74 protein-coding genes and 1 tRNA gene are annotated in these 86059 nt (G+C 61.5%); 30 read left to right on the top strand and 45 right to left on the bottom strand.

Annotation, left to right across the window (positions count from 1 at the left end; translation table 11 throughout):
• Window positions 1–6: 6 nt before the first annotated feature.
• Window positions 7–83 (top strand) — tRNA-Met (locus tag DES45_RS22190).
• 503 nt (window positions 84–586) lie between these two features.
• Here the strand turns inward: DES45_RS22190 and DES45_RS22195 are convergent.
• The 11 genes from DES45_RS22195 to DES45_RS22245 form a co-directional block, all read right to left on the bottom strand.
• Complete coding sequence (locus tag DES45_RS22195) at window positions 587–1057, bottom strand: sigma-70 family RNA polymerase sigma factor (RefSeq protein ID WP_114772712.1); 471 nt, start codon at window positions 1055–1057, stop codon at window positions 587–589.
• A gap of 579 nt (window positions 1058–1636) precedes the next feature.
• Window positions 1637–1792 (bottom strand): hypothetical protein, encoded by a 156-nt coding sequence (locus DES45_RS25295; protein WP_170151602.1) that lies wholly within the window; start codon window positions 1790–1792, stop codon window positions 1637–1639.
• Between the two features lie 344 nt (window positions 1793–2136).
• Window positions 2137–2469 (bottom strand): response regulator transcription factor, encoded by a 333-nt coding sequence (locus DES45_RS22205; protein WP_170151603.1) that lies wholly within the window; start codon window positions 2467–2469, stop codon window positions 2137–2139.
• A gap of 194 nt (window positions 2470–2663) precedes the next feature.
• The gene (locus DES45_RS22210) at window positions 2664–3428 is read right to left on the bottom strand and encodes a LuxR C-terminal-related transcriptional regulator (protein ID WP_114772718.1); all 765 of its coding nucleotides are present in this window, start codon (window positions 3426–3428) and stop codon (window positions 2664–2666) included.
• 272 nt (window positions 3429–3700) lie between these two features.
• Window positions 3701–4030, bottom strand: coding sequence for a hypothetical protein (locus tag DES45_RS22215; RefSeq protein ID WP_147282476.1), 330 nt, complete (start codon window positions 4028–4030; stop codon window positions 3701–3703).
• 227 nt (window positions 4031–4257) lie between these two features.
• A complete protein-coding gene (locus DES45_RS22220; protein WP_245571838.1) occupies window positions 4258–5001 on the bottom strand; it encodes a transglycosylase SLT domain-containing protein in 744 nt (247 codons plus the stop codon).
• Between the two features lie 247 nt (window positions 5002–5248).
• Window positions 5249–6148, bottom strand: a complete 900-nt coding sequence (locus DES45_RS22225) for a CsgG/HfaB family protein (RefSeq protein WP_114772724.1) — start codon at window positions 6146–6148, stop codon at window positions 5249–5251.
• A 96-nt stretch (window positions 6149–6244) separates the two neighbouring features.
• Entirely contained in the window at window positions 6245–6718 is a 474-nt protein-coding gene (locus DES45_RS22230; protein ID WP_114772726.1) for a curli production assembly/transport component CsgF, read from the bottom strand.
• A 36-nt stretch (window positions 6719–6754) separates the two neighbouring features.
• Window positions 6755–7501, bottom strand: a complete 747-nt coding sequence (locus DES45_RS22235) for a hypothetical protein (RefSeq protein ID WP_114772728.1) — start codon at window positions 7499–7501, stop codon at window positions 6755–6757.
• Between the two features lie 184 nt (window positions 7502–7685).
• Window positions 7686–8060, bottom strand: coding sequence for a curli-like amyloid fiber formation chaperone CsgH (csgH, locus tag DES45_RS22240; protein WP_114772730.1), 375 nt, complete (start codon window positions 8058–8060; stop codon window positions 7686–7688).
• A 68-nt stretch (window positions 8061–8128) separates the two neighbouring features.
• Complete coding sequence (locus DES45_RS22245) at window positions 8129–9250, bottom strand: hypothetical protein (RefSeq protein WP_114772732.1); 1122 nt, start codon at window positions 9248–9250, stop codon at window positions 8129–8131.
• A gap of 579 nt (window positions 9251–9829) precedes the next feature.
• Between DES45_RS22245 and DES45_RS22250 the strand changes: the two genes are divergently transcribed.
• A complete protein-coding gene (locus DES45_RS22250) occupies window positions 9830–10417 on the top strand; it encodes a hypothetical protein (protein ID WP_210210258.1) in 588 nt (195 codons plus the stop codon).
• Window positions 10418–10573: 156 nt separating this feature from the next.
• On the opposite strand, the gene DES45_RS22255 is transcribed toward DES45_RS22250, so the two are convergent.
• Together DES45_RS22255 and DES45_RS22260 are read right to left on the bottom strand one after the other, a co-directional pair.
• Window positions 10574–10801 (bottom strand): DUF6894 family protein, encoded by a 228-nt coding sequence (locus DES45_RS22255; protein ID WP_114772736.1) that lies wholly within the window; start codon window positions 10799–10801, stop codon window positions 10574–10576.
• A 102-nt stretch (window positions 10802–10903) separates the two neighbouring features.
• On the bottom strand, window positions 10904–11314 hold the full coding sequence (locus tag DES45_RS22260) for a hypothetical protein (protein ID WP_114772738.1): 411 nt from the start codon (window positions 11312–11314) through the stop codon (window positions 10904–10906).
• Window positions 11315–11670: 356 nt separating this feature from the next.
• On the opposite strand from DES45_RS22260, the gene DES45_RS22265 reads away from it, so the two are divergent.
• The 3 genes from DES45_RS22265 (at window position 11671) to DES45_RS22275 (ending at window position 14140) form a co-directional block, all read left to right on the top strand.
• Window positions 11671–12117, top strand: coding sequence for a sigma factor-like helix-turn-helix DNA-binding protein (locus tag DES45_RS22265; protein ID WP_114772740.1), 447 nt, complete (start codon window positions 11671–11673; stop codon window positions 12115–12117).
• A 135-nt stretch (window positions 12118–12252) separates the two neighbouring features.
• Window positions 12253–13242 carry a carbohydrate kinase family protein gene (locus tag DES45_RS22270; protein ID WP_114772742.1) on the top strand — a complete coding sequence of 330 codons (990 nt, stop codon included), beginning with the start codon at window positions 12253–12255 and terminating at the stop codon, window positions 13240–13242.
• Complete coding sequence (locus DES45_RS22275) at window positions 13211–14140, top strand: pseudouridine-5'-phosphate glycosidase (protein WP_210210259.1); 930 nt, start codon at window positions 13211–13213, stop codon at window positions 14138–14140. The genes DES45_RS22270 and DES45_RS22275 overlap by 32 nt, the downstream gene beginning before the upstream one ends.
• A 33-nt stretch (window positions 14141–14173) precedes the next feature.
• On the opposite strand, the gene DES45_RS22280 is transcribed toward DES45_RS22275, so the two are convergent.
• Entirely contained in the window at window positions 14174–15154 is a 981-nt protein-coding gene (locus DES45_RS22280; protein WP_114772746.1) for a S1C family serine protease, read from the bottom strand.
• A 126-nt stretch (window positions 15155–15280) separates the two neighbouring features.
• Complete coding sequence (locus DES45_RS22285) at window positions 15281–16180, bottom strand: NAD(P)-dependent oxidoreductase (RefSeq protein WP_281024108.1); 900 nt, start codon at window positions 16178–16180, stop codon at window positions 15281–15283.
• Between the two features lie 156 nt (window positions 16181–16336).
• On the opposite strand from DES45_RS22285, the gene DES45_RS22290 reads away from it, so the two are divergent.
• From DES45_RS22290 to DES45_RS22300, 3 genes are all read left to right on the top strand, one after another.
• Complete coding sequence (locus tag DES45_RS22290; RefSeq protein WP_147282478.1) at window positions 16337–16540, top strand: hypothetical protein; 204 nt, start codon at window positions 16337–16339, stop codon at window positions 16538–16540.
• A gap of 143 nt (window positions 16541–16683) precedes the next feature.
• Window positions 16684–16974 carry a hypothetical protein gene (locus DES45_RS22295; RefSeq protein ID WP_114772750.1) on the top strand — a complete coding sequence of 97 codons (291 nt, stop codon included), beginning with the start codon at window positions 16684–16686 and terminating at the stop codon, window positions 16972–16974.
• A gap of 224 nt (window positions 16975–17198) precedes the next feature.
• A complete protein-coding gene (locus tag DES45_RS22300; RefSeq protein ID WP_114772752.1) occupies window positions 17199–17510 on the top strand; it encodes a hypothetical protein in 312 nt (103 codons plus the stop codon).
• 508 nt (window positions 17511–18018) lie between these two features.
• Here the strand turns inward: DES45_RS22300 and DES45_RS22310 are convergent.
• Window positions 18019–18666 (bottom strand): GntR family transcriptional regulator, encoded by a 648-nt coding sequence (locus DES45_RS22310; protein ID WP_114772756.1) that lies wholly within the window; start codon window positions 18664–18666, stop codon window positions 18019–18021.
• Window positions 18667–18819: 153 nt separating this feature from the next.
• Between DES45_RS22310 and hydA the strand changes: the two genes are divergently transcribed.
• From hydA to DES45_RS22345, 7 genes are all read left to right on the top strand, one after another.
• Window positions 18820–20283, top strand: coding sequence for a dihydropyrimidinase (gene hydA, locus DES45_RS22315; protein WP_114772761.1), 1464 nt, complete (start codon window positions 18820–18822; stop codon window positions 20281–20283).
• Between the two features lie 46 nt (window positions 20284–20329).
• On the top strand, window positions 20330–21775 hold the full coding sequence (locus DES45_RS22320; protein ID WP_114772763.1) for an amidohydrolase family protein: 1446 nt from the start codon (window positions 20330–20332) through the stop codon (window positions 21773–21775).
• 8 nt (window positions 21776–21783) lie between these two features.
• Complete coding sequence (locus tag DES45_RS22325) at window positions 21784–22446, top strand: aspartate/glutamate racemase family protein (protein ID WP_114772765.1); 663 nt, start codon at window positions 21784–21786, stop codon at window positions 22444–22446.
• 88 nt (window positions 22447–22534) lie between these two features.
• On the top strand, window positions 22535–23980 hold the full coding sequence (locus DES45_RS22330) for an amidohydrolase family protein (RefSeq protein ID WP_114772767.1): 1446 nt from the start codon (window positions 22535–22537) through the stop codon (window positions 23978–23980).
• 402 nt (window positions 23981–24382) lie between these two features.
• A complete protein-coding gene (locus tag DES45_RS22335; protein WP_114772769.1) occupies window positions 24383–25420 on the top strand; it encodes an amino acid ABC transporter substrate-binding protein in 1038 nt (345 codons plus the stop codon).
• 67 nt (window positions 25421–25487) lie between these two features.
• The gene (locus DES45_RS22340; RefSeq protein ID WP_114772771.1) at window positions 25488–26660 is read left to right on the top strand and encodes an amino acid ABC transporter permease; all 1173 of its coding nucleotides are present in this window, start codon (window positions 25488–25490) and stop codon (window positions 26658–26660) included.
• A 3-nt stretch (window positions 26661–26663) separates the two neighbouring features.
• A complete protein-coding gene (locus DES45_RS22345; RefSeq protein WP_114772773.1) occupies window positions 26664–27773 on the top strand; it encodes an amino acid ABC transporter permease in 1110 nt (369 codons plus the stop codon).
• An 11-nt stretch (window positions 27774–27784) separates the two neighbouring features.
• On the opposite strand, the gene DES45_RS22350 is transcribed toward DES45_RS22345, so the two are convergent.
• The 3 genes from DES45_RS22350 to DES45_RS22360 form a co-directional block, all read right to left on the bottom strand.
• Window positions 27785–29080, bottom strand: coding sequence for an NAD(P)/FAD-dependent oxidoreductase (locus DES45_RS22350; protein WP_114772775.1), 1296 nt, complete (start codon window positions 29078–29080; stop codon window positions 27785–27787).
• Between the two features lie 122 nt (window positions 29081–29202).
• Window positions 29203–30471: a lipopolysaccharide biosynthesis protein gene (locus DES45_RS22355; protein ID WP_170151605.1), complete on the bottom strand. Its 1269-nt coding sequence runs from the start codon at window positions 30469–30471 to the stop codon at window positions 29203–29205.
• Between the two features lie 119 nt (window positions 30472–30590).
• Window positions 30591–31859, bottom strand: coding sequence for a GNAT family N-acetyltransferase (locus DES45_RS22360; protein ID WP_114772779.1), 1269 nt, complete (start codon window positions 31857–31859; stop codon window positions 30591–30593).
• A gap of 283 nt (window positions 31860–32142) precedes the next feature.
• Here DES45_RS22360 and DES45_RS22365 point away from each other — a divergent pair, with 283 nt between their 5' ends.
• Window positions 32143–33258: an NADH:flavin oxidoreductase/NADH oxidase gene (locus DES45_RS22365; protein ID WP_114772781.1), complete on the top strand. Its 1116-nt coding sequence runs from the start codon at window positions 32143–32145 to the stop codon at window positions 33256–33258.
• 49 nt (window positions 33259–33307) lie between these two features.
• Here DES45_RS22365 and DES45_RS22370 read toward each other — a convergent pair whose 3' ends face one another.
• A complete protein-coding gene (locus tag DES45_RS22370) occupies window positions 33308–33595 on the bottom strand; it encodes a hypothetical protein (protein WP_114772783.1) in 288 nt (95 codons plus the stop codon).
• Window positions 33596–33799: 204 nt separating this feature from the next.
• On the opposite strand from DES45_RS22370, the gene DES45_RS22375 reads away from it, so the two are divergent.
• Window positions 33800–34066: a hypothetical protein gene (locus DES45_RS22375; protein WP_147282479.1), complete on the top strand. Its 267-nt coding sequence runs from the start codon at window positions 33800–33802 to the stop codon at window positions 34064–34066.
• Between the two features lie 40 nt (window positions 34067–34106).
• Here DES45_RS22375 and DES45_RS22380 read toward each other — a convergent pair whose 3' ends face one another.
• From DES45_RS22380 to DES45_RS22405, 5 genes are all read right to left on the bottom strand, one after another.
• A complete protein-coding gene (locus tag DES45_RS22380) occupies window positions 34107–37253 on the bottom strand; it encodes an efflux RND transporter permease subunit (protein ID WP_114772851.1) in 3147 nt (1048 codons plus the stop codon).
• On the bottom strand, window positions 37253–38470 hold the full coding sequence (locus DES45_RS22385) for an efflux RND transporter periplasmic adaptor subunit (RefSeq protein ID WP_114772787.1): 1218 nt from the start codon (window positions 38468–38470) through the stop codon (window positions 37253–37255). Before DES45_RS22385 ends, DES45_RS22380 begins: the two co-directional genes overlap by 1 nt.
• Window positions 38471–38711: 241 nt before the next feature.
• Complete coding sequence (locus DES45_RS22395) at window positions 38712–39797, bottom strand: HlyD family secretion protein (RefSeq protein WP_114772791.1); 1086 nt, start codon at window positions 39795–39797, stop codon at window positions 38712–38714.
• A gap of 19 nt (window positions 39798–39816) precedes the next feature.
• Entirely contained in the window at window positions 39817–41379 is a 1563-nt protein-coding gene (locus DES45_RS22400) for an MFS transporter (RefSeq protein WP_245571839.1), read from the bottom strand.
• A gap of 131 nt (window positions 41380–41510) precedes the next feature.
• The gene (locus DES45_RS22405; protein ID WP_114772795.1) at window positions 41511–41984 is read right to left on the bottom strand and encodes a MarR family winged helix-turn-helix transcriptional regulator; all 474 of its coding nucleotides are present in this window, start codon (window positions 41982–41984) and stop codon (window positions 41511–41513) included.
• 319 nt (window positions 41985–42303) lie between these two features.
• Here DES45_RS22405 and DES45_RS22410 point away from each other — a divergent pair, with 319 nt between their 5' ends.
• Entirely contained in the window at window positions 42304–42870 is a 567-nt protein-coding gene (locus DES45_RS22410; protein WP_114772853.1) for a DUF2076 domain-containing protein, read from the top strand.
• Between the two features lie 171 nt (window positions 42871–43041).
• On the opposite strand, the gene DES45_RS25300 is transcribed toward DES45_RS22410, so the two are convergent.
• Window positions 43042–43185 carry a hypothetical protein gene (locus tag DES45_RS25300; protein ID WP_170151607.1) on the bottom strand — a complete coding sequence of 48 codons (144 nt, stop codon included), beginning with the start codon at window positions 43183–43185 and terminating at the stop codon, window positions 43042–43044.
• 968 nt (window positions 43186–44153) lie between these two features.
• Between DES45_RS25300 and DES45_RS22415 the strand changes: the two genes are divergently transcribed.
• A complete protein-coding gene (locus DES45_RS22415) occupies window positions 44154–45248 on the top strand; it encodes a replication protein RepA (RefSeq protein WP_114772797.1) in 1095 nt (364 codons plus the stop codon).
• 707 nt (window positions 45249–45955) lie between these two features.
• Here DES45_RS22415 and DES45_RS22420 read toward each other — a convergent pair.
• The 8 genes from DES45_RS22420 to DES45_RS22455 all read right to left on the bottom strand — a co-directional run bounded on the left by DES45_RS22420 (window position 45956) and on the right by DES45_RS22455 (window position 55426).
• The gene (locus DES45_RS22420) at window positions 45956–47248 is read right to left on the bottom strand and encodes a multidrug effflux MFS transporter (RefSeq protein WP_114772799.1); all 1293 of its coding nucleotides are present in this window, start codon (window positions 47246–47248) and stop codon (window positions 45956–45958) included.
• A gap of 321 nt (window positions 47249–47569) precedes the next feature.
• Window positions 47570–48169: a M15 family metallopeptidase gene (locus tag DES45_RS22425; protein WP_114772801.1), complete on the bottom strand. Its 600-nt coding sequence runs from the start codon at window positions 48167–48169 to the stop codon at window positions 47570–47572.
• A gap of 245 nt (window positions 48170–48414) precedes the next feature.
• Complete coding sequence (locus DES45_RS22430) at window positions 48415–48645, bottom strand: hypothetical protein (RefSeq protein WP_114772803.1); 231 nt, start codon at window positions 48643–48645, stop codon at window positions 48415–48417.
• A 26-nt stretch (window positions 48646–48671) separates the two neighbouring features.
• On the bottom strand, window positions 48672–49823 hold the full coding sequence (locus DES45_RS22435; protein ID WP_114772805.1) for a potassium channel family protein: 1152 nt from the start codon (window positions 49821–49823) through the stop codon (window positions 48672–48674).
• Between the two features lie 30 nt (window positions 49824–49853).
• The gene (locus tag DES45_RS22440) at window positions 49854–51014 is read right to left on the bottom strand and encodes an SMP-30/gluconolactonase/LRE family protein (protein ID WP_114772855.1); all 1161 of its coding nucleotides are present in this window, start codon (window positions 51012–51014) and stop codon (window positions 49854–49856) included.
• A gap of 92 nt (window positions 51015–51106) precedes the next feature.
• Entirely contained in the window at window positions 51107–51706 is a 600-nt protein-coding gene (locus DES45_RS22445; RefSeq protein WP_114772807.1) for a hypothetical protein, read from the bottom strand.
• Window positions 51707–51724: 18 nt separating this feature from the next.
• Window positions 51725–52900, bottom strand: coding sequence for a zinc-dependent alcohol dehydrogenase (locus tag DES45_RS22450; protein ID WP_114772809.1), 1176 nt, complete (start codon window positions 52898–52900; stop codon window positions 51725–51727).
• 246 nt (window positions 52901–53146) lie between these two features.
• Entirely contained in the window at window positions 53147–55426 is a 2280-nt protein-coding gene (locus DES45_RS22455; RefSeq protein WP_114772811.1) for a PAS domain S-box protein, read from the bottom strand.
• Between the two features lie 517 nt (window positions 55427–55943).
• On the opposite strand from DES45_RS22455, the gene DES45_RS22460 reads away from it, so the two are divergent.
• Window positions 55944–56513 (top strand): SRPBCC family protein, encoded by a 570-nt coding sequence (locus tag DES45_RS22460; protein WP_170151608.1) that lies wholly within the window; start codon window positions 55944–55946, stop codon window positions 56511–56513.
• A gap of 14 nt (window positions 56514–56527) precedes the next feature.
• Entirely contained in the window at window positions 56528–57697 is a 1170-nt protein-coding gene (locus DES45_RS22465) for a zinc-dependent alcohol dehydrogenase (protein ID WP_114772815.1), read from the top strand.
• 247 nt (window positions 57698–57944) lie between these two features.
• On the opposite strand, the gene uvrA is transcribed toward DES45_RS22465, so the two are convergent.
• Entirely contained in the window at window positions 57945–60491 is a 2547-nt protein-coding gene (gene uvrA, locus DES45_RS22470; RefSeq protein WP_114772817.1) for an excinuclease ABC subunit UvrA, read from the bottom strand.
• Between the two features lie 598 nt (window positions 60492–61089).
• Here uvrA and DES45_RS22475 point away from each other — a divergent pair.
• The 4 genes from DES45_RS22475 to DES45_RS22490 all read left to right on the top strand — a co-directional run bounded on the left by DES45_RS22475 (window position 61090) and on the right by DES45_RS22490 (window position 67745).
• Window positions 61090–61824 carry a type 1 glutamine amidotransferase domain-containing protein gene (locus tag DES45_RS22475; RefSeq protein ID WP_114772819.1) on the top strand — a complete coding sequence of 245 codons (735 nt, stop codon included), beginning with the start codon at window positions 61090–61092 and terminating at the stop codon, window positions 61822–61824.
• Between the two features lie 539 nt (window positions 61825–62363).
• Complete coding sequence (locus DES45_RS22480) at window positions 62364–63050, top strand: Crp/Fnr family transcriptional regulator (RefSeq protein ID WP_170151609.1); 687 nt, start codon at window positions 62364–62366, stop codon at window positions 63048–63050.
• A 790-nt stretch (window positions 63051–63840) separates the two neighbouring features.
• Window positions 63841–65172, top strand: a complete 1332-nt coding sequence (locus tag DES45_RS22485; protein WP_114772823.1) for an HlyD family secretion protein — start codon at window positions 63841–63843, stop codon at window positions 65170–65172.
• The gene (locus DES45_RS22490) at window positions 65169–67745 is read left to right on the top strand and encodes a peptidase domain-containing ABC transporter (protein WP_114772825.1); all 2577 of its coding nucleotides are present in this window, start codon (window positions 65169–65171) and stop codon (window positions 67743–67745) included. Before DES45_RS22485 ends, DES45_RS22490 begins: the two co-directional genes overlap by 4 nt.
• Window positions 67746–68480: 735 nt before the next feature.
• On the opposite strand, the gene DES45_RS25905 is transcribed toward DES45_RS22490, so the two are convergent.
• Window positions 68481–68591, bottom strand: a complete 111-nt coding sequence (locus tag DES45_RS25905) for a hypothetical protein (protein WP_245571841.1) — start codon at window positions 68589–68591, stop codon at window positions 68481–68483.
• 510 nt (window positions 68592–69101) lie between these two features.
• Here DES45_RS25905 and cphA point away from each other — a divergent pair.
• From cphA to DES45_RS22510, 3 genes are all read left to right on the top strand, one after another.
• Window positions 69102–71981, top strand: a complete 2880-nt coding sequence (gene cphA / locus DES45_RS22500) for a cyanophycin synthetase (RefSeq protein WP_114772827.1) — start codon at window positions 69102–69104, stop codon at window positions 71979–71981.
• A gap of 83 nt (window positions 71982–72064) precedes the next feature.
• Window positions 72065–72946, top strand: coding sequence for a cyanophycinase (locus DES45_RS22505; protein ID WP_114772829.1), 882 nt, complete (start codon window positions 72065–72067; stop codon window positions 72944–72946).
• A gap of 81 nt (window positions 72947–73027) precedes the next feature.
• Window positions 73028–73231: a hypothetical protein gene (locus DES45_RS22510; RefSeq protein WP_114772831.1), complete on the top strand. Its 204-nt coding sequence runs from the start codon at window positions 73028–73030 to the stop codon at window positions 73229–73231.
• Window positions 73232–73261: 30 nt separating this feature from the next.
• Here the strand turns inward: DES45_RS22510 and DES45_RS22515 are convergent, their stop codons facing one another.
• Both DES45_RS22515 and DES45_RS26410 read right to left on the bottom strand, forming a co-directional pair.
• Window positions 73262–73813 (bottom strand): sigma-70 family RNA polymerase sigma factor, encoded by a 552-nt coding sequence (locus DES45_RS22515; RefSeq protein WP_114772833.1) that lies wholly within the window; start codon window positions 73811–73813, stop codon window positions 73262–73264.
• Window positions 73810–74037, bottom strand: coding sequence for a NepR family anti-sigma factor (locus DES45_RS26410; protein ID WP_170151610.1), 228 nt, complete (start codon window positions 74035–74037; stop codon window positions 73810–73812). Before DES45_RS26410 ends, DES45_RS22515 begins: the two co-directional genes overlap by 4 nt.
• Before the next feature lie 498 nt (window positions 74038–74535).
• Here DES45_RS26410 and DES45_RS22520 point away from each other — a divergent pair, with 498 nt between their 5' ends.
• On the top strand, window positions 74536–75708 hold the full coding sequence (locus tag DES45_RS22520; RefSeq protein WP_114772835.1) for a beta-glucosidase: 1173 nt from the start codon (window positions 74536–74538) through the stop codon (window positions 75706–75708).
• Window positions 75709–75716: 8 nt separating this feature from the next.
• A complete protein-coding gene (locus DES45_RS22525) occupies window positions 75717–77567 on the top strand; it encodes an ABC transporter ATP-binding protein (RefSeq protein WP_245571842.1) in 1851 nt (616 codons plus the stop codon).
• Between the two features lie 298 nt (window positions 77568–77865).
• Here the strand turns inward: DES45_RS22525 and DES45_RS22530 are convergent, their stop codons facing one another.
• The 7 genes from DES45_RS22530 to ytfQ form a co-directional block, all read right to left on the bottom strand.
• Window positions 77866–78357, bottom strand: a complete 492-nt coding sequence (locus tag DES45_RS22530) for a YciE/YciF ferroxidase family protein (protein WP_114772837.1) — start codon at window positions 78355–78357, stop codon at window positions 77866–77868.
• A 566-nt stretch (window positions 78358–78923) separates the two neighbouring features.
• Complete coding sequence (locus tag DES45_RS22535) at window positions 78924–80099, bottom strand: aminotransferase class V-fold PLP-dependent enzyme (protein ID WP_114772839.1); 1176 nt, start codon at window positions 80097–80099, stop codon at window positions 78924–78926.
• Window positions 80100–80483: 384 nt separating this feature from the next.
• Complete coding sequence (locus DES45_RS22540; protein ID WP_245571843.1) at window positions 80484–81254, bottom strand: FadR/GntR family transcriptional regulator; 771 nt, start codon at window positions 81252–81254, stop codon at window positions 80484–80486.
• Between the two features lie 21 nt (window positions 81255–81275).
• Window positions 81276–82235, bottom strand: coding sequence for a galactofuranose ABC transporter, permease protein YjfF (gene yjfF, locus DES45_RS22545; protein WP_114772843.1), 960 nt, complete (start codon window positions 82233–82235; stop codon window positions 81276–81278).
• Window positions 82232–83236: a galactofuranose ABC transporter, ATP-binding protein YtfT gene (gene ytfT / locus DES45_RS22550; RefSeq protein WP_114772845.1), complete on the bottom strand. Its 1005-nt coding sequence runs from the start codon at window positions 83234–83236 to the stop codon at window positions 82232–82234. The genes yjfF and ytfT overlap by 4 nt, the downstream gene beginning before the upstream one ends.
• Window positions 83237–84745: a galactofuranose ABC transporter, ATP-binding protein YtfR gene (gene ytfR, locus DES45_RS22555; protein ID WP_114772847.1), complete on the bottom strand. Its 1509-nt coding sequence runs from the start codon at window positions 84743–84745 to the stop codon at window positions 83237–83239.
• 70 nt (window positions 84746–84815) lie between these two features.
• Window positions 84816–85778: a galactofuranose ABC transporter, galactofuranose-binding protein YtfQ gene (gene ytfQ / locus DES45_RS22560; RefSeq protein WP_147282481.1), complete on the bottom strand. Its 963-nt coding sequence runs from the start codon at window positions 85776–85778 to the stop codon at window positions 84816–84818.
• Between the last annotated feature and the right edge of the window lie 281 nt (window positions 85779–86059).

The following is an 86059-nucleotide window of genomic DNA, read 5'->3' on the forward strand; positions in this document are numbered from 1 at the left end:
CCATGGCGCGGGGTGGAGCAGCCCGGTAGCTCGTCAGGCTCATAACCTGAAGGTCACAGGTTCAAATCCTGTCCCCGCAACCAACACACAAAAAAACCCCCGCCGGTCAAACCCGACGGGGGTTTTTGCTCGTCCAGACAACAAACACCAAAACGGACAAGCGCACAGAAAATACTTTCTGTGGTTGAGAGGCTTTCGCGACATGCCCTCACGCATAGCGTGACGATCAATTCGGACAACCGGCAATGCCCGGGACTGGCTGCCCCTCGCCTGCCCCGCACTAGGCCGTAGCGAGATGACCTACGGGCTCGTGATTACGACATTCTGCTGTCCGGAACCGCGCATCGATGCAGACATCGACAACCTTCTTGTTCCAGGTCGAGATCAAGCGTGATCGTGCAATACAGGTCGTCAGGCGCGAGGTTGTACAATCCTCCGCCTTAAGCTGGTGGAGCGGCGCCTTCTCGATCGGATCGTGTCCAGAACCCATCCGGAGGGGCCCAATATGAGCTCTCCTCCAGGGAGTGGTACACAATAGGCAGGACCGCGCCGATGAGGATGTTCCAGGCTCTCAATTGCCGACGGCTCACCCCACGTCCGTCACGGTCATTCCCATCAGTTCAGCCAATCTGGTGCGGGCCCGATTGACGCGGCTCTTCATCGTTCCGACCTTCACGCCCAGCACGGTCGCGGCCTCCTCGTAGGCCATTCCCTCCGCCCCGACCAAGATCAGTGCATCCCGGTGCTCGGGAGAAAGCTTCGCCAGTGCCGCTTCCAGGTTCCGCATGATGATCTTGTGTTCCTGGTCCGCAATCGTGATGAGTGTGCTCGAATACAGGCCGGCCCCATCCTCCACCTCCCTTTGTGTCTTGCGGTGGGCCGAGAAGTAGGCATTGCGCAGGATGGTGAAGAGCCATGCCTCCATGTTGGTGCCAGGCTCGAAGCGCTCCTGCCTAGTGATAGCCTTGAGCACCGTGTCCCGCACTAGGTCTTCCGCGCCGTCGATGCTCCTCGTTAGGTTGATCGCGAATGCCCGCAGCGGCGGGAGCGCCCGCAGGACGGCGTCGACGAACGCCTAGTCGACCGGCTCTGTATGGGCGCGGACGACCTGCGCCATTCGGTCCGCCGGACGGGCGAGGTGCTGCGGGAGCCCGATCGCGTCAGGGTTGCCGGAGAGAGGCCACAACTGCTCGCCCAGGTGGGATCGAACGACGTCATCGAGTGCGACGACAGAATGAGAGATCGGCTGGTGCATGATTGGGGCATGAGCCGACCGGCCGCCCCCCCGCAGGCGGGGGCGCAAGCGCGGGCAGATGTCCCAGCCGGTCGGCGATGCAGACGTGGGATCCGGGCAGGAGCACCCCGGATCGTATGCAGGCTGCAACAGGCTCTTGCGGTCATGCCGTTGCGACGAACAGCACCTGTCAGGCCGCGTGTCTCTCCGCCAAGATCCGGTCCGGATCGAGCGGCCCGAACAGGATGTCGGCTCACATGCCCTCGGGCCATTCCGGGTCGGGATCCATGCCCGATGCCTGGCAGCCGGAGCCCTGCTCCGTCCCGGTTCATTCGATCGCCCGCCCGGTGATGAATGAAGGAGCGTGGCATGGGGTATTGGGCCTCTCGTTTGCGGCAGCGATCATGGCTTCCCGGAGTCGGGCAGCGCCTGAGGCTGCTTGAGGCGGGAATCGCCGATCGCGGTCGTCAGACCCTCCTTGGCCCGGAGAATGGTCATGGCCCGCAGCAACGTGTCATCCACGCGCTTGGCAAAGCCGTGCATGGGAAATCTCACCATCAGTCTCCTCCTGAATGCAAGGGTGGCGGTGACGTCGCTCGGCCCTCCGGCGCCGGGGCAAAACGCATAATGTCTTCAATGATGGCGTCATCGAGCCGAGTGAGCAGAGCCTGCCACGCGGTGGCATCCGTTTACAGACCAGACGGAGCCCCATCTCTGCTCCTTTCAGGCTCAAGCTCCCTCGCCGACGGGCGCAGGGCCTCCCAAACCGGAAGAGTGCCAGGCAGGCTGCGCCTACGGTTGAGGTCGGTCCTTCCATCCAGCAGATATCAGATTTGAGCCAAGCAAAATCGGGTGAGGACCTGAGGAGGCAATCAGGATCCACGGTAGACGAGGCTGGAGGGCTAAGGTTCGTTCAGCTTATTGCGCACGGCGTGGAGTGCAAACTCGACCCCGGAGCGCAGGTTCAGCTTACGCATCGCGGAGGCACGGCGAGTCTCGACTGTCTTGACGCTCACCGCCCAGCGGTCGGCGATCGCCCGGTTGCTCTGTCCCTCCGCCACAAGCTGGATCACCTCACGCTCGCGTGCGGTCAGCGTGTCCGATGCCGTGACCTTGCCGCCACCGAGGAAGTCGTCGAGCAGGGTCTCGGCGACCTGTCGCGAGAAGCAGGGTTTCTTGCGAAGGAGCGCCTGAACGGCCCTGACAATCTGACTGTCTTCTTCGGTCTTCAGCACACATCCCCTTGCTTGAGCCAGCCCTGAACAAGCGATGCTGCCCTCTTAGAAGTCCTATGCTCTACCGGGGCGAAGTCTCGAGTCGAGTGAACGTCTCTTCTGGCCCCTGAGCGGTCCGCTGACGCACCCTCAGGTCGCGCTCGATCGGTGTAGCGTTCGACGGACGACCGCGAAACGGGACCAGGTCAATCCCGTTAAGATCGCAGCACTGTCTCTGTGCTTTCCGGCAGGTTTTCCTTAGCCCAGATAGCGGCTTGGGTGCGATTGGCAGCACCGATTTTTTTCAGGATGGATTTCAAGTGGTTCTTCACCGTTGCTTCAGCCACGCCGAAGTTTCGGGCAATGCTTTTGTTGGGTTCGCCGGCGCTGAGGCAACTCAGGATCTCCGTCTCGCGTGTCGAGAGCTTTCCGACGATTGGATTAGCCAGTTTCGTGCCCGAATCCGTGCTGCACTCCTCGGTCTTTCCTGCTTCAGTGGTTCCGTCGAGCAATGCGTCGATGAGGGAGTGCGGCAGCACCACCTCCCCCAGCATGACAAGTTCGAGCGATTTGATGAGAACCTCGCAGCCGCTCGCCGGCAAGCAGAAGCCATTAACCCCCGCATTGCGCCCCGAACGCGCAATCTCGAGGCTGAATGCGTCCGCTATCAGGACGACCCGAGCTCGGGGATTTTGGCTCTTGAGTCTGTCGATGGACTGAAGAACCTGCTCGAGGGGACCATTCCCGTCAATGATGAACAGATCAGGTGAAGGGCCGAGTGAGCCATCGAGAGACGGTTCTGCGGTGTATGCGGCATCGGACACTACAAAGCGAGTTCCGGCCAACAACTGCCTGAGGCCGAGGCGCACCAGAGGGTTGTTGCAGACCAGGACTGTTGAGACCTCTTTGTCGGATCCTGGGGCGGCGCTACCAACTTGGCCGAGTCTGCGAGCCTCAAAGTCGAATAGCTTCCCAGACATCTTCCTGCCCCCACACGTCACGCCACCGGGGCCTCACTAGGAGACGAAGGTGGCATCCTGCAAGAGCTAGACCTGTATTCCTACTACCTTAGAGGTATCAATCTAATCCAAAAGAGCGGTGCGCTGGAAACCTGACATTAGCTAATTGCGTGGAAACCGCACCTGTTGCAGGACCACAGAGTGACATGGCAACATGTCCTTGCTCTACGTCGGCAACCCGTCAATCCTCAAATGGGTCGACAACCTTTCATGAGCAAATGATCTCCTCCTTGTCAGCGCTCGATCTGCTGAATGCGCGTCTTTTCATTCGGCGTAAGCGGTGCCCTTGGGTGATGGAGTCGCGGACTGCCCCTCTGGAAGCGCTCCATTTTCATTGCTCTCGGCACGGGGATGACGGAGCCTGTTGCGTCTGGAACAACATTGTCATCCCACAGCTGGGGCGACATGATTTGGGGACCCCATCGCTCGAAGTCGTCGATGCAACGACGCAACTCGACAGGATCGGTCAGAAAGGTGCAATCGTTAACGTTGGCGGGGGCATCGTCCTGCGCTTGGACGGACGAGGCCAGAGCAATAAGCATGGAAACAGTTGCAAGGCGCACCGCAGTCCCTCCAGAGCCCCCGGCCTTCTCCATCCTCTTTAAAAGACGCGGAGCGGAGCGCAGGGTTCCTAGCCTCGAGGTCGAACGCAGGCAGCAGGATGGGAACTTTGCAGACTGCGTTCTAGGGCCTCACTGTCAGGGCCGTATCTGAAACCGCAGCATAGCTCCCGACATGGAGCGGAGCAATGCCGGCTTCCCGGATCCTGCCATCTCTAAAGAACAAGCGTTCAGTACATCTTTTGAACGATGCAAGTTGAGCCGAGGGAGTTCATCAGCGAACAGAGGGACTGCTCGCCACTAGCTTTTGCTTGCCGCTGCCCCCTGCTCCCTTTGCGTTGCTGAGCCTCGGCCTCGACTAGGACCGCAAGCTTTCTGTCCTGAAACGTAGTGGCTGGCGGGGGCCCTGCCGCACGTGTCATCGGCGCTGCACCGAACAGGGATGCACCGGAGACCTCTCTCGACGACGATGCCGGTGTGGATGCAAGGGCGCTCTGTGGAGCCCATTCCTGAACAGAACGCCCAGTGACGGCTAGAACATACGACCGGGTCTCGGCGGGCAGGTCGCCCCTCCCCGCAAGCCACGACTGCACGCGCTGCGGCCCGGCATTATACGCCGCTGCGGCTAGACCGAGATTGCCGAATCTGACCTTCAGATCCTTGAGCAGCTCGGCCGATTTGGGAATCGCCTGTGCAGGATCGAAGGGATTGACCAGTCCGCGCTCTGTGGCGGTCGCCGGCATGAACTGAGCGATGCCCATTGCTCCGACCGGACTCAGGGCTTGCGGATTAAAGCCGCTCTCCTGTCTGATCAAACGGGCGAAGAACCAGACTGGAATGTCGTTGCGGAGAGCCTCAGCCTCAATCAGGCCATGAACATCGTAGCCGCCCAGAACTCCCCACACCGGGCTGGAGGCGTCCGTCTGCCTGGATTGGACTTCGTCCAAAGCAGGCGCGCTGAGGAGAACGGCCACCTGGGGCCTCGCCCCACTTCTCTCCGCATCAACCGGCGAATTTTCACTGCGCCCACGGTCGAATGAAGCGCTCTGTCCGGTCGTCTCGACTTCTGTTGAAGCGACGCCACTGCCTTTAGCCGGCACTGGATCCGCTACCTCCGCCTGAGCGGATGCGGCAACGAGCAGCATAACGAGGATGGTGGTCCGGAACGGAGTCGTGCAGTGCTTCATCTTTTCACAAGCGCTTCGCCGCTCAGTCTCTGGGCTATCCGCGTACTTTCAAGGCGACCTCTTCGCGGGCCGGCACCTCGCCGACCACGGGATTGGGATCGTCTCGGGTCAGATACTCTGCGATGAGGCGGTCGCCTGCAGCCCGGTCACGGAATTTCCAGAGACCCTTTCTCGTCCCTTCCATGATCGTGGAGTAGACGGCGAGCTCGATCGCCTCGCGTACGGCCAGCTGCGTCGGCTCGTTCCGCGTAACGCCCGCCTCGAGTTCCAGAAGCTTATTGATGGCGACGTATTTGTATGTTCCGGCTGACGCACCGAATGAATAGATGGTCTTGGTCGTCGTGACGCTGCTCAGGACCTCGCCGGTCTGAACCGACACGATGCGCATCGCAACGGTCACGACGTCGCGGCGGTACTTGGTGTCGCCACCGATCCCGAGATACCGCGCTCCAACACCACCCGTGATCGTGTTGGCGTCGTAGGCGATGATGCCGCCTTCGATGATCAGGCCCGCAAAACGGATGGGGGGTAGCGGCTTCGCATTGTCTCCGTCGAACTCGGCCCGCGTCGCACGAATGAGCTGGCGCTCCTGCAGCAGATTTGCGAGGCCGGCACGTTCGATCACGTTGAACCAGTCGCCGCCCCCTGCGCGCCGCAGAGCGTCGATCAGAAACGCCGCACCACCCTGCGTCACGGCCCGGGAATATTCCGCGATAAGCTCGTTCGGCTTGTTCTGTCCGGTCAGGTCCGGAAAGTTGTAGACCGCGATGTCGACCTTGCGCGTCGGCGGGGGAAGCGTCGCGAGGTTCAATCCAGTCGGCGATGGCGCCGTAACCGTCGGGGGCTCCTCCAGAAGCTCGCGCCCGTCAGTCATGCAGCCGGACAGCAAGCCGGCAACGACTGCGGCTGAAAGCAGCTTTACGACCTTGTTCATCTGTATAGGAGCCCCTACGCCCTTATTTTTTTATGTACTCTATGCCAAGCTAAGAGAAGCTAAGTAATCCATGCTCTTTGCATGCTTAAGGAAGCATTAGGGCGTTGCAGGAACGACCACTTCCGTAACAGTCTGGCCATCGTTGATCGAGATTTCCACGTTGCCGCCAACCCTTCGGAAGTTGATCGTCGTGCCTTCGAAAGAGAAGGTACCGCTCTGCTGGGCGTTCTCACCGAAAATCGCAGAGGTGATCTGATTTGCGAGCGATCCGTAGAGCTGGCTCTGCAACTGCCGCGCAAAGATCTGACCCGGTGTCTGCTCACGCGAGGAGTTCGCGGCATTCATCTCGGACTTCAGCTGATTGAGCCTCTGCTCCTTGCGGGTGAATTCGTTCTGGGCCGTTGCACCGGATTGTAGCCACGACCCGTTCAGCGGCGAACCGCCGAAAGCAGGATTGGTCGGCTGGTAAGTCAAGCTGCCGGCATGAGCCGAGGCTGCAATGGCGCCCCCTGCAACAACGACAGCAACACGCGCGAGATGGCGCGCGCTGAATTGACAGATCTCGAACATTACTTGGTTCCCCCGAAGCCGATCATTCGCATACCACTACTTTGATGTAGGGACAAACGACGGCATCTGCGTAATGGATATTGGTCCCCGTGCGGCCCCAGTGACACTGACCTGTCCGGTGAGATTGTCGCCATACTGGGCGTAGCTGACATTGTGACCCGAGCCGACGATCTTCGCCGACATTGTATTATTGTTTCCGTCCTGAACGATGCCGAGCTGGTTGAAGCTTCCCGCCCCACCTCCATTCCCGCCGACGGAAGCGGCAAAGGCGTTGCCCGATCCGTACTGGCCGGTCACGACGACATTCCCATAGCCGCCGACGTTCAAGACCGCATCATTTTGGAAACCGGTCTGTTGCTGTTGCGTGCGATTTAAACTGCCGATCACGGTCGTCGACGCCGAGTTTTCGTTCCCGACCTGAACGATCCGTGACTGATTGGACGAGCCCTGGGTCGCCGCACGGGACGACAGGACGGAGAAAAGCGCACCTTCATCGAACAATGTCGCGGTTGCGGTTGAAGTCGGCATGCCCGTGATGGAGGTCCATAGCGGGCTCTCCTGCTGGTCGGAGACACCTGACGTCGTGTTGGCGACAGGCAGACCCGTGCTTCGCGACGGAGCAGGCTCATTGAGATAGACCGTCGCGGCTTGCCCTAGGCCGACGGTGGGCAGCGTGAACAGGAATACGCCCATCAACCCGGCGCAGCATAGACCTGTCCGGCGCACCCTCGTCTGCGGGCCGGCGATTGTCTTGCTCGCATCGAGAATCGTGGAAGCATTCATGAGCGCAACCTTCTGTTCAGTTCGCCAGCATATTAGGACAAAATATGCTCCGTGGGATATTCGACCTGGCTCGCTTTTGCCATATGACTAACGGTCGAGCCTTCAACTTGAGGGATGCAGCCGCGCGGTCGTGCCGCATAGAAACTGTTACAACAGAACATGCGCAGCCCGGCCGCCGCCATCTCTAGCCCGTCGAACCGGAGCCGGTCTTCTCGCACTCATACGTGCGTCCTCCAGCCTCGATCACCAGAATGGCCTTGTAATCTGCACCCGCCTCGAGGCTGATGGCCATCTGACCGAGGATGTTCGCCAATGGCGGCTTCGCAACGAAGCTTCCGCCTTGTCTCGATGTCACCGAACCTGCAGGCCCCCTCCTGGTGATCTCGAACCGATACTGGCCGGCGGCTTCGACCTCAGTCGCGACGAGTCCCTGGAAGAGAACCTTGCCGTCCGCTCCCTCGGCGGTCAGCTTGCATGACAGAGGCCCCGCCTGAGGATCCTGTGCATGCACCACGGCCACTCCTCCCATCATCAGAACAAGGATCAGACGAGCGAGCATCTGCGCGGCCCTTCCCAACAGCGAGAGGGTCACCCGCAGGTGACCCTCCCTTCACGAGCGTACAGCGATCACTTCTGAACGATGTTCGCCACGTTGTTCGAACCGCTCTGGGTGAGGGTTGCCTGATTCAGGGCTCCGGTCTGGGTGACGTAGCCCTTGTTCCAGCCGGCACCGCCCTGGGTGATGGTGGCATCGTGCCCGCTGCCGTCCTGGTTGATCAGGGCGTACTGGTTGCTGCCGGCGTACTGGTTGACCGTACCGTCGTTGAGGTTGCCCTTCTGGTAGATGTAGGCCGTGCTCAGAGTTCCGCCCTGGGTGATCGTCGCATCGTTCCAGTTGCCCTTCTGATCGATCAGGGCGTACTGGTTGGTACCAGCGTACTGGTTGATCGTGCCCTCGTTGCTGAGACCATTCTGAATCACGTAACCTGCGCTCCAGCCACCGCCCTGGATGACCGAAGCCTCGTTCCACCTGCCGGTCTGATTGATCACGGCCTCGTTGTTGCTGCCGGCGTACTGATTCACCTTACCGGTGTTGTCGTCGCCGTTCTGCAGGACGTAGGCCGCGCTCCAGCCGCTGCCGCCCTGCGTAATGTCGGCGACGTTTTCATCGCCGTCCTGGTTGATCTTGGCGAACTGGTTGCTGCCTGCGAACTGATTGAGCGAAGCTTTGTTGTCATCGCCCTTCTGGTCGAAATAGGCCCAGCCATTGGAGCCGAACTGCTTGTTGGTGATCAGATTGTCAGAGCTGCGATCACCAACCTGCTTGGCAACCATGGTGTTGTAGGAACCATCCTGCATGTTCACGACCTTGTTGTCGTGAGTGTAGTCCTGCTGGGAGATTTGAGCGCTGTTGTGGCTTCCCGACTGGTTGCTGTCGACGACGTTGTCACCGCGGTAGCCGATAAAGTACGTTTCACTCTTGCCCTGAACGACTTCTAGATTGTTGTTGTTGCCGCTCTGTTGGCCCTTCACTTCATGGGAAATGCCGTCCTGCTTGATGTCCGCTTTGTGGTAGCCGACGCCGCCCTGCGTCAGGTCAACGCGTCCGATCAAGCCTGACTGCAGGACGCTGGCATTGCTCTGAACGCCAGTCTGGTTGACGGTGGCCTTGTTGTCAGCCGCGAATGCCGCCGAGCCGATGAGCGCAAGGCTAACCCCAGCCGACAGCGCAATCAGATGCTTCTTCATTGTTCGAATCCCTGTGATTGTTCTGAGGCAGACGCGCCTCCCGATGCGTACTGGGACAGTATCCTCGTCCGCCAACGCTGCATTCAACTTACAGACACGCTTACATTACGCAACGGTTGTAAGCTTATATTCCAGGGATCATTGGGATCATCTTGTTTTCTGAATTTAGTACTTTCGTACTTCAACGATGGCCCGAAGGGGCCAGTGCGCCAATGGCTCGAAAGGGCCAGAACATTGTTCTATAGGCCCGGAGCAGCAGGCTTAACTCGTTGCTGTAACTTGGAAATATATCGGCTTTCACGATGAGGCGGAGAGAGCAGAAAATTTCGCCGACGTCCCTCACGCGGTGGGTCAAGGTCAAAGCTGATGCTGAATGGGCCGTTCTGCCTTCCGTAGATGTCTTGCAACCGGTCGCTGCAGGTGATGTATAGACGGCGGTTTATCTTTTCGATCCGCAAGCGGGAGAAGGCCTTGACCGGCACATCGTCCACTTACTCTTGTTGTCCCGAAGGCGGTTGGGATCTCTCGACGGTCTCAGGCAAATGCCGCCTGCCCCACGTGGGAGTCGTCGCCGGCTCCATGCTGCTGTTCCTGAGCCTGCACAGCGCAGCGTTTGCGCAGACAAACACCAGTCCGCCGGCGTCGAATCCTGTTGCCCAGGCGCGGCCCACCGCGTGCGACGTGGCATGCATCCGCGAGAATTCCGACCGCGCTGCCCGCTTCTGCGCCCCCCGCATCGAGGCACAGGCGCCGATCGACTTCGAATGGATCAACCGTCCCTTCGGAAACATCTTCCAGGAAGCGGAACCTTCACCCGAGAGTGCGGCCGCCGTTCGCTATCGTGGCGACTCGATCCGGTTCCTGAGCCCGCAACGGGAATGGACTCGCGTTTCTTACGAATGCGTTTTCGATACGGCTCAGGACAAGATTGCGGCCGTCAATGTCAGGCTCGGACGTTTGAATGCGCCGGCCGCCCCACCGCCGACCGCGCAAAGTGGGAATGCATCTCCTCAGCAGAGCGCTCCTCAGCCGCAACCCGGCCAGCCGTCCGGCAGGCAGCCGCTGAGCGCAGCCACTGCGGCCAACCGCCCGAAGACTAAGCCCGGAGAGCCGAGCCCAATCGACATTCTCCAGGTCAGCCCGCGCCCCGGCGAAGCAGCTCGGTAAGTTTAGGTACTGGAGTAAGTTTCAGCTGCACTGAATGCTGACCTCAAATATCCGATACGCGTGAATGGTCGACGGTTTCAGCACTCCCGCTTTCATTCCAAGAGTGCGCCCGACGGCACTCGCCGCGGGGGCTCTTTTGCCACCTCAACCCGCCCTTCAGTGCAAAAGCATCCCCAGATCCACTCGGTGCAGGACCTCGCCAGACGAACAGACGATCTCTAGCCGCCAGCCTAGCCAGTCTTCCTTCGTGCCGCTCAATTCCTGGCGCAGCTCCCGAATAGCCTTTGCAGCTTCGATTTTGGCAGTCTGCAGGTCAGGTACCTCGACTCCCGTATCGTCCAAGATCACGTCGTGATCGCTTACAAGATTGAAATAGAAGCGCATGAGATCCCTGCATCACCCGGATCGTCCAAAGCCTTGGTTGCCGCTTGCTCCTATCCCGTCGACCAGGGAATGCGCATCGAACCTTGGCAAAGCTACGATCACTTAACTACGGTGCTGCTCGTCGGCCGTGACCGGGACGAGATTCTCGACCGACACCCATCCGACATCGGGCCTTGGGCAGGGCACCAGATATGCGCGCCCCTCGTCCAGCTTTTCCACGCGACATGGAATGGCGCGTTGGTCGCCTGGGGGGCGGTAGACGACGATGGCGCCGATCTGCAGTTGGTCCCCCGAGGCGGGCCCCTGTGCCGACACTTCGGTCGCCTGCTGTGAACCGATGGCCGACGTTCCCGCTCGCAGGCGGTCCAGGGTCGCAATCGCCACGCGAGCCCGATCCCGGTAGCGCTCGCTGACGACCCTAAGAAGCGGACCTGGCGCCCGTCCGGGATACCAGGACACGCCTCCGATTTTTGCGAGTTCCTCCGCAACAGCTTCAATTTCTTCTTCAGTCATCGCTATTCTCTGGAACCGAGGCTGCACAATGGAAAAACGTTTACACGACCGATAGTCGTGAAACCGTTAAAACCGCCGAGCTTGGCATCGTAGGAAAGTTCGAATCCAGCAGTTATCTCCGCTGCCGGCCAAATTCCCGACCCGTCTTTTCAATCATAAGGATAAATGCATCCCGGAAAAGCACAACCGGTCGTCCCGCCCATCGCCGGCTCCTCATCCTAACAGCCGGCGCGGGTCTGATACATTTATGGAATGGCATCTCTCGAAACAAAAGCGTAGCTTTTCCGTTGCTTCTACCGAGAGTTCGGTCGGCCGAGATTTTCCTGCCTCACTCGACGTATTCGGGAGTTTGTCCAGTGACGACACTCAAGGAATTCGAGGAAGCCCTGCGCGAGCAGGGAATGAATATGGCTCTGGCAATCCTCCAGAAGCTTCGCGATCGGGACCGGACAAGGCGATCGATAACCCCAGGCCGACGCATCGCCGGGAAGAAGATGACGCCTGAGTTGGCCCGTCAGATCCTGGAACTGCATGCCACTACCGAGATGACCCAGCAGGAAATTGCCTTCAAACTTGGCGTCAATCAGGGGCGTGTGAACGAAGTCATCAAGCGTGGCAAGTGGCTCCAGGACGATCCGTCTGCTCCCGAAGCGGTAGCTCGCGATCGGGCCAAGGCTCGGATGTCGGGCTCGAAGGGTGTCGAGAAACCTACAAGGCGCTTGGAACGAACGGAGCGCCCGCGTCGGGAGCGGTCGCGAACAGTCACTGATCGGCAGCCCGAACTTTCGTTCGGAGACGAATGATAATCGATCCAAGAGCATCTCGAACCGCACCATGATGTTGACGTTCAAAGCCCCGCTGGATTCATTTGCAACTAAGTTGCATAGCGGGGTTTAAAGAGCCAATGGTGCACCCTATCGCATTGCAACGGAGGTGACTTGTTCACAGAAAAAGCAGCGCACGGAAAGGTGGTTTGTGTTGGTGGAGCAGCAATCGACCGTAAATATATCGCTCGTTCGCCCGTGACTCTTGGAACGTCGAATCCCGTAGATTCTCAGGTCTGCTTCGGGGGCGTGGCAAGAAATGTCGCGGAGAACCTCTCCCGTCTAGGCGTCTCCAGTTCGCTCGTCTCCGTGCTGGGGGACGATGAGAATGGCCGTGCAATCACAAGCCACTTAGGCGAATTGGGGGTCGGCACTCATTCCTGCGAATTCGCACGCAACGGTCGAACGGCCGAGTACGTCGCCGTTCTCGAACCAGGGGGCGACCTAGTGGTCGGTCTTGCCGACATGGCGATTTTTGACGCTTTTACGACAGATCTTCTCGAGAGCCGCTGGCCCGAAATTGCATCGGGTGAATGGATCTTCGCGGACTGCAATCTTCCCCAGGCCACTCTCGCGTCGCTCGTAAGGTTGGCAGGCGAACAGAGGCTCAGTCTTGCTATCGATGCAGTCTCTACCGCCAAAGCAAAACGCCTGCCGCAGGACCTTTCAGGAGTCGGCATTCTATTCCTCAACCTCGACGAAGCGAGGGCCCTCGTCGGGGAGGAAGAAAATTGCACCTCGTCCCTTGAAGATGCATCATCGGTTCTGCTCAGTCGCGGCGCATGCCGAGTAATCCTGACGAATGGATCCGATGGCTTGCTTGTTGCCGACAGCAGCATTTCGGTGCGGCTCGGGGCCGCCGAAGTGAAAGTCATGGATGTTACAGGCGCGGGCGATGCTCTCATTGCCGGCACACTCGCGGCCATGATCGCAGGCCATTCAGTGACCGCCGCTGCACAATACGGCATGATGGCCGCCCGGTTAACCATTGAGCATCCTGGCAGCGTACGGCCCGACCTCTCCGCTGCCTTGGTCGAAACTCGCCTCAAGCACCCGTTCGATGAGTCATGTCATGACGCAAGCTTTAACACACCAACTCGTTGACATTTCGCCCGAAGTGCAGGCTGCGATGGACGATGGACGTCCCGTGGTCGCCCTTGAGTCCACCATCATTACACATGGGATGCCGTACCCTCAAAACGTCGCCACCGCTCGCGACGTTGAGGCGGTTGTTCGCGGCGGCGGAGCTGTGCCGGCCACAATTGCAGTTGTGGAGGGTCGGATCAAGGTCGGCCTCTCGGCCGAGCAGCTCGATTGGCTCGGGACGGCGCAGGATGTCCTGAAGCTCAGTCGATCCGACCTCCCCTATGCCGTGTCGGCAAAGCGCCATGGATCCACGACAGTGGCTGCGACGATGATTTGCGCCCACTTGGCAGGAATCCGGGTTTTCGCGACGGGCGGGATCGGAGGCGTGCATCAAGGCTTCGAGGAAACGATGGACGTTTCTGCGGATCTGGATGAACTTGCACAGACGCCGGTCACGGTGATTTGCGCAGGCGCGAAAGCGATCCTGGATATTCCGCGTACGCTCGAATATCTAGAAACGCGCGGCGTACCCGTTGTCGGATACGAAACAGATGTCTTTCCCGCATTCTGGAGCCGGGCGAGCACGTTGCCCGTACCGATCCGGCTCGATGGACCTGAGGCAGTTGCGGACCTGATCCTCGCAAAGCAAAGACTTGGGTTGAAGGGGGCCGTCCTTGTGGCCAACCCCATACCCGAAGTCGACGAAATCCCGTTCGATGAGATGAACCGCTTCATCAGTACGGCAATTCAAGCCGCAAAGGCACGGAGCATCTCGGGCAAAGCCGTCACTCCTTTCCTTCTGTCTCACATTTATGAAATCACCAAGGGCCGTAGCCTTTCGGCCAACATCTCCCTCGTCCGGAACAATGCCGCACTTGCTGCACATGTGGCCGCGGCTCTTGCTCAGAGAGCCTGACAGATCCCGGACACATGACATAAAACGGGCTGTCTATTGCAGCCGCGGAGAGCGCATGAAGCGGGTGCGATCGGCTGACCGGATCGACACGTCAAATCGATCGCCTTCCCTATCCAGCGTCAGCGTGATGTCGACACCGGCTGGGCCAAGCGCCCAGATCGCCTGGTAGAAGCCCGAAAGGGAGGTCACGGGTTGACCCGCCACGGCGTGCACGAGGTCACCTGCACGCAGCCCGGCCCGTTGGGCTGGTGCGTCGCCAGCAAGACCGATGATTGCAACCTGACCGCCTTCGGCCTCGGACGCGTAGAGCCCAAGCCAGGGGCGTGGCGGCTGACTGACCCTGCCCAGGGTAAGAAGGTCGTCCAAGATAGGCTTCAGGAGATCGATCGGAACGCTCATGTTGAGCGGAACGATATGTCCGCCGTCCGCTTCATGCTGAAGCTGCAGCGAACCGATCCCGACGAGGTCCCCTCGCGCGCCTATGACGGCGGTGCCACCCCAGTTCGGATGCGCGGGGGCCGTAAAGATGGCGTCGTCGATGAAATATTCCCAATAGCCTGCAAATTCCTGTCGCGCGACCACGGTGGCGGCAAGAGAATGTGCGCTTCCGCCAGCGCCCGCGACGACAACGTCGGCTCCTGGGGAAAGCCGTCGGGAGTCGCCGAGAGGCATGACAGGAGAATTGAGGCTCTTATAAGCCTGAACCAGCCCGAAGCCGCTGGCATAATCATACGCCGTGACATGCCCCGCGACAGCGCGCCCATCGTTGGTTGTCAGCCAAACCTCCTCGGCTTCGGCAATCAGGTACCCGATCGTGAGGATTAGCCCGTCCTCACGGATAATGACTCCCTGTCCCGCACGCTCGACGCCCAGAGTCTGGGCCGTAAACGCATCTTCGGGCACATGAGAGCGCAGTGCTACGACCGAACTTAGCGCCTGTGCGAGGTCATAGGCCAAAGCGTCCGGGTCCGGCTGAAAGTTGGGCGGGATCCGCCATTCGTCCGACGAATGCATTGTGCACTCCTCCACTCGACCCTGTCCTGCTTTTCGGCTGAGGACAGGGGTCGTTCGACGGAGCCTGCACCTGAGCCAGAATTCGTCAAGTGCTGCGAGGATCAGAGCAGGTTTAGCCGCCGTTCCTCATGTCGCCTCACGAGGTGAGACCCCGTTGAGACCTGCGACGACGTCTGCAAGCATGGGCACGTAGTCCTCGCCATGCCCAGTGCCGACGGCAAGGGCGAAACTGTTCCGTACGGCCGCGCCCATGGGGTTCGCCAGTCCAGCGGCGTTGGCGAAGGACGCTAGATACGTCATGTCCTTCAAGCCATTGCGGATGGCGAACTTATGGGCGTTCGGATCCCGGTCGAGCACCCACTTGAAGAAGGTTTGATAGAATGGACAGTCCATTCGCCCTCCACGAATGACGCTGTCAAAGACCTGGGATGTCAGTCCTGCCTTTGCTCCAAGAGCCAACGCTTCCGAATAGAGCGCAGCATATCCCATCGATAGGAAATTGTTCAGGAGCTTCATGGTGTGCCCGGTTCCGGTAGGACCAGTGTGGACGACACGCGCCGCAAAGGCCTCGAGAACCGGTCTGGCACGCGCTACCACGTCTGGATCGCCGCCAACCATGACATCGAGGGTCCCGGCGTGAGCATCCGCTGGCGTGCGGCTGAGAGGAGCATCAATGAGGGTAATGTTGCTCTTTGCTAAATCGCCGGCCAGGCGGGTCGTAACGGACGGGTCGGACGTGGAGCAGTCGATGATCAGGAGAGGCTTTCCGGCCGCAACGAGTCCATCCGGCCCGGATATGACTTCTTGGACTTCAGGTGATCCAGTAACACAGAGCAGGACCACGTCCGATTGTAGCGCGAGTTCCCGGGCCGTATCGGCTTCTTCGGCCCCGCGTGCCTTGAGGTTCTCGACAGGCGCACGATTGCGGTGCCCCACGACGGTCAGGGGCCAGCCCTTGTCAACGAGGTTTCCGGCCATTCCGTGGCCCATAAGACCGACGCCGATAAATCCGATCCGTTCCTTCACCCGATTTTCCTCCCGAGCTTGCGTTGGCAGCCACGAATGCGGCACACTCGTTCTCATAATAGGATCGACTTCGAGCCTATGGGCCCTCGGCCGCATTTTCTCCCCCTTTTTCCATTGTATGATAGCAACGTTCTCGAAAGTCGAATGGTCTCAGCCATGCTGCCACGTTCCTTCATCGCCGTGCTGGCGATCGCGCTCGGTCTTCCGTTTCTGATCCTGCTCGCCCTCGTCTCCTCCGGTTCCGGGGTCAGTCCGAAGGCTCTCACGAGTGTTTTGAACATCCTCGTTCTGTCTTCATTCCTGATACTCATGATCTTTGAGATCAAACGGCTCGTCGATCAGCCGACGGACGGTCATTGAGATGGTCCGCAAGGAAGGCCCGCATCGTTGAGCCGGGAATCCTTTGAAGTTGTGGCTAGAGTTCTCGATACCCCAAAATAGTCGGAACCATCGTGCCGTCCGAGAGTAGAAAGCTCGAGAGTACGGAAGGCACAGGAGTGGGTATGGCCGAGATCATCGCGTTCGAAAGCCTGAGGAAGGGCGCCGAGCACTGTGAGGTCTTGGCTCTCTTCAGGCCTCGTGAACAACAAGCCGACATTCGTGACGGCCAAGGGGCGGCCTTCGATTTCCCGAGCGCTCGTCCCTTCATCACGGGTAACCTGAGCGACCTCTTCGAGCAGGCGAACGCTGTCGCGATGCGCCACTATGATGGCGACCAGCGTGTTCCCCGCGTCGTCGCGGATAAATGCCTAGAACTGCTGAAAGCTCTCGCCGATCACGCTCAACCGGAATAGGCCAATCAGCGCTCTTTTCAGCGGCCTTTCATGTTGCCGGACTTCCTCCACGGCAATTCAAATTGGCTGTAGCTCAGGCGAGCCGGCGGGCATTAGCGCGGCCGTTGGAATTATTTCATAGGCGGGTTGCTAACGTGCCGGCCCCCAGAACGAGAACCGTTTTGTCCCCGAACGCGTTGATCCAGCACAGTGGCATAAGGCCATGTCGCGAGCGAGGCTCAAGCGTGTTGAATTTCGAAAGCGTCGAAGAAGTTTGCGAAAGCAAGAACATCACCCTGGTCCTGCACCCGATCGTACGGAAAGCCGTCAAGGGATTTGAAGAGAGTTTCTATATAGGCCTGCGGTGCTTCCTGACAGGCGAATCCGACGGGCTGTACTTCCTCCCACTCGAAACCGGCGGCTATGTCCGCCTCGTTTTCTCGCACCGGCGATCTTGTGGAGGTTTCCCGATCCTGAGGGTCGATCCTCTCACACCTGAAGGCCTCGATCGCATCAAGGTTGCTTACGCTTCGGCCAGCAAGACAACCCTCGAATAACGCTGCGCTGAAACCACACCCGGTTTGCGCTGTTGATTCCGCAGCGGATCACGGATCCGCTCCAGAATCTGGAGGCGGCTGATGTATCGTGCGATAGGGTATTCTCTGATTGCTGCTGCGCTCATACTCCCTGGTTCTACACTTGCGGAGACTGGAGGTGCCGCTGCCGGCGCAGCGGCCGGCGGGGCAGCTGGTGCTGCAGTCGGTGGCCCCGTTGGGGCTGCCGTGGGCGCAGGCGTGGGCGGTGCTGTTGGCGGCGCAGCTTCAGGCCCAGACCAGCAGAATGTTACGATCGAGCACCGCAATGTCGATACGACGGGAAGTGTCGGCTGCTCGACCACGACAAAGCAGAAGACAGACGAGTTCGGTGATACAACGACGAAGCAGCGGACCGACTGCTGAGCATTCGACGGCTTAGCGAGCCCTGCAGGCGAGATGCGCATCACCTCGCCTGCCCCCTCTCATGTGGCGTGCGCGGACCGACCGCTTCCCTTCTTGGTAAAATATCCTAGAGCCTGCGCAGGTAGCGCAGAATGCTCTCCCGGACGTTGTCGAGGTGCTCGCGCATAGCCTGTTGGGCGTCAGCCGGGCGCTGCGCTAGGACGGCATCAACGATCGCCAGGTGCTCCCTGCTGCCAGGCAGAAAACGTTCGGGAAGACGTCCTTTATCGAACATTTTCGTCTTTGATCGGAGATCTGTGACATAGCGAGTCAGGAGCTTGGAGCCTGAAAGCTCCGCCAAAGTAGAGTGCAGGCGGTCATCGAGTGCCGTATGCTCCTCGGGGCTGGGTTGCTCACCCGAAATGAAGGCGAGTATGCGCTCGCGTATGATCAGAAGATCTCCCGTTTGACCGGCTTCCGCCGCTCTACCAGCAGCCTCGATCTCCAGAAGACGCCGCATGTGGAGAATTTCGATGAATTCATCGACCGACAACCGCCTCACTGTTGGGGTGAGGCCCGAAATTCGGGAGACGAGGCCTTCGTTGATCAGCTGTGCCAAAGCCTCTCGGACCGGCGTCCTCGAAACTCCTAGCTTTGCGGCGAGCATGTTCTCCTGCAATGGCGTACCAACTGGAAATGTGCCGTCGAGAATCATTTCTCTCAAGCGATGGTAGGCCGCCTGGCCGCGGGTCGCCGCAAGAGCTTCCTCATCCATCCGATGTCTCCATCCCTCTCCGAGAGCACCCACGCGGGCCATTCCGGCTGACAACTGACAAGTTTCCCTTGCTGGCGCTTTCCCAGTCTGCTTACAATACCGACTGTATACAAGCTGCATTGTCATACAATCCCGCGATCCGTGGAGGGTGTGGTGACCGGATACGATCTGGTGATCAGGGGTGGAAACGTGGTGACCACCGAGGGCGTGACGTCCATGGATGTCGCCGTTCGGGACGGCACGATTGCCGCTCTTGGGAAAGGCCTTCCAGACGGGCGCCACGAGATCGACGCGTCGGATCGATTTGTTCTGCCAGGCGGCGTCGACGCCCACTGCCATATCGAGCAGCTATCGGGCGGCGGGTTGATGAATGCCGACACATTCGAGACGGCTACTCGCTCCGCAGCATTCGGGGGCACGACAACCGTTATCTCTTTTGCCGCCCAGCATCGCGGCGATCGTCTCAGGAAGGTCGTTGAGGAGTACTCCCGGCTTGCGGAGAGGGGCGCTGTTACCGATTATGCGTTCCATCTCTGGATTTCTGATCCGACCCCTCAGACGCTAGAACAGGATCTCCCGCAATTGATCGAGGCCGGGCACCGGTCGATCAAGATTTTCATGACGTACGACCGTGTCCGTCTTCTGGACGAACAGGTGCTCGATGTCATGATGGTGGCTCGAAAGCATGGGGCTCTGGTCTGCGCTCATGCCGAAAATCACGGTATGATCAAATGGATGGCCGATAGGCTCGTCTCGCGAGGGTATCTGGCACCAAAGTACCATGGCGTCAGTCATCCTAGGGTCTGCGAAATCGAGGCCTTTGAGCGGTTGATCCGTTTTTCGCAGTTGCTTGACCAGCCCATCATGCTATTCCATGTATCGACGGCTGAGGGCGCGGCGGTCATCAGACGCGCTCGCGGAGAAGGCATCAAGGTCTTCGCAGAGACGTGCCCGCAATACCTGTTTCTGACAGCCTCCGACCTCGACAGGCCAGGTCTGGAGGGCGCTAAATGGATGTGCAGTCCACCTCCCCGTTCGACTGCGGATCAGGACGCTCTTTGGCGCAGCCTTGAACTCGGCGACCTCCAGCTGGTCTCATCGGATCATGCACCCTATCGATACGATGCTACGGGCAAGTTGTCCGGAGGATCGGAGGCAAACTTCAAGCAGATCGCCAACGGTCTACCGGGCCTTGAAACCCGCCTTCCGCTGCTCTTCAACGCAATGGTGAGCGAAGGCCGTTCGTCCCTTGAGAAGTTCGTCGACCTGACGGCCACGGCGCCTGCGAAACTCTATGGCCTCCATCCGCAAAAGGGCGCCATTAGAGTGGGCGCTGACGCGGACGTCGCTATCTGGGATCCAGATCGCGTTGTCGACATGACAGACGACGGGCTGCACGACAATGTCGGCTATAATCCCTACGCAGGCAAAAAGATTAAGGGATGGCCTGAAACGGTTCTGCGTCGGGGCGAAGTGATCATCTCGGACGGAAGATTGCAGGCCTCGCCCGGCTCCGGACGCCTTCAGTTGCGGAAGGTCGCACCTTCCATGCGCCCGACAGGCACTCTCAGCCCGGAATTCGATCCCGCCAGCAATTTCGGCGCCCACCTTCTATGAATCCTGTGACGCGCCTGCTCCCCCAAATGCCACCATTGAGCGAACCATGAACGAAAGAGTGACCGTCATCCGCGACGCCGCGTGGCTGGTGACCTGGGACGATGCGCAGTCACGGCATGTCTATCGTCAGAATGCCGACCTCGCCTTCTCATCGAAGGGGATCCTCCATATCGGCGAGCACTACCAGGGATCGTTCGATGACGAGATCGCTGGCACGGGCCTCATGGTGCTGCCAGGCCTTGTGAACGTCCACTGCCACTCGGGAGACGAACCGATCGCCAAAGGGCTCTTCGAGGATGTCGGCACGGCCGCACTCTGGGGAAACGCGCTATACGAGTACTCGGCGCTGATCGACGCCGATGACGATGCGAAGGCCGCCTGTCAGGTGGTGATGCTGGGCGACCTGATGAAAAGCGGGGTCACGACCTTGCTCGACATCGCCTCACCTCATTCGAAGTGGCTATCGCTCGCGAGGGATAGCGGTCTGCGCGCCTATCTGGCTCCTGGATTCCGCGAGGCCCGGTGGAAGATGGCCGGCAGCCATCGCCTGGATTACGAATGGGACCATGCACTCGGTCGGGAGCGGTATGCCGAGGCCTTGGCGTTCCTGGATCAAGCGGCGCAAGATTCCTCTGGCCGCATCAACGCCGTCATAACGCCGTCACAGATCGAGACCTGCTCTGAGGAGCTTCTCCAGGAGGCTGTTGCAGAGGCACGCCGGCGCGGAATCCCCATTACGATTCATGCGGCACAGACCATGGCCGAACACGAGGAGTTGTTGCGCCGGACCGGAGAAACAGCTCCGGCGATGCTCGAGCGCCTCGGGATTTTGGGTCCCGATCTCATTCTCGGACACTGCATCTTCATCGACCGGCACTCATGGACACGCCAAAGGATATACGGCGATCTCGATCGTCTAGCGCACAGCGGAACATCGGTTGCCCATTGCCCGGTGACGTTCGCACGGAGCGGCATGACCCTGGAGAGCCTCGGCGCCTATCGACGCGCCGGTGTGAATGTCGGGATCGGGACCGACAGCTATCCGTTCAACATGCTCGAGGAGTTGCGGGAAGCGATGATATGTTCCCGCATCGCTGGCCGTTCTGTGCACGATCTCGACACCGGAACACTTTTCGAGGCTGCCACCGTCGGAGGAGCGAGGGCTTTGAGACGTGACGATATCGGCCGCCTTTGCCAGGGTGCGAAGGCCGATTTGGTCCTGGTCGATCTGAATCACCCTGCGATGCAGCCTGTCCACGACCCGCTGCGAAATCTCATTCATTGTGCAGCAGAACGCGCAGTGCGCGACGTCTATGTGGATGGATCTCCGGTCGTCAGGTCTGGCCGGATCAGTAATCTTGATTACGACGGTGCAGTGCGCGAACTCCAGGATGCCCAAAAGCGCGCGGTTCGCCGGGCCGAAGCGGCGGATCCCCAATCGCGATCGATTGCGAAATTAGCGCCGTACTCTCTTCCGCTCGCACAGGTTTGAGCCATTCCATGGGACGGACCATTTACGTCATCAATCCGAACTCGTCAGAAACGGTGACCCGCGGGATCGACGCGGCGATAGCGCCGCTGCGAAGCGCCGATGGACCGAAGATTGCCTGCCTCGCGCTGAGCGAAGGGCCGCCCGGCATTCAATCTCAGCGGGACGTGGACGGGGTCGTCGCACCATTGCTTCGCAAGGCCACAGAGCTCGAGGACCATGCGGCAGCTTTCGTCATTGCGTGCTTTTCAGATCCCGGACTTCACGCCTTGAGGGAGCAGAGCAGACGCCCAGTGCTGGGCATCGCTGAATGTGGGGTTCTCACGGCACTGACGCTCGGCCAGAGATTTGGCGTCATCGCCATTTTGCCGACCTCGATCCCCCGGCACCTGCGCTACTTCGGCGCCATGGGCGTTACACAGCGTCTTGCGGGTGATCTTGCGATCGGTCTCGGAGTGGCAGAGCTTGCAGATGACGAACGTACCTTCGGGCGTATGGTCCAGGTCGGACAAGCACTGAGAGACACTCATGGTGCGGATGTGCTCGTCATGGGGTGTGCGGGCATGGCGCGCTTTCGGGCTTCCCTTGAGCAAGCCGTCGGCGTGCCGGTGGTAGAGCCGACGCAGGCCGCGGTCGTGATGGCCGTAGGACGCGTTCGACTTCAAGGCACGTGAGAGCCGGAGCTGCCTTGGATGCACACAACAATCTTCGACTGACTCTACTTCACTTCTGAATCTCTGACCTGTCTCGACGGAAACAAAAATGGCCCATAACACCATCACTCTCTTCAAGGATTGCGACTGGATCATTGCTTGGGATGAGCCATCGCAATCCCACGTATACCTGCGCGACGCAGATTTCGCGATCCGTGGCGATGAGATCATTCACGTCGGGAAAGACTACTCAGGCACTGCCGATGTGGAGATCGACGCGCGTCGAATGATGCTGATGCCTGGTTTCGTCGATGTCCACAGCCATCCGGGGCATGAACCCGGCTGGAAGGGAATGCTGGAGGAGTTGGGCAGCCCGCGGCTTGGGCAGAGTTCTCTCTATGAATTCATGCCGGTCTTTCAGATCGGCCCGGAATACACGCGCCCTGCCCTTCGGGTCGCCGTGTCGGAGCTTTTGAAGAGCGGCGTCACCACCATCTGTGATCTTGGCCGTCCTCGCGAGAGCTGGGCCGACGAATATGCGGAGACCGGCATCAGAGCCGTTCTATGGGGCATGTTCCGGTCGGGGCCCTGGAAAACACGCAACGGGCACTCGGTGGAATACGATCTTGATCCCGCAGCGGGCGATCGCCTGCTTCGCGAGGCGATCGATATCGCGGATGCTGCGTCCAAGCACCCGAGCGGCCGGATTACCGGGTTCATTGGCCCCGCGCAGATCGACACCTGCACCGAGGGACAGATCCGGGATGCTCTCGATGCCGCCCGGGAACGCAACCAGCCGATCCAGATCCATGCGGCGCAAAGCATCGTGGAGTTCCAGGAAATCATGCGCCGATATGGCGCCACGCCGATCGAATGGCTGGAGAAGATCGGCGCACTTGGACCTGATACGATCATCGGACATTGCATCTTCCTCAACGACCACCCCTGGATTCACTGGCCGCATGCCAATGACTTCGACCGCCTCAGAGACAGCGGCGCCCAGGTGGCCCACTGCCCAGTGGTCTTCGCGCGTCGCGGAATCGCGCTCAACACGCTGAGCCGCTACATGAATGCCGGCATCCGCTGCGGGATCGGCACCGATAGCTTCCCGCACAACATGCTGGATGAGCTTAGAATGGCCTGTTACGCCGGCCGCATCGTGGCGGGAAGCTTCACGGCTGCAAGCACGCGCGACGCTTTCATGGCGGCGACTGCAATCGGGGCCGATATGATCCGTCGTCCGGACCTCGGACGTCTGGCTGTCGGCTGCAAGGCGGACTTCTCCGTGGTCGATATGACCAATCCGTATATGCAGCCGGATTACGAGCCCATTCGGAGCCTCGTCTATTCGGCGAACGACCGCGCCATCAAGGACGTCTATGTCGACGGGCGGCAGGTCGTCCGAGACGGAGAGGTTCTCGACTTCGACATCGGCGAGGATATCGAAATGCTGCGAAGGGGTCAGGCGGAAGCGATTGCAGCGGCTCCGCAGCGCGATTGGGCCGGTCGCCATCTCGATGAATTGAGCCCACGCGTCTTTCCGGTTCGATCATGACCTCGACGTTGATGAGAATGCTTCAGTGGAACGATGCTGAGCGTAGACCTATGCAGGCCAGGGCGCGGAGAACGGGATAGATGGATCACCCCTATCGGGGAGCTGATCGTCTCCGCCGGAGGGGATGAGGGAACCGGCAGGGGAGTACGTTCCGCCTGAAGCCCGAACGCTCGCCTAACCCGTTCGGGCGACTCCCGGACCGTAGGGGTCATCCGTCGAGCATCTGAGAATGCAGCCTTGGAGGCAGTGCTGATGTGTCGGCACCTTTCGGCATGCTCCTGTCGCAGGAGTGAAGACTTCGAAAGGGATTACTTTGCGAAATCTACGCTTGAAACCTCCGATCTTTCGGGTCTAGCTTTGAGTGCTAGCGCTTCATAAAGCGCACAAATAAGAGGGAACACGATGTCGAAATCAAAGCACGTTACTCGTTGGCTCGCGATGGGACTTGTTGCCGGTGTAGCTGCGCTCGCGGCAGCTCCCGCCTCCGCACAGTCGACCCTCGACACGGTCAAGAAGCGCGGCAAGATCCTCTGTGGCGTTTCTCCTGTCGCTCCTGGGTTCTCCTACGCGGACGACAAGGGCGCTCGGCGAGGCTTCGACGTGGACATCTGTCGAGCGGTCTCGGCTGCAGTCTTCGCCGATCCTGACAAAGTCGAATACGTGCCGTTGAATACGAATGTGCGCTTTCAGGCGCTCCAATCAGGCGAAGTTGATATCCTGTCGCGCCAGAACACCTGGAGCTACACCCGCGACACATCCCTCGGCCTCGATTTCGGCCCCGTCGTCTTCTACGATGGTCAGGGCCTGATGGTGCCGGCGAAGCTGAACGTTAAGAGTGCAGCGGAACTCTCCGACGCCGCGATTTGCCTTCTGCCCGGAACGACGACGCTGCAGAATCTCGAGGACTATTTCCGCCCGAAGAACATCAAGTACGAGTCGGTCGTGTTTGAGAACTCGGATGAGTGGCGGAATGCCTTCTTCTCCGGACGTTGCGACGCCACGACGACGGATCGTTCCGATCTTGCCTCTGTTCGTGCGATTGCCAACGATCCCGAGCAGTACGTGATCCTGCCTGAGACGATTTCGAAGGAGCCGCTCGCGCCCGCCATCCGGCAGAATGACCCCAACTGGCGCGACATTCTGAATTGGTCCGTGTACACATTGATTGCGGCGGAAGAGAAGGGAATCACGCAGGCGAATGTCGAGGATCACCTCAAGAGCGAGGACCCGGAGGTTCAACGAATGCTCGGCGTTTCGGGCGACTTCGGTAAAATGATTGGTCTCGACAACAAGTGGTCCTTCAACATCATCAAGATGGTCGGCAATTACGGGGAGGTCTTCGACCGCAACCTCGGCCCCAAGACCCGTCTCGGCCTGAGCCGTGGTCCGAACAAGCTCTGGACCGAGGGCGGCCTCCTCTACTCGCCGCCCTTCCGGTAATCCTAGGACGGCGCGGGCGGCTCTCAAGCTGCCCGCGTCTCTGTCGCTGATACCGGGAAGGATTATCATGCGCCTCGATGCGTCGAGTGGAACCAGGCTCCTCTATGACCTGCGCGTCAGAGCCATCATTTATCAGGTCGTCGCTGTTGCAAGCGTCGTCTTCCTCGGGCTCTACCTGTTTTCGAACGTCTCCCAGAAGCTGGCCGAGCAGAACATTGCGACCGGCTTCAACTTTCTGTCGCGTGAAGCAGGATTCGTCATCAGCCAGACACTGATCGACTACAAGCCTAGCGACACTTACGGTCGGGCCATTCTCGTCGGAATTACCAACACGATCTGGGTCTCGGCCTGGGGAGTGGTTTTTGCAACGGTCATTGGATTTTTCGTCGGAATCGCACGACTATCCTCCAATCCGCTCCTGGCGCTTCTGGCATTTCTCTATGTCGAGGCACTACGCAACGTACCGCTGCTTCTGTATCTCTTTCTCTGGTACGCATTGATCGTGACCAGCCTGCCCTCGGTCCGCGACGCATGGGAACTCCTCCCGCATGTCTTTTTGAGCAACAGCGGCCTTACCGTCCCTTCGCTGAACTGGAGCAGTGCACACACGGCTGCCCTCGCTGCCCTGCTTCTCGGTGGCATTCTTGCTGTCTTCGTCCGACGCCGCATAGTCGCAGAGCGCGTTCGTACGGGGCGGGAGCGGGTCACGTGGCCTCTTGTTGCCGTTGCATTGCTTGCGCCGTCTTTGCTTGCGATCCTGCTGTTCCAGCCGGATCTCGCATTCAGCCTGCCTGAGAAGGGCCGCTTTCGCTTGACCGGAGGTGCACAGCTCAAGCCGGAGTTCGTTGCCCTGCTCGTCGGCCTGGCCCTTTCCGCATCGGCCGGTATCGCGGAAATCGTTCGAAGCGGGATCCTCTCGGTTCGGAAGGGGCAATGGGAGGCTGCCCGTGCTCTCGGTTTAAGCGACGGCAGAACGATGCGCCTCGTCGTCATCCCTCAAGCTTTGCGCGTGATCATTCCGCCCCTGACGAGCAGCTATCTGAGCCTGTTCAAGAACTCGTCGCTCGCGATCGCCATCGGGTATCCGGATCTCGTGATGGTGTCGAACACTACCATGAACCAGACAGGCCAGGCCATCGAGGGAATTGCGATCTTCATGCTCGTCTACCTCGGCCTGTCGATCACGATTTCCGTGTTCATGAACTGGTACAACAGCCGCGTCGCACTGAAGGAACGCTAAGCCATGACGACAGCGACAGATCTGGCTGAAGCTCAGCTCAGGCTCCCGAGCGAGCGACGGCCTACGGAGGGCGGTGGTTTCGGAAGAGTTCTCAAGCCGCTTTTCGGAACACCGATCAACGCGGTGATCAGCCTCGCGTGTCTGACACTTCTCTGGCTCTCTGCAAAGGGCGCCTATGGGTGGCTCGTCACGCGGGCCGTGACGGAGGGCGGGCCCCAGGCCTGCAAAGCCGGGCAAGGCGCCTGCTGGCCTTTTTATGAAGCCAAGCTCCGTTTCATGCTGTTTGGCGTCTATCCTTACGAGGAGCACTGGCGTGTCATTCTCGCGATGGGTCTGTTCATGGCGGCCATCGCGGTGACGATGATCCCGCGTTTCTGGGATCGGCGCCTGCTCGCTCTCTGGGGTGTCACCGTTCTCGCGACGGGGCTGCTCATCAGCGGCGGCCTCTTCGGATTGCGCTACGTGCCGACGACGCAATGGAGCGGTTTGCCCCTTTCGTTCCTGCTCACCGCAGTGGGCTTGGCCTTCGGATTCCCGCTCGGAGTCGTCCTGGCTCTCGCCCGCTCATCCAAGCTTCCGGCGATCCGGGTCCTCGCCATCGTGTTCATCGAGGTGATCCGCGGCGTTCCGCTCATCAGCATCCTGTTCATGGCGTCGGTGATGCTGCCCCTCTTCATGCCGGATGGCCTGACGATCGACAAACTCCTCCGCGCGCAGATCGCGATCATCATTTTCGCCGCCGCCTATATTGCGGAGGCGGTCCGCGGCGGCCTGCAGGCGATTCCGCGCGGTCAGCACGAAGCCGCCAACGCCATGGGGCTCCACTACTGGCAGGCGATGCGGCTGGTCGTGCTGCCGCAGGCGCTCAAGATCGCCATTCCGCCGCTGGTGAACATTTCGATCGGCTTCTTCCAGGATACGACGCTCGTCACGATCATCGGTCTCCTTGATTTCCTTTCAACGATCAGGACGGCCATGCAGGACCCGAACTGGGTCGGTATCGCCGTGATGGAAGGCTACCTTTTCGCAGCCTTCGTGTATTTGGTGTTCTCTTACGGGATGGGAGCCTACAGCCGATTCTTGGAGCGTCGCCTGCGCCTCGGGCATGACTAGGAGCGAGCGAGTCAGGCTGCTCGGGCGGAGCGCCGCTCACGGGCGAGATCCATCGCCTGATAGGTCCAGTAGGTCAGCTGCACGGCCGCAGTCCCGAACGGGCCGCCGTTCCACGCCAAGCCGAAGGGCTCGAAGAGCCTGTAGCGATCGGTCTTGCCGAGGATAGCCTCGGCAACGACCTTCCCGCCGATCGCAGTGGTGTTCATGCCATGCCCGCCGAAGCCGTATGCGTACCAGATTCCGGGCTGCATCCGTCCGATCAGTGGCATGAGGTGGCGTGCATAGGCCATGAGTCCCGACCAGGCCGTTTCGACCCGAACGCCCTTGAGCTGTGGGTAGGTGGAAACCATCGTCTGACGCATCATCTCGGCGAGCCGTCGCGGCTCCGAAGTGCGCGTGGTGATGCGACCGCCCCAGAGAAGGCGTGCTCCGTCATCGACGAGGCGATAATAGTCCCCGGCTCTGCGATTGTCGCTGATCGCCTTCGGCGTGCGCACCGCCTCGGCAATTTGGTCCGGCGCCGACTCCGTGAGGAGCACATAGGTCGCAATGGGAAGAATGCTGCGGCGGAGGCGTGGCACGAGGTTGTCAGTATACCCGCCGCAGGCCAGGACCACATCGCGGGCCCGCAGCTCCCCATCGGAGGTTCGGATGACTTTCTCAGCACTGTCGAAGTCGGTCGCAACCACACGCGAGCGCTCGAACACCCTCGCGCCGAGGCTCTCAAGGGCCTTGGCGAGGGATCGGGAATAGTTCAGGGGATGAAAGTGGAACGCTGCCGGGTCGTGGAGAGCCTGATAATATTTCGATGACTTCAGCACGGTTCGGACTTCTTCCGTGGACATCAGGTCGAGACGGTATCCGAACTCCTTCTCCATCAGGTCGCGCCGACGGGCGAGCCCGTCGGGATCATGGTAGCGGAGTACGCTCAGCTTCCCATGGACGAGCTTTTGGTCCGCAAAACCCAGACTGCTGATGTTGTTCTCGACGATTTGAGCCCCTTCTATCGACAATCTGTGCAGGTGCTGGGCGTTATCCCGGCCCACCATGCGCGTGATATGCGCGTGGCTGGTAGCATATCCAGGGCCGACGAACCCGCCGTTTCGTCCGGAAGCACCCCACCCTATCCGCTCAGCCTCGAGGACTACGACGGAGCGACCTGCCTTCGCCAACTCCAGTGCGGCCGTCAGTCCTGCAAGTCCTCCGCCGACGACTGCGACATCTGCCTCATGCGCGCCCGAGAGCGCCGGGTGCGCGCCGGCCTCTGAAAGCGTGCGGGCATAGTATGTGTCGGCATAGCCATCCATGATGATCTCCGGCTCAAAGTGTCGCCAATCTCCACCAGAGGAGCAGGCATGAGAGGCAGCAAAGCACGTGGCGGCCAAAAGGCAAGAGCTTACGGATGCCTATGTTCGTGAAGTGTACAGGATCAAGCCGTGCTCCGGAGACGCCTGTCACAGCTCAGGATGCACCAGAGGATCTGTGCCACGTTGACGAGGACGCCAACGATCGCAAACAGAGCGATGGCCGCCATCTCGTCTCGGAGAAGAAGAACTCCCACCGCCAGAGAAGCCGTGCGGAGGATGGTGACCACGACCTCATAGGCGAGGAAATGGCCTTGCAGCCCTAGGATCGGAAAGGCCTGGGTCGATGGCGCGCCGATGAAAATGAAGTAGAACCACAACGCCAGCCAGCGGGCATATTCTCCAGCCGGCGCCCAGTCGGCGCCGAAGACGAAGCTGAAGATCCATGGCCCGAAGACCATCATGATGCCAAAGGGCACGATTCCGAAAGCCGCCAAGGCCGCAGTGCCCTTGAGAAGAAGAGGTCGCAGGGGCTCGGATCGGTGGCTCGCTTCGGCGATTCTCGGAAGAAACACCGTTCCGACCGCGGCGGCAATGATCGTGATCGGCAGAGAGACCACCCGGAACGCAAGCACGTAGAAGCCCGCCGCGGCCGGCCCAAGCAGCGAGGCAAGCATGAGTGAGGGGATGCCGTAGGAGGCGGCATTGAGCCAGTCCAGGGGTGCTCTGAAAAGCGGGAAGTCCCGAAAGCGATAGGCCGCACTCCGGAGTGAAGCCTCAGCTTCGGCAGCAGGCTCGGCACGATCGCAAGCCTCGCTCGAGAGGAGCGTGCTCCTGGCGCTGCGCCACATCAGCCAGACCTTGAGCCCCCCGGAAATGGCGACCGAGGCCAGCAGCACGGGTGCCGTCGCTGCGACGACGCCAGCGGCGGACTTTCCAGTGCCGACGAGAACGGCCTCGGCAATAGAGATCCGTGACAGCGACGCAAACTGCTTCTTGCGGGCGAGCCAATGGTGGAACGGCTGAGCGATCGCCGTCATCAGAACGACGATGGGAAGAAGGAAAAGAAGCGATGAAGCGGCGGTGAAGCCGATCGCATCGGCGATCTCGGCATGGAAGATCCCGACGACGATCGCGGAGAGAGCGGACATCGCTGCGCTGATGATCATGGACAGGCGAAAAAGCGCCCGGGCTTCGCCGTCGGATGCCGGAAGAACGATCGAGCCCCCGTAGCCGAGGCTGGCAAACGGGGTGACAATTCCCACGATGGACAGGAATATCCCCTGCACTCCGAAAACTTCGGGCCCATAGAGACGGGTGATGACAGGGGAGAAAGCGAAGGTGATCGCCTGAGCGGCGGCCGTTCCGCCGACCACCACCGCCAGGCCCCGCATGAACGGATGCGACCGCAGGTTCCTTATCGACCGTACAGCGTTCGCTAGACTGCCGCGGCCCAGATCTTTGCTCTGTGCGGGCCCAAACCGAGCCTGCCTCTCGCGCATGGGGGCGACCATCAATCCTCGTCACGTCGATCGTTGGTGGTTTGAACGTTGCGGCTTTCGGATGCGCGACGGGGCCTCAGCTCTCCGCGGCGCCGGAGCCGACGCTGAGCCTCTCTGACGACCTCGGGAATGCGCGGCCGAACATGCTCTCGGTAGAACGAGCGCAGCTTGACCCGGGAGAGCTGGAACGTCACCGGAATGGCTGAATCTCGAACGAGATGGACCGTCGTGTATTCGTCCTGCGGCATGTGCCAGAAGCGATGTGCCTCGGCGCTGCTCATGGGGTTGACCTCCTCGATCTCCGGACGGGCAAAGGCGTCTTTGTAGAGTTCGCCCGTCAGAAGCATCCCCGGTCGGCAATCGGCATAATCCTCATCGAACGCAATCTTGGGCAGGATCAGAGCCGATCCGCACCGCACCACGAAGCGGGCAGCGACGAGATGCCCGTCAACCCGCATCGCATACCATTCGAGACATCCCGATCCCGCTAAATTCCTGACGAGGGTCCTGTGGTAGGCGTGGGAATTGTCGTTCTGGAGGATAGCGGTCCCGCCCCTGCCCTTCCAGCCGGACGCTTCAAGGCGCAGGAACTCGTCGAGGAATGCCTCGTCGGCATATCCACTGCGCTTGATCTCGACCTGCACGCTGCCGCGGCTCTCGAGCTTGCGCCGGTACCGCCTGAGGTTCTTCCGCATCTGGCCCAGGGTCGAAAGGTAGGCTTCGAAATCACCTCTGACATCGAGAAACGAGTTCAGCACTCGGGAACCAGGATGGGCACGATAGCCTTCAACGCCCTGTTCCAGCGCCTTCAGCACGGGGGAGCCGCTGCGAAGCCCGATCAGGTCGATTCCAAGGTGGTCCGGAACCTGCCGTCGCGCTTCCCCAAGAAGGGTTGACAGAGCCACATGAGCCCGATCCGGCGCGAGGACGATCTTCTCGATCAGAACATGCCTGTCGCACGTCCGAAGAACCGGGCGGGCATAGCCCAGCAGCGGATGAGCCCCACTGATGAGCGGTAGGACGCCGATGAGACGGCTTCCCTCATAGGCGAAGATGCAGAGCCAGCGCTCTCCCGGTTCGGGGCCATGCCGAAATCCTGCATCGGCCCAGGCGGGCAGCAGCGTCCCGAGGCGCTGGGGAGCGTTCCAGGCGAGCGCATGCCAAGCGTCGCAATGCGGTGCGAGCTCGTCGGCGTCACGAACGGTGACGGTTCGGATCTCGCCCGTGGAGGCTTCAGGGCGCCATAATCTGCTCTGGACTTGGCTATCGTAAAATCCCATCGAACCTCTCGGACGTTGCGTCCCGGTCTCGCCAGATCACATCTTTGCCTCAAGGCCGAGTCTTCATCATCTCCGTATAGGTAAGGTCGAACGAAGCATCGGAGTTACTTCTCAAGGGGCTCATGGCGCCTGGAACTCACCGGGTCGAGAGGTCGAAGCCGGGTGTTGCATCCACTGAATGCGTGGGGACGAAAATCCCGTTTCGTTCCACGTTCGCACACGACAGATGACCTAGGCTCGCTTACGCCCTAGATTTCGACCGCATCAAACGGAGCAAAGACTCGTGAGTCATCTCTTCGACCCGCTGCTGATCGGCAACCTCAAATTGGATAACCGCATCATCATTGCGCCCATGTGCCAATACTCGGCAGAGGACGGAAAGGCGGGCGACTGGCATATGATCCACGTCGGCCACCTTGCCTTGTCCGGCGCAGGCCTGATGATTCTCGAAGCAACGGCCGTATCGCCGGAGGGGCGGATCTCACCCGATGACCTCGGGCTTTACTCGGACGACAACGAGGAGGCCCTCGCGCGCGTGCTCAGAGCCGTGCGAGCCTATTCGCCCATGCCCGTCGCCGTTCAGCTTGCACATGCCGGTCGCAAGGCCTCAAGTCGAGCGCCCTGGGATGGGGGAACTCAAATCCGTCCGGATGAACCGAGGGGCTGGAAGACGGTCGCTCCTTCACCCGTTCCCCATTCGGAGGGCGAGGACGTCCCGCACGCGCTCGACCGCTCCGGGCTCGACAAGGTGCGCGCCGATTTCGTGGAGGCGACCCGCCGGGCCGCTCGACTTGGCCTCGACGGCATCGAGATTCATGGGGCCCACGGCTATCTTCTGCATCAGTTTCTGTCGCCCATCGCCAATAAGCGAACGGACGAATATGGCGGCAGCCTCGAGAACCGCATGCGCTTCCCGCTCGAGATCTTCGAGCTTGTCCGGGCGGAGTTTCCTGCCGATCGTCCGGTCTGGATGCGGATATCCGCCACGGATTGGGTTCCGAACGGATGGGACATCGAAGGAACCGTCGCTCTCTCAAAGGAGCTGAAGCGCCGGGGTTGTGCTGCGATTCATGCCACGACGGGCGGTCTGTCGCCGGCGCAGGCGATCAAGCTTGGGCCTGGCTATCAGGTGCCCTATGCCCAGCGCGTCAAGGCCGAGGTGGGCCTTCCGACGATTGCGGTTGGATTGATTACCGAGCCCGAGCAGGCGGAGGCGATCATCGCCAACGGCGAGGCCGACGCGGTCTCTCTCGCCCGCGCAATGCTATACGACCCACGCTGGCCCTGGCACGCCGCTGCAAAGCTCGGAGCCCAGGTCAATGCGCCGAAACAGTATTGGCGCTCGCAGCCGCGGGAATACAAGGATCTGTTCCTGAGCGCCAAGCACGGTCAACGGTAGGCCATCACTTGGCATCGGCTCAGGGAACGGCAGCGGATCGGGGTTCGGATTAGTTCTTGGTCGCGGAGGAGGCCTCTCGAAGAGCCTCTTTCTCAAGCCTCGCCTGCTCCGAAAGGTGTTCGGCGATCGCCGTCAGCTTTGCGACGGCGGGATCTTTCCCGTAGATCTCGACCTGACCGGCCAACCCGACCGTCAGCATCGTCTCGAAGACGATCTCGGCCGGAACTCCGCCCTTGATCAGGTCGACGGCAATCTTCTGCCACTGGTCCAGCAGCTGTTCCTTGATGGCGGCAATCTCGGTGCTCATGCGCCCTGAATAGCGGATCTGTTGCATCATGTCGCCATGCAATCGCCCGCGACGGTTGGATGCGTAGGATTGATCGCAGCTCCCGCCACCGCCAGAGTGACTAATCAAAGGCGCTGATGGGATAATCCCTCCGGAGTAAGTACACGTACACCGTATCCTGCCGACATGCGGAGGGGTATGAAGATCTGGCTAAGCTTTATTCATGAACACTTGATTCGAATAAGGGAGCAGATCATGGCGAACAGCAATGCCAATTTCTGGGTTGGCGAGCATTCATCCGGCCTGAATGCGCCGATCAAGGATGTATTGCACAAGATCTGCGACATCGACTTGCATCACGAGGTTGCCCTTCTCAATCTCGACCAGGCCAACATGGACAAGGATCAGAAGGAACATCTCAGGCAAACCCTGAGGAACTCATACCAGGACACTCGCCAACCTTACGTTGACTTTCTGAAGGCGCTGTGGAGGCATTACAACCGTCGCCCCTATACAGCCTGAACCCAGGACAGGCTTCACTCTTTGTGAGGTGGGGGTGCGCCTATTCGGCCAGCGGTTTGGCGGCAGATGCGGATGGCAGTTGGGCTTCTGCTCTGGATTGTTTCCTGGTCCGCGTCACCACCCTGAAGAAGAGCGGCACGAACAGGATCGCGAGGAAGGTCGCGGCCAGCATTCCGCCGATGACGCCCGTCCCGACAGAGTGTCGGCTCGCGGAGCCCGCACCGGAGGAAATAGCGAGCGGTACGACGCCGAGAATGAAGGCGAGCGACGTCATGACGATCGGCCGGAAGCGCAAGCGCGCCGCTTCCATTGCGGCCTCGAAGGCGGATGCCCCTGCCCTGTGATGCTCCGCGGCGAATTCGACGATGAGGATCGCGTTCTTGGCCGCAAGTCCTATCAGGGTGACGAGACCGACCTGGAAATAGATATCGTTCTCGATGCCCCGCAACCATATGGCCAGGATGGCGCCGAACACTGCGAACGGGACCGCGGCGATCACGGCTAAGGGCAAGGACCAGCGCTCGTACTGCGCCGCCAGGATGAGGAAAACCATGATCAGGCCGAAGAGGAACCCCTGCGCACCGGTGCCGGCCGACTGGAGTTCCTGATACGCGGAGCCGGTCCAGCCGATCGTATAGTCGGACGACAGGGTCTGCGCCACGACTTGCTCGATCGCGGCAATCGCCTGACCTGACGAGAATCCAGGAGCCGGATTGCCCTGGATCTTGGCGGCCGGAAAGACGTTGAAGCGGTCGACCACATCGGGCCCCACGATCCGCGAGGCCGAGATCAGAACGTTCAGCGGAACCATCGTGTCGTTGCTTGAGCGCACGAAGACATGCCGGAGATCGTTGGGCGACTGCCGGAATTCGGGCTCCGACGACAGGCTGACGCGATAGGTGCGTCCGAACAAGCTGAAATCATTGACATAAAGACTTCCAAACGTGCTCTGCATCGTGTCGAAGATCGCCGCGATCGGCACGCCAAGAGCCTTCGCCTTGTCCCGGTCGACGTCGATCCGATATTGCGGCACGCCCGTGCTGAACGTGGTCGATACTCCAGAGAGCTCGGGGCGCTGGGCAGCCGCCTGGATCACCCGCTGGGCTGCCTGGGCGAGATCCTCGAGGCTGCCGCCGGAGCGGTCCTGCAGATAAAATTCGAAGCCGCCGGTCGTGCTGAGTCCCATGATGGGCGGCGGGTTGAAGCCGACGACGACGCCGTCGCGAAAATGCGCATTGATGGCAGCAAACGACGGAGCAAGATTGCGGGCGTCCAGGCGCGGATCGGTGCGCTCGGACCAGTCCTTAAGCGTCACGAAGGATATCCCGGCATTCGTCTTCTGGGCGCCGGACAGGAAGTCGTAACCGGCAATGGTGACGACATCCGCTACAGCCGGGTTCTTCATAAGCTCCTCGCTGACCTTCGCCGTGACATCGAGTGTCCTGTCGAGCGAGGCGGCCGGCGGCAGCGCTGTCACGACGAAGACGTTGCCCAGATCCTCAGCGGGCACGAGGCCGCCGGGCACCCTTTGAAACAACCACCAGGTCGTTCCGAGCATGCCGGCGATGAGCACCACAGCGATCAGCGCGTGGCGGAGGAAGAAGGCGGTGCCAGCGGTGAAACGGCTGGTGATCCAGTCAAATCCGCGATTGAACACCCGGAACGGCATCCAGGGCTCGCGGTGCCCTTCTTTCAACAGGAGGGCGCAGAGGGCAGGCGTCAACGTGAGCGCCACGATGCCCGAGATCACCACTGAGACTGCAATCGTCACCGCGAACTGGCGGTACAGCTCGCCCGCAAGGCCGCCCAGGAAGGAGACGGGAATGAACACGGCACAGAGGACCAGCACGACGGCGATGACCGGTCCGCTCACTTCCTGCATGGCCTGGATTGCCGCCTCCCTTGGGCCTTTTCCCTCGGTCGACATGATACGCTCGACATTCTCGAGCACGATGATCGCGTCGTCGACGACGATGCCGATTGCAAGGATCAGGCCGAACAGCGTCAGGAGGTTGATCGAGAACCCGAGCAGGTACATTCCCGCGAATGTGCCCACGATCGACACGGGCACTGCCAGAATGGGGATCAGTGTGGCGCGCCAGTTCTGGAGGAACAGGAAGACCACCACGACCACCAGCACGATGGCCTCGATGAAGGTTCGGATCACCTCCTCCACCGATACCTCGATGAACCGCGTCGTGTTGTAGGGCACGTCGTATCGCAAGCCATCGGGGAAACGCTGCGACAACCGCTGCATCACCGCGTCGACGGCGGCGGACACTTCGAGAGCATTGGCGCCGGGCTGGAGATAGACGCCGATTGGCACCGTCGGTGCTCCGTTCAGCGTCGAGACGGTCGAATAGTTCAGCGACCCCAGTTCGACCCGGGCAACGTCCTTCAGCCGCAACGCACCTCCGTTCTCGTCGGACCGGAGGATGATCTGCTCGAACTCCCTGGGATCGGCGAAGCGTCCCTGCGTCGTGACCGAGTAGGTGAAGGCCTGCCGGCTGGTCATCGGTTCCTCGCCGAACCGACCTGCCGCGAACTGGGCATTCTGCTCCCTGATGGCGGCAGCGATGTCTCCGGGCGTCAGATTGACCTGAGCAACCTTGTCCGGGCGCAGCCAGATCCGCATCGAATAGTCGGATGCGCCGAAGAGCGATGCGTCGCCGACTCCAGGCGTGCGTCTTAGTTCGTCGATGATGTTGATGAGCGCGTAATTGGAAATATAGATCGGGTCGTAGCGCCTGTCCGGTGAAGACAACGCCACGATCTGGAGGATCGATGACGATCGCTTCGAGACCGTCACCCCCTGGCGCCTGACCTCCTCCGGAAGGACCGCCGTGGCGCGCTGGACTCTGTTGTTGACGTTGATCGTCGCCTGGTCCGGGTCGGTGCCCGTCTGGAAGTAGACGGACAGGTTCATGGTGCCGGACCCTGTCGAGGTCGACTGCATGTAGATCATGTCCTCGACGCCGTTGATCTGCTGCTCGAGCGGCGCTGCGACCGTTTCGGCGATCGTCTGGGCGCTCGCGCCCGGATACGTCGCCGAGACGACCACCTGGGGCGGAACGATCTCCGGGTATTGGGCGACGGGTAGGACCCGCATCGCGACCAACCCGGCGAGCACGATCACGATGGACAGAACCGAAGCGAAGATCGGCCGGTCGATGAAAAACTTCGAGATCATGGCCTGGCTCCGGCAGGCTGGGCCGAGGGTGCCGACGGGGACTGCTCGGCCTTCCGCTCGACCGCTACGGACGAAGGGCGAACCGGTTGCCCGGGACGGACCCGGATCACGCCATCGACGATCACGCGCTCGCCGCCCTGGAGGCCTTCGCTCACGATCCATCCGGACGCGAGTTCCGCACCGAGACGGATCGGGCGCACTTGAGCAACATTGTTCCCCCCGAGAACATAGACCGACGGCCCTTGGGGCCCCTGGCTGACGGCCTGTTGCGGCACCACGATCGCTTGCGGGACCGTCACCCCGTAAAGCCGGACCCGGACGAACTGGCCCGGCAGCAGGACCCCATCCGCGTTCGGAAAGATGGCCCGGACCTGGATGGTCCCCGTCTGGGGATCGACTCGTTGGGCCGCCGTATCGATCCTGCCCTTGTCGGGATAGGTTGCACTCTGGCCGATCAGGATCTCAACGGTCAGGTCCTTCTCCGTGATAGGACGTTCGCGCTGCTCGTTCAGGTTTCGGAACGCACGCGCCTCCTCGTCCGTGACGGAGAAATTGACGTAGGCAGGGTCTATGACCGAAATCGTGGTCAGAAGTGTCTGCTGCGCCTGAATGAGCGCCCCTTCCGGCGGCGATTGGAGGGCCGTGATGCCCGCGACCGGCGCGGTCACCGTTGTATAGCTCAGGTTGAGCTTCGCGTTTTCCACCTCCGCCTGGGCAAGCTGCACCCCTGCCCGTCCCTGATCCCTCTGTGAACGGGCCTCCGCAAGCTGGGCCTCCGTGGAGACGCCGCGCCGGGCGAGCGGCTCGATGCGCCCGAAATTCTCTTCGGCCTGCTGGAGGGCGGCCTGTGCTTGAAGAAGCTGGGCCTCGGCCCGGCTCAAGGCCACCTGATAGGTGGCGGGATCGATGCGAAACAGCACCTGATCCTGTTTGACCCGCCCACCTTCCTCGAACTCACGCTTCAGCAGGAGCCCGCCCACACGGGGGCGAACCTCGACGTCGCGGTACCCTGCAACACGGCCAGCGTACTCAACCGGATAGGGAACTTCCGCAGGCTGGGCGACGATGATCCCCACCTCCGGCGGCGGCTGTTGCGGCGGACCTGCTGCCGTCCTTGATGCGGGAGCTCCTCCGGATGAGCGATGGTAGAACGCATAGAGAGCCGCGGCGAGAACAAGCCCGATGACGGCGATGAGGATGACGCGCCTGGCCACGTTATGCTCCGGATTCCCTGGGAGAAGCAGTCGGAGCCGAAAGGTTTGCTGGGTCTCAAGGATGAGAAGCAAAACTCCCGCAACAGCTCTCTCGCAGAATGCATCGACAATCGGCTCGCAGGGCGAGAGCGCCGGCCCGGCCTTCTGGTGCGGGCGCAGCAGATCGACCCGAGCAAGCGGCAGGTTTCTCGCCCTTTTCGACTATCTAGATTTCTGCTTGAGAAGGACCAGGGTCTCGGCGCTACCTGAGGCTCACGGCTCCGGTCGATGCGACATCATCCGGTTTCGCCTTTGCCGCAGTGTCGACCGTGACCACCACCGACATTCCCGGCGCGAGCCTATCCATCAAGGTCTGGCCGGGATCGACGGAAATGCGCACCGGCACGCGCTGAGCTACCTTCGTGAAATTGCCCGTCGCGTTGTCGGCCTTGAGGACGCTGAACTCCGATCCGGCTGCCGGCGCGAAGCGCTCGATGTGGCCAGCCAGACTGGCGTGCTGGAGCGCATCGACCGTGAACGTCACGGCTTGGCCTGCCTTCATGCCGGCAAGCTGGGTTTCCTTGAAATTGGCTACGACCCAAACACGGTCAGGCACCAATGCCATCAGCTGGGTGCCGATCGAAACGTACTGGCCCACCCGGGCGCCAACCTCCCCGAGCTGCCCGTCCCTGGGCGCCACAATCCGGGTGTTCTGAAGGTCGATTTCGGCCAGGTGAACCGCAGCTTCGGCGCCCAAGACCGCGGCCTCCAGGGATTGGCGGTTGACCAGTGTGGATGCGAGTTCCTGGCGTGAGACCTCCAGCGCGGCCTGGGCCTGGTTCAGTGCAGCCGTTGCCTGGTCGAAGGTGGCGCGGCTCTGGTCTGCTTCCTTTTGGGTCGTAATGCCGCGCTCCAGGAGGGGCTCGATCCGGTTCCAGTTCGCCTCGGCTGCAGTCAACGCCGCCCTTGCACTGTCCACCTGCGCTTGGCTTGCAGCGATGCGGGCTTCATCCGAGCGGCGCTTCTGCTCGGAATTCGCGAGGGCTGCCTGCTGGCCCGCCAGTGTGGCCTTGGCCTGCTGCAGCTTCTGCTCGTAAATTCGATCATCGAGCTTCACCAGAATTTGCCCGGCTTTGACCTCCTGGAAATCCTGCACGGCGACCTCGGCGACGTAGCCGGCAAGCTGAGGGCTGACCAGCGTGATCTGGCCCCGGACATAGGCGTTGTCGGTCACCTCCACGGTGGTGGTGAAGGGTGGCAGACGCCACGTGTAGAGAACCAGCAGCACGCCGCCTACCCCGAGGACGACGGCGAGCAAAGTTGCAGTGGAGCGAAGGAGTTTGAACATCGGCTGTTGGTTTCGGTCTTCAGTTCGCGGGCTGTGGATCGGCGACCAATCGGCCGAGGGCCAGGATCGCCATGTGGATGAGCAGGGCTGCGAGCGCGAGACCCGCAAGCGCCGCCACGAGGAGGAAGAGATCGTTGTAGGCGAGAACGTTCGCCTCGCGGGTGACCTGCTGGTTCAACAGGTTCAGACCCTGCGTGCCGAGTTGAGCCTTGTCGGTGATCACCCGCCCGTATGCGGCTTCGAGCTGCGATACGCGCTGCGCTACGATCGGGTCTGTCAGGACGATCCGCTGAACAAGTGCCGCCGCATGAACCTTCGTCCGAACGGTCACGTACGTCCCCAGGATTGCCGAACCCAGGAGCCCGCCGATGCTCTGCGTGGTCAGAAAGATGATGACGAAGCTGAGGATGTAGTTGGGGCCTCTCTTGAGGGCCGACATGAGTCCGGATGCGAGAGCGGGCGGCAGGAACAGGGAGCCCGCAAAAGCGATCATGGCCTGGCTCAGGAGCATTTGCTCCGGGCGGGTCAGGCTGGTGGCATGGCTGTCCATGAAGGCCCCAGCCATGAGCAGCGTGAGTGCCGCGACATGGATCCACGCCTCCCGGCCCGGCTTCATGACGGCTGCGCAGGCGAGGCCTCCTGCGATCGACGCGGCCAAGGTGATGCCATAGAGCACCGCCGTCTGGTCATTCGTGAGCCCTAGTGCCTGAAGGAACCCGACTGCGCCGGTCGTCTGCTCCGACAGGATGATGCGGAAGATCAGCAGCGCGCCGGTAAAATGGATCACCTCCGGGCTCGCGAGCCAGCGGATGTCCAGGAGCGGGCTTTTCCGGTTGAGTTCGATAACGGCCGCCAGGGTTACGGATGCGACGCCTCCCGCCAGCATCATGCCAAGCCATGGAGCTTCGAACCACCAGTACAATCGGCCGAGGGTGAGCACGACCGCCGTGAGGCCGAACCCGGTTGCGATGAGCAGGAAGCTGACGATGTCGAGGAGTTCGATGACCTTCGCCCGAGGCTGCGGCGTGAGAGGCAGCAGGTACACGGCCGCAAAGGCCATCAGGGCGAGCGCGATCTCCGCAACATGCAGGCCGTGCCAAAGCCCGATCTGAAGGAGGCCAGGCGATATCAGGCGTGCGACGGGCATTCCCAGCGAGAGCGAGGTGAGCGCGAGCGAAAGACCGACGGTCAGCTTCCTGGCAGGCGCGAAGGGCTCGAGCATGTAGAGGAAGCAGAGCGTCGACATGGGAGCGGCAACGATGCCGCTCAGGAAGCGAACGACGAGCGCCGAATGAAGATCGTCGACGAACAGATGCATGGATGCGACGACGACAAAGCCGAGGATGCTCAGCTCCGCGAAATTGCGCAGTCCGTACTGGTTCCTGATTTTGATCAGGGCCAGGGAGAGGCTGACATTCGGCGCCATGTATGCCGCCATCAGCCAGGTCGCCTCGGCAGTCGTCGCACCGACGGCACCCTGGATCTGCGGCAGGTTCGCCGAAATGAGATTCATGCCCAGGCCCTGGGTCAGGGCAAGGAGCAGCGACGCCAACATATAACCGGCCGCTCGCGGTGCAGGCATGGAAGCAGGCGCCGCCGTAGGGGTCGGCGGCGCCTGCAACTCCGGACGCCCGGTGGGCTTCGAGGGGGTCTCAACCTCTGAAGGGGCGTCGGGAAGCTCCTGGTCTGCGGATCGAAGGGCCGGCGATGCGCTCATGCCGCGTCGGGCTCGTAGCCGGCGACCGCCGCGATCTTCTGGGCGATGGCTTGGAACACCCGGGTAGCGCTGACCAGCTCGGCTTCCGACACCTCGGCAAGGACCTCCTCCCGAAGCTCATTTCCAAGTCCCGTGACCTCTGCTGCAAGCCGCCGTCCCGCTTCCGTAAGCGCGATATGCTTTGCCCGACGATCGCCCTCGACCGGACGGCGCTCCGTTAGCCCCTGACGCTCCAGCCCGTCGAGCAGACGGACGAGGGTCGGCCCCTCCACTTCCAGGATTACGGCCAGTTCGGTCTGGGTCATCACATGTTTCTTCGAAAGGTGAATGAGCGTGCGGGCCCGGGCCAGCGTGAGTCCATGGGCTCGGACGCGGGCGTCAAAAAGGGTGCGGAGTTTCCGGCTGGTGATCGAAAGCTCTTCCAGGAACTCGGCGCGCAGTAGCTCGGACTGGGTTTTCTTAGTATCCATATGGTTAGCACGCTATCAATTGCGTCGCTATATAACTTCGACATGGGGGATTCGGCAATACCTCATTGAATCTGTTGACCGGATGCGCCCACCGTTATGACTTTTGGAGCCAACTGTGGGTGCCCCGAAGGACGAGCCGGGCTCCTGCTGCGACCGATCCCAGGTGGTTTGTTGGCCCAGGTAGGGATTAGTGCGCAGCACCGCTCCGTATACGACCGTAGCCCCACTCCGGAGCTTCCGCCCGGCGGCCCGCGGAGGCTCGGCCCTCGTGGCAGGTGGGATGCGCAGCCATCATCGTTTGCAGAAAGGACCCATCTTCATGGATCATCATGACCGCCAAGCCATCGAGCAGCTCTTCGGTAAGCTCGCACAGGTTGAGGGCCAGACCGCTGCGCCCGACACTCAGGCGGCCGACTACATTCGCGCAAAGATCGGGCAGCAGCCTCATGCCCCCTACTACATGGCTCAGACGATCGTCGTGCAGGAGCAGGCGCTGAGCGCCGCCAACGGCCGCATCCAGCAGCTCGAGCAGGAGCTTGCGAGCCGCCCGGCCGGCGGAGGCGGTTTCCTGTCCGGTCTTTTCGGAGGAGGACAGCCACGTCCTCAGCCGCAGACGATGCAGCCTCACCCCATGCAGCCGATGCAGGGTGTATCGCCCCATATGGCGCAGGGAATGGCAGGTCGCGGCGGCGGCGGGTTTCTGGCGGGTGCAGCCCAGACCGCGATGGGTGTCGCCGGCGGTGTCGTCCTCGGCAACATGATCGCCAGCGCCTTCTCCGGCGGAAGCGATACGACCGCCGCGGCACCGTCCCAACCCGAACCGCAGCAGGCAGCGGCTGAGGATCTCGGCGATGACGGCGGGGACTTCGGCTTCGACGAAGCCTGAGCCTCGTCTTCCGAATAGAATCGAGCCGGCCGGATGTAATTGCGTTCGGCCGGCATTTTGGCAGCCGCCCGGTCTGTTGCAGGCTGACCGGACGTTCAGGACCGCGGCAGAGCCGAGCGGAAACCAGGGTGCCGTTCAGTGCAGCTTGGACGTCATCCGCCGGATGGTGGCCTAGAAGAGCTCGGTGGCAGGCTGCTTCTGGCGGATGCCCGCGAGTGTCGCCAGGGACGCATCCCCATGACCGATCATGGCCGTCTCGAGCCGATCGTAATAGGCGAGGTCCCACGTCCGGCCGCTCGCCTCCTCCCGAAGCAAGCCGATCGCCTCGAAAACCCGCCATGCCTGCCGAAGCTGACAAGCTCACAGGCTTTCCTGAGAGCGCTGAGGACCGTCGCGCGAGGTTTCATCGGTTTTGCGCCTGTCGCATCCATTCTGGATGTGCCCGACCCTGGAGAACCGGAGCCGCTGCACCTGTATTACCATGACTGCACGAGAATTTTCGGCGAGGTGCGGTGACGTCCGCCGTGTCGTTTCGTCGGGTGAAGCCCCCGGAGCCGACCAGCAGCTACGAAGAGTTCGATTCGCCAGCACGTTGAAGGCGGATCCAAGTGCGCCTCAGCGGAGAGGCGTGCTGCTCGGATCATGCAGCTATCCCCTCAATTCAATCAAAAATGCGAAGCTCTATGGGCCCATAAGAGAGTCTCTGAATCGATTCAGATTCAGGAGGATTATGAGTCAGGTATATGCAGGAGCAAAAACCGCATTCCTCTCACCGACTTAGCCGCAATCTGCGTATTGAACTCTACGCAGGGGCGCATCCTGGTCTGCGTGGCAGCGTATTCAGGTCAGCGCATAATGCGGCCCCTCGCATATCGGACTCTGCGTGATCGCGCATCGAATTCGGCGCGGCGTCAGCGTCAAGAGATTGCAAAACAAACGAAAATGAAGTGGGCGCCGGTATCGGACTCTGCGTCGGAGGCCTTCCGCTGCCCGGATTACGTCCCTTGCCCGACCATCCGGGGCTCGCGGGCGGAGCCGGCGTATCGGACTCTGCGCATCTCACAGAGCGAATGCGCTCCTTCAGGCGTATCGAACTCTGCGTCATTCGATTTGGGCGCTCCCTCGGCTCGCGAGGCGGCCAATTCCTTGTTTGGGCCGCCGGCAAGGCCGATCGATGAAAGCTTTGGATAACTCGCCTCCGGCGGCGTCCCGGATGGACCCGAACGCGCTTGACGCAGTTGCGAGTCCGCGAGCCGAGATCCGTGCCTGGAACCGAGAGCAGTATGAGCGTCGACGAGCACCTTTCCCTGATCCGTGATGCCGACCTCGTTGAGGAGGTCGAGCGCGCACGGGGTCACTTCATGTTCAAGACCATCCTTGAACATATCGCCCATAAGCAGACGCTGCGCGATGCCGAGCAGATGAGGCGAACGGAGCTCGACAGCCGGCGCGCTGCGATGAGCCGCGATCAACGGCGCCGCGATGCGGTGCGGGAGGTTATCGAGAACACGCCGAGCTCGCCGGAGAACATCCAGCACATTCACAGCGTCCTGGCCCTCTGCGGCCTTCCCTATCGCGAACCGAAGGGCGAGCGCGAGTTCTTTCGTGAGTATGGGCGCAACACCCTCAGCATCATGGCCGGACGCCTGAAGAACCCGAAAACGGGGCAGATGGAGGTTCAGGGCCTGCCCTACGGTCCCAAGGCGCGCCTGGTGCTCCTCCACCTCTGCACCGAGGCGGTTCGCCAGCGCAGCGCCAAGATCGAGGTCGCCGACAGCCTGTCAGGGTTCATCAAGCAGATGGGGTTTCCGGTCACCGGGGGCGAGCGAGGCACCCTGCGCCAGTTCAAGGAGCAGCTGAACCGGCTTGCCGCCTGCACGATGCAGATCGGCCTGTGGGATGGCGCCTCACGATCCAGCACTTTGAACGTTCCGCCCTTTCGCCAGCTCGATATCTGGCTGACGGGCAACTCCGACCAGGGCCTTCTCTGGTCGAACACCGTTCAGTTCCACGCCGACTTCTATGACAACCTCATTCAGCACGCCCTTCCGGTGGACATTCGCGCCGCGAGGGCTTTCGCCGGTTCGGCGAGGAAACTGGATATGCTGTTCTGGATGGGGTACCGGCTCCGCACGGTGCAGCGGCCCCTGCGGCTGTCGTGGGACAACCTTCACAAGCAGTTCGGCTCCGACAATGCGAGCATCCGTAGCTTCAAGCAGGCATTCAAGGGAGACCTTGCCCACATCAAGGAAGTGTTCCCGAAACTGCGGGTGTCGCTTGACGACAGCGGCATGATCCTGCTTCCGACCGATCCGAACGAACTGCTCGTTCCGCCGAAGCGGCCGAAACCAGAAAAACAAATTGCATCAGCGGCTTAGATGCGCAGATTAGGATTCGCAGGACGGACTTGGCCAGCTCCGGACCTTCATCTCGCGGACGGCTCGCTCGATCACGCGTGACAACGCGGGATCCGGGGCCTGAACCTGAAGTCAAAGTGACTGAGGGGCTTGAATGGCGACCCCGGCAGGGCTCGAACCTGCGACCTACTGCTTAGAAGAAAGTAACTCAGTCGGTAACCCTTTGATTCATAAGGATCGCGGTTTCCAATCCCGAAGCGCGAACGGGAAGTAGCGTGTCAGAAGAGCCAGGGGTTTGGGAACTGCAGACCCTGCGACTTAAGACGTCTTCTACAGAGCCGGACCGGCCATCCCTACCTGACCACCAGGATGTCTCCTGTGGGTCAGGAACCAAGATTCCCTGCAATTTGGGAACGTCCGCTTCGATGAGGATTGCTGCCTCCGAGCTTACGTCTCAGGCGTGCCATGAGGAGACCTTTATCCCAAGACGGTAAGTGATGCCTGAGGCTCCTGAGCCCGTCGCTTGCCTCTTCATTGATCCTTCGGGCGCCGCTCCGGCGTTTCCAATCCCACGCTATTGTCATTCCCTCGTCTGCTAGGGCCGCAAGCCGGCCATGCCGAGGAGCAATTGCCTCGATGATGACAATGACAACGTGGCCGTTCGGTATCATGGGGCGGGTCTCGTCAATCCGGACCAGCCCCCTGCCCGTCGGTCGGCGGCCGGCTCGTCACTCCGCCGCAACCGGCAGAGCCCGTTTGGCGGCTCCCTGTTCAGGCTGGCTCCGGAGGGACAAGCGCCCTTTCTCGGTCCAGAGAACAACCAGGAGGCATGCCGCACCAAGGCAGAGATAACCCAGACTGAGAGGGATGACCGTGCCGTTGAACGAGCGTCCGATGACAAGCCCGAACAGGGCGCCGACGAACGTGGTGTAGGACCCAATGAACGATGAGGCCGTGCCCGCGATGGCGGCCAAGGGAGCCATGGCGATGGAGTTGAAGTTCGGCACCGTCAGGCTGTACAGAAATTGGCTGATGGCAAAGATGGCCACATAAAGAAGCAGCGGCGGTCGCCCGTCATAAATAAACGCCACGCCCACCTGCACCGCGGCAACAAGCGTAAATCCGCAGATGCCGATATGCGACAGGCGACGCATCCCCAGACGCCGTACGAGCCTCGCACTCGTGAACGAGGCCGCCCCCATGAATGCGGCAATGCAGCCAAACACCAGAGGAAAGAGCACTCCGAGCTCATAAGCTTCGGTTTCGAAGATCTGTTGCGCCGACCCTATATAGGCCATCAGACAGCCCATCATCAGAGCGATACCTGTCGCATAGCCGATGCTGACGCGTGTGGAGATGGTGGTTCGGACAGCGGATGCGATCTGGCCGAAGGCGAAGGAGCGCCGATATTCCGGATGGAGGGTTTCCGGCATGCGCGTGTAGAACCAGACCGCCACCAGCACGGCAAATCCAAGGACGGTCGCGAAGATCATGCGCCACGTACCCAGAAGCAGGAGAAGACTGCCTGAGGCGGGCGCCAGCATCGGCACAATGATGAAAACCATCAGGGTGATCGACATGACGCGCGCCATTTCACGGCCTTCATATCGATCCCGGATGATCGCTACTGTCAGCACGCGGGTGGCGGCCAGACCGGCGCCTTGGACGGCTCGTCCGATCAGCAACATGGAAAAGCTCGCGGCCGTAGCGGCAACAACGCCACCTATGAGATAAACGGTCAGTCCGATCATCAGCGTGGGCCGCCGGCCAAGCGCGTCAGAGACCGGGCCATAGACGGTCTGCAGAATGGCGAATGGCACCATATAGGTCGTGATCAGCAGCTGAAGGTCATTGGGATCGGCGATCGCGAAGTTGGCCTGGATCGGCCCGAAAGCAGGAAGCAGATTGTCGATCGACAAGGACCCGAGGCTCATCACGAGAGCAATGAGGAGTACGAACTCACGCAAAGATAGCACTCGAGTGCTGCCGCTTTTGGCCGGGTCTCTGGCGGACTGAAACATGAAAATGCTTTCTGCGGCGGGTGTTCATGAAGCCCGAAAGGGCGCGTCACAAAAGAAGGAAAAAAACAGCTGGTGATGCGCAAAGGACGATGGTCGAGAGTGGAAGGGATCGCCTAACCCGTGGGTGTGGGTTGCCGCACGTACCGCCTATTAGGGATGGGAGACGTCGGGCTGGCGGCGCTCTTTATCTGAGCCTGCACTTGATGGCTTTCCGGCATCCGGCTTGCCTCCATGAGGTCATTCGATCACCGGCTGTTAACCCCGTGCGTACCGGACGGTTTCATCAGGAATGACGGCCTACCCGCATGAGCCGTGTTCCGGTCATGGCCGCGAGAGCTCAAAATGCGAGCGGTCCATGTTCTTGAAGCCGTGGAAGTGGCCACCCCAGCGGATCGGCACACCCAACCCGGCGGCCGCCTTCGTCACTGCCGCTGCGATCCGGGTCTGAATCCCCGGATCAAAGTAGATCCGGCCTTCCTGGTCGAGCGGCCATAGGTCCACCGCGTCTCCGGAGCGGTGCAGACTATCGTGGGTTCTGGACCAGCCCCAGGCAACTGCCCTTCGCTGCAGCTTGGCACCACGCCTCCCCGAGCCGATCACGAAGTGCAGGCTGGGGTTGTCGGCCTGCGCCTTGAGAACAACCTTGGCAAGTACCGGATTGAGAGACCGGAGATTAGCCTCATGATGCCCCAATGGATCCGGGTTCCAGACGCGAAACATTATCAATTGATCCCGTCCGAGATCATCTTTCACGGGGATCCTCGCATAAACACCGCTCGGTCCGAGAATCGGGTCGAGCGTGGCATCAGTTGATCTTCCGGCCTCGGCACCGGATTCGACCTGAGCTCTGGCGTCCATGCAGAAGCTGACGAGAGCTATGACGAGCGACTTGATACCGAGGGAGCGGATATCTCGAAGCATGGCAATCTTAACAGTCGTAGCACGATATCGCTAAAGATGGCGGAGCCAGTCAGCGTGTCAGGCTCGTGGCGCCTGAGCCAGGAAGCGTCTGCGCCTATCAGGATGTTTGAAGGGCTTGGCCATTGTAAGGCATTGAAGGTCTGCCTGGGGTCACCCGAGGATATTGCTAACGCCTCAGGAATGTCTGTTGTCCTCTTCGTCAGAAGACATTCGGCGTATTTCAGGGACATGCCAGAAGAAGACGTTCATGCGACGCCACGATGGATTGCGTCGAAGCCAAGGTCTGTCAGTTCGACTGTCCCAGCGTCCGGCACGGTCACGTATCCAAGCTGCTTCAACTCGGAAATGGCCACGGCAACAGCGGGATCTGTCCCGAAGTGCGCATCCAGTGTTGCTACTGTCATGCGGGCGCCGGGCTTTCGGTGTGTCTCACGAAAGAACCCGAGGATCTCGCAGGCCGTCTCGCTGAGCGGCATTCTCGCCTCCATCGGATCAGCTCCCGCTATTCGGCCACGTGTAGGCGGACCCGAGGATCGTTCCGGCTATCCTTCGATCCTAAACGGCTCATTGCCGCATCAATCTCCTCCATGCTGTAAGCCATGGAAGGGGCCAAGTTCGTGATGTGATGGTCCCATTGCGTTCGGCAGGAGATGTAAGTCTCGGCACCGGCCTGCTCGTCAGCGGTGATTTCGATCCCCGCCCGCTGAAGCCGAAGCAGGGCAGCGCGGTAGCGTGCTCGCCAGCGGTCTTGGGTCTGCGGGTCCGGCTGGGTCTCCCGGTCCGGTGCGCCATGGGGAAGGAAAGTGTTCTCCAAGGTGGTGACCAGCATCATCGACGCTTCCCACAGTTGCGCGACGCCTCCCGCCTCCTTCAACCAGCGGTCCTTCTGATCATCCAGGGCGCTCTTGATCAGGCTCACCGTGTCCAAGGCGACCAGCGTGGAACGGGACACCGAGTGGTATGGGTCACTGAAGCGGAAATAGAACAGCACCGGGTAGAAGTGGTGTGCCTCCTTGGCCAGAGTCATCTCGACACCGAGTTCCGACAGATTCGTGTAGCCGCCGCTGAACTGCCCCTGAGGTCCGAGACGTGCCAGAAGTTCGGCGGCATCGCCTGTGCACCCTGAGAGGAAGTGGATGTTCATGGCCAGCACGTTGCGCCGCTGGAGCGCTGTATAGACCTGCATCAGATAGGTCAGCGTCAGCGACATCACCGACATGCCGATCAGCGAGTTGAACAGGAAGAGCAGCCGCGTCGGGCTCGTGTGCGGGGTGAAATCGCTGGCGCCGACGATGGCCATGCTGGTCCCCCCAGCATACATAGCGGTAACGAAGTCGGTGGGCGTTTCGCCGTTCGTGGCGCGGATGGACGTGCCGAGTTCCGGGTGCATGATCAACGCCGCCCCGAGCGTCAGCCCGAGAGCCCAGACCCCAACCAGCAGCACAAGGATGACCGGACCGCAGAAGGACAGAACGGCTCCTCGTCTAGTGCCAAAAACCTTTGAGGCTTTGACGACCGAGGCCCAGACCAGCCGCCCGACCCTGGAGCCGATGATGCTGGTGCCGATCCGAGCGTAGAGCACGGTCAGAAAGATATCGAGCAGGATGATCAGGATCAGCAGTATCCCAAGCGCCTGCTCCAGTCGTCCCATCATGGCAGGCCTCCTGTCATCCCAGCCGCTCCGTCAGGGTCGTTGGGGCTGCCCGGCAGAGCGGGTTGCCTCTCCGCTCTGTCCAAGCTCGATGCGCCACAGCTGCGTCTCAAGACGTGGGCCGCTCTCGGGCTTGAACCAGCTCATGTCCTGGATGCGGGAGCTGGTGACGTAGATTGTCCCGTCGGGCCCCTCCGAGAATGTATCGGGCCAGCGCAGCCGCTTGTCCTGGACTAGGGTGGTGATGCGATCCCCGTCGCGGACCTTCACAGCATCCTGCTCGATCGCGCTCAGGTAAAGCCGCCCGCGCCCGTCGATCCAAAGACCGTCCGTCGGCTCGGTTTCGCCGGCACGCTCCACCCGAGCTTCGAGGTCCTTCTCGGACAGACGTGGGTTCTCCAAGGCATCCGTCGCGATGCGATAGAGCGTCCGGCCGGTCAGGGCTTTCCAATAGAGCGAGCGACCATCGGGAGAGAGAGCGATGCTGTCGGCGGCAAATTCGACCCCGCGCCCGTCGGGCCGGCGCAACTCCTGCCCGTCCGTCTTCACCACCACGTCCTTTTCCGGCTGGGTGCTCGGGTGGCCGTCAAGGACGCGTCGAGCCTTGCCGTTCTGCAGATCCACAACAACGAGCGCGCCCTTGGCCCCGGCATCGGTCAGATAGGCATGACGCCCATCCGGCGAAAACCGCACATCGTTCAGGTAGCTGCCCTGCGGCGCGACCGTTTCGTCAAAGCGGATCACCTGCCCAACCTTGTTCGACTTCAGGTCGATTCTGACGAGCTTGGGCCCACCCTGCACAACGGCTGCTGTGGCTGGCGCGGCCGGATCGACGACCCAGAGATTGCCGTGAGCATCGGCCACGACGCTCTGGACGCACACGAAGTGATCCCCGGCTGACATCTGGTTCTTCTTGGCATTGCGCCATGAATTCCACTCGTCATCCGGGTAAGCTTTGATCCGACCGTCGCGCGTCACCTCGGCCACCGAGACCGGTGCATCTTCCGTCCACCGCGGGAAGTTGACGAAGATGCGCCCATCCTTCGAAACCGTCACTCCGGTCACCTGGTGTTCAAAGCTGGCGACCTGCTGCAGTTGCGCCGGACCCTGAGATGGGGCGGCACTCTGCTGTGCCATGGATGTGGTGGCCAGGAGCGTTCCGAAAAGCAGGGTCGCTGGTGTGAGCCTGAGCATGGTCGCCTCCATCGCGGGGCAGTGATCGTGTGGGATGCGGCTGCCCCCTCACAGCGTGAACGGCGCTCGAACGCATCCGAATGATCGCTTGTTCAGTGAGGACGTGCCCTCTCTTGCGGGGCACGATCGGACACCGCCGCGAGGGTTGGTGCGGCCCGCATGTCCGGGGGCACCTGGAAGTCCCTGGCGGCGCCTCGCGCCGCCTGGACCCCCTGCGGGAAGCCGGTCCGATCCCTGTAGGAGCGTGGCCGTCCCCGGGGGCGGCTGTGGCGGGCCGTGACCGCCTGTGCACCAACGATGTCCAGCAGCGTCACCCCTAGCACCGCCGCAAGAGCAATCCCGACATTGTCGCGCTTCGGATTGTCATGCCGCATGGCCGTCATCAGGGTGGCGATGTCGAGCCCGTCTCCGGCCACCCGGCTCCACAATCCGACGTGCTTGTCGGGCGAGAGCGAGACGATGCCGTGCCCGAGTTCGCGGACGCCATAGGCCCGCACGAGGGCTTCCTTGCCTTCCATGCCGAGCGCCCGGGTGAAGCGCTCCGGCGCGACCAGCTCCGCTATGCCTAGGCCGATGCTGAACCAACCTAACGCTTTGGCCAGGCGGTCGGCCGCGCCCAGCGAGCTGGGACCGGAGTGGAGGACCTTCGGGTCGCCCTTGGACCGGGCGATGTTCGAGATGTAATATGCCATGTCTTCTCTCTCCGGTCTTTAGGGCTTCAGGACGACCTTGATGCAGCTGTCCTGCTTGTCGCGGAACACCTTGTACATCTCTGGTCCCTCATCGAGGCTGACCGTGTGGGTGATGACAAACGACGGATCGATCTGCCCCTCCTCGATGCGGCGCAGAAGGTCATCGGTCCAACGGTTGACGTGCGTCTGGCCCGTCCGGATGGTCAGCCCCTTGTTCATCAGCTGACCCATCGGGATCTTGTCGACCAATCCGCCATAGACACCGGGGATCGAAATCACCCCGGCCGGGCGGCAGACGTAGATCATCTCGCGCAGCACGTGCGGCCGGTCGCTTTCGGCTCCCAGCATCTGCTTGGCGCGGTCGTAGACCGTATCCGGCATGGAGGGCGAGACATGGGCTTCCATCCCGATGGCGTCGATGCACTTCTCCGGCCCCTCGCCGCCGGTGAGCTCGTTCAGACGCTCGACCACGCTCTCCTCGTCGAAGTTGATGGTGATGGCGCCGCCGGCTTGCGCCATTTCCAGGCGCTCCGGCAAATGATCGATAGCGATCACCTGCTTGGCGCCGAGGAGCACGGCGCTGCGGATCGCCATCTGGCCGACGGGACCGCAGCCCCAGATCGCCACTGTATCCGTCGGTTGGATGTCGCACTGGACAGCCGCCTGCCAGCCGGTCGGGAAGATGTCGCCGAGGAAGAGAACCTTCTCGTCCGGGATCCCATCCGGCACTTTGATGTGCGTCGCATCGGCAAAGGGAACACGGAGATATTCGGCCTGCCCGCCAGGATAGCCGCCGGTCAGATGTGTGTAGCCGAACAGGCCTGCAGTCGCGTGGCCGAACACCTTGTCGGCAAGATCCTTCTTGCGGTTGCTCCGCTGACAGACAGAGAAGTTGCCGCGCTTGCACTGATCGCATTCGCCGCAGATGATCGTGAAGGGGACAACGACGCGGTCACCCTTCTTGAGCTTGCCCCTCGCTTCGGGCCCGACCTCGACGACCTCTCCCATCATCTCGTGCCCCATGACGTCGCCGGGCAGCATGGCTGGAATGAAATTATGGAACAGATGAAGATCCGAGCCGCAGATGGCGCAGCTCGTCACCTTGACGATGGCGTCGCGCGGCTGCTCGATCTCAGGGTCTGTGACGGTATCGCAGCGAATATCTTCCTTGCCATGCCAAACGAGGGCTCGCATGCCTTCCTCCTCCTCTTGTCCAACGAAGATGCAGAGGCTTCCGCTTCCGCAACTCGTGACAGAACGGGGCAGATCTCTGCGGGGGTGGTCGTTAGGGCTCGTGGCCTTTTGAACGTCTGCGCTAAGGGGAAGTGCTGCGGATGATCCCTGAGGGACATTCCGCTCTGCTTTGATGCAGCGCGGTTCTCCCACTCTGCCGAACTACAGCGAGAACAGCAACTTGAGCGGGACATTCCTGCCAGACGATTAGGTTGCGGGCTTGTCTGACCCCTGAGGCACCTTCGGCCCTGGGCTGGGCGACTCGAACCCCGCGGAGGTTGCGACCAGCACGGCTTGTGACAGGGTCTGCACGCCAAGCCGCTGCATGACGTGGGCCCGATGGGTCTCTACCGTCCGAGGGCTGAGGCCGATGTCCCGTCCAATTTCCTTGTTGGTCTTGCCGGCCAACAAGCCTGCCAGGACCTCGCGCTCGCGTTCCGACATTTCGGCAATCCGACGCCGCCCCCGCTCTGCCTCGTTCTGCTCATCCTCCTCATGGGTGCTGGCGAGGGCCGACGCCACTGCGGCCAGAAGCTGGTCCGAGCCATACGGGACCGGCAGGAAGTCCACGGCTCCAGCTTTCATCACCTGCACCCCAAAGGTCACGTCACCTTTGGCGTCGCCCAGAACAATCACCGGCAGGCCGATGCGCCGGGCCTTGAGCTCCCTCGGAATGACCAGACCACCAGCGCCGAACCGGCAAATGTCGAGAACGACGCACCCGGCCGCGAGAGCCGGGGCCGCCTCCAGGAAGGACTTGCCGGACGAAAAGACCCTGACCCTGTAGCCGGCGTCGCGAAGGAAACGGGAGAGAGCTTGGTGGGTGGCCTCTTCGCCATCGACCACATACACGAAACGCCCATCTTGTCGGGTGATGTCCTGGGCAATGCCGCCGGCTCGGCGGATCTGACCCTGCGCGTCGCGAATGGGGAAGAAGGTGTTGCGGATCCACCGCACGACCCCATCCTGCCGGATGATGCGAAACTCCTCGGTGCTGATTTCACCCAGTCTGACGCGTTCGAGCGCGCCTCGCGCGCGTTCGCGATCATCCGGATGGAGGAAGCGGCTCCAACGGCTGGGATCGCCGAGCACCTCCCCCCGCGGCTCGCCCCAAATGGATTCGAAAGCAGGACTCAGGTATTCGAGGTTCATCGTCTCGAAGTTCAGGATCCAAAGGGTGCTGCTGGAGTGCTCGGCGAACTGTCGGAAGCGCTCCTCGCTCTCACGCAGGGATGCCTCGGCCTGCTTGCGTTCCGTGATGTCCAAGGCGGCTCCCATGAACGCCACGGGATGGCCATCCTCGAAGGTGGTCTGGCCCTGGGTGGAAACCCAGCGCTCGACCCCATCCTCGATCCCAATGACGCGGTATTCAATAGCGTAGAGACCAGGACCGGCAGGATCGCTGCACTGGGCGATCACGGCCTCGACGCGCGGGCGATCCTCGGGATGCACGCCGGACAGAAACACCGCCTCGTCGACAGGAGCATCAGGCGGCAGCCCCCACATCGCCTTGAGCCGGGCGTCCCAGTCCAGGGCTCCCGTGACCGGATTCCAGGTGTATGCCGACAGACCGACGAGGTCGATGGCAGCCTGGAGCCGCGCTTCGCTTTCGCGCAACGCCTGCTCCGTCCGCTTCTCCCGCTCGACGACCTGCACCACGAAGACTGCGCCCAGACCCTCCTGAGCGGTGTTGCGGAACGGCGCAGCGCTCACCCGCGTCCAGATCTCCTGGCCATCGGGGAGTGTGACGAGGAAGTCGACGCCTGGAACAACCGTTTCACCTCGCAGCGCTCGCGCGCTCGGATAGTCGGAGCGGCTGAGACGCTGGCCATCCGGGGTGTAGCTCCGCCAGCGCTCGCCTTGCATGGGATCTCTGGAGGGGATTTTCTCAAGGGCGTACTGCTGGAGGATCTGGTTGCTCAGGACGATGTTCCCCTCCGGGTCGACGAGGCCGACACCAACCGGCAATTGCTCCAGAATGGCTGCAAGCTTGTTTTCGCTTTCGCGCAGGGCTGCCTCAGCCTGGACGCGCTCGGTGGTCTCGTGGATCGTGCACAGCACCCCGCCGACCCCCCCGGTTTCGTCACGGATGGGGCTGTAAGAGAAGGAGAACCAGGTCTGCTCGGGGTAGCCTCTGCGCATAAGCGTCAGCGGCAGGTCGTCGAAGTAACTGGCCTCCCCTCGCATGGCCCGCTCGGTGATCGGACCGATGGTGTCCCACACCTCCGACCAGACCTCAGGGAACGGCCGCCCGAGGCCGTTCGGTTTGTCGCCCATGATCGGAATGTAGGCATCGTTGTAGAAGCTCGTCAGTTCCGGTCCCCAAGCCAAGTAGGTGGGGAAGGCGGAGCTCAGCATGATGCTTAAGGCGGTGCGGAGTGACTGCGGCCAAGTCTCGGCGGGCCCGAGGGGCGTAGCAGCCCAGTCATGGGTTCGCATGCGTTCACCCATGCTGCCGCCGTCGGGAAAAGCTTCCGCCGTGCTCATTTCATTCTCCTTAGAAACCCATCATGAGCGGCCTTCCGACAAATCTTTACGGTTGTGAGGGCGGCTTGCCAAAAGCAACTACGGCTACGCGTCTACCTTGGCCAATCCTGCCGCACCTGACCGCATTGGCTGCTCTCTGATGTAAGTGTCGGCTGATGGAGGCCAGCCCACACTGGTTGGTTCACAGGCACGTATCTTCCCTCAGGAATCGCCCGGTAGGCGTATAGGTCCTTACGATTGTTACCCTCCACGAGTTCCGCGGAACGACGATCGTTAGCGTCAGCCCATCCGATCTCATCAGGTGGGGCGCTAACGAAGTCACTCAACGCCACTGAGGTGTGCCATGACGGACCAACACGATGAACGGCCTCGACGGGTCCGCAACGATAGTCCGGCTCGCCCTCGAGCAACGGGAGCCGCACGGTCCTGGCCGGGTCAACAGCAAGGGCGACAGGATGCTCGCGGGCACCGATCTAGCCTTGGCATAGTTGGCCTTGCCCTCGCGGCCGCTGCCGGCGTGGCCGCCATTGGTCTGATCGACACCCAAGTGCGCGATACCGGGCGCCGAACCAAAACAGGTCTGAACCGGCGATCGGCTTCTGACCACGAGCCGGAGGTCGAGCGCTCGATTACGATCGAGGACGTTCCCGCAGATGAACTCTACCGTCGCTGGCGCGATCCGGAAACCATGAGGCGGATCATGGCGCCCTTTGCCGATGTCCAGTCCACGGGTGACGGGCAGACACGCTGGAATGCCGGTCCCAATCTGGGCTCCTGGGACATGCGCTTGACCGATGACCAGCCGGGCGAGTCCTTGCGCTGGGAGGCACAAGGCGGAGGCGCTCTGATCCGGGAAACGTCCGTGCGCTTCCGTCCCGCTGCGGGCAACCGCGGCACGGTGGTGGTCCTGCGCGCCAGCCTCGATCCGCCCGGTGGCATGCTCGGCCGGATTGCCACCCAGATGCTGGGCAATACGGTACCGGCGGCGCTTGCGAGCAAGTCGCTGCACTACTTCAAGGCCCTCGTCCAGACCGGCGAGATCCCGACCACCGAGCGCCAGCCGGCAGCTCGGCCCGACCCGCGCTGACGAGGAGGCTTCTCATGCGTGCGCTCATTTGGAACGGCGTCAATGATCTACGTGTCGAGACCGTCAAGGATCCCGAGATCGTCAATCCGCATGACTGCATCCTGCGGGTCACGATGTCGACCACCTGCGGCTCGGACCTGCACTTCATCGACGGCTACATCCCGACCATGAAGGCCGGCGACGTGATCGGTCACGAGTTCATGGGCGTGGTCGAGGACGTCGGGCCTGAGGTGAAGAAGGTCAAGAAGGGGGATCGGGTTGTGGTGCCGTCCTTCATCACTTGCGGCCAGTGCTGGTACTGCAAGAACAAACTTTATTCGCTGTGCGACAACACCCATCCCAAGCCCGAGTTGCAGGAGCCCATCCTCGGCTATCCGACAGCCGGCATCTACGGCTATACCCACGCGTTCGGCGGCTATGCCGGAGCCCACGCCCAGTATGTGCGCGTGCCATTTGCCGACAACGATTGCTTCAAGGTGCCGGATGGTCTGCCGGACGAGCAGGTGCTGTTTCTCTCCGATGCTGCCCCGACCGGCTACATGGGGGCGGATTTCTGCAACATTCAGCCCGGCGACGTGGTGGCCGTGTGGGGCTGCGGCGGCGTCGGCCTGATGGCCCAGAAGAGCGCCTTCCTGATGGGGGCTGAGCGGGTGATTGGGATCGACCGCTTGCCTGAGCGGCTGCGGATGGCCCGCGAGCATGTCGGCTCCGAGACTATCAACTACGAGGAGGTCGACAGCGTCCTGGAGGTACTCAAGGAAATGACAGGCGGCCGGGGCCCTGACGCCTGCATCGATGCGGTCGGCATGGAGGCGCACGGCACCGGTCTACAATACGCCTACGATCGCGCCAAGCAGCTCATGTACATGCACACAGATCGCGGCCAAGCACTACGCGAGGCAATCCTGGCCTGCCGCAAAGGGGGAACACTTTCGATCCTGGGCGTCTACGGCGTGATGGACAAGTTTCCAATTGGGGCGATCATGAACAAGGGCCTGACGGTGCGCACGGCTCAGCAGCATGGGCAGGCCTACATGGACCGCCTGCTCGACCATGCCCAGAAGGGAGAGCTGAACCCATCGTTCCTGGCGACGCATCGTTTCTCGCTCGAAGATGCACCGCGTGGCTACGCCATGTTCAAGCATAAGGACGACGGTTGCGTCCGCTCTGTTTTCATTCCCTAAAACCAGAGCGATCCCCATAACAATATTCAGGGCTCTGGAGTAATCGGGAATACAGGATGCATGCTCCCGACCTTGTCAGGGGCCTTGAGTACGCGGTGGACGAACTTCCACTGGGCGCCAGGACTGAGCAAGGCGGCGGGCTGTGTGCCGCGGTCGCCGCCTCATACGGAGATTGTAACTGCCCACTTGGAAACACATCACGCTCTGGGTGGGCGTTTGTCCAAGGCGCCTGATAGCTTGAAGTGCATCAAACGAGAGCTCGCGACAAATAAGGCGCCGTACGGCTGCCTGATGCTTTTGCTACTTCGACTGGCGGCCCCGATGCAACCAATTGCCCGCCCTCGTCGCCGGCTCCCGGACCAAGATCCATGATCCAGTCACTTCTCGCGGCAACGCGCATGTTATGCTCGACCACAATGACCGTGTTGCCAACTTCGACCAGCCCATCGAGCTGAGCCACAAGTCTCTCCACATCGGCGGGATGTAGTCCGGTCGTCGGCTCGTCGAGGACGTAGAGCGTATCGCCGCGCTGAACGCGTTGAAGCTCGGTCGCAAGCTTGATCCGCTGCGCCTCCCCTCCGGACAATTCGGTCGCAGGTTGGCCCAGCCGCAGATAGCCCAGACCCACCTCACGCACGATCGTGAGCGAACGAAGCAAGGGCGGCTCATGGGCGAAAAACTCCCAGGCCGCGTCGACCGTCATTCCGAGCACGTCGGCGATGGATTTGTCGCGGTACTTGATCTTGAGCGTTTCGGCATTGTACCGGGCACCGTGGCAGGTCGGGCATGGGGCATAGACGCTCGGCAGGAATAAGAGCTCGACCATGACGAAGCCTTCGCCCTCGCAATGCTGGCAGCGGCCCTTTGCGACGTTAAAGGAAAAGCGTCCTGCGTCGTAGCGGCGGGCACGCGCCTGCTTGGTTGCGGCAAACAGCTTGCGGATGTGATCGAAAAGGCCGGTGTAGGTTGCAAGGTTCGAACGCGGCGTGCGCCCGATCGGCTTCTGATCGACCCGCACCAGGCGCCTGATCCCTTCCATGCCGCTAACGATCCGGCCCTCGCTGGGCATTGTCGCTGCCCGTTCCAGTTCCTCGCCCTCTTCCTCCGGCTCACCGATATCGTGACCCAGATGCGCCGCCACCAGTTCGGCTAATGCCTGGCTGACCAGGCTCGACTTGCCTGAGCCGGATACGCCCGTCACGGTCGTGAGCACGCCCAGGGGAAATGCGACGTCGAGCTCGTTCAGGTTGTTGCGTGTAACCCCGGCGAGGCGCAGCCAGCCTTTCGGTAGGCGGACTTCCCGAGGCGGGAGAGAGCTTTCGGCGAACAGGAAACGCCGGGTCTGCGAGGCCTCGACCTGGCTAAGCCCATCCGGCGGACCGCTATAGATCACACGGCCGCCCTGCTCTCCCGCGCCAGGGCCAACGTCGACGATCCAGTCGGCATGACGGATGACATCAAGATTGTGCTCGACCACGAACTGCGAATTCCCGGACGCCTTCAGTTGCCCGAGCGCGTTCAGCAGCGCCTCGGTATCTGCCGGATGGAGCCCAGCCGACGGCTCGTCGAGCACATAGACCACGCCGAAGAGATTGGAGCGAATCTGCGTGGCCAGCCGCAGCCGTTGAAGCTCGCCGGGCGAAAGCGTCGGGGTGCTGCGATCAACGGCGAGATAGCCGAGCCCGAGATCGAGCATGGCGTTGAGCCGAGCGACAAGATCCTGCGCGATGCGTTGCGCGACCTCCGCCTTGTCCGGATGCTCCGCCTCGATCTTTGCCAGCCGCGGGGCCGTCCCGTCCGCAACGGAGCGGAAGATATCGGCGAGGCGGACGAGTGGCAGACTGGAGATGTCGGCGATGTCCAGTCCCGCAAACGTGACGGACAGGGACTCGAGCCGAAGGCGCTTGCCGTGGCAGAGTGGGCACTCGGTGCTCACCATGTATTGAGCCACGCGTCGCTTCATCAGTGGGCTCTGCGTGTTGGCGAAGGTGTGCAGCACGTAGCGCTTGGCGCTTGTGAATGTGCCCTGATAGGCCGGCTCTTCCTTGCGTTTGAGCGCGCGCCGAACCTCCTGCTGCGTATATCCAGGATAAACCGGGACGGTCGGCTGCTCGTCGGTGAAAAGAAGCCAGTTCCGGTCCTTCTTGGGTAGGTTCCGCCAGGGCCGATCCACGTCGAAGCCGAGCGTGGTCACAATATCGCGCAGGTTCTGGCCATGCCAGGCGGTCGGCCAGGCGGCTATGGCCCGCTCGCGAATGGTCAGCGTGTCGTCCGGTACCATCGATCGCTCGGTGACCTCGTAAACCCGGCCAAGCCCATGGCAACGGGGACAAGCCCCCTCGGGCGTATTGGGCGAGAACGACTCGGCATAGAGGATCGCTTGCCCGCGCGGATAGTCGCCGGCCCGGGAGTAAAGCATGCGCAGCAGGTTGGACAAGGTTGTGACGCTGCCCACCGAGGAGCGTGTGGTCGGGGAACCGCGCTGCTGCTGAAGCGCGACGGCGGGTGGCAGGCCATCAACGTCGTCCACATCAGGGACGGGCATCTGGTGGAACAGTCGCCTGGCATAGGGCGACACCGACTCAAGATATCGCCGTTGCGCCTCGGCATAAAGGGTTCCGAAGGCCAGCGAAGACTTTCCGGAGCCGGATACACCCGTGAAAACGACAAGAGTATCGCGCGGAATTTCAAGATCGATGTTCTTGAGATTGTGCTCGCGGGCCCCGCGGACGCGAACGAATCCCGTTCCGTCCTGCACAGCCGTCGATGAATGGGGTTCAAGATCTTTCTGCATCGGACGGCCTGGTGAAATGTAGGATTCGCGAACATCTAGGGTGATCTAACGCTCACGCCAGAGGAATAACTTCCACTTCTGCGCGTAGAGCCTCACAGTGGATAATCACTAGAAATGGGCTGGCCACTCCGGCAGATGCTGCCGGAGTACAGGTCCGGAATGCGGAACTCGCTAACTGATAATCATCAAGGGCCGTCTTGAGATCTACGGCCACTTTGTCGGCCCAGGGCATTGTTCAAACGGAAAAGCCCAGGCTCCGGGGCGAACGGATAGGATGCCTTCGCATCTCCGCCTCGCGCACTACGGGCCTGGGCTGATCGGGTACCACACGGGCGCTCGCATCGTCAGGCGAGCACAGGAACAGGCCGGGCCGGAGTACATTCGTCCTGACACGGCCTCATCGAGGCTGGCGGTGACGCCCGTGCTCTCGAAGTCCACATACGATGTCCGCTGGGGTAAACCTGATATGGGGATTGAAACCCGGTTCGCAAGACCCATCGAGGCAGGGCGGACCACCCACTGGCCTTTCCTCCCTCCGGTCAGAACCTCTCCTGCGGCTCCGAGTTGACGGCATAGCGCCTTCACCCGGAGAACCGCCATGTCCGCTCCCAAAGTGCTCGTTGTCGCCACCTCGCATGACCAGATGGGATCCACTGGCCACCGCACCGGTGTCTGGCTGGAGGAGCTTGCCACGCCCCAGTACGCCCTGCTCGACGGCGGCGCGGAGGTCACGCTCGTGTCGATCAAGGGCGGGGCGATCCCATGGGATCCGCGCAGCCTGCCGGCGAAGGCTGGAGAAGGTCCGGGTGAGAAGCCCGAGGAGCAGCAGAAGGTCCCAGCCTCGGTTCACCGCTTCCTCTCCGATGAGAGGGTCATGGCAACAGCCCGAAACTCCCCTGCCCTCGCCGGCGTGGATCCAGGCTCCTTCGACGCAGTGTTCCTGCCCGGCGGGCACGGGCCGATGTGGGACGCGGCCAATGACGAGACGCTGGCTCGGGTCATCGGATCGATGTTCGACCAGGGTAAGGTGGTCGCCGCCGTGTGCCATGGTCCGGCCGGGCTGGTAAAGGCCATGCAGCAGGATGGACGACCAATTGTCGATGGTCGCCGGGTGAGCGCCTTCACGAACACCGAGGAGGACGCGGTCGGGCTGACAAAGGTGGTGCCGTTTCTGCTGGAGGACCGGCTGAAGGAGCTGGGCGGCCGCTTCGAGCGCGGGCCCGACTGGCAGCCTTTCGCCGTTCAGGACGGTAACCTGATCACGGGCCAGAACCCGCAATCCTCCGAACTCGTCGCCCGGCACGTGCTGACATCTCTCGGCAGGGCCGTCTGAATGACGATTCTGATGCTCGTCAGAGCGGCCGGCCTGGTCGGCGGGGCCCGCCTCGCCCACGGCCTCGACCACGACGGCCCCGCCCAACATCGGAATACGTCCGTCTTGCATCGGCATCTGTCCGCTCACGACATCATAGTCGGGCAGTTCAGCAAACTCGCCTAAAGCCGAACCCGAACCTCATCTGGCCCCGGATCACCTAGTTCCGGCATTTCGACGGGTTCGAGGCGCACCAATCCGGCCGGTGGCCGCGGGTTGCGATCTGTTCCCGCAAACTGCGAGTCGTTCGGGAGAAGCCTTATGTCTATCCATGTTCGCTATCCAAGAACTGCAAGTCTTCACCAAGTGGGGAGAACTCCCGTACTCCCAAGGAACGCAGTCTACTCCTTGTGTGCCCGGAACCGGGACAACTCTCTGACGTAGTACAGTTCGAGGATTCCCAACCGGACGCCGTAGCCTCACAGGCTGGGCGAGAGTTAAAGCTCGTACTGTTGTTTGACGGTCGCGCAATGTCATCGGACCCGGGATCTGATCTTGGCTTGAAGAACCGGTTGCTCGAACGAATCGGCTCGAATGCTCCTGAGGAATTTTTGAACAGCCTCGAGTTAGTCGATCTTCCTCTTGGCCGGATCTTGTATGAAGCTGAAGACAAAATTCGATTCGTCTACTTTCCTCATAATGCGGTCGTGTCGCTTCTGGCAGTCCTGTCGGACGGCAGCACGGCAGAGATGGAAACGATAGGTCGGGAAGGTGTTCTGGGAGTCGTGGAAGCGCTTGGCGATCGAGTTTCGCAGGGGCGCTGCATCGTACAGTTCCCCGGATCTGCCTCGCGCGTGAAAATCGAACAATTCCGGCAGGTCGTCGGAGCGAGCGCTTCCGTCCGCCAGGCGATGCTCTGCTATATGCAGTTCCTCTTCATGCAGATCCTTCAGGTAGGTGTCTGCAACGCCGTCCATTCCGCGGAAGCACGCTTTTGTCGAACGCTCTTGATCATGCGCGATCGCATGAACCGCGACGATCTCCCGCTGACACATGAGTTTCTAGCAGGAATGCTGGGCGTCCATCGGCCCGCGGTCAGCATCATCGCCCATCGCATGCAGGATGAAGGACTGATCAAGCAGGGACGTGGGCTCATCACCATCACGGATTCCACTCATCTCGAGGATAAGGCCTGTGAGTGCTACAAATCCATCCGCAGAAGCTACGACAGACTTCTCCCACCTTAGCCTCGCCCGAACGGATACTGAATTTGTCTTCGAACTACTGCTTAGACGGTTTGCGGGAGCGCGCCCAGCGATAGCCATTCTGTAGAGTCCACTACATTCGGATTAATGCTGTTTATCACAAGTATTGTACGGATCCGAACAGACCGTTGCTTACGGTAAGTACAAATTCGAAACGCGAAGATTGCCACCAAGACCTAGATGTTTCTGCCACAACAACAGACAAGCTTCGCACTGCTTAGAGTATCCGGCGTTCAATTTACAGGACAGATCCTGATTCTCAGGATTTTCTGGAGGAATTGCTATGCGCGAACTCAAGACTGAAGAACTCGCTCACGTTTCCGGCGCCGGTTTGGTCATTTGTCCGCCCCCGCCTTGCTACACCCCCTGCCCGCCGCCGCCCTGCTACGAACCTCCGGAATGTCCCGAAGAGCCCAAGACGAAGGGCAACAATGGTTGGGGACAGCAGAAAGAAGGGCACAAGTCTGAAGGTATAGACGACGGTGAAAACGCGGGATCGTCTCATGCTTATGCAGGTGGTGGCGGGGACAAGTTCTCACGTTAGAACTAATGATCCAGAGTAGTAGTCCGTCTTGTTCCACGCGCCCAATGGGTGCTCAGTCACCATACGGGACAGCTGCTCGGTTAAGGCCACGATTGAACTGTCGCACCGGCACCTCTGGTGCCGGTGTCTTCGGACGCAAGCAGGATGCAATGAATGGCAGTTGTCAGCCGCTTGTATAATGCGTTCGATCTTCACCATGAACTGCTTTGAGGCGGTGAGTTGGCTGTTATGAGCGAGAATGCCTCCAAGTATAATTCACTTGTCGAGGGCAATACTCGGTCCGCTCCCGCGCAGCCGCTCTTTCGCCCCGAGGTGATGGTTGAGCACCAGTCACAGTGGCTCGGAACGGTGCTGCTTGAGCCAAAGATCACCCACTGGATGTTTGCGTCGCTGGCACTGCTCGCCACAGCGGCCGTCCTGGGCATGCTGTTCTTCACCTCCTACACCCGTAAGGCTCGAATCAACGGCTGGCTCGTGCCGCAGCAGGGTCTGGTGCGGGTCTATGCGCCTCAGTCCGGAGTCATCACCCGGATCCACGCGAGCGAGGGCATGACCGTTAAGAAGGGTACGCCGCTGCTGGCCATCTCCACCGAACTGCAGAGCGAGGCGCTCGGGGGCACGAGGCAGGAGATCGTCCGACGCCTGACCGAGCGCCGAAACAGCATGGCCGAAGAGAAAACGATCCAGAAACGCCTCGTCTCCCAGCAGATGGCGGATCTGGTGCAGCGCATCGCGGCCCTCGACAACGAGCAGACGTTCCTGACGAAGGAGCTAGAGCTGCAACGGACCCAACTCGAGCTCAATCAGCAGATCGAAGAGCGCATGCGGACCCTGCGCTCTAGGGACATCGTCACTGAGCCTCGTCGGGAGGAGGCGGAACGGGAGCGCATCCAGCAGGCCGCAAAGCTCCAGGCACTGGAGAGGACCCAGGCATCTCTTCAGCGCGAATCCCTGCAGCTGAAGGCGTCCTTGCGCGAAATCCCAATCAAGCATCTCACCCAGCTGGCCGAGATCGACCGCAACATCGCCGCCCTTGAGCAGGAGCTGGCCGAGGCGGAGGCCCGGCGGGAGATCGTGATACCGGCTCCACAGGATGGCACCGTCAGCGGCATGCAGGTCGAGCGGGGTGGCAGCGCGCAGCCCAGTGTTCCCCTCATGAATATTGTGCCGTCCGGCGCCAACCTGCAGGCTCAGCTGTTCAGCCCGAGCCGCGCCATCGGCTTCATCCACGAAGGCCAGCGGGTGCTCCTTCGCTACGAAGCCTTTCCCTATCAGAAGTTCGGCTTTCACGAGGGTATCGTGACTGCCGTCTCCCGCGCCACGATCAGCCCAGCCGAGATGACCCAGCAGCTCGCCGGACTTTCCACGCTCTACGGCACCAGCGAGCCGGTCTACCGGATTACGGTCGAGCTGAAGCAGCAGACCGTCACAGCCTACGGCAGTCCTATGCCGCTTCAGCCAGGCATGAAGCTGGAAGCGGACGTACTGCTGGAGAGCCGCCGCTTGGTGGAGTGGATGCTCGAGCCCCTGTTCAGCATCAGCGGGAAATTGACTGGATGACCATCACCAACCGCCTGAACCTCGGCTGGGGCCGTCGCACCCCGATGATCCTGCAGACGGAGGCCTCCGAGTGCGGCCTCGCCAGCCTCGCGATGATCGCGGGCTACTTCGGATACGATGCCGACTTGGCGGACATGCGCCGGCGCTATGGATTTTCCCTCAAGGGCGCGACGCTCAAGGATGTCGTGAGGATTGCCGATCAAATCGGTTTCGCGACACGCCCTCTGCGGCTTGAGCTTGAGGAGCTGCCGAGGCTACGGCTGCCCTGCATCCTGCATTGGGACCTCAACCACTTCGTTGTCCTGGTCGGCACTGATCGCTCTGGTTGCGTCATACACGATCCGGCCTTTGGGCTGCGCCATCTGAAGCCCGCAGAACTGTCGCGTCGCTTCACGGGCGTGGCGCTCGAATTGTATCCGACAGATCGCTTCGGGCCCGCCGCTGCGCCCCCCCGCGTGCGGTTTCGGCGGCTGCTTGGCCGCATGGTTGGTGTCAAACGCGCCCTCTCCCATCAGCTGGCGATGGCAGTGGCGATTGAGGTTTTCGCGATGGCCAGCCCATTGTTCATGGGCTGGGTGGTCGATCATGCCCTAGTCACCGCCGATCACGATCTTCTGCTTACCTTAGTACTGGGTTTTCTGCTCCTGCTCGTCCTGCAAACCTCGATAACGGCAATGCGCAGCTGGATGCTGATGGGACTCAGCGCAACCCTAAAGGTACAGTCGCGCGCCAATCTCTTCTCACATCTTATTAGTCTTCCGGCCTCGTTCTTTGAGGCCCGTCATCTTGGCGACGTGACATCCCGCTTCGCCTCGCAGGAGACGATCCTGAGTGCGATCACCACAGAACTGGTGGAGGCCGTGATGGACGGTCTCATGACCGGCCTTACCCTGGCGATCATGCTGGTTATCGCTCCGGACATGGCGGCTATCGTGGTCGGGACGGCCGTTCTCTATGGCATCCTTCGCTGGGTCTCCTACTCACCACTGCGCCAGGCCTCCATGGAGGCGATCGTTTGGAGGGCAAAGCTCGACAGTCATTTCCTGGAGACCTTGCGTGGCATTCGCACGATCAAGCTGTTCAACGGCCAGGAGGACCGCCGCGCTCACTGGCTCAATCTCCTTATCGAGGTCACCAACCGGCAACTTACGACGCAGAAACTCGCTTTCCTGTTCCAGACCGGGAACAGGCTGCTGCTGGGCCTGCTGAGAATCTTGATCATCTGGCTCGCCGCTCGGCAAGTTCTCAGCAATGCCCTCTCGATTGGCCTGATGCTCGCCTTCATCGCCTACAAGGATCAGTTCATCGGCCGCGTGAGCGTTCTCATCGATCGGGCCGTCGACCTGAAGATGCTACGCCTTCATGCGGAACGCTTGTCCGACATTGCTCTCACCGAACCGGAAACGCGTAGCTCTCTGATGCCGCTGCCCGGAGGTCACCCTCCTCCGGCGATCGAACTGCGGAACGTGAGCTTCAGGTACAGCGAACACGAGCCTTGGGTGCTCGACAACATCAGCCTGCGGGTCGACGCTGAGGAGTCGGTTGCCATCGTCGGTCCTTCGGGTGGAGGCAAGTCGACCCTGTTGAAGCTGCTCGCCGGCTTGGTACAGCCGGACCATGGGGAGATTCTGATTGATGGCGAACCTCTCGCGCGTATCGGTCTTGAGAACCACCGTGCCAGGATCGGTGTGGTGATGCAGGACGACCAGCTGTTTGCAGGATCGATTGCAGACAACATCAGCTTCTTCTCGGAACGCCCAGATCATGAGCGCGTCGTAGAATGCGCCAAACGAGCTGCCGTGCACGACGACATCATGGCCATGCCGATGGGATATGGCACCTTGATCGGCGACATGGGAACCGTTCTCTCAGGCGGGCAGAAGCAGCGGGTGGTGATTGCACGCGCTTTATACCGGCAACCAAGCATCCTTCTCCTCGATGAAGCGACAAGCCACTTGGATATCGAGCGGGAGAAACTGGTTAACAACGCTTTCGGAAAGATGAGGATCACGCGCATCGTCATTGCTCACCGACCGGAGACAATACGCATGTCAGGACGAGTGATCGCTCTCGATCATGGTAAGATTCTGCAGCACCATGCGGTAGGTGAGAAGAGACCAATCACGATCAAAGGCACGAGCGATCACTCTTTCGTTGACAAATCTGTAGCGACATCAGGCAGCAGCAAAAAGCACGCCAGCTATGACTATGGCTCCGTGAACGCAGAGGATGTCTACAGACGTTCAAGGAGGGGGAAAGGGAAGAAGAATTCTGCGCGCCAGAAGAAGCCGCGATACAATTGTCCTGATGTGAAAAGTTATCCACTCGAAGAAACGGAGCTTATCTCGTCTCCCGAGTACCGGGAGGACAGCAATATTCGCCTTCCGAAAATCTCACCCGAAATATCGGGCCAGGGCGGAAGCAATGGCGGCCGCAGCGCAAGTGGCTCAGAAATCGAAAATCAGGAGGAGCAATGCCAACTGGAGCACGAAGCACAAGATAATCAAAAGCAACAGCAGGCAACGCCCACACTTACATCGATCGGCAGGTTGGATCAGCTGAAGCTATGGTGATGGGCCGTGTTGACGGCTAACCACCTATATGATGATGAAGTCCACCTACATCTGAGGTCGTTTGCCTCCCTGCCCGCTCGACAGCAGGTTGCGAGCCTGTGACCTGATCGCGCTCCGGGTCGACGATGTGGCTCCCAGTGGGCGGGTGCGATCTCGAGCAACCATTATGCAGAGATAACCGGCCGGCCCGTTCAGTTCGAGATTGCCGAGCAGACCCGCGAGGCTGTGGGATGCTTGCTCGAGAAGAAAGAGTTGCACAAGGGCGAGCCGCTGTTTCCAAGCCGGGGCAATCGCCAAAGGCCAATCACGACGCGCCCGTACGCCCGCCTGCTGGGATCCTGGCTTCGCGCCATGGGCCTCGATCGGCTCGCCTACGGCACCCATTCCCTCCGGCGAACCAAGGCCGTCGATGATCTATAGGAGAACCGGAAATCTCCGAGCCGTCCAGCTCCTGCTGGGCACAGCAAGATTGAGAGTACGGTGCGGTATCTTGGGATTGACGTCGACGATGCCCTCCTGATCGCGGAGCAGGTGGATATCCAAGCGCCTGAGGCGGCTTGCCGACGAGCCGGCTCAGAGCCCATTTTCGTGTCACGGAACAAGGTCCGAGCCCGAGGCTCAAGCAGCCACAGGATCAACGATCGGCGCGTGCCAATTCCGGACCATCCGGTATCTTTTTGTCGTGCGAAAGGCCGTTTGTGGAAAGTGACCAGAGGCTTATGTTACGGCCTGCTACTACGTGAGGTGCACGTAGATCGGATCGAAGTCACCGACCCGCTTCAGCGCCTCCCAATCGAGAACGGTCAGAACCGTCCCCTTCGTGCGGACGAGGTCGTCGGCCCGCATCTGCTGCACAACCCGGTTGACGTGGACGGTCGTGATCCCGAGGGCATACCGAACTCCGCCTGGATGATCGGCAGGTCGCAGGACTGGTCCGAGGCTAGGCCGAGCGCCTAATGCCGGTCCCCAACCTATGTTAGGCCCTGCCCTATGTTCTTTGCGCTTAGGGAGCATGATAAGCCCCTGCTGTGGGATCCGAGTTGAGCGTCAGTGAAGCGGATCCTCTATAAAACTTGAGTGCAGAAACGTGCCTGCCAAGAAAGAACTCAGTATGAATTTGCGACGTCGGGGGCAAACTACCTTGTATCTCCGATGATTTTCTAAGCAATAACATATGTTAATCAGCACCCACCGGCAGCCATAACAATAATGGCCTGCGGAACATTCATAGCGCCTAAGAATTAAGCAATCCTAGGGGTTCTTCTGACCTCTTCCGATTACTCACAAAAGCAAGATGACGGGAGGCTGCGGCCAGAACCGGCCGCCTGCCTTCAGCATAGCCAGGAGCGCAATTAGATGGGTGATGATCTTCAGGCACAGGGCTGTTCTGGGGAAGTTGTCAGCCGCCTTTTCGATCAGTCGCGCGGAGGCGCCGCCAGTGCTGCGCCGGACGATGCGGCGGCCCGCTCCATACGGGTCGTGGAACGGGGCGTCTATCGGGGACCTCACCTCTACAGCCTGACCCCGATGATCCGGATCATGCTTGATCTCGGTACGCTGGAGGAATGGCCGTCCAATCGACTTCCGGGCTTCACCGGGCGTCTTCTGGAGGTCCTGCCCGGGCTTCATCAGCACGGCTGCTGCTTCCACGAGCCCGGGGGCTTCGTGCGGCGCCTGGAAGAAGGAACCTGGCTTGGCCATGTGACCGAGCACGTCGCCATCGAGCTCCAGTCCCTTGTCGGCTCCCGCGTGACGCGCGGCAAGACCCGCTCGGTGCGCGGCCGGACCGGCGTCTACAACGTCATGTATTCGTATCAGGACGAAGAGGTCGGTCGGCTGGCCGGCCGGCTGGCGCTTCAGCTCCTGGACTCGCTGCTGCCGCCCGACCTCCAGGGCATTTCCGGGCTCGACCGGATCTACGAGGACGAGAGCGAACCCGCGTTGCAGGCCGGTTTCGACCTGGCGTCGGCCCTCGAAGCACTGAGGTGCGTTCACCGCCGCAGGGCGCTCGGGCCGACGACCCAGTCGCTCGTGAACGAGGCCGAGCGGCGTGGCATTCCGGTCATGCGCCTGGACGATCAGAGCCTCGTGCAACTCGGGACCGGGCGGCATCAGAAGCGCATTCGCGCCAGCATCACCAGCCTGACTCCCTCAATCGCCACCGACGCCGCCAGCGACAAGGACCTGACGAAGTCGCTCCTGTCCGATGCCGGGCTGCCGGTTCCGAGGGGCGATGTGGTCCGCAGCCCCGAGGCCGCGGTGCGCGCGGCCGAGCGGATCGGCTATCCGGTCGTGGTCAAGCCGCTCGACGGCAACCATGGCCGAGGGGTCAGCATCGGCCTTTCCGATCCGGTGGAGGTCACTCGGGCGTTCGAGGAGGCGGCTCGCCACAGCCGGCGCGTGATCGTCGAGAACTGCTTCAAGGGTCGGGACCACCGGATCCTCGTGGTGAACGGCGAGGTAGTCGCCGTCGCCGAGCGGGTGCCGGCCCATGTGGTCGGCGACGGCCGGCGCAGCATCGTCGATCTCGTGAAGGACGTGAACCGGGACCCCCGCCGGGGCGCGGGCCATGAGAACGTTATGACGCGCATCACCATCGATGACCACGTCCGCGGCGTGCTGGCGAAGTCGGGACTGAGCCTGGAGAGTGTGCCGGAAGCCGGCCGGATCGTTTACCTGTGCGATACGGCCAACCTGTCGACAGGCGGCACGGCGGTCGACCGGACCGACGACATCCATCCGCACAACGCGATGATCGCCCGCCGGGCGGCGCGGGCCGTCGGCCTCGACGTCGCCGGGATCGACTTCATCGCGCTAGATATTACCCGGTCTGTGCATGAGACCGGCGGCGGGATCATCGAGGTCAATGCCGCGCCGGGGTTCCGCATGCACCTCCAGCCCTCGGAAGGCCGCCCCCGGAACGTGGCCCGTCCGGTCATCGACATGCTCTTCCCGCGAGGCGCCCCGGCGCGCGTTCCGGTTCTGGCCATCACGGGCACAAACGGAAAATCCACCACGGCCCGCATGGTCGGTCACATCCTGCGGGCGCAGGGCCTGAGCGTCGGCCTGACTTCGACCAGCGGCATCTATGTGAACGGCGATCGCGTGGTCGAGACGGATGCGTCCGGCCCCTGGAGTGCTCGGGTTGTTCTGAAGGACCCGACGGTCGACGTGGCAGTGCTCGAAACGGCCCGCGGCGGGATTTTGCGTGAGGGCCTCGGGTTCCCGGAGTGCGACGTCGGCCTTGTGACGAACATCGCGCCGGACCATCTCGGCCTGAAGGGAGTCGACACCGTCGAGGACCTGGCCTGGGTCAAGTCGGTCGTTGTGGAGGCGGTCCATCGGAAGGGCACAAGCATCCTGAACGCCGACGATCCGATGACGGTGGACATGCGCCGGCGGGCCGGCGGCAGGATCGGCTACTTCTCCCTGCATGGCGGTGCCGACATGACGGACTTCCTCCGCGAGCACATCGAGGATGGTGGCCTCGCGGTCGTGCGCGAACCGGGGCGCACCGAAGGCGGCGAGATCGTGATCCACGACAATGGGGACAGCATCTACCTGATGCGGGCCGCCGAGATCCCGGCCACCCTCGACGGACTTGCCGAGTTCAATGTCCAGAACGCGCTCGGGGCCGCCGCCATGGCCTACGCGCAGGGCGTGCCGGTCGACGTCATCCGTATGGCCCTATCGACCTACACCACCTCGTTCGAGCACAATCCCGGGCGGCTCAACGTGTTCGACGGCCACGGCTTCCGCGTGATCCTGGACTATGCCCATAACCCGGCCGGCCTGCAGGCGCTCGGCGACGTGATCGTGAAGATGCGCCCGCGCCACAGGCGCGTGATCGGCATGATCAACATTCCGGGCGACCGCCGCGACGACGACATGCGGGAGATGGGTGCGCTTGCTACACGCTACTTCGACGAGATCATCTTCCGGGAGGACCCTGCGCGTCGCGGCCGCAGGCCGGGCGAGATCGTGGCCCTGCTAGCGGAAGGCGCGCTTTCGGCGGGCTTTCCGGAGGAGCGGATCAAGCGCATCCTTGAAGAGGACGAAGCGGCGGATCTCTGCCTGGGCACGGCGCAGCCGGGCGATCTGGTGGTGCTCACCCCCACCGACGTGGAGGCGATGTGGCAGCAGGTGCTCGATTTCCGGGTCAAGCCCGATACGCGTCTTGAGGTCGACGTGGAGAGAACCGACGCACAGGCCGTTCCGTGGCGGAAAAGCGCCTGATCGTTACAGGGCAGGAAGGCAACGCCCGCTCCTGCCCTTTCAAGTCGCCGTCGACGCAACCTTGAAGGAGAGCCGCCCGAACCATGAGGCACGGAACGAGAAAGAACGCAAAGGGGCCGCTCATCATCATCGGTGGCGGCGAGGACAAGGAGGGCGACCGCACAATCCTGCGAGAGGTCGCCAAGCACGTGAACGGAGGCAAGCTCGTGATCGCCACGGTCGCGTCGCACGAGCCGGAGGGCTATTTCGACGCCTACCAGAGGGCGTTCGAAGGCCTCGGCGTCAGCGAACTCGTGGAGCTTTACGTGAAGGACCGCGCCGAGACCCTCGATCCCGACAAGCTGCACTGCTTCGACGGAGCCGCCGGGGTCTTCTTCTCGGGCGGGGACCAGCTGCGCATCTCAAGCCAGATCGGCGATACGCCAGTCGAGCAGCGGGTGCGGGAGTTGCACGAGCGCGGCGGTCTTCTCGCCGGAACCTCCGCGGGGGCGTCGGTCATGAGCGAGACCATGCTGGTCAAGGGCAAGAGCGGGGAGTCCTACAAGATCGGCGATCTGCACATGGCTCCCGGCCTCGGTCTGGTCCGCGACATGATCATCGATCAGCACTTCGCCGAGCGGGGGCGGTTCGGGCGCCTCTTCGGAGCCGTGGCGCACAACCCGCGGGAGCTCGGAATCGGCATCGACGAAGATACGGCCCTCGTCTTCGAGAACGAGCGCTTCGAGGTGATCGGCACCGGCTGCGTCTATGTGGTCGACGGCGCGGGAGTGACCCACTCCAACATCGCCGAGGCGGAACCGGAGCGGTCCCTGTCCATGTATGACATCCGCCTGCACGTGCTCAGCGCCGGCAACGCGTTCAACGTGGCGAAGCGTCGGCCGGCAGAGGTGCCGGACGTCCAGAAAAGCCACGCCATCGAGGTGCATGTGACCGGATCCGGAGCCGAGGAGGATCCGGCTGCGTGAGACGACCCGCGCCGGAACGCCGGCGCGGCTTCCGGACATGTGGTTGCGGCGCTTCGGGAAGCGCCATCAGCGTGAGAAGAGATGATGCCAGCGACGACCTGCATCGGCTCGATCCTGCGACTGGTTCTGCCGGCGGCCGTCGTCTTCGTTTTGCTGAGGCATGGCCCGGCTCCTGCGAAAACCGAGTGGGCCCTCATCGTGGCGATTACGGCGGCGCTGAGCCTTCAGGTTGCGAGACGGTTCACGATTCTGCTCTTCGGGAGCGGAAGTCGCGACGAGGATTAGGCTCCCGTTGCAGGAACGACACCGTCGCGGTCATATGACGGTGTGCACGGCCACGCTGGCCCGAGCGACGCGGTCGGGACCAAGATCCACTTCGGGAACGAGTTCCAGAAGCTCCGTGAGCCGGGTGCGGGCGCGATTGATCCTGCTCTTGATCGTCCCGATATTGGTTCCGCAGATTTGGGCGGCCTCCTCGTACGACATGCCTTCGGCCGCGATGAGCAGGAGCGCCTCGCGCTGCTCGTTGCTGAGTTGGGCCAATGCCGCCATCATGTCGTCGAGATCCAGGCGGGCATCCTGGGCCGGCATGACGGAGAGCTTGGCCGCCAAAGCACCGTCGGCATCCTCGACCTCCCTGCGGCGCCTGCGATGCTCGGTATAGAAATGATTGCGCAGGATCGTGAAAAGCCAGGCCTGCATGCTAGTGCCTGCCTGAAACGTGTCCAGGTGCTCGAGCCCGCGCAGAATGGCTGTCTGCACCAAGTCGTCCGCATAGACGGTATTGCCGGCGAGCGAAATGGCGAAGGCGCGCAGTCTTGGAACGGCATTCAACATCTGCTTGTGCAGCGAGGGCTCAGCGGTCACTCGCTTTTCTCCTTGGCGTTGAGGGACTCCAGAATGCGGATGAACCGATCGGGCGTGGGATCGCGCATCATCTCCTTGTAGGAGGCCCGAAGCCGCTCCCCGAGGCAGGCGGAGACTTCAGGTGAAAGGCTTGGTCTATCGCTCGTCTTGCGCCGAAGACGCGTCCGTGACGACCCACCTTGGTTGAGCCTTCTGCCTGTCAATCGAACCGACGTCGTCAGCATGGCCTGACTCCGAGCGAACTGAGGATGATCTATCCCTAGATGAGCGGAGTAGAGCTGCCATTAACTTATGATGAGCTTGAGAATGGAGTTTTGGAAAATCGACGGAAGAACACGGGATCTGCTGTCACGACCTCGCTCGGGCGCGTCCGCGCGTCGGATCATCTTCGAACGGCCTTCCCCGGAGGAGCGGTCGACACGGAAGCAGTCGCTGCTCTTCACGGAACAGAGGACGCATTAACATAAGTTGGTGCCCGGCAATACTTCACGAACGGCAGAAGAAGCGATGTTTTCCCTGCAAGCGGAAAATTAATACCCTTGGGCAACCGCCGTCGCGGAACATCTTTCGTGCTGCCGTAGTTAGAGGCGGGCACATTCGCTGCAGAGTAACAGCCTGGGAACTCCCGTTACCTGTAAGCCGACGTGACGTCGGCGCCCTTTTTAAGTCGCGTTGCCGGACCAGTCCGGCCAATCCGCTTCTTGGCTGGAGAATCTCCACGCATGGCATCATTCCATCAACCGCGTCTGTTCCGTAGCTTCTTTCTCGGAGGCTTTGAATGCTCCAGCCATCGCAAATCGGACGGCCAGAGGCTCGACCTGCTGGCGTCGACTGGCCACGAGCGCTTCGCAGCCGAGGATTACCAAGCGCTGTCCCCCTACGGCATTGCGGCAGCACGGGACGGAATCCGCTGGCACCTGATCGAAAGGACCCCCGGGTGCTATGACTGGTCGAGCGTCCTGCCGATGGTTCGCGCCGCCCGGTCCTCGGGAACTCAGATCGTGTGGGATCTCTGCCACTACGGGTGGCCCGACGATCTCGACATCTGGTCGGCCGATTTCGTCGAGCGGTTCGCTCGGTTCGCCACGGCTGCCGCGGAGCTGATCCGCGGCGAGACCGACGGCGCCACCGTCTATTGCCCGATCAACGAGATCTCCTACTGGGCCTGGGCCGGCGGCGAGGTCGGGCACTTCAACCCCACCTGCCACCAGCGCGGCGCCGAGCTGAAGCGTCAGCTCGTCCGCGCCACCATTGCGGCCATCGACACCATCCGGACGGTCGATCCGGACGCGCGCCTCATTACCGCGGAGCCCCTCATCAATGTGGAGGGGGGCCTTGGCGACGAGCAGCACCTGCAGGGTGCGGAGACCTATCGCCTCTCGCAGTTCGAGGTGCTCGACATGCTGAGCGGAAGGCTCGAACCGGAGCTGGGCGGCGCCCCCGAATTCGTCGACGTCGTCGGCGTGAACTACTACCCCGAGAACCAGTGGTATCACGGGGGCCCCACCATCCCGATGGGACATCACGCATACCGCCCCCTGCACGACATGCTGCTTGAAGTGCACCGGCGCTACGACCGGCCCATCCTGATCGCGGAAACCGGCGCCGAGGGATGCGGCCGCCCATCCTGGCTTCACTACGTCTGCGGCGAAGTGGACACGGCGCGGGCTGCGGGCGTTCCGATCGAAGGCCTCTGCCTCTACCCCATCCTCGATTATCCGGGCTGGGCGAACGGACGCGTCTGCCATGTCGGTCTCCTGTCGTCGGCGGACCAGGACGGGCGACGGTCGGTGTGCATGGCGCTGGCGCGCGAACTGGGCCGCCAGCAGGCGCAGCTTCAGGAGATCGGCACCATCCCGGAACGGCAGGCGAATGCCCTCGCGGCAGCTGAGTGAATGGCACGATGTGGACCGACCTGAGCTTTCCCCTCCTCACCCGCCGACAGGGCAGCGTCGCCGAGGACGCCTCTCCGGGCCGCCCGCCGCCACCGTTCATGCGCGGCCCGAAGGCGTTCATCCTTCACTACATCAGGTCCCGCCCGCTGAGCTTCTGCCTTCTCTTCGTGATGGTCTTCGGTGCGGCCTGCTGCGCCGTGGGCGTCCAATACGTGATGAAGTTCCTGGTCGACGCCATGTCGGGCCCTAGGTCAGACGGCTCCGCCGCTTGGACGGCGCTATCGTTCTTCATCGGTCTGATCGCTGCGGAAAGCATCCTGTGGCGTCTGAGCGGCTGGCTCGGGTGCCGTACGACCCTCGGCGCCGGCATCGACATGCGCCTCGACCTTTTCGATTACCTGAACGGCCAGCCCATGCGCTATTTCGCCGAGAACCTGGCAGGATCGCTCGGGCAGCGCATCACGTCCACGGCTGGGAACTTCGGCGCGCTGACCAACACGGTCGTCTGGCGCGTCCTGCCGCCCTTCGTGGATTTCATCGGAGCCATGGTGGTGTTCGCCTTCATCGATTGGGGAATGATGGCGACCCTTGGGGTGTTCGTGGTGCTGGTGACCGCCGGCCTCATCCTGTTCGGCGAACGGGGCCACCATCATCACCGGACCTATGCGGGCCACGCCAATCGCGTCGGCGGAGAGCTGATCGACGTGATATCCAACATGTGGGCCGTCAAGGCATTCTCGGCCCGGCACCGCGAACGCGAGCGGCTCGCCCAGGACTTTCGTAGCGAGGCCGAGGCGCAGCGTGCGAGCTGGATGTATACGGAGAAGGCCCGCGTGCTCCACGACGTGGCAATGTGGGCGATGGCAGGGACGATGCTGTCGTGGTGCGTCCACCTGTGGAGTGTCGGCAGGATTACACCCGGTGACGTGGTGGTGGTCAGTGCCCTCACGTTCCGGATCCTGCACGGCTCCCGCGACATGGCCCTGTCGCTGGTCGATATGGTTCAGCAGTTCGGCTACATCGATGAGACCCTCCGCGTGATCGGGCAACCGCAATCGGTCTGCGATGTCCCGAGTGCGCCACACCTGGAATCCCGTTGCGGATCGGTGTCATTCCGGGATGTGAGTTTCGCCTATAGCGGCAGCCAGGATGCGGTGCACGACATCGATCTTCATATTACCGCCGGACAGAAGATCGGCATCGTTGGTCCATCGGGAGCCGGAAAGTCGACCCTGGTTCACCTCCTCCAACGGCTCTACGATGTGCAGGAAGGCGAGATCCTGATCGATGGACAACCGGTCCGATCGATCACGCAGGACAGCCTTCGCGAAGCGCTGGCCGTGGTGCCGCAGGAAATCACGCTCTTCCACCGGACCATTATGGAGAACATTCGGTTCGGGCGCCCCGACGCCACCGACGAGCAGGTCTTCGCGGCCGCCCGCGCCGCCTACTGCGAAGGGTTCATCCGATCTCTGCCGCTGGGTTACGACACGATCGTCGGCGAACGCGGGATGAAGCTCTCCGGCGGTCAACGGCAACGGGTGGGAATCGCCCGTGCCTTTTTGAAGGATGCGCCGATCATCATCCTCGACGAGGCGACCTCCGCTCTCGATACGGAGTCGGAAATGGAAGTTCAGAAAGCTCTCGTGCGCCTCATGCGCGACCGAACCGTGATTGCCGTCGCACACCGGCTTTCCACCCTTACGGCATTCGACCGCATCATCGTGATGCGGGGAGGACACATCGTGGAAGACGGAACGGCCGGCGAGTTGCGCCAGCAGCACGGCCTCTTCGATCGCATGTGGCGCTTGCAGGCGGATGGCTTGTCTCTAGACGAGATTGCCGATGACGCCGCCTGAGCTCGCGAAATGGATGCCACAGGACCAGAAAGAGGAAGTTCCGTTGCGGCTTCTGAACATTAAAAATCAGTCTGATTGCTTTTTGGATGAGTTTTCCGTCAATGACTAAACGGGGAACCTGCAGAGGTGCAGATCCTCCCCTGGTTCATACCCGAGCAAGCATTTAGGGCTGTTTCAGATCACGACCTTGGATCACGTGCTGGCTTGCCTCAGCGATGCGGGACAGCCGAGCGGAAGCCTCCGGCCGGCGATTTGGTGTGAGCGCCATCGTTCTTAATCAGCCTTCGCCAATGGGTTCCTACGCTGTGGCAGCAGGATTGATGGCGTCCTCGGCCAATTCTGAGAGGATCTGGTCGGTGTTCTCTTCCTCGATCAGGGTCTCCTGGATAAGGCCTTCCGCCTCGGAGAGACCCAACTGCTTGGCCCATGCCAGCAAGGTGCCGTAGCGGGTGATCTCGTAATGCTCCACCGCTTGGGCTGCCGCGATCAGCCCGGCATCCAGAGCCTCGCCGCCGCCGAACTCTTGCACGATCTCTTGGCCTTCCTCGATGATACCCTGAATAGCCTTACACTCGACACCCGCAGGCTTCGCCCCGAGCAACTGAAATACCTGCTCCAGACGCTTCACCTGCCCTTCTGTCTCTTTCAGATGTACGGCGAAGGCACCCTTGAGCTCCTCAGCCTGCGCAGCCACGGCCATCTGCGGCAGGGCTTTGAGAATGGCCTGTTCGGCAAAATAGGTGTCCTTGAGCCGGTGCAAAAAGAGGGCCTTCAGATCCTTCTCGGCCATTCTCTGTCTCCTGCTGGATCGGGAACGTTCCGATAACCTCGCGAGACGCTTCAATGTTCCGAATAGTTGCCCCTTCTGATAGCCGCTAAGGGCCAAGGTGCAACGTTGGACGAGCCAAATGAAAGTCCGCTTGTCGCGCCTTTGCAGAAATTCAGCTTACTTCCGGAGAGTGCCAGGAGCAGACGGAGAGCCCTATGGTCTCATTGGGACGTCTCACATGGAGAGAGCAGCGCCGCCTGCCCCAAAGAAGCCAAGCCGCTAGGAGCTAAGTTGCTCACCGCTTGATCCTTCTTCCGCAAGTCAATGACGCCATCTGCGCAACCACCGCAACCGATGACTTTCGGCGTCGGCGGCGCTGACCGCGCCGATATCGTATCTGCCGCGCGACCTATCCGTGACTAAGGATTAGGCAACCTCCGACAGGGCCAGAGGCGAGGCATTGGAGACCTGCCTCAGACACGTCCGCTTCGCGCACGCCAGTTGTTCAGGCCAATCCGACAGCTCGTCCGATGGTGGGCACCAGCTTGCGATACCGGTGACAGGCATTCTCAGGCTCCACAGCGCACTCAAGCAATTGCGGACACGGCTTCGACGAAGCGAGAAAGCTCGTCTTCCGTATTATAGTAGTGCGGGGATGCCCGCAGCACCACGGGAAGCTGGCGGGCTCTCGCATCGAGCAACGTACTCGATGGGCGGGAGACGCTGACGTTGTAGCCGGATTGGGCGAGCCTCGCTTTCAGGGCGTCGGGATCGCGGCCCCCAACCGTGAAAGTGACGATGGAGGCCGGGTCCGGACCAAGATCGTGGAGTGAGACACCGGGGATGGCTTGCAGGCCGGCGCGCAGGCTCGTCGAGAGCGTTCGGCAGCGCGACTCGATGGCTTCAAGGCCGAGGTCCAGGGCGTAGTCGATGGCGCGCCCGAGCCCGAGCCGGGCTGCGTAGTTGTTCTCCCAGGTCTCGAAACGGCGTGCGTCCTCCCGCAGCTCGTACCGGTCGGGGGCAACCCAGGGCGCCGCGAAGTGGTCGAGCATCGGCGGCTCCAGCGTGCGCAGGAGCTCGCGGCGTACATAGAGGAAGCCCGTGCCGCGCGGGCCGCGCAGGAACTTGCGGCCGGTCGCTGTAAGGATATCGCAGCCGAGCTCCTCGACCCGGGTCGGCATCTGACCGACGGCCTGACACGCGTCGAGCAGGTAAGTCACGCCGTGCCGGCGCGCGATCCGGCCGACGGCCGCCGCGGGATTGCGCAGGCCGCCGTTCGTCGGGACCCAGGTGATCGCGATCAGCTTCACGCGACCATCGATCATACGTTCGAGCGCCTCGGGATCGAACACGCCGTCGCCATCGTCGGGCACGACCTCAATGACCGCGCCGGTGCGCTTGGCGACCTGCAAGAAGGCGACGTAGTTGGCCGCGTACTCGGCGCGCGCCGTGAGGATCCGATCTCCGGGCTGGAAGTCAAGGGCATAGAAGGCGAGCTGCCAAGCGACTGTCGCGTTCTCGGCCAGAGCGATCTCGTCGCGCTCCGCGCCAAGCAGGCGAGCCACGCTGTCGTAGACACCGTCGAGAGCGTCAGCGGCTTCGCCGGCTGCCTCGTACCCGCCGATCTCGGCCTCGCGGGTAAGGTAGCCGACCATCGCATCCAGCACCGTTTGCGGCATCAGTCCGGCACCAGCGTTGTTGAGGTGAACGCGGTGTGCGACGCCCGGCGTCTCGGACCTGAGCTTTGCGACGTTGAGACCCATGCGGGAGCTCTCCTATCCGCCCGATTGCGGAAGCTGGGGAGGTTATGACGGTCATGTCGGGAGGGATCAACCGGCTGGCTGACGATTTCTGACAGAAGTGAGGCTACGTCTTACCCCATCGTCGGTTCCGCTCTCGGGTGATCGGCGGATGCACACTCTTCACCTCATCTGAACCTTGGGCCGCAGCACCTCAAAGTCCGCTCGGGGTCAATTTGAGCCATTAAGCGTGGTCATATGGAGGTCAGCTTACCCTACGAATATGGAAGTCCGGCTTTCGTTCGCCCGGGGCCAAAATACGAGATTCGTGATTAACGGCAGTACTCCGAGGCAGTCATCGATCGAACTCCGATGACCGCCTCGGGCGTTCCCAAGCCGTCGCCCCAGCTACTCGACACCTGAGAAGGAATGGACTTGGACCGTCGCGAGAGAGCTTTCCACATGCTTGACCTGCACCCGCTCCGCAGCCTGCAGGATCAAGTCCGACATAGCCTCGCTCGCAGCGACGGGATTGCGCTGCTCGATGCCATCGAACACCGCCTGATGCTGCCACATCACCTCTTTGAAGCGTTCGTCGCTTGAAACTGGCGAGCTGATCGTGAACGAGGTGGCGAGCGCCGCGCCGATCACGGAGCCGATCGATTGCAGAAAGGGGTTGGCGGAAGCTTCCAGGATGGCCTGATGGAAGGCGAGATCCGCCTTGGTGAAGCCCTGCCGGCTCGTCTCACACTGGAACATGGCTTGGAGCGCCCGGTCCATCTGCTTGAGTTGCTCCGGCGTGCGGCGCATGGCGGCAGTGGCGCAGGCCAAGGGCTCCAGCATCTGCCGGATTTCGAACAGCCATCCGAGGAAGCGGGCATCGACGTCCATCTCGAGATGCCAGCCGAGGACGTCGGCGTCGAACATGTTCCAGTTGTTGCGGTCAAGAACCTTCGTGCCGACCTTGGTCTTGGACTCGATTAGGCCCTTCGCCGCCAGGGTCTTCAAGGCTTCGCGCAGGGCAGTGCGCGAAACGCCGTACAGCTCCATCAGCTCCGCATCGCCCGGCAGGATGCTGCCGATGGGAAAGCGGCCCTGCATGATGTTCTGGCCGATCCCATGGGCGACGAGATCGTGGGCTGATCGCGCTCTTACAGGCCTCTGGACACTGTTCAGCAACACCAATCTCCTTTTCCAACTCTACCGCGTTCGAAGCGACGCCGCCGAGAGGCCCCGCTGAAGCACGATGAAGGCGAACAGTAGGGCGCCAATGGCGATCTTCGTCCACCAGGAACTCAAGGTTCCCTCGAACGTGACGTAAGTCTGGATCAATCCCTGAATAAGCACGCCGACAAGCGTGCCGATGATCGTTCCGTAACCTCCCGTCAGCAACGTCCCACCAATGACGACCGCCGCAATGGTGTCGAGCTCGACCCCGGTCGCAGCCAGCGAATAGCCTGCGGAGGTGTAAAAAGAAAAGACGATTCCGGCCACGGCCGCCAGGAAACTCGACAGCATGTAGATTCGGATGGTGGTCTTCCCCACGGGAACGCCCATCAGCTCAGCAGACGTCCGATTGCCGCCGAGCGCATAGACATTGGTGCCAAAGCGCGTGAAATGGGCCAGAACGATGCCGGCAGCGAACGTCAGCAGCATGACGATGGCGATGAAGGTCAGCCGCCCGCCGCCCGGAAGAGCAAAGGCAATGTCCGCTATATGGCCATAGGCGGGCGCGTTGATTGGGATCGAATCCGTGGTCAGCACAAAACACAGGCCCCGCGCCAGGAACATGCCTGCCAATGTGACGATGAAGGCCGGGATCTGGAAGGTGTGGATCAGGAAGCCCATGCCGGCCCCGAACAGGGAGGCAATGCACAGGACAAGAATGAAGGCGAGATAGGGATTAAGCCCGTATTTCTCGATGCTGACAGCGAGGAACACCCCCGTGAACGCGATGACCGAACCGACCGAGAGATCGATGCCGCCGGAGAGGATGACGAAGGTCATGCCGACTGCGACGATGCCGAGGAAGGCGTTGTCGGTCAAAAGATTGCCGATCACGCGGGTCGAGGCGAAGCTCGGGAATTGCGCAAGGCAGATCAGGTAGCCGACAATGAAGACGGCGAGTGTGATGAGGACGGGAAGGTGACGCCGGATCATGCTCTTGCTCTCAACACGGTGCGCATGGCCGACAGGACGGGCGACTGGGCGAGTAGCACGGCGAGCACCACGATGGCCTTCACGATGAGGTTGTATTCCGGCGGATAGCCGCTCAGCAGGATGCCGGTGTTCATCGCCTGGATAATGAGGGCTCCGACGAGGGCGAGCCCGAGGCTGAAGCGTCCGCCGAAAAGGGACGTGCCGCCGATCACCACGGCGAGGATCGCATCCAGTTCAAGCCAGAGGCCGGCATTGTTTGCGTCGGCCCCGCGGATGTCGGCTGTCACGATCAGGCCCGCAATCGCCGCGCACAGGCTGCACCACATGTAGACCGCGATGGTCACGACCTTGGTGCCGACCCCCGCATAAGCGCTCGAGCGCACATTGACGCCGATGGATTCAATGAAAAGTCCCAAGGCCGTATAGCGGACGATGACATGCGTGATAATGAGCATCACGATGGCGATCACAACCGGCATGGGCAGCATGAGGAATGAGCCGCTGCCGATGGCCGCGAAGCCTTCGCTGGTGAAGGTGATGATCTGGCCTTCCGTGATTAGCTGCGCGAAGCCGCGTCCCGCCACCATCAGGATCAGGGTGGCCACGAAGGGTTGGATCTCGAGTACCGCGACGAGAATGCCGTTCCACAGGCCGCAGGCAAGGCCGATGCCCGCGGCGGCGGCGAGTGCTACGGGCAGCGGGTAGCCCTGCGCCGTCAGCGTCGCGGCCATCGCGCCCGCAATCGCCATGACGGCGCCGACGGAGAGATCGATGCCGCGCGTCGCGATGACAAGGGTCATCCCCAAGGCCAGGATGGCTACCGGCGCGCCGCGATTCAGCACGTCGATGAGACTGCCGAACAGGCGTCCGTCCTGCAGGCGCAGGGCGAAGAAGTCACGGAAGACGAGCCAGTTGACGAAGAAGACGAGAAGGAGCGCCGCAACCTGCGGAAGCCCCTTGGGAAGATTGCGGGAAGGTCTGGCCTGGATCATACCAATCATTCAATGGCCTGCAATGGTTGTCATGATGGTGTCGGCGCTCACGTCCGAACCGGAGAGTTCGCGCACGTGCCGCCGGTCGCGCAGGACGACGACCCGGTCGCTGTAGGAGGCGATCTCCTCCAGCTCGGACGAGATGACGAGAAGGGCGAGCCCGTCCTCGCACAGACGCTCGATCAAGCGGATGATTTCCGCATGCGCCCCCACGTCGATGCCGCGCGTCGGCTCGTCCAAAATGAGGAAGCGCGGCTCGGTGGCAAGCCAGCGCGCCAGCAGCGCCTTCTGCTGATTGCCGCCGGAGAGAAGACCGATGGGCTTTTCCGCATCCGGCGTGCGGATATCGAGCAGCTTGATGAAGCGGTTGGCGATCTCTTCCTGCTTGCGCCTCGGGATCAGCCGCAGCCAGCCGCGCTGCGCCTGGAGCGCCAGGATGATGTTTTCGCGAACGGACAGTTCCGCCACGATGCCTTCCGTCTTGCGATCCTCCGGCGTGAACCCGAACTGCAGCCGCGCGGCGTCGCGCGGCGTGGCGATGCGCACCGTCCTGCCGTGGACGAAGGCCTGTCCGCTGTCGGCACGCTCGATGCCGAAAACTAGCTTGGCGGTCTCGGTGCGCCCGGAACCGAGAAGGCCCGCAAGGCCCACCACCTCGCCGGGACGCACGGTCAGATTGAATGGCTCCATGAGACGGCGCTTGCCGTAATCCTTGAACGCAACGAGTGGCTCTCCCGTGACGGTGCCACGCTGGGTGCGATGAAGCGCTTCCGCTGCCAGCTCGCGCCCCAGCATCATAGAGACGAGCTCGATGCGCGGCAGCCCCGCAATGGGGCGGGAGCCCACGAGATGTCCATTGCGCAGCACGGTGATCCGGTCACAGACCGCATAGACCTGATCGAGAAAATGCGTGACGAAGACGATGCCGATGCCACGGCTCTTGAGATCCCGCAGGATCTTGAAGAGGGTTTCGACCTCATGCGCGTCCAGGCTCGCCGTCGGCTCGTCGAGGATCAGGACTTTGGCCGAGAGATCGACCGCACGGGCGATAGCAACGATCTGCTGGACGGCTACCGAATAGGTGCTCAGCGGATTGGCGACATCGATGTCGAGGCCGTAGCCTGCCAGCAACTCTTCGGAGAGGCGGCGCATCTCGCCGGTGCGCACCAGCCCGAAGCGATGCGGCTGACGACCGATGAAGAGGTTTTCCGCCACCGACAGATTAGGGAGAAGATTGACTTCCTGATAGACGGTTCCGATGCCGAGCGAGAGCGCATCCGCCGGATCGCGCGCCTCGATTTTCTGTCCGTCGAGGCGGATGGTGCCGGCATCTCGCTTGAAAACGCCGGTCAGCACCTTGATCAAGGTCGACTTCCCGGCACCGTTCTCGCCGAGCAGGCCGTGAATCTCCCCCGCATGCAGCGTGAAGTCCACATGGTCGAGCGCCTGCACGCCCGGGAAACCCTTTGTGAGACCTCGGATCTCGAGAAGCTGGGGCTGCTCTGTCACTGATGGAATCCCACTCTTTCCGGCCCATATGCAAAGCAGCAGGCGATTACCCGCCTGCTGCCCCGGTCACTTGACGATCTCAGTAGAGGTCCTTGCGCCTGTCGTATTCGGCCTTTGCCGTCTCGGGCGTGAAGACCTTCGACTCCGTCTGGATCCACTTCTTCGGCATCGCGCCATCCTTCTTGAAGGCGATGAGCGCATCCAGGGCTGGGCCCGCCATGTTCGGCGTCAGCTCGACCGTGACGTTGGCTTCGCCTTCGGCCATGGCCTTGAAGATGTCTGGAACGGCGTCGATGGAGACGATCTTGATGTCCGTGCCTGGCTTCAGGCCGGCTTCCTTGATGGCCTGGATGGCGCCGATCGCCATGTCGTCGTTATGCGCATAGACGGCGCAGATGTTCTTGCCGCCGCCCTCGGCCTTGATGAAGCTTTCCATCACTTCCTTGCCCTTGGTGCGGGTAAAGTCGCCGGACTGCGTGCGGATGATCTTCATGCCGGGATTGGCGGCAACGACCTGATCGAAACCTTTCTTGCGGTTGATCGCGGGGCTGGAGCCAACGGTTCCCTGCAGTTCCACCACGTTGCACTTGCCGCCGGTTTCCTTGGCGAGCCACTCGCCGGCCACCTTGCCTTCATAAACTGTGTCTGAGGTGACGGCGGTGAGGTAGAGCGACTCGTCCTTCGTGTCGATGGAGCGGTCGAGCAGCACGACTGGGATTTTGGCGTCTTTGGCCTCTTTGAGAACCGCATCCCAGCCCGTCGACACGACCGGCGCGATGAAGATCGCATCGACGCCTTGGGCGATGAAGGAGCGCACCGCACGGATCTGATTTTCCTGCTTCTGCTGTGCGTCGGAGATCTTCAGGTCGATGCCACGCTTGTCGGCTTCGATCTTTGAGACCTTCGTCTCGGCCGCGCGCCAGCCGGATTCCGACCCGACCTGCGAGAACCCGACGGTCATTTTGGTCTGGGCATAGGCGGAGCCCGAGGACAGCATGAGCGCAGCCATGCCAATCGTCGCCAGAAGTTGACGGGCCTTCATGAGCTTTCTCCCTACGATTGTCGTTGCTCTTCGACTTTAGCAGCCTTACCAGCTGGCTATTAGTACTATTATATGATTCAAGCTGAGAGCCTATTCAACAAAAGTTGCGTCCCGAAAAGCTCACCCAGCGGAGCGACACATAGTTTCAAAAACACTAGAAGAATGACCGAAAACAGAAAACGCCCGCTGCGCAGCCAGGCCTGGTTCGGGCGCCAGGACAAGATGGGGTTCTATTACCGCTCGTTCCTCAAGAACAGCGGCTTCCCCCAGGACCAGTTCGA

The sequence above is a fragment of the Microvirga subterranea genome (assembly GCF_003350535.1).
In the GTDB taxonomy this organism is placed as follows: domain Bacteria; phylum Pseudomonadota; class Alphaproteobacteria; order Rhizobiales; family Beijerinckiaceae; genus Microvirga; species Microvirga subterranea.

Bases quoted from the DNA above. Each gene is read 5' to 3' on its own strand.
- DES45_RS25295 (WP_170151602.1), bottom strand. From the start codon at position 1,792: ATGGTGAGATTTCCCATGCACGGCTTTGCCAAGCGCGTGGATGACACG.
- DES45_RS22210 (WP_114772718.1), bottom strand. From the start codon at position 3,428: ATGTCTGGGAAGCTATTCGACTTTGAGGCTCGCAGACTCGGCCAAGTT.
- DES45_RS22225 (WP_114772724.1), bottom strand. From the start codon at position 6,148: ATGAACAAGGTCGTAAAGCTGCTTTCAGCCGCAGTCGTTGCCGGCTTG.
- DES45_RS22230 (WP_114772726.1), bottom strand. From the start codon at position 6,718: ATGTTCGAGATCTGTCAATTCAGCGCGCGCCATCTCGCGCGTGTTGCT.
- DES45_RS22235 (WP_114772728.1), bottom strand. From the start codon at position 7,501: ATGAATGCTTCCACGATTCTCGATGCGAGCAAGACAATCGCCGGCCCG.
- csgH (WP_114772730.1), bottom strand. From the start codon at position 8,060: ATGCTCGCTCGTCTGATCCTTGTTCTGATGATGGGAGGAGTGGCCGTG.
- DES45_RS22245 (WP_114772732.1), bottom strand. From the start codon at position 9,250: ATGAAGAAGCATCTGATTGCGCTGTCGGCTGGGGTTAGCCTTGCGCTC.
- DES45_RS22250 (WP_210210258.1), top strand. From the start codon at position 9,830: ATGCTGCTGTTCCTGAGCCTGCACAGCGCAGCGTTTGCGCAGACAAAC.
- DES45_RS22255 (WP_114772736.1), bottom strand. From the start codon at position 10,801: ATGCGCTTCTATTTCAATCTTGTAAGCGATCACGACGTGATCTTGGAC.
- DES45_RS22260 (WP_114772738.1), bottom strand. From the start codon at position 11,314: ATGACTGAAGAAGAAATTGAAGCTGTTGCGGAGGAACTCGCAAAAATC.
- DES45_RS22275 (WP_210210259.1), top strand. From the start codon at position 13,211: ATGACGCAAGCTTTAACACACCAACTCGTTGACATTTCGCCCGAAGTG.
- DES45_RS22280 (WP_114772746.1), bottom strand. From the start codon at position 15,154: ATGCATTCGTCGGACGAATGGCGGATCCCGCCCAACTTTCAGCCGGAC.
- DES45_RS22290 (WP_147282478.1), top strand. From the start codon at position 16,337: ATGCTGCCACGTTCCTTCATCGCCGTGCTGGCGATCGCGCTCGGTCTT.
- DES45_RS22295 (WP_114772750.1), top strand. From the start codon at position 16,684: ATGGCCGAGATCATCGCGTTCGAAAGCCTGAGGAAGGGCGCCGAGCAC.
- DES45_RS22310 (WP_114772756.1), bottom strand. From the start codon at position 18,666: ATGGATGAGGAAGCTCTTGCGGCGACCCGCGGCCAGGCGGCCTACCAT.
- DES45_RS22320 (WP_114772763.1), top strand. From the start codon at position 20,330: ATGAACGAAAGAGTGACCGTCATCCGCGACGCCGCGTGGCTGGTGACC.
- DES45_RS22325 (WP_114772765.1), top strand. From the start codon at position 21,784: ATGGGACGGACCATTTACGTCATCAATCCGAACTCGTCAGAAACGGTG.
- DES45_RS22330 (WP_114772767.1), top strand. From the start codon at position 22,535: ATGGCCCATAACACCATCACTCTCTTCAAGGATTGCGACTGGATCATT.
- DES45_RS22335 (WP_114772769.1), top strand. From the start codon at position 24,383: ATGTCGAAATCAAAGCACGTTACTCGTTGGCTCGCGATGGGACTTGTT.
- DES45_RS22340 (WP_114772771.1), top strand. From the start codon at position 25,488: ATGCGCCTCGATGCGTCGAGTGGAACCAGGCTCCTCTATGACCTGCGC.
- DES45_RS22345 (WP_114772773.1), top strand. From the start codon at position 26,664: ATGACGACAGCGACAGATCTGGCTGAAGCTCAGCTCAGGCTCCCGAGC.
- DES45_RS22350 (WP_114772775.1), bottom strand. From the start codon at position 29,080: ATGGATGGCTATGCCGACACATACTATGCCCGCACGCTTTCAGAGGCC.
- DES45_RS22355 (WP_170151605.1), bottom strand. From the start codon at position 30,471: ATGCGGGGCCTGGCGGTGGTGGTCGGCGGAACGGCCGCCGCTCAGGCG.
- DES45_RS22360 (WP_114772779.1), bottom strand. From the start codon at position 31,859: ATGGGATTTTACGATAGCCAAGTCCAGAGCAGATTATGGCGCCCTGAA.
- DES45_RS22370 (WP_114772783.1), bottom strand. From the start codon at position 33,595: ATGATGCAACAGATCCGCTATTCAGGGCGCATGAGCACCGAGATTGCC.
- DES45_RS22375 (WP_147282479.1), top strand. From the start codon at position 33,800: ATGGCGAACAGCAATGCCAATTTCTGGGTTGGCGAGCATTCATCCGGC.
- DES45_RS22395 (WP_114772791.1), bottom strand. From the start codon at position 39,797: ATGTTCAAACTCCTTCGCTCCACTGCAACTTTGCTCGCCGTCGTCCTC.
- DES45_RS22400 (WP_245571839.1), bottom strand. From the start codon at position 41,379: ATGCCTGCACCGCGAGCGGCCGGTTATATGTTGGCGTCGCTGCTCCTT.
- DES45_RS22405 (WP_114772795.1), bottom strand. From the start codon at position 41,984: ATGGATACTAAGAAAACCCAGTCCGAGCTACTGCGCGCCGAGTTCCTG.
- DES45_RS22410 (WP_114772853.1), top strand. From the start codon at position 42,304: ATGGATCATCATGACCGCCAAGCCATCGAGCAGCTCTTCGGTAAGCTC.
- DES45_RS22415 (WP_114772797.1), top strand. From the start codon at position 44,154: ATGAGCGTCGACGAGCACCTTTCCCTGATCCGTGATGCCGACCTCGTT.
- DES45_RS22420 (WP_114772799.1), bottom strand. From the start codon at position 47,248: ATGTTTCAGTCCGCCAGAGACCCGGCCAAAAGCGGCAGCACTCGAGTG.
- DES45_RS22425 (WP_114772801.1), bottom strand. From the start codon at position 48,169: ATGCTTCGAGATATCCGCTCCCTCGGTATCAAGTCGCTCGTCATAGCT.
- DES45_RS22430 (WP_114772803.1), bottom strand. From the start codon at position 48,645: ATGCCGCTCAGCGAGACGGCCTGCGAGATCCTCGGGTTCTTTCGTGAG.
- DES45_RS22435 (WP_114772805.1), bottom strand. From the start codon at position 49,823: ATGATGGGACGACTGGAGCAGGCGCTTGGGATACTGCTGATCCTGATC.
- DES45_RS22440 (WP_114772855.1), bottom strand. From the start codon at position 51,014: ATGCTCAGGCTCACACCAGCGACCCTGCTTTTCGGAACGCTCCTGGCC.
- DES45_RS22445 (WP_114772807.1), bottom strand. From the start codon at position 51,706: ATGGCATATTACATCTCGAACATCGCCCGGTCCAAGGGCGACCCGAAG.
- DES45_RS22450 (WP_114772809.1), bottom strand. From the start codon at position 52,900: ATGCGAGCCCTCGTTTGGCATGGCAAGGAAGATATTCGCTGCGATACC.
- DES45_RS22455 (WP_114772811.1), bottom strand. From the start codon at position 55,426: ATGAGCACGGCGGAAGCTTTTCCCGACGGCGGCAGCATGGGTGAACGC.
- DES45_RS22465 (WP_114772815.1), top strand. From the start codon at position 56,528: ATGCGTGCGCTCATTTGGAACGGCGTCAATGATCTACGTGTCGAGACC.
- uvrA (WP_114772817.1), bottom strand. From the start codon at position 60,491: ATGCAGAAAGATCTTGAACCCCATTCATCGACGGCTGTGCAGGACGGA.
- DES45_RS22475 (WP_114772819.1), top strand. From the start codon at position 61,090: ATGTCCGCTCCCAAAGTGCTCGTTGTCGCCACCTCGCATGACCAGATG.
- DES45_RS22485 (WP_114772823.1), top strand. From the start codon at position 63,841: ATGAGCGAGAATGCCTCCAAGTATAATTCACTTGTCGAGGGCAATACT.
- DES45_RS22490 (WP_114772825.1), top strand. From the start codon at position 65,169: ATGACCATCACCAACCGCCTGAACCTCGGCTGGGGCCGTCGCACCCCG.
- DES45_RS25905 (WP_245571841.1), bottom strand. From the start codon at position 68,591: ATGCGGGCCGACGACCTCGTCCGCACGAAGGGGACGGTTCTGACCGTT.
- cphA (WP_114772827.1), top strand. From the start codon at position 69,102: ATGGGTGATGATCTTCAGGCACAGGGCTGTTCTGGGGAAGTTGTCAGC.
- DES45_RS22505 (WP_114772829.1), top strand. From the start codon at position 72,065: ATGAGGCACGGAACGAGAAAGAACGCAAAGGGGCCGCTCATCATCATC.
- DES45_RS22510 (WP_114772831.1), top strand. From the start codon at position 73,028: ATGATGCCAGCGACGACCTGCATCGGCTCGATCCTGCGACTGGTTCTG.
- DES45_RS26410 (WP_170151610.1), bottom strand. From the start codon at position 74,037: ATGCTGACGACGTCGGTTCGATTGACAGGCAGAAGGCTCAACCAAGGT.
- DES45_RS22520 (WP_114772835.1), top strand. From the start codon at position 74,536: ATGGCATCATTCCATCAACCGCGTCTGTTCCGTAGCTTCTTTCTCGGA.
- DES45_RS22525 (WP_245571842.1), top strand. From the start codon at position 75,717: ATGTGGACCGACCTGAGCTTTCCCCTCCTCACCCGCCGACAGGGCAGC.
- DES45_RS22530 (WP_114772837.1), bottom strand. From the start codon at position 78,357: ATGGCCGAGAAGGATCTGAAGGCCCTCTTTTTGCACCGGCTCAAGGAC.
- DES45_RS22535 (WP_114772839.1), bottom strand. From the start codon at position 80,099: ATGGGTCTCAACGTCGCAAAGCTCAGGTCCGAGACGCCGGGCGTCGCA.
- yjfF (WP_114772843.1), bottom strand. From the start codon at position 82,235: ATGATCCGGCGTCACCTTCCCGTCCTCATCACACTCGCCGTCTTCATT.
- ytfT (WP_114772845.1), bottom strand. From the start codon at position 83,236: ATGATTGGTATGATCCAGGCCAGACCTTCCCGCAATCTTCCCAAGGGG.
- ytfQ (WP_147282481.1), bottom strand. From the start codon at position 85,778: ATGAAGGCCCGTCAACTTCTGGCGACGATTGGCATGGCTGCGCTCATG.